At 72.1% G+C, this 108,734-nt stretch carries 112 protein-coding genes and 1 riboswitch; of the genes, 61 read left to right on the forward strand and 51 right to left on the reverse strand.

Features of this window, described 5'->3' with window-relative positions:
* Positions 1 to 147: 147 nt before the first annotated feature.
* The 8 genes from ACIOD2_RS35130 (at position 148) to ACIOD2_RS35165 (ending at position 7,769) form a co-directional block, all read left to right on the forward strand.
* The gene (locus ACIOD2_RS35130) at positions 148 to 828 is read left to right on the forward strand and encodes an ArsR/SmtB family transcription factor (RefSeq protein ID WP_400548064.1); all 681 of its coding nucleotides are present in this window, start codon (positions 148 to 150) and stop codon (positions 826 to 828) included.
* A gap of 97 nt (positions 829 to 925) precedes the next feature.
* Positions 926 to 2,404, forward strand: a complete 1,479-nt coding sequence (locus ACIOD2_RS35135; RefSeq protein WP_400548067.1) for a potassium/proton antiporter — start codon at positions 926 to 928, stop codon at positions 2,402 to 2,404.
* Positions 2,405 to 2,691: 287 nt separating this feature from the next.
* Complete coding sequence (locus tag ACIOD2_RS35140) at positions 2,692 to 3,348, forward strand: M23 family metallopeptidase (RefSeq protein WP_400548070.1); 657 nt, start codon at positions 2,692 to 2,694, stop codon at positions 3,346 to 3,348.
* A 93-nt stretch (positions 3,349 to 3,441) separates the two neighbouring features.
* Positions 3,442 to 3,556: riboswitch (SAM riboswitch) on the forward strand.
* 38 nt (positions 3,557 to 3,594) lie between these two features.
* Positions 3,595 to 4,941, forward strand: coding sequence for an aminotransferase class V-fold PLP-dependent enzyme (locus tag ACIOD2_RS35145; RefSeq protein WP_400548073.1), 1,347 nt, complete (start codon positions 3,595 to 3,597; stop codon positions 4,939 to 4,941).
* 16 nt (positions 4,942 to 4,957) lie between these two features.
* Positions 4,958 to 5,593 carry a hypothetical protein gene (locus ACIOD2_RS35150; protein WP_400548076.1) on the forward strand — a complete coding sequence of 212 codons (636 nt, stop codon included), beginning with the start codon at positions 4,958 to 4,960 and terminating at the stop codon, positions 5,591 to 5,593.
* Positions 5,536 to 6,183 (forward strand): hypothetical protein, encoded by a 648-nt coding sequence (locus ACIOD2_RS35155; RefSeq protein WP_400548079.1) that lies wholly within the window; start codon positions 5,536 to 5,538, stop codon positions 6,181 to 6,183. The genes ACIOD2_RS35150 and ACIOD2_RS35155 overlap by 58 nt, the downstream gene beginning before the upstream one ends.
* Positions 6,184 to 6,204: 21 nt before the next feature.
* Positions 6,205 to 6,843 (forward strand): signal peptidase II, encoded by a 639-nt coding sequence (gene lspA / locus ACIOD2_RS35160; RefSeq protein WP_400548082.1) that lies wholly within the window; start codon positions 6,205 to 6,207, stop codon positions 6,841 to 6,843.
* Positions 6,840 to 7,769, forward strand: coding sequence for an RluA family pseudouridine synthase (locus ACIOD2_RS35165; protein WP_400548085.1), 930 nt, complete (start codon positions 6,840 to 6,842; stop codon positions 7,767 to 7,769). Before lspA ends, ACIOD2_RS35165 begins: the two co-directional genes overlap by 4 nt.
* Before the next feature lie 89 nt (positions 7,770 to 7,858).
* Here the strand turns inward: ACIOD2_RS35165 and ACIOD2_RS35170 are convergent, their stop codons facing one another.
* Positions 7,859 to 8,842 carry an AsnC family transcriptional regulator gene (locus ACIOD2_RS35170; protein ID WP_400548088.1) on the reverse strand — a complete coding sequence of 328 codons (984 nt, stop codon included), beginning with the start codon at positions 8,840 to 8,842 and terminating at the stop codon, positions 7,859 to 7,861.
* A gap of 134 nt (positions 8,843 to 8,976) precedes the next feature.
* Here ACIOD2_RS35170 and ACIOD2_RS35175 point away from each other — a divergent pair, with 134 nt between their 5' ends.
* The 4 genes from ACIOD2_RS35175 to ACIOD2_RS35190 all read left to right on the forward strand — a co-directional run bounded on the left by ACIOD2_RS35175 (position 8,977) and on the right by ACIOD2_RS35190 (position 17,422).
* On the forward strand, positions 8,977 to 13,968 hold the full coding sequence (locus ACIOD2_RS35175; RefSeq protein WP_400548091.1) for a DUF885 domain-containing protein: 4,992 nt from the start codon (positions 8,977 to 8,979) through the stop codon (positions 13,966 to 13,968).
* Positions 13,965 to 15,176 carry a fumarylacetoacetase gene (fahA, locus tag ACIOD2_RS35180; protein WP_400548094.1) on the forward strand — a complete coding sequence of 404 codons (1,212 nt, stop codon included), beginning with the start codon at positions 13,965 to 13,967 and terminating at the stop codon, positions 15,174 to 15,176. The genes ACIOD2_RS35175 and fahA overlap by 4 nt, the downstream gene beginning before the upstream one ends.
* Before the next feature lie 219 nt (positions 15,177 to 15,395).
* A complete protein-coding gene (locus ACIOD2_RS35185) occupies positions 15,396 to 16,340 on the forward strand; it encodes a YihY/virulence factor BrkB family protein (RefSeq protein WP_400548097.1) in 945 nt (314 codons plus the stop codon).
* 41 nt (positions 16,341 to 16,381) lie between these two features.
* The gene (locus tag ACIOD2_RS35190) at positions 16,382 to 17,422 is read left to right on the forward strand and encodes an LLM class F420-dependent oxidoreductase (protein ID WP_400548100.1); all 1,041 of its coding nucleotides are present in this window, start codon (positions 16,382 to 16,384) and stop codon (positions 17,420 to 17,422) included.
* Positions 17,423 to 17,425: 3 nt separating this feature from the next.
* Here the strand turns inward: ACIOD2_RS35190 and ACIOD2_RS35195 are convergent, their stop codons facing one another.
* A complete protein-coding gene (locus tag ACIOD2_RS35195; RefSeq protein ID WP_400548102.1) occupies positions 17,426 to 18,031 on the reverse strand; it encodes a class F sortase in 606 nt (201 codons plus the stop codon).
* Between the two features lie 252 nt (positions 18,032 to 18,283).
* On the opposite strand from ACIOD2_RS35195, the gene ACIOD2_RS35200 reads away from it, so the two are divergent.
* Both ACIOD2_RS35200 and ACIOD2_RS35205 read left to right on the forward strand, forming a co-directional pair.
* Entirely contained in the window at positions 18,284 to 19,234 is a 951-nt protein-coding gene (locus tag ACIOD2_RS35200; RefSeq protein ID WP_400548105.1) for a Ppx/GppA phosphatase family protein, read from the forward strand.
* Positions 19,235 to 19,281: 47 nt separating this feature from the next.
* Positions 19,282 to 19,464 (forward strand): hypothetical protein, encoded by a 183-nt coding sequence (locus ACIOD2_RS35205; RefSeq protein WP_400548108.1) that lies wholly within the window; start codon positions 19,282 to 19,284, stop codon positions 19,462 to 19,464.
* Between the two features lie 72 nt (positions 19,465 to 19,536).
* Here the strand turns inward: ACIOD2_RS35205 and ACIOD2_RS35210 are convergent, their stop codons facing one another.
* Genes ACIOD2_RS35210 through ACIOD2_RS35220 form a run of 3 tightly spaced genes read right to left on the reverse strand, consistent with a single transcriptional unit; the run spans position 19,537 to position 23,072 of the window.
* Entirely contained in the window at positions 19,537 to 21,936 is a 2,400-nt protein-coding gene (locus tag ACIOD2_RS35210) for a glycoside hydrolase family 65 protein (RefSeq protein ID WP_400548111.1), read from the reverse strand.
* The gene (locus tag ACIOD2_RS35215; RefSeq protein WP_400548114.1) at positions 21,933 to 22,664 is read right to left on the reverse strand and encodes an HAD family hydrolase; all 732 of its coding nucleotides are present in this window, start codon (positions 22,662 to 22,664) and stop codon (positions 21,933 to 21,935) included. The genes ACIOD2_RS35210 and ACIOD2_RS35215 overlap by 4 nt, the downstream gene beginning before the upstream one ends.
* Before the next feature lie 9 nt (positions 22,665 to 22,673).
* Positions 22,674 to 23,072, reverse strand: a complete 399-nt coding sequence (locus ACIOD2_RS35220; protein ID WP_400548117.1) for an ArsR/SmtB family transcription factor — start codon at positions 23,070 to 23,072, stop codon at positions 22,674 to 22,676.
* 127 nt (positions 23,073 to 23,199) lie between these two features.
* Here ACIOD2_RS35220 and ACIOD2_RS35225 point away from each other — a divergent pair, with 127 nt between their 5' ends.
* Entirely contained in the window at positions 23,200 to 23,700 is a 501-nt protein-coding gene (locus tag ACIOD2_RS35225; protein ID WP_400548120.1) for a PaaI family thioesterase, read from the forward strand.
* On the opposite strand, the gene ACIOD2_RS35230 is transcribed toward ACIOD2_RS35225, so the two are convergent.
* On the reverse strand, positions 23,697 to 24,026 hold the full coding sequence (locus ACIOD2_RS35230) for a nuclear transport factor 2 family protein (RefSeq protein WP_400548123.1): 330 nt from the start codon (positions 24,024 to 24,026) through the stop codon (positions 23,697 to 23,699). The genes ACIOD2_RS35225 and ACIOD2_RS35230 overlap by 4 nt on opposite strands.
* Before the next feature lie 51 nt (positions 24,027 to 24,077).
* Positions 24,078 to 24,560, reverse strand: a complete 483-nt coding sequence (locus tag ACIOD2_RS35235) for a MarR family winged helix-turn-helix transcriptional regulator (protein ID WP_400548126.1) — start codon at positions 24,558 to 24,560, stop codon at positions 24,078 to 24,080.
* Here ACIOD2_RS35235 and ACIOD2_RS35240 point away from each other — a divergent pair.
* On the forward strand, positions 24,559 to 25,020 hold the full coding sequence (locus ACIOD2_RS35240; RefSeq protein WP_400548129.1) for a pyridoxamine 5'-phosphate oxidase family protein: 462 nt from the start codon (positions 24,559 to 24,561) through the stop codon (positions 25,018 to 25,020). The two genes, ACIOD2_RS35235 and ACIOD2_RS35240, sit on opposite strands and share 2 nt — an antisense overlap.
* A gap of 476 nt (positions 25,021 to 25,496) precedes the next feature.
* Here the strand turns inward: ACIOD2_RS35240 and ACIOD2_RS35245 are convergent, their stop codons facing one another.
* The gene (locus tag ACIOD2_RS35245) at positions 25,497 to 26,696 is read right to left on the reverse strand and encodes an ROK family protein (protein ID WP_400548132.1); all 1,200 of its coding nucleotides are present in this window, start codon (positions 26,694 to 26,696) and stop codon (positions 25,497 to 25,499) included.
* An 87-nt stretch (positions 26,697 to 26,783) separates the two neighbouring features.
* On the opposite strand from ACIOD2_RS35245, the gene ACIOD2_RS35250 reads away from it, so the two are divergent.
* On the forward strand, positions 26,784 to 27,524 hold the full coding sequence (locus ACIOD2_RS35250; RefSeq protein WP_400548135.1) for a DUF427 domain-containing protein: 741 nt from the start codon (positions 26,784 to 26,786) through the stop codon (positions 27,522 to 27,524).
* 4 nt (positions 27,525 to 27,528) lie between these two features.
* Here the strand turns inward: ACIOD2_RS35250 and ACIOD2_RS35255 are convergent, their stop codons facing one another.
* Together ACIOD2_RS35255 and ACIOD2_RS35260 are read right to left on the reverse strand one after the other, a co-directional pair.
* Entirely contained in the window at positions 27,529 to 28,827 is a 1,299-nt protein-coding gene (locus ACIOD2_RS35255) for a carotenoid oxygenase family protein (protein WP_400548138.1), read from the reverse strand.
* A 5-nt stretch (positions 28,828 to 28,832) separates the two neighbouring features.
* A complete protein-coding gene (locus ACIOD2_RS35260) occupies positions 28,833 to 29,393 on the reverse strand; it encodes a hypothetical protein (protein WP_400548141.1) in 561 nt (186 codons plus the stop codon).
* Between the two features lie 90 nt (positions 29,394 to 29,483).
* Here ACIOD2_RS35260 and ACIOD2_RS35265 point away from each other — a divergent pair, with 90 nt between their 5' ends.
* Positions 29,484 to 29,996, forward strand: a complete 513-nt coding sequence (locus tag ACIOD2_RS35265) for a PadR family transcriptional regulator (RefSeq protein WP_400548144.1) — start codon at positions 29,484 to 29,486, stop codon at positions 29,994 to 29,996.
* 123 nt (positions 29,997 to 30,119) lie between these two features.
* Here ACIOD2_RS35265 and ACIOD2_RS35270 read toward each other — a convergent pair whose 3' ends face one another.
* Entirely contained in the window at positions 30,120 to 30,818 is a 699-nt protein-coding gene (locus ACIOD2_RS35270) for a zf-HC2 domain-containing protein (protein WP_400548147.1), read from the reverse strand.
* Positions 30,819 to 30,876: 58 nt separating this feature from the next.
* On the opposite strand from ACIOD2_RS35270, the gene sigC reads away from it, so the two are divergent.
* The 4 genes from sigC to ACIOD2_RS35290 all read left to right on the forward strand — a co-directional run bounded on the left by sigC (position 30,877) and on the right by ACIOD2_RS35290 (position 35,737).
* Positions 30,877 to 31,434 carry an RNA polymerase sigma factor SigC gene (gene sigC / locus ACIOD2_RS35275; RefSeq protein ID WP_400548150.1) on the forward strand — a complete coding sequence of 186 codons (558 nt, stop codon included), beginning with the start codon at positions 30,877 to 30,879 and terminating at the stop codon, positions 31,432 to 31,434.
* Between the two features lie 225 nt (positions 31,435 to 31,659).
* The gene (locus ACIOD2_RS35280; RefSeq protein WP_400548153.1) at positions 31,660 to 33,897 is read left to right on the forward strand and encodes a molybdopterin cofactor-binding domain-containing protein; all 2,238 of its coding nucleotides are present in this window, start codon (positions 31,660 to 31,662) and stop codon (positions 33,895 to 33,897) included.
* Positions 33,898 to 33,912: 15 nt separating this feature from the next.
* Positions 33,913 to 34,368, forward strand: coding sequence for a (2Fe-2S)-binding protein (locus tag ACIOD2_RS35285; RefSeq protein WP_400548156.1), 456 nt, complete (start codon positions 33,913 to 33,915; stop codon positions 34,366 to 34,368).
* Between the two features lie 139 nt (positions 34,369 to 34,507).
* Positions 34,508 to 35,737, forward strand: coding sequence for a PucR family transcriptional regulator (locus ACIOD2_RS35290; protein ID WP_400548920.1), 1,230 nt, complete (start codon positions 34,508 to 34,510; stop codon positions 35,735 to 35,737).
* 393 nt (positions 35,738 to 36,130) lie between these two features.
* On the opposite strand, the gene ACIOD2_RS35295 is transcribed toward ACIOD2_RS35290, so the two are convergent.
* From ACIOD2_RS35295 to mgrA, 4 genes are all read right to left on the reverse strand, one after another.
* Positions 36,131 to 36,409, reverse strand: a complete 279-nt coding sequence (locus tag ACIOD2_RS35295) for a cyclic-phosphate processing receiver domain-containing protein (RefSeq protein WP_400548159.1) — start codon at positions 36,407 to 36,409, stop codon at positions 36,131 to 36,133.
* On the reverse strand, positions 36,406 to 37,275 hold the full coding sequence (locus tag ACIOD2_RS35300; RefSeq protein WP_400548162.1) for a TIGR03564 family F420-dependent LLM class oxidoreductase: 870 nt from the start codon (positions 37,273 to 37,275) through the stop codon (positions 36,406 to 36,408). Before ACIOD2_RS35300 ends, ACIOD2_RS35295 begins: the two co-directional genes overlap by 4 nt.
* 14 nt (positions 37,276 to 37,289) lie before the next feature.
* Complete coding sequence (locus ACIOD2_RS35305) at positions 37,290 to 37,955, reverse strand: TetR/AcrR family transcriptional regulator (protein ID WP_400548165.1); 666 nt, start codon at positions 37,953 to 37,955, stop codon at positions 37,290 to 37,292.
* Positions 37,956 to 38,044: 89 nt separating this feature from the next.
* Positions 38,045 to 39,073: an L-glyceraldehyde 3-phosphate reductase gene (mgrA, locus tag ACIOD2_RS35310; protein ID WP_400548168.1), complete on the reverse strand. Its 1,029-nt coding sequence runs from the start codon at positions 39,071 to 39,073 to the stop codon at positions 38,045 to 38,047.
* A 78-nt stretch (positions 39,074 to 39,151) separates the two neighbouring features.
* On the opposite strand from mgrA, the gene ACIOD2_RS35315 reads away from it, so the two are divergent.
* A complete protein-coding gene (locus tag ACIOD2_RS35315; RefSeq protein WP_323331340.1) occupies positions 39,152 to 40,033 on the forward strand; it encodes a MoxR family ATPase in 882 nt (293 codons plus the stop codon).
* Positions 40,030 to 41,391: a VWA domain-containing protein gene (locus ACIOD2_RS35320; protein WP_400548172.1), complete on the forward strand. Its 1,362-nt coding sequence runs from the start codon at positions 40,030 to 40,032 to the stop codon at positions 41,389 to 41,391. Before ACIOD2_RS35315 ends, ACIOD2_RS35320 begins: the two co-directional genes overlap by 4 nt.
* Here the strand turns inward: ACIOD2_RS35320 and add are convergent.
* The gene (add, locus tag ACIOD2_RS35325; RefSeq protein WP_400548175.1) at positions 41,369 to 42,343 is read right to left on the reverse strand and encodes an adenosine deaminase; all 975 of its coding nucleotides are present in this window, start codon (positions 42,341 to 42,343) and stop codon (positions 41,369 to 41,371) included. The genes ACIOD2_RS35320 and add overlap by 23 nt on opposite strands.
* A gap of 131 nt (positions 42,344 to 42,474) precedes the next feature.
* On the opposite strand from add, the gene ACIOD2_RS35330 reads away from it, so the two are divergent.
* From ACIOD2_RS35330 to ACIOD2_RS35340, 3 genes are all read left to right on the forward strand, one after another.
* Complete coding sequence (locus ACIOD2_RS35330) at positions 42,475 to 42,930, forward strand: SRPBCC family protein (protein WP_400548178.1); 456 nt, start codon at positions 42,475 to 42,477, stop codon at positions 42,928 to 42,930.
* Positions 42,927 to 43,262, forward strand: coding sequence for an ArsR/SmtB family transcription factor (locus ACIOD2_RS35335; RefSeq protein WP_400548181.1), 336 nt, complete (start codon positions 42,927 to 42,929; stop codon positions 43,260 to 43,262). Before ACIOD2_RS35330 ends, ACIOD2_RS35335 begins: the two co-directional genes overlap by 4 nt.
* Before the next feature lie 114 nt (positions 43,263 to 43,376).
* A complete protein-coding gene (locus ACIOD2_RS35340; RefSeq protein ID WP_400548184.1) occupies positions 43,377 to 43,601 on the forward strand; it encodes an antitoxin in 225 nt (74 codons plus the stop codon).
* A 1-nt stretch (position 43,602) separates the two neighbouring features.
* On the opposite strand, the gene recQ is transcribed toward ACIOD2_RS35340, so the two are convergent.
* Positions 43,603 to 45,441, reverse strand: coding sequence for a DNA helicase RecQ (gene recQ, locus ACIOD2_RS35345; protein WP_400548187.1), 1,839 nt, complete (start codon positions 45,439 to 45,441; stop codon positions 43,603 to 43,605).
* Between the two features lie 82 nt (positions 45,442 to 45,523).
* On the opposite strand from recQ, the gene ACIOD2_RS35350 reads away from it, so the two are divergent.
* Positions 45,524 to 45,964 carry a DUF6314 family protein gene (locus ACIOD2_RS35350; protein ID WP_400548190.1) on the forward strand — a complete coding sequence of 147 codons (441 nt, stop codon included), beginning with the start codon at positions 45,524 to 45,526 and terminating at the stop codon, positions 45,962 to 45,964.
* Here ACIOD2_RS35350 and ACIOD2_RS35355 read toward each other — a convergent pair.
* Together ACIOD2_RS35355 and ACIOD2_RS35360 are read right to left on the reverse strand one after the other, a co-directional pair.
* Complete coding sequence (locus ACIOD2_RS35355; protein WP_400548193.1) at positions 45,945 to 46,838, reverse strand: SDR family oxidoreductase; 894 nt, start codon at positions 46,836 to 46,838, stop codon at positions 45,945 to 45,947. The genes ACIOD2_RS35350 and ACIOD2_RS35355 overlap by 20 nt on opposite strands.
* A 29-nt stretch (positions 46,839 to 46,867) precedes the next feature.
* Positions 46,868 to 47,608, reverse strand: a complete 741-nt coding sequence (locus ACIOD2_RS35360; RefSeq protein WP_400548196.1) for an SDR family oxidoreductase — start codon at positions 47,606 to 47,608, stop codon at positions 46,868 to 46,870.
* A 255-nt stretch (positions 47,609 to 47,863) separates the two neighbouring features.
* On the opposite strand from ACIOD2_RS35360, the gene ACIOD2_RS35365 reads away from it, so the two are divergent.
* The 3 genes from ACIOD2_RS35365 to ACIOD2_RS35375 all read left to right on the forward strand — a co-directional run bounded on the left by ACIOD2_RS35365 (position 47,864) and on the right by ACIOD2_RS35375 (position 49,840).
* On the forward strand, positions 47,864 to 48,661 hold the full coding sequence (locus ACIOD2_RS35365) for a hypothetical protein (RefSeq protein ID WP_400548199.1): 798 nt from the start codon (positions 47,864 to 47,866) through the stop codon (positions 48,659 to 48,661).
* Positions 48,662 to 48,663: 2 nt separating this feature from the next.
* The gene (locus tag ACIOD2_RS35370; protein WP_400548202.1) at positions 48,664 to 49,251 is read left to right on the forward strand and encodes a hypothetical protein; all 588 of its coding nucleotides are present in this window, start codon (positions 48,664 to 48,666) and stop codon (positions 49,249 to 49,251) included.
* A gap of 73 nt (positions 49,252 to 49,324) precedes the next feature.
* Positions 49,325 to 49,840, forward strand: coding sequence for a DUF664 domain-containing protein (locus tag ACIOD2_RS35375; RefSeq protein WP_400548923.1), 516 nt, complete (start codon positions 49,325 to 49,327; stop codon positions 49,838 to 49,840).
* Here the strand turns inward: ACIOD2_RS35375 and soxR are convergent.
* A complete protein-coding gene (gene soxR, locus ACIOD2_RS35380) occupies positions 49,828 to 50,307 on the reverse strand; it encodes a redox-sensitive transcriptional activator SoxR (RefSeq protein WP_400548205.1) in 480 nt (159 codons plus the stop codon). The two genes, ACIOD2_RS35375 and soxR, sit on opposite strands and share 13 nt — an antisense overlap.
* 97 nt (positions 50,308 to 50,404) lie before the next feature.
* Between soxR and ACIOD2_RS35385 the strand changes: the two genes are divergently transcribed.
* Entirely contained in the window at positions 50,405 to 50,992 is a 588-nt protein-coding gene (locus ACIOD2_RS35385) for an NADPH-dependent FMN reductase (protein WP_400548208.1), read from the forward strand.
* 167 nt (positions 50,993 to 51,159) lie between these two features.
* Here ACIOD2_RS35385 and ACIOD2_RS35390 read toward each other — a convergent pair whose 3' ends face one another.
* Positions 51,160 to 51,555: a MerR family transcriptional regulator gene (locus ACIOD2_RS35390; RefSeq protein WP_400548211.1), complete on the reverse strand. Its 396-nt coding sequence runs from the start codon at positions 51,553 to 51,555 to the stop codon at positions 51,160 to 51,162.
* Positions 51,556 to 51,583: 28 nt separating this feature from the next.
* On the opposite strand from ACIOD2_RS35390, the gene ACIOD2_RS35395 reads away from it, so the two are divergent.
* Positions 51,584 to 52,333, forward strand: coding sequence for a methyltransferase domain-containing protein (locus tag ACIOD2_RS35395; RefSeq protein ID WP_400548214.1), 750 nt, complete (start codon positions 51,584 to 51,586; stop codon positions 52,331 to 52,333).
* Positions 52,334 to 52,468: 135 nt separating this feature from the next.
* On the opposite strand, the gene ACIOD2_RS35400 is transcribed toward ACIOD2_RS35395, so the two are convergent.
* On the reverse strand, positions 52,469 to 53,704 hold the full coding sequence (locus tag ACIOD2_RS35400) for an FAD-dependent oxidoreductase (RefSeq protein ID WP_400548217.1): 1,236 nt from the start codon (positions 53,702 to 53,704) through the stop codon (positions 52,469 to 52,471).
* A 62-nt stretch (positions 53,705 to 53,766) separates the two neighbouring features.
* On the opposite strand from ACIOD2_RS35400, the gene ACIOD2_RS35405 reads away from it, so the two are divergent.
* Positions 53,767 to 54,387, forward strand: coding sequence for a TetR/AcrR family transcriptional regulator (locus ACIOD2_RS35405; RefSeq protein ID WP_400548220.1), 621 nt, complete (start codon positions 53,767 to 53,769; stop codon positions 54,385 to 54,387).
* Here ACIOD2_RS35405 and ACIOD2_RS35410 read toward each other — a convergent pair.
* The 3 genes from ACIOD2_RS35410 to ACIOD2_RS35420 form a co-directional block, all read right to left on the reverse strand.
* Entirely contained in the window at positions 54,375 to 54,863 is a 489-nt protein-coding gene (locus ACIOD2_RS35410; protein WP_400548222.1) for a hypothetical protein, read from the reverse strand. The genes ACIOD2_RS35405 and ACIOD2_RS35410 overlap by 13 nt on opposite strands.
* Positions 54,860 to 56,200, reverse strand: a complete 1,341-nt coding sequence (locus tag ACIOD2_RS35415) for an ATP-binding protein (RefSeq protein WP_400548926.1) — start codon at positions 56,198 to 56,200, stop codon at positions 54,860 to 54,862. The genes ACIOD2_RS35410 and ACIOD2_RS35415 overlap by 4 nt, the downstream gene beginning before the upstream one ends.
* 65 nt (positions 56,201 to 56,265) lie before the next feature.
* Positions 56,266 to 56,955, reverse strand: a complete 690-nt coding sequence (locus tag ACIOD2_RS35420) for a response regulator (protein WP_400548225.1) — start codon at positions 56,953 to 56,955, stop codon at positions 56,266 to 56,268.
* 110 nt (positions 56,956 to 57,065) lie between these two features.
* On the opposite strand from ACIOD2_RS35420, the gene ACIOD2_RS35425 reads away from it, so the two are divergent.
* Together ACIOD2_RS35425 and ACIOD2_RS35430 are read left to right on the forward strand one after the other, a co-directional pair.
* Complete coding sequence (locus ACIOD2_RS35425) at positions 57,066 to 57,971, forward strand: phosphatase PAP2 family protein (RefSeq protein WP_400548228.1); 906 nt, start codon at positions 57,066 to 57,068, stop codon at positions 57,969 to 57,971.
* A 580-nt stretch (positions 57,972 to 58,551) separates the two neighbouring features.
* Positions 58,552 to 59,697, forward strand: coding sequence for a pyridoxal phosphate-dependent decarboxylase family protein (locus ACIOD2_RS35430; RefSeq protein WP_400548231.1), 1,146 nt, complete (start codon positions 58,552 to 58,554; stop codon positions 59,695 to 59,697).
* Here the strand turns inward: ACIOD2_RS35430 and ACIOD2_RS35435 are convergent.
* Positions 59,694 to 61,361, reverse strand: a complete 1,668-nt coding sequence (locus tag ACIOD2_RS35435; protein WP_400548234.1) for a thiamine pyrophosphate-dependent enzyme — start codon at positions 61,359 to 61,361, stop codon at positions 59,694 to 59,696. The two genes, ACIOD2_RS35430 and ACIOD2_RS35435, sit on opposite strands and share 4 nt — an antisense overlap.
* Before the next feature lie 2 nt (positions 61,362 to 61,363).
* Between ACIOD2_RS35435 and ACIOD2_RS35440 the strand changes: the two genes are divergently transcribed.
* A complete protein-coding gene (locus tag ACIOD2_RS35440) occupies positions 61,364 to 62,053 on the forward strand; it encodes a GntR family transcriptional regulator (RefSeq protein ID WP_400548237.1) in 690 nt (229 codons plus the stop codon).
* A 634-nt stretch (positions 62,054 to 62,687) separates the two neighbouring features.
* Here the strand turns inward: ACIOD2_RS35440 and ACIOD2_RS35445 are convergent.
* The 3 genes from ACIOD2_RS35445 to ACIOD2_RS35455 form a co-directional block, all read right to left on the reverse strand.
* Positions 62,688 to 63,677: a pirin family protein gene (locus ACIOD2_RS35445; protein ID WP_400548240.1), complete on the reverse strand. Its 990-nt coding sequence runs from the start codon at positions 63,675 to 63,677 to the stop codon at positions 62,688 to 62,690.
* Positions 63,678 to 63,742: 65 nt separating this feature from the next.
* Entirely contained in the window at positions 63,743 to 64,033 is a 291-nt protein-coding gene (locus ACIOD2_RS35450; protein ID WP_400548243.1) for a hypothetical protein, read from the reverse strand.
* 184 nt (positions 64,034 to 64,217) lie between these two features.
* Positions 64,218 to 64,658 (reverse strand): single-stranded DNA-binding protein, encoded by a 441-nt coding sequence (locus ACIOD2_RS35455; protein ID WP_400548246.1) that lies wholly within the window; start codon positions 64,656 to 64,658, stop codon positions 64,218 to 64,220.
* A gap of 125 nt (positions 64,659 to 64,783) precedes the next feature.
* Between ACIOD2_RS35455 and ACIOD2_RS35460 the strand changes: the two genes are divergently transcribed.
* Complete coding sequence (locus ACIOD2_RS35460) at positions 64,784 to 65,377, forward strand: phosphate uptake regulator PhoU (RefSeq protein WP_400548249.1); 594 nt, start codon at positions 64,784 to 64,786, stop codon at positions 65,375 to 65,377.
* A 3-nt stretch (positions 65,378 to 65,380) separates the two neighbouring features.
* On the opposite strand, the gene ACIOD2_RS35465 is transcribed toward ACIOD2_RS35460, so the two are convergent.
* Positions 65,381 to 65,812 (reverse strand): zinc-ribbon domain-containing protein, encoded by a 432-nt coding sequence (locus ACIOD2_RS35465; protein ID WP_400548252.1) that lies wholly within the window; start codon positions 65,810 to 65,812, stop codon positions 65,381 to 65,383.
* A 160-nt stretch (positions 65,813 to 65,972) separates the two neighbouring features.
* Here ACIOD2_RS35465 and ACIOD2_RS35470 point away from each other — a divergent pair, with 160 nt between their 5' ends.
* Positions 65,973 to 66,401, forward strand: a complete 429-nt coding sequence (locus tag ACIOD2_RS35470; protein WP_400548255.1) for a nitroreductase/quinone reductase family protein — start codon at positions 65,973 to 65,975, stop codon at positions 66,399 to 66,401.
* A gap of 1 nt (position 66,402) precedes the next feature.
* Here ACIOD2_RS35470 and ACIOD2_RS35475 read toward each other — a convergent pair whose 3' ends face one another.
* The 5 genes from ACIOD2_RS35475 to ACIOD2_RS35495 all read right to left on the reverse strand — a co-directional run bounded on the left by ACIOD2_RS35475 (position 66,403) and on the right by ACIOD2_RS35495 (position 70,987).
* Positions 66,403 to 68,505 carry a transglycosylase domain-containing protein gene (locus ACIOD2_RS35475; RefSeq protein ID WP_400548258.1) on the reverse strand — a complete coding sequence of 701 codons (2,103 nt, stop codon included), beginning with the start codon at positions 68,503 to 68,505 and terminating at the stop codon, positions 66,403 to 66,405.
* Positions 68,506 to 68,559: 54 nt separating this feature from the next.
* A complete protein-coding gene (locus ACIOD2_RS35480; RefSeq protein ID WP_400548261.1) occupies positions 68,560 to 69,381 on the reverse strand; it encodes an ABC transporter permease in 822 nt (273 codons plus the stop codon).
* Positions 69,341 to 70,144, reverse strand: a complete 804-nt coding sequence (locus ACIOD2_RS35485) for an ABC transporter ATP-binding protein (RefSeq protein ID WP_400548264.1) — start codon at positions 70,142 to 70,144, stop codon at positions 69,341 to 69,343. The genes ACIOD2_RS35480 and ACIOD2_RS35485 overlap by 41 nt, the downstream gene beginning before the upstream one ends.
* A complete protein-coding gene (locus tag ACIOD2_RS35490) occupies positions 70,141 to 70,581 on the reverse strand; it encodes a MarR family transcriptional regulator (RefSeq protein WP_323331306.1) in 441 nt (146 codons plus the stop codon). The genes ACIOD2_RS35485 and ACIOD2_RS35490 overlap by 4 nt, the downstream gene beginning before the upstream one ends.
* A gap of 79 nt (positions 70,582 to 70,660) precedes the next feature.
* Positions 70,661 to 70,987 (reverse strand): ArsR/SmtB family transcription factor, encoded by a 327-nt coding sequence (locus tag ACIOD2_RS35495; RefSeq protein ID WP_400548267.1) that lies wholly within the window; start codon positions 70,985 to 70,987, stop codon positions 70,661 to 70,663.
* Positions 70,988 to 71,072: 85 nt separating this feature from the next.
* Here ACIOD2_RS35495 and ACIOD2_RS35500 point away from each other — a divergent pair, with 85 nt between their 5' ends.
* From ACIOD2_RS35500 to ACIOD2_RS35520, 5 genes are all read left to right on the forward strand, one after another.
* The gene (locus tag ACIOD2_RS35500; protein WP_400548270.1) at positions 71,073 to 72,077 is read left to right on the forward strand and encodes an NAD(P)-dependent alcohol dehydrogenase; all 1,005 of its coding nucleotides are present in this window, start codon (positions 71,073 to 71,075) and stop codon (positions 72,075 to 72,077) included.
* A 235-nt stretch (positions 72,078 to 72,312) separates the two neighbouring features.
* Positions 72,313 to 72,870, forward strand: a complete 558-nt coding sequence (locus ACIOD2_RS35505; RefSeq protein WP_400548273.1) for a hypothetical protein — start codon at positions 72,313 to 72,315, stop codon at positions 72,868 to 72,870.
* A gap of 70 nt (positions 72,871 to 72,940) precedes the next feature.
* On the forward strand, positions 72,941 to 73,345 hold the full coding sequence (locus ACIOD2_RS35510; protein ID WP_400548276.1) for a VOC family protein: 405 nt from the start codon (positions 72,941 to 72,943) through the stop codon (positions 73,343 to 73,345).
* Positions 73,346 to 73,430: 85 nt separating this feature from the next.
* The gene (locus tag ACIOD2_RS35515) at positions 73,431 to 74,078 is read left to right on the forward strand and encodes a hypothetical protein (RefSeq protein ID WP_400548279.1); all 648 of its coding nucleotides are present in this window, start codon (positions 73,431 to 73,433) and stop codon (positions 74,076 to 74,078) included.
* 94 nt (positions 74,079 to 74,172) lie between these two features.
* Positions 74,173 to 74,850 carry a GNAT family N-acetyltransferase gene (locus tag ACIOD2_RS35520; RefSeq protein ID WP_400548282.1) on the forward strand — a complete coding sequence of 226 codons (678 nt, stop codon included), beginning with the start codon at positions 74,173 to 74,175 and terminating at the stop codon, positions 74,848 to 74,850.
* Between the two features lies 1 nt (position 74,851).
* On the opposite strand, the gene ACIOD2_RS35525 is transcribed toward ACIOD2_RS35520, so the two are convergent.
* Positions 74,852 to 75,286 carry a hypothetical protein gene (locus ACIOD2_RS35525; protein ID WP_400548285.1) on the reverse strand — a complete coding sequence of 145 codons (435 nt, stop codon included), beginning with the start codon at positions 75,284 to 75,286 and terminating at the stop codon, positions 74,852 to 74,854.
* Between the two features lie 148 nt (positions 75,287 to 75,434).
* Between ACIOD2_RS35525 and ACIOD2_RS35530 the strand changes: the two genes are divergently transcribed.
* Positions 75,435 to 75,803 carry a hypothetical protein gene (locus ACIOD2_RS35530; protein ID WP_400548288.1) on the forward strand — a complete coding sequence of 123 codons (369 nt, stop codon included), beginning with the start codon at positions 75,435 to 75,437 and terminating at the stop codon, positions 75,801 to 75,803.
* On the opposite strand, the gene ACIOD2_RS35535 is transcribed toward ACIOD2_RS35530, so the two are convergent.
* The 4 genes from ACIOD2_RS35535 to ACIOD2_RS35550 form a co-directional block, all read right to left on the reverse strand.
* Entirely contained in the window at positions 75,792 to 77,213 is a 1,422-nt protein-coding gene (locus ACIOD2_RS35535; protein WP_400548291.1) for an APC family permease, read from the reverse strand. The two genes, ACIOD2_RS35530 and ACIOD2_RS35535, sit on opposite strands and share 12 nt — an antisense overlap.
* 96 nt (positions 77,214 to 77,309) lie before the next feature.
* Positions 77,310 to 78,587 carry a sensor histidine kinase gene (locus ACIOD2_RS35540; protein WP_400548294.1) on the reverse strand — a complete coding sequence of 426 codons (1,278 nt, stop codon included), beginning with the start codon at positions 78,585 to 78,587 and terminating at the stop codon, positions 77,310 to 77,312.
* Between the two features lie 132 nt (positions 78,588 to 78,719).
* On the reverse strand, positions 78,720 to 80,159 hold the full coding sequence (locus ACIOD2_RS35545) for a carboxylesterase/lipase family protein (RefSeq protein WP_400548297.1): 1,440 nt from the start codon (positions 80,157 to 80,159) through the stop codon (positions 78,720 to 78,722).
* Positions 80,156 to 81,538 (reverse strand): FAD-binding oxidoreductase, encoded by a 1,383-nt coding sequence (locus tag ACIOD2_RS35550; protein ID WP_400548300.1) that lies wholly within the window; start codon positions 81,536 to 81,538, stop codon positions 80,156 to 80,158. Before ACIOD2_RS35550 ends, ACIOD2_RS35545 begins: the two co-directional genes overlap by 4 nt.
* Before the next feature lie 200 nt (positions 81,539 to 81,738).
* Here ACIOD2_RS35550 and ACIOD2_RS35555 point away from each other — a divergent pair, with 200 nt between their 5' ends.
* A complete protein-coding gene (locus tag ACIOD2_RS35555; RefSeq protein WP_400548303.1) occupies positions 81,739 to 82,638 on the forward strand; it encodes an NAD(P)H-binding protein in 900 nt (299 codons plus the stop codon).
* Here the strand turns inward: ACIOD2_RS35555 and ACIOD2_RS35560 are convergent.
* The 3 genes from ACIOD2_RS35560 to ACIOD2_RS35570 are packed head-to-tail and all read right to left on the reverse strand — an operon-like array spanning position 82,626 to position 86,210.
* Positions 82,626 to 84,812: a xanthine dehydrogenase family protein molybdopterin-binding subunit gene (locus tag ACIOD2_RS35560; RefSeq protein WP_400548306.1), complete on the reverse strand. Its 2,187-nt coding sequence runs from the start codon at positions 84,810 to 84,812 to the stop codon at positions 82,626 to 82,628. The genes ACIOD2_RS35555 and ACIOD2_RS35560 overlap by 13 nt on opposite strands.
* Positions 84,809 to 85,771 carry an FAD binding domain-containing protein gene (locus ACIOD2_RS35565; RefSeq protein ID WP_400548310.1) on the reverse strand — a complete coding sequence of 321 codons (963 nt, stop codon included), beginning with the start codon at positions 85,769 to 85,771 and terminating at the stop codon, positions 84,809 to 84,811. The genes ACIOD2_RS35560 and ACIOD2_RS35565 overlap by 4 nt, the downstream gene beginning before the upstream one ends.
* Entirely contained in the window at positions 85,758 to 86,210 is a 453-nt protein-coding gene (locus ACIOD2_RS35570) for a (2Fe-2S)-binding protein (protein ID WP_400548313.1), read from the reverse strand. Before ACIOD2_RS35570 ends, ACIOD2_RS35565 begins: the two co-directional genes overlap by 14 nt.
* A 204-nt stretch (positions 86,211 to 86,414) precedes the next feature.
* Between ACIOD2_RS35570 and ACIOD2_RS35575 the strand changes: the two genes are divergently transcribed.
* Positions 86,415 to 86,999, forward strand: a complete 585-nt coding sequence (locus ACIOD2_RS35575) for a TetR/AcrR family transcriptional regulator (RefSeq protein WP_400548316.1) — start codon at positions 86,415 to 86,417, stop codon at positions 86,997 to 86,999.
* A gap of 163 nt (positions 87,000 to 87,162) precedes the next feature.
* Here the strand turns inward: ACIOD2_RS35575 and ACIOD2_RS35580 are convergent, their stop codons facing one another.
* Complete coding sequence (locus ACIOD2_RS35580; RefSeq protein WP_323331290.1) at positions 87,163 to 87,570, reverse strand: Lsr2 family protein; 408 nt, start codon at positions 87,568 to 87,570, stop codon at positions 87,163 to 87,165.
* Positions 87,571 to 87,791: 221 nt separating this feature from the next.
* Here ACIOD2_RS35580 and ACIOD2_RS35585 point away from each other — a divergent pair, with 221 nt between their 5' ends.
* From ACIOD2_RS35585 to ACIOD2_RS35620, 8 genes are all read left to right on the forward strand, one after another.
* On the forward strand, positions 87,792 to 88,556 hold the full coding sequence (locus ACIOD2_RS35585; RefSeq protein WP_400548319.1) for an FkbM family methyltransferase: 765 nt from the start codon (positions 87,792 to 87,794) through the stop codon (positions 88,554 to 88,556).
* A gap of 118 nt (positions 88,557 to 88,674) precedes the next feature.
* Positions 88,675 to 88,812 carry a hypothetical protein gene (locus ACIOD2_RS35590; protein ID WP_400548322.1) on the forward strand — a complete coding sequence of 46 codons (138 nt, stop codon included), beginning with the start codon at positions 88,675 to 88,677 and terminating at the stop codon, positions 88,810 to 88,812.
* Positions 88,809 to 89,966: a glycosyltransferase gene (locus ACIOD2_RS35595; protein ID WP_400548325.1), complete on the forward strand. Its 1,158-nt coding sequence runs from the start codon at positions 88,809 to 88,811 to the stop codon at positions 89,964 to 89,966. The genes ACIOD2_RS35590 and ACIOD2_RS35595 overlap by 4 nt, the downstream gene beginning before the upstream one ends.
* 545 nt (positions 89,967 to 90,511) lie before the next feature.
* Positions 90,512 to 91,495, forward strand: coding sequence for an aminotransferase class I/II-fold pyridoxal phosphate-dependent enzyme (locus ACIOD2_RS35600; RefSeq protein ID WP_400548328.1), 984 nt, complete (start codon positions 90,512 to 90,514; stop codon positions 91,493 to 91,495).
* Entirely contained in the window at positions 91,492 to 92,481 is a 990-nt protein-coding gene (locus tag ACIOD2_RS35605; protein ID WP_400548331.1) for a polyprenyl synthetase family protein, read from the forward strand. The genes ACIOD2_RS35600 and ACIOD2_RS35605 overlap by 4 nt, the downstream gene beginning before the upstream one ends.
* 1 nt (position 92,482) lies before the next feature.
* Positions 92,483 to 93,493 (forward strand): UbiA family prenyltransferase, encoded by a 1,011-nt coding sequence (locus tag ACIOD2_RS35610; protein WP_400548334.1) that lies wholly within the window; start codon positions 92,483 to 92,485, stop codon positions 93,491 to 93,493.
* A complete protein-coding gene (locus ACIOD2_RS35615) occupies positions 93,490 to 95,151 on the forward strand; it encodes a prenyltransferase/squalene oxidase repeat-containing protein (protein WP_400548337.1) in 1,662 nt (553 codons plus the stop codon). Before ACIOD2_RS35610 ends, ACIOD2_RS35615 begins: the two co-directional genes overlap by 4 nt.
* Entirely contained in the window at positions 95,148 to 96,383 is a 1,236-nt protein-coding gene (locus tag ACIOD2_RS35620) for an FAD-dependent oxidoreductase (RefSeq protein WP_400548340.1), read from the forward strand. Before ACIOD2_RS35615 ends, ACIOD2_RS35620 begins: the two co-directional genes overlap by 4 nt.
* A 379-nt stretch (positions 96,384 to 96,762) precedes the next feature.
* Here the strand turns inward: ACIOD2_RS35620 and ACIOD2_RS35625 are convergent, their stop codons facing one another.
* Complete coding sequence (locus ACIOD2_RS35625) at positions 96,763 to 97,755, reverse strand: methyltransferase (RefSeq protein ID WP_400548343.1); 993 nt, start codon at positions 97,753 to 97,755, stop codon at positions 96,763 to 96,765.
* Positions 97,756 to 97,878: 123 nt separating this feature from the next.
* On the opposite strand from ACIOD2_RS35625, the gene ACIOD2_RS35630 reads away from it, so the two are divergent.
* Together ACIOD2_RS35630 and ACIOD2_RS35635 are read left to right on the forward strand one after the other, a co-directional pair.
* Entirely contained in the window at positions 97,879 to 98,709 is an 831-nt protein-coding gene (locus ACIOD2_RS35630) for a TauD/TfdA dioxygenase family protein (protein ID WP_400548346.1), read from the forward strand.
* 200 nt (positions 98,710 to 98,909) lie between these two features.
* Entirely contained in the window at positions 98,910 to 99,323 is a 414-nt protein-coding gene (locus ACIOD2_RS35635) for an STAS domain-containing protein (protein ID WP_400548349.1), read from the forward strand.
* Here ACIOD2_RS35635 and ACIOD2_RS35640 read toward each other — a convergent pair.
* From ACIOD2_RS35640 to ACIOD2_RS35660, 5 genes are all read right to left on the reverse strand, one after another.
* A complete protein-coding gene (locus tag ACIOD2_RS35640; protein WP_400548352.1) occupies positions 99,320 to 99,763 on the reverse strand; it encodes an ATP-binding protein in 444 nt (147 codons plus the stop codon). The genes ACIOD2_RS35635 and ACIOD2_RS35640 overlap by 4 nt on opposite strands.
* Before the next feature lie 78 nt (positions 99,764 to 99,841).
* Complete coding sequence (locus tag ACIOD2_RS35645) at positions 99,842 to 101,212, reverse strand: MFS transporter (RefSeq protein WP_400548355.1); 1,371 nt, start codon at positions 101,210 to 101,212, stop codon at positions 99,842 to 99,844.
* Positions 101,213 to 101,227: 15 nt separating this feature from the next.
* On the reverse strand, positions 101,228 to 102,142 hold the full coding sequence (locus ACIOD2_RS35650; protein ID WP_400548358.1) for an amidohydrolase family protein: 915 nt from the start codon (positions 102,140 to 102,142) through the stop codon (positions 101,228 to 101,230).
* Between the two features lie 7 nt (positions 102,143 to 102,149).
* Positions 102,150 to 103,172 carry an amidohydrolase family protein gene (locus ACIOD2_RS35655; RefSeq protein ID WP_400548360.1) on the reverse strand — a complete coding sequence of 341 codons (1,023 nt, stop codon included), beginning with the start codon at positions 103,170 to 103,172 and terminating at the stop codon, positions 102,150 to 102,152.
* Between the two features lie 73 nt (positions 103,173 to 103,245).
* The gene (locus ACIOD2_RS35660) at positions 103,246 to 103,821 is read right to left on the reverse strand and encodes a TetR/AcrR family transcriptional regulator (protein ID WP_400548363.1); all 576 of its coding nucleotides are present in this window, start codon (positions 103,819 to 103,821) and stop codon (positions 103,246 to 103,248) included.
* Positions 103,822 to 103,974: 153 nt separating this feature from the next.
* On the opposite strand from ACIOD2_RS35660, the gene ACIOD2_RS35665 reads away from it, so the two are divergent.
* Positions 103,975 to 105,417 (forward strand): MFS transporter, encoded by a 1,443-nt coding sequence (locus ACIOD2_RS35665; RefSeq protein ID WP_400548366.1) that lies wholly within the window; start codon positions 103,975 to 103,977, stop codon positions 105,415 to 105,417.
* Positions 105,414 to 106,601: a cytochrome P450 gene (locus ACIOD2_RS35670; protein ID WP_400548369.1), complete on the forward strand. Its 1,188-nt coding sequence runs from the start codon at positions 105,414 to 105,416 to the stop codon at positions 106,599 to 106,601. Before ACIOD2_RS35665 ends, ACIOD2_RS35670 begins: the two co-directional genes overlap by 4 nt.
* A 45-nt stretch (positions 106,602 to 106,646) precedes the next feature.
* Here the strand turns inward: ACIOD2_RS35670 and ACIOD2_RS35675 are convergent, their stop codons facing one another.
* A complete protein-coding gene (locus ACIOD2_RS35675; protein ID WP_400548372.1) occupies positions 106,647 to 107,825 on the reverse strand; it encodes an exo-alpha-sialidase in 1,179 nt (392 codons plus the stop codon).
* A gap of 155 nt (positions 107,826 to 107,980) precedes the next feature.
* Between ACIOD2_RS35675 and ACIOD2_RS35680 the strand changes: the two genes are divergently transcribed.
* Both ACIOD2_RS35680 and ACIOD2_RS35685 read left to right on the forward strand, forming a co-directional pair.
* Positions 107,981 to 108,208 (forward strand): hypothetical protein, encoded by a 228-nt coding sequence (locus ACIOD2_RS35680; RefSeq protein WP_400548375.1) that lies wholly within the window; start codon positions 107,981 to 107,983, stop codon positions 108,206 to 108,208.
* Positions 108,209 to 108,229: 21 nt separating this feature from the next.
* Positions 108,230 to 108,622: a VOC family protein gene (locus ACIOD2_RS35685; protein WP_400548378.1), complete on the forward strand. Its 393-nt coding sequence runs from the start codon at positions 108,230 to 108,232 to the stop codon at positions 108,620 to 108,622.
* Positions 108,623 to 108,734 lie beyond the last annotated feature (112 nt).

Raw genomic sequence — 108,734 nt, forward strand, 5'->3', positions numbered from 1 at the left:
ACCCCCCGCCCGGGCCCCGCGGGGGGGCGGCGTGTCGCCCGCGGGGGTCGGCGGGCCGCCCGCGGGCGTCGGGGTGCCGCCCGGCCGCGTCCGCGTGGGCGGGTCGCTTCGGCGGCCGCCGAAGCGACCGGGTCGTACCGTGGGGGCATGGAGACGATCGCGCTGGCGGAGGTGGCCGCGGTGCTCGCCGACCCGAGCCGCGCCACCATGTGCCTGGTCCTGCTGGACGGGCGGGCGTGGACGGTCGGCGAGCTGGCCAAGGCGGCCGGGATCGCGCTGTCGACGGCGAGTGAGCACGTCACCCGGCTGGTCGACGCGGGGTTCGTCGCGCGGGTGAAGCAGGGGCGGGCGAGCTACGTCCGGATCGCCGACCCGCGCGTGGCCGAGCTCATCGAGCACCTGGCCCAGCACGCCGAGCACCGGCCGGTGACCGGGCTGAAGTCGTCGGTGCGGGTGCGGCGGCTCGGGTTCGCGCGCACCTGTTACGACCATCTGGCCGGTCTCGTCGGCGTCGCGCTGCGTGACGGCATGCTGGCCGAGGGGCTGGTCAGCACCGAAGACGGGCTCGCACTGACCGAACGCGGCCGGTCGACCTTCGACGAGCTGGGCGTGCCGGTGCCGGACGTGCGGCGGGCCCTGCTGCGCGACTGTCTGGATTGGACGGAGCGCCGGGACCACCTCGCCGGGGCGCTGCCCGCGGCGCTGCTCGAGCGGGCCATCGACGCCGGCTGGGTCGCCGCCGAGGGCAACCGCGCCGTGAAGGTGCTGCCCGCGGCCGAGAAGCCGTTCGCGGCGCTGGGCGTCGATCTCGCCGCGTTGCAGCCTTAACACACAAGGTGTCCGACTCGTCCCAGTGGTACACGAACGAGTTAATCCGGCCGCTTCACTATTCTGAGGGCCCCACGGCACTCGGGAGGGAGGCGGCATGGACCAGCTTCCCGTGCTGCTCGGCGTCGGCGGTGTCGTCCTGCTCGCCTCCGTGCTCGCCGTGCGCGTCTCGATCCGGCTCGGCCTGCCCTCGCTGCTGCTCTACCTCGGCATCGGCGTCGTGCTGGGGGAATCCGGCTTCGGCATCCGCTTCGACAACCCCGGCCTGACCCAGTCGCTCGGCCTCGCCGCGCTCGTCATGATCCTCGCCGAAGGCGGGCTGACGACCCGGTGGTCGGCGGTGAAACCCTCACTGGGCATCGGAATCGTACTGTCCACAGTGGCCGTCGTGGTGAGCATCGCGGTCACCGGCGCGGCCCTGCACTGGCTGCTCGGCCTCGACTGGCGGCTCGCGCTGCTGTGGGGCGCGGTCCTCTCGTCGACCGACGCGGCGGCGGTCTTCTCGGTGCTGCGCACGGCCGGGATCGGCAAGCGCCTGGTCGGCGCGCTGGAGCTGGAGTCCGGCATCAACGACGCGCCGGCCTACATCGCCGTCGTGGTGCTGGCCGAGGGCACCACTGTGGACTGGACGCTGCCGTTCCTGGCGGTCTACGAGCTGGCGGCCGGCCTGGCGATCGGGCTGGCCTTCGGCTGGCTCGGCGGGATCGCGCTGCGGCGGGCCGCGCTCCCGGCGACCGGCCTGTACCCGCTGGCCACGGTCGCGGTGTGCGTCGTCGCGTACTCGTCCGGGCAGCTGCTGCACGCGTCGGGCCTGCTCGCCACCTACGTCGCCGCGCTGGTGCTGGGCAACTCGCGGCTCCCGCACCGCTCGGACACCCTGTCGTTCGCCGAAGGCCTGGGCTGGCTGGCGCAGATCGGGCTGTTCGTCCTGCTCGGCCTGTTCGCGTCGCCGAGCCGGCTGCTCGAGACGCTGGTGCCGGGCCTGGTCGCGGGCGCCGTCGTGCTGCTGCTGGCGCGGCCGATCTCGGTGGTGCTTTCGATGCTGCCGTTCCGGTTGCCCTGGCGGGAACAGGCGTTCCTGTCGTGGGCCGGCCTGCGCGGCGCGGTGCCGATCGTGCTCGCGATGATCCCGCTGTCGGAGGGCCTGCCCGGCGCCCAGCGGCTGGTCGACGCGGTGTTCGTGCTGGTCATCGTGCTGACGCTGCTCCAGGGCGCGACCCTCGGCCCGCTCGCGCGCTGGCTCGGGCTGTCGAAGAAGTCCGAGGCGTACGAGCTCGACGTCGACTCCGCCCCGCTGGACGAACTGGGCGCCGAGCTGCTCCAGGTCCGCATCCAGCCGGGCTCGAAGCTGCACGGCGTCTACCTGTCCGAGCTGCGGCTCCCGGTGGGCGCGACGGTCAGCCTGGTCGTCCGCGAGGGAGCGGGCTTCACCCCGCAGAAGACGAGCCGCCTGCAGGAGCACGACCAGCTCCTGGTGGTCACGACGGCCACGGTCCGCGACGACGTCGAGCGCCGGCTGCGCGCGGTGGACCGCGCGGGCCGCCTGGCCCGCTGGCGCGGCGAGTCGGGCCTCTAGCGGGGTTGTCCACATCCGCACCAGTTGTCCACAGATTTCCCAGGCACGCGTTTTCGCAGGTCAGTGGCGGTAGACTGGACAGGGGACGCCCCCCAGGGAGTGGTGGGGGCTGTCTGTGGTCAGGGCCTTGTCCAGTGCTTGTCCGATCTTCGCGCCTACCTGGTGATCTTTTTCCGCAAGGGTGAATGACCCTCACCGAGATCTTCCCTGCGTTCCTCCTTTTGGCTTACCCTGCGCTCCATTCGTTAGCTCGAATGGGTGAGAATTGAGCCGAAGGAGTACGCAGGGTGAGGAAACTTCACGTGCGCGGAGCCGGTCTGGTCGCGGCGGCCGTCCTGGGGCTCGGGCTTGCCGCCGCTCCGGACGCAGCCGCGGAGGTGGGCCCCTTTCCGGCGCTCGCGCTGCCGTTCAAGGCGGGCCAGCAGGTGTACTCGGCGGGCATCCACTCCGACGACGGCAGCACCGGCGTGAAGAACGCCCTCGACCTCAGCCCGGCCGACAAGACCGTGCGGGCGCCGCTGGCCGGCACGGTCCACCTGCAGCACTGCGCGGGCGGCGACTGGGTGACCATCGACCACGCCGGCGGCTGGCGCACCGGGTACTACCACATGGAGGGCATCAAGGTCACCGACGGTGAGCAGGTCGAGGCCGGCGACGTGCTCGGGTCGACCGGCAACGCCCTGCCGTGCGGCGGCAGCAGCACCGGCGCCCACGTGCACTTCACGCTCTGGACGCTGCCCGACGAGACCGCCGCGAACTGGAGTGGCCTCGCGTACAGCCAGCTGTCGACGACGGTCGCGGCGGCCCACGGCGAGCCGATCGACGGGAAGACGTTGGGCGGCTGGCTTTTCACCGCGGGTGCGGACCAGTACACCGGCACCGCGACGCACCTCGCCGACCGCATGGTGACGCAGCTGCCGGGCCACTTCCGCGCGAAGCTCTGACCCTTCTCGAATCCTGCTCGGCTTGTGAGCGGTGTCTCAGAATGTGAGGAGGGGGCTGGCAGCCACGCCGATTCTCGGTTACCTTCTGTGTCAGGTCATGAGTGCCAGCGTCAAGCCCCGGCTTGCTGGCCGGCAACCCTCCTTCCGCGGTGGGGTGCCCCGGGTGAAGACCGGGCCGGTCGCGCCGTGCGACGGGCAAGCGCGGGCCCCTCGCCGGGGGTCCCCCGGATCGCCGAGGAGGCACCGATGACTCTCGCCATCGATCGCACCAGCACCCCCCAGCCCGTTGAAACCCTTGCGCCGCAGGCCATTCCGGCGGTCGCGGGTGCCTCGCTGCGGGTCCCGCTCGTCACCGGCGGCGACATCGGCTACGCCAACCTCGACCACGCGGCGAGCGCGCCGTGTCTCGACGCCGTGCGCTCGGCCGTCGACGAGTTCCTGCCCTGGTACGCCAGCGTCCACCGCGGTGCGGGCTTCGCGTCGCAGGTCTCCACGAAGCTCTACGAGCGCACCCGCGACACCCTGCGCCGGTTCGTCGGCGCGCGGAAGACCGACACGGTCGTGTTCACCCGCAACACCACCGATTCCTTCAACCTGCTCGCCCGCAGCCTCCCGCCGCGCACCTCGGTGATCGTGTTCGACACCGAGCACCACGCCGCGCTGCTTCCGTGGCAGGGCCCGAACGTCCGCCGGATCCCGACCCCGCGCACCCGGCTCGCGGCAGTGTCCGCTGTGGACGAAGCCCTCGCGGAATCCCCGCAGGGGCCCCGGCTGGTCGTCGTCACCGGCGCGTCCAACGTCACCGGCGAGCTGCTCCCGGTGGCGGAAATCGCGGCGGTGGCCCGGAAGCACGGCGCCCGGATCGCCCTCGACGCCGCCCAGCTCGCGCCGCACCGCCGGGTTTCCCTGCGGGAGCTGGACGTCGACTACGTCGCGCTGTCCGGCCACAAGCTGTACGCGCCCTTCGGGGCGGGCGCGCTGATCGGCCGCGCCGACTGGCTGCGCGCCGCCCGGCCGTACCTCGCCGGCGGCGGCGCGACCAAGCTCGTCACCGAGGACGCCGTCGTCTGGAACACCGGCCCCGAGCGCCACGAAGCCGGTTCTCCCAACACTGTCGGCGTGTACGCGCTGGGCGTCGCCTGCGAAACCCTCAGCCGGAACTGGGACGCCGTCGAAGCGCACGAGCAGGCCCTGCTCACCCGGCTGCGCAAGGGTCTCGAGAGCATCCCGGGCTGCGCCGAGCTGCGGCTGTTCGACGCGCCGGTCGACCGTGTCGGCACGGTCAGCTTCGTCGTCGACGGCTTCGACCCGGGCTGGCTCGCGGCGGTTCTTTCGGCGGAGTACGGCATCGGCGTCCGCGACGGCGCGTTCTGCGCCCACATCGCGGCCAAGCGCCTGATCGGCGTCACCGGCGGCGAAGGGCAGCAGGCAGTGCGCGTCAGCCTCGGCCTGGGCAGCACCGAGGAGCACGTCGACCGCGTGCTGCTGGCCCTGCGCCAGATCGTCGCCCGCGGCGCGCGCTGGGAGTACACGAAGGCGGACGGACGCTGGGCGCCGGTCGGCGACCCGCGGGAGCTGCCGCCGTTCTGCTGAGCGTTAACCTGGGCCGATGGGGAGGCACTGGGTTCCGTTGGCGTTGCTGGGTTTCGCCGAACTGGTCCTGGTCACGGTCGAGCTGTTCCAGCGCTCGGCCGTGGCCGCGGAACTCTCGGAGCACCTGCCGCCGGCGGCGGGGCGGTACTACGAGGGCCTGTTCGGCTTCCGGATCGAAGGGTCCGGGAACACGCAGTTCCTCAGCGCCGCCGACATGACCCGGGCGTACACCGGGGGCACCGGCCCGGCGTGGCAGATCCTGATCGTGGCCGCGTTCCTCGCGGTCGTGGGCTGGTACGCCGTCACCCGGCGGCTGGGCGCGAAGCCCGTGGTGGCGATCGCGGCCGGCGTGCTCGCCGGCGTGCCGCTGGCAGACCTGCTGTTGTTCAGCGAGTTCGACTGGGACGCCGCCACCCGCGGTCCGCTGCTCGTGACGCTCGGGCTCGCCTTCGTCGCCTGGTACGAACGCAGCCCGCTGGTGCTCGCGGTGGCCGTGGTCGCCGGGGTGGTGGCCGTGACGATCGCGGACCTGCCGGGCGCGCTGATCTCCGCGACCGTGCTCGTCGCCGGTGCGTTCGCCGCTATCCTGCCCGGATGGGGAGTTCGCGAAGGTCCTGGTTCCCGTTGGCGGCGCTGGGGTTCGCCCAGCTGATCATGGTGCTGGCCGAGCTGCTGCCCGGCGAAAGCCTGGCGAGCACCGGCGAGTTCACGAGCCTGCGCGGCTACCAGATGAGCCAGGAACTTCGTGGCCTCGGCACAAACGTACTCAGCGGCGTGGGCTACCCGGCCGGCTATGACCACCTGTCCGTCGTCACCGCGGTGGACACGGTGCCCTCGGCCACGCTCGGCTGGCTGGTCGGCCTCGCCTGCGTCGTGCTCGCCGTCGCGGGCTGGTACTGGCTGAGCCTGCACCGCGCCGGGACGCCGCCGCGCACCGGCCGCTTCGTGCTCGCCGCGCTGGGTGCCCTGGCCGCCATCCCGCTGCTCGACCTGGTCGGGGCGCTGCAGCTGCGGATCCCCGGTGACGTGCGCGGTCCCCTCCTGGCGACGCTGGGCCTCCTGCTGCTGGCCGGCTACGAGCGCAGCTGGCTCGTGCTGGCCGTCACGGTGGTGTTCGCGCTGGTCACGGTGGTCTTCCTGCCGCCGGTGGCCGGGGCGCTGTGCGCGGTGGGCGTGCTGTTCGCCGGCGCGTTCGCGGTCCTCCTGCGGGGTCCCCGCGGCACTGCCGCCGACGCGGTCTGACCAGGCGTGGACAATGGAGCGGTGAGCACCGAGCCCAGCCACTCCGAACCCGACACCGACGCCGCCGCCGAGGCGGTGCCCGAGCCCGTGCAGGAGACGCCGGAAACCCCGGCGAAGCAGCTGCCGAAGCGCCGCGTGGGCTGGGTGTTCGCGGTCGCGGTCGTGTTCTGGGCGATCGACCTGGTCACGAAGAACCTGGTCGCCGCGAACCTCGAGGGCAAGGAGCCGGTCCGGATCCTCGGCGGGCTGATCTACCTGCAGGTGATCCGCAACCCGGGTGCCGCGTTCTCGATGGCCACCGGCATGACGTGGGTGCTGGCGCTGGTCGCGGTCGCCGTCGTCATCGCGATCATCTGGCTGTCGCGGCGGCTGCGCTCGATCGGCTGGGCGATCGGCCTCGGCCTGGTGCTGGCCGGTGCCCTGGGCAACCTCACCGACCGGATCTTCCGCGCGCCCGGCGGGCTGCAGGGCCACGTCGTCGACTTCATCTCGGCGTTCGCCCCCAACGGCAAGGGCTTCGCGATCTTCAACATCGCCGACTCGGCCATCTGCGTCGGCGGCGCGCTGATCGTGCTGCTGTCCCTGCTGGGCAAGGATTACGACGGCACGTCGACCAAGGACAAGAAGAAGGCCGAGCAGGAGCAGGGGGACCAGGCGTGAGCTCGCGGATGCTCCCGGTGCCCGACGGGCTCGACGGGATGCGGGTCGACGCCGGCCTCGCCAAGATGCTCGGGCTGTCCCGCACGGTCGTCGCGGAGCTCGCCGAATCCGGTGACGTGCTGCTGGACGGCCGCCCGGCCGGCAAGTCGGACAGGCTGGCCGCGGGCGGGCTGCTGGAGGTCACGCTCCCGGAGCCGGCGAACCCGGTCGAGATCGTCGCCGAGCCGGTCGAAGGCATGCAGATCCTCCACGACGACGACGACATCGTCGTGATCTCCAAGCCGGTCGGTGTCGCCGTGCACCCGAGCCCGGGCTGGACCGGCCCGACGGTGGTCGGTGGCCTCGCCGCGGCCGGCCTGCGCATCGCGACGTCGGGGGCGGCCGAGCGCCAGGGTGTGGTGCACCGGCTCGACGCGGGCACCACCGGCGTCATGGTGGTGGCCAAGAGCGAGCACGCGTACACCGTGCTGAAGCGCGCGTTCAAGGAACGCACGGTCGACAAGGGCTACCACGCGATCGTCCAGGGCCACCCGGACCCGACCCGCGGCACCATCGACGCGCCGATCGACCGCCACCCCCGCCACGACTACAAGTTCGCGGTGGTCCAGGGCGGCCGCCCGAGCGTGACGCACTACGAGGTCGTCGAGGCGTTCCGCGCGGCGTCGCTGGCGCACATCAAGCTCGAAACCGGGCGGACGCACCAGATCCGCGTCCACTTCTCGGCGTTGAAGCACCCGTGCGTCGGCGATCTGACGTACGGCGCGGACCCGGTGCTGGCCCGCAAGCTCGGCCTGAACCGGCAGTGGCTGCACGCGAAGACGCTGGGGTTCGCCCACCCGTCGGACGGCAGGTGGGTCCAGTTCGAGTCGGAGTACCCGGACGACCTGGCGAACGCGCTGAAGCTCCTGCAGGACGAGAGCTACTAGTGAGGCTTATTCAGCCGTCGCCCGCCGCATGACCTCTCCGGTAGCCGGCGGTTTCCGCGCGGGCCGCGGCGGGCTAGCCAGAATAAGCCTCAGTCCTCGATCGACCAGGTGAGCGTGCGCTCGTCGGGTTCCGGCCGCGGGCTCCAGCGGACCGAGACCACGCGGGTGGTGTCCGGCAGCACGTAAACCGTGTGGCCGCCCAGGGTTTCGCCCGGTTTGACGCCGATCTTGTGCGGCGGCCGCGAGGTCAGCGACACCGGGGCCTTGCCGACCGCCTGGCCGTCGGCGGTGAGCAGCTCGAGGTAGTTGTCCGGCAGGGACGCGAACGGGATCGCGCCGCGGTTGGTGATCTCCGTGTGCACGACGACCGAGCGTTCGCCCTCCTCCAGGCGGTAACCGGCCGCGCCGAACAGGAAGTCCGCCGGGTCCTGGACCTCGAGCAGCTGCACCGTCAGCTGCTCGCCCTCCAGGCCCTGGGTTTCCATGACCTCGCCGAGCCGGCCCTTCTTGCCACCGGGGGCACCCCCGGCCCGCGGGGGTTCGTCGCCGCGGGCCCAGGACGCCGTCTGCGGCACGCCCCACGTGCTCACCACGGGGTCGGGCCGAGGCGGGGCGAACTGCTGCTGCTGTGGCGGCCGGGGCGGCGGGCCGGGATAACGCCCGGACGGCGTGCCCTGGACGTTGTACGGCCCTGAAGGCGCACCTTGGACGTTGTACGGCCCTGAGGGCGCACCCTGCACGTTGTACGGCCCCGAAGGCCCACCCTGGACGTTCTGCGGCGGCGGCATCTGCGGCACCGGGTGCGACGGCGGGGCCTGCGCCGGGAACTGCTGCGAGCCGGGCGGCCGGTTCGCCCACGACGGCGGCGAGCCCGCGATGGCCGCGCGCAGCCCGTTCGGATCACTTTCGACGCCGACGAGCAGGGGCAGCCCGCTGCCGCTCAGCGCGACCAGCCGGTAGGCGACTTCACGGGGATCCATGCCGACCTTGGCCGCCAGCTCGTGCACGGCCGCCTTGCCCAGCTCGGCGAGCGCGGCGAGCAGGCGGGTATCCACGGGATCGGTCACAGCCACTCGGTGCACGCTACCGCCTCGCCGATCGGCCCGCGCCGAAGCCCGTCCGCCCCCGGCGAACTGACGCGCGTTCCTGTCGGTGATCTCCGTTAGGGTCGCGAACGAGCACACCATCGACGCTGGGGGTCCTGCCCATGACCGCGGTCACCGAACTCGCCGACGAGTTCGTCGAAGCCCTGTTCGCCGCCGATCCGCTGACGCCGGCGCTGCTGGGCAACCGCCCGGCCGAGCCGGGTCTGCCGGACGTCACGGCGGGCGCCGAACAGGCCTTCCGCGCCCGGCTCACGGAGTTCGCCGAGCGGGCCCGCGCGCTGGACCCGGCCGGGCTGTCGGCCGAGGACCGCGTCACCCGCGAGGTCCTGATCACCTCGGCGGCCGACCGGATCGCGGGCATCGACTCCCGGATGACCGAGTTCACCGTGACCGACATCTTCACCGGCCCGGCGGCCATGCTGCTCACCGCGCTGCCGATGACCACGGTGACCGCGGGCGAGGCGGCCGAGGCCCAGCTCGGGCGGCTCGCCGCCGTCCCGGAGTTCCTGCGCCAGTCCGCCCAGCGGCACACCCAGGGCATCGCCGACGGCCTCACGCCGGTCGCCCGCCTGGTCGACGCCGCGATCGCGCACCTCGACCGCTACCTCGCCGACCCGGCCGCCGACCCGCTGCGCCGCCAGCCCGCGCCGGACGACGAGTTCGCGCGGCGGCGCGACGAGCTGCTGGCCGACGTCGTCCGCCCGGCCTTCGCCGAGTACCGCGAGTTCCTCGTCTCCGAGGTGGCCGCCCACGGCCGTCCCGACGACCGGCCCGGCCTGTCCTGGCTGCCCGGCGGCGAGGAGACCTACGCCCGGCAGGCCCGGCTGCACACCACCACCGACCGCACCCCGGCGCAGCTGCACCAGACCGGTCTCGACGTCATCGCCTCGCTCGCCGCGGAGTACCGCGAGCTGGGCGCGAAGGTGTTCGGCACCGACGACCTCGGCCGGATCTTCGAGCACCTGCGCACCGATCCCGCGCTGCGCTGGACCAGCGGCGAGGAGCTGCTGGAGTCCGCCCGCGCGGCCATCGCCAGGGCCGACGCCGAGGCGCCGAAGTGGTTCGGCCGGATCCCGCCGCAGCCGTGGACGGTCGAACCGGTCCCGGAGGAGGCCGCGCCCGGCGCGCCCATCGCTTACTACATGCGCCCGGCCACCGACGGCTCCCGGCCGGGCATCTACTTCGCGAACACCTACGAGGCCACCGAGCGCTTCCGGCACGCGGCCGAGTCGACGGCGTTCCACGAGGCCGTGCCCGGTCACCACTTCCAGCTCAGCACCGCGCTCGGCCTGACCGACTTGCCGCTGCTGCGCCGCATCGGCGACTTCACCGCCTACACCGAGGGCTGGGGCCTCTACAGCGAGCGGCTCGCCGAGGAGATGGGCCTCTACTCCGACGACGTCGCCCGCCTCGGCATGCTCACCGGCGACTCGCTGCGCGCGGGCCGGCTGGTCGTCGACACCGGCCTGCACGCGCTGGGCTGGAGCCGGCAGCAGGCCGTCGACTACCTGGTCGAGCACACGCCGATGGCGCGCGTCGAGATCGAGGCCGAGGTCGACCGGTACATCGCGTGGCCGGGCCAGGCCCTGGCGTACATGGTGGGGCGGCTGGAGATCCAGCGCGTCCGGGCGGACGCGCAGCGGCGGCTGGGCACCCGGTTCGACATCCGCGCGTTCCACGACGTCGTGCTGGCCGGCGGCGCGCTGCCGCTGTCGGTGCTCGCCTCGGTCGTCGGCGACTGGGTGGCCGGGCACGGCGACACGGTCGACGGCCTGGCGGCGGAGCTCGTCGAGCTGACCTTCGAGCACGACCCGCTGGCCCCGTCGATCCTCGGCCTGCCGGGGGAGCACGACCGGCTCGCCGACCAGACCAGGGAGGGCCAGGAGCGCATCCGCACCGCCTACACCGAGCTCGCCGCGCGGGCCCGGGCCCTCCCGGCCGTCGCGCTGACGCCGGAAGAGGGCGTGACACGCGAGGTCGTGATCGCCGCCGCCGAGGTCGAGGCCGATCGGCTCGCGTCGCGGATGACCGACATCGCGGTCAGCACCGGGTTCACCTCGGCCGCGCTGGGCCTGCTCATGCAACTGCCCTTCTACAAGCTGGACGACGAGAAGAAGGCCCGCGGTTACCTCGCCCGGCTCACCGCCATCGAGCCGTTCCTCGCGGCGCTGACCGAGCGGCAGCGCGAAAGCCTGGCCGACGGGCTGGTGCCGCCGGCCCACCTCGTCCGCGTCGGCGTCGAGTACGTCGAGCGCTACCTCGGCGCGCCGGACGCCGACCCTCTGAAGGTGGCCACAACGGCGGACGTCGAAGGCTTCGAGGCCGAGCGTGACCGGCTGCTCGCCGAGGTCGTCCACCCGGCGTACGCGCGCTACCGCGACTTCCTGCGCACCGAGGTCGAGCCGGTGGGGCGGCCCGACACCGAGCCGGGGATCGGGCACGTGCCGGGCGGCGCCGAGCGGTACGCCGCGATGATCCGCGCGGAGACGACCACCGAGCGCACGGCGCGGGACCTGCACGACACCGGCCTGGCGATCATCGAGGAGCTCGCGGGCGAGTACCGCGAACTCGGCGGGAAGGTGTTCGGCACCACCGATCTCGCGGAGATCTTCGAGCGCCTGCGCACCGACCCGGCCCTGCGCTGGCGGGACGGCGAGGAGCTGCTCGCCGCCGCCCGCGACGCGATCGCGCGCGCGGAAGCCGTGGCGCCGCAGTGGTTCTCGCGCATCCCGGCGGAGAAGTGCGTGGTCGCGCCGGTGCCGGAAGCCGACGCCGCCAGCGGCACGATCGCCTACTACCTCCAGCCGTCCCTCGACGGGTCCCGCCCGGGCACCTACTACGCGAACGTCTACGAAGCGGACAAGCGCCCGCGGTTCACCAGCGAGGCGATCGCGTTCCACGAAGCCGTGCCGGGGCACCACTTCCAGCTGAGCCTGGCCCAGGAGCTGGGGGACCTGCCGCTGCTGCGGCGGATCGGCATGTTCAACGCCTACGCCGAAGGCTGGGGGCTCTACACCGAGCGGCTCGCCGACGAGATGGGCCTGTACTCCGACGACGTCTCGCGGTTCGGCATGCTGACCCAGGATTCGATGCGCGCCGGGCGGCTGGTCGTGGACACCGGGCTACACGCGTTCGGGTGGAGCCGGCAGCAGGCGATCGACTACCTGGTCGAGCACACGCCGATGGCGCGCCTCGAGATCGAAGCCGAGGTCGACCGCTACACGGCCTGGCCGGGCCAGGCGCTCGGCTACATGGTGGGCCGGCTGGAGATCCAGCGGCTGCGCGCGGAAGCCGAGCAGGCGCTGGGCGAGGCGTTCGACATCCGCGGGTTCCACGAGGTCGTGCTCGGCCACGGCATGCTGCCGATGACCGCGCTCGCCAAGGTCGTTTCGGACTGGGTGGCGGCGGGCGCCGGGGACACCCCGGACAGCCTCGCCGACGAGCTGGTGGCGGTGAACTTCGAGCGGGAGCCCCTGTTCCCGTCGGTGTTCGGCCTGCCCGGCGACCCCGGCAAGCTCGGGGATCCCAGCGCCGAAGCGCTGGCGGGGTTCCGCGCCCGGTACGCCGGGATCGTCGCCCGCGCCGAGGCGCTCGACCCGGCCGGTCTCCCGGCCGCCGCGCGGATCACCCGGGACGTCGTGATCTCCCAGGCGAACACCGAGATCGACCTGCTCGACTCCCGCCGGTCCGACATCGCGGTCAGCGACGGGCTCGACGCGCCCGCGCTGTCCCTGCTGATGTACCTGCCGCAGACGGTGCTGGACGACGAGCCGAAGGTCCGGGGGTACCTGGCCCGGCTGGCGGGGCTCGGCGACCTCCTCGACGCGATCACGGTGCGGCAGCGCGCGGCCGTGGCCGAGGGGTTCGTCCCGCCGGAGTTCCTGGTGCGCATCGGCATCGGCTACGTCGAGCGCTACCTGGGCGCGCCGGAGAAGGACCCCCTGAAGGTGACGCCGTCGTACGCGCTCGAAGGCTTCGAAGCCGAGCGCGACCGGCTGCTCGCCGAGGTCGTCCACCCGGCGTACGAGCGGTATCGCGCGTTCCTGGCCGACGAGGTCGCGCCGGTGGCGCGGCCCGAGACGTCGCCCGGGATCGGCCAGCTGCCCGGCGGTGCCGAGCGGTACGCGGCGCTGATCCGCGCGGAGACGACGACCGAGCGCACGGCGCAGGACCTGCACGACACGGGCCTGGAGATCATCGGGACGCTCGCGGGGGAGTACCGCGAGCTGGGCGGGAAACTGTTCGGCACCACCGATCTCGCGGAGATCTTCGACCGGATCCGGACCGACCCCGCGCTGCGCTGGCGTGACGGCGAGGAACTGCTGGAAGGCGCGCGCACGGCCATCACGCGCGCGGAAGCCGTGGCGCCGCAGTGGTTCTCTAGGGTCCCGGCGCAGCAGTGCGGCGTCGCGCCGGTGCCCGAGGCGGAGGCGACGAGCGGCACGATCGCGTACTACCTGGAGCCGTCGCTCGACGGGACCCGGCCGGGCGTCTACTACGCCAACACGCACGAGGCCGAGAAGCGCCCGCGGTTCACCAGCGAGGCGATCGCGTTCCACGAAGCCGTGCCGGGGCACCACTTCCAGCTGTGCCTCGCCCAGGAGCTCACCGGGGTGCCGCTGCTGCGGATCATCGCGCACGTCAACGCCTACGCCGAGGGCTGGGGCCTGTACGCCGAGCGGCTGGCGGACGAGATGGGGCTGTACTCCGACGACGTCTCGCGGCTGGGCATGCTGACCCAGGACTCGATGCGCGCGGGCCGCCTCGTCGTCGACACCGGGCTGCACGCGCTGGGCTGGAGCCGGCAGCAGGCCGTCGACTACCTGGTCGAGCACACGCCGATGGCGCAGCTCGAGATCGAGGCGGAGATCGACCGCTACGCCGCGAACCCGGGCCAGGCGCTCGGGTACATGGTGGGGCGGCTGGAGATCCAGCGGCTGCGGGCCGAGGCCGAGCAGGCGCTGGGTGCGGCCTTCGACATCCGCGAGTTCCACGACGTCGTGCTCGGCAACGGGACGCTCCCGCTGCCGGTGCTCGCCACCGCCGTCACCGACTGGGTGGCCGCTCGTACCTCCACCCGAGACGAGGAATGACCGTGACCTGGCTCGAACTCGCCGACGACACGCCGTTCGGCCTGGACAACCTGCCCTACGGCGTGTTCGCCGTGGGCGGGGCGCCCGAGCGCCGGATCGGCGTGCCGGTCGGCGACCGGGTGCTGGACCTGACGTCCGCGGCGGCGGAGACGGCGGCGTCGTTCGCGCCGCTGCTGACCTCCGGGGTGCTGAACCCGCTGCTGGCCGCCGGGCCGGCGACGTGGCGGGAGGTCCGCGAGAGCGTCCGGGAGTGGCTGACGGAACCGCGGTACGCCGACCAGCTGCGGCCGCACCTGGTGCCGCTGACCGAGGTGACCACGCACCTGGCGATCGAGGTCGCGGACTACGTCGACTTCTACTCCAGTGAGCACCACGCGCTGAACGCGGGCAAGATCTTCCGGCCCGACGCGGTCGAGCTGCCGCCGAACTGGAAGCACCTGCCGATCGGCTACCACGGCCGGGCCGGCACGGTGGTCGCGTCGGGCACCCCGGTCGTCCGCCCGCACGGGCAGCGCAAGCCGCGCAACGCCGAGACACCGTCGTTCGGCCCGTCGCAGCGGCTGGACATCGAGGCGGAGGTGGGGTTCGTCGTCGGCGTACCGTCCACTTTGGGCACGCCGGTGTCCACAGAGGACTTCGCCGCGCACGTGTTCGGCGTCTGCCTGGTCAACGACTGGTCGGCTCGCGACATCCAGGCGTGGGAATACCAGCCGCTGGGCCCGTTCCTGGCCAAGTCGTTCGCGACGTCGGTGTCGCCGTGGATCGTCCCGCTCGACGCGCTGGAGCACGCCCGCGTCGCCGGCCCACCGCAGGACCCGGAGCCGTTCGACTACCTGCGCACGAGCGAGAAGTGGGGGCTGGACCTGGCCATGGAGGTCCGGCTCAACGGCCACCTGGTGTCGAGCCCGCCGTTCGCCACGCAGTACTGGAACGCCGCGCAGCAGCTGGCGCACCTGACGGTCAACGGCGCGAGCCTGCGCACCGGCGACCTGTACGCGTCGGGCACGGTGACCGGCCCGGAGCCGCACCAGCGGGGCTCGCTGCTGGAACTGTCCTGGGGCGGCCGCGAACCGCTCACCCTCCCGGACGGCTCCACCCGCACCTTCCTGGAGGACGGCGACGAGGTGATCATCAGCGCAACCGCCCCGGGCCCGAACGGAACCCGAATCGGCTTCGGCGACGTCCGAGGCACAGTGGTCCCCGGCTGACCCCGGATCCCGCGTGCCGATAGGGGCATCACGCGTGTCCCGGGAGGCATCACGCGTGATCCAGCGGGCATCACGGCCGATGCCCCGCTGATCACGGGTGATGCCCCTCCAGACACGGGTGATGCCTCCCCGATCACGTGAGGTCCGGTTCTGATCACGCGATCCTCCGGACCCGGGTGTCGGACTGCGGGGGACACCGGTGGATGAGAGGGTCGGCGCGTGGAACGTGGAGCGGTGAAGGCCGTCGTGGGGAGGCCGTTCCGGCGGGCCGGGGCGACGCTGGCGCGGTACCGGGAACGCGACGGTGACCACTACGCCGCGGCGATGACCTTCTTCAGCCTGCTCGCTTTGGTGCCGCTGATCATGGTCGCCGTCTCGGTGGCCGGGTTCGTGCTGGCCGGCGACCGGCTCCTGGCCGCCGAGCTCGACCGGGTCATCGCCGCCTCGCTGCCGCCGGAGCTGGGCGGGCAGGTCACGAACGTCGTGCACACCGTCGTCGGGGAACGCGGGCGGATCGGGCTGCTCGCGCTGGCCGTCGCCGTCTACTCGGGGTGGAGCTGGATCAGCAACGTCCGTGACGCCGTCACCGCGATGCTCGGCCAGGAACGCACCCCGCGTCCGCTGCTGCGCGGCATCGCCGCCGACGTCCTGGCGCTCGCCGGGGTGGGGATCGCGATGGCCGTCTCCTTCGGGCTGGCCTCGCTCACCGGCGCGGCCGGCGCGTGGCTGCTCGACCTCACCGGCCTGACCGGCGGGTTCGCGCACGTCGTGCTCGTCGCGGGCTCACTGCTGCTCGGGCTCGCGGCCAACTGGCTGGTCATCGCCTGGTGCCTGGCCCGGCTGCCGCGACGGCCGCTGCCACTGCGCTCGACGTTGCGCCCGGCCGGGGCCGCCGCCGTCGGGCTCGGCGCGATCCAGCAGGCCGGCGGCCTCTACCTGCACCTGCTCGGCCGCTCGCCGGCCGTCGCGACGTTCGGCACGCTGGTCGGCGTCCTGCTCTTCGGCTACCTGATCGTGCGCTGGCTGCTCATGGTCACGGTGTGGATCACCGTCCGGGACGACCCGCCGGCCGGCACGCTCGGCGCCGACGTCCGCTACGCCGGCACGACGCTCGGCGCCGGTGCCTCGGCGGAGCTGGTGGTCCGCACGTTGACCGGCCGGTAGCATGCGTCGCTAAGCGCTTGCTCACCTCAGGAGGACGTTCGATGAAGATCGGGACCGCGGTCAGTTATGCCGGAGGCTTCGCCGAAAGCGTCGCGGACGTCGTCGAGCTGGAGAAGGCCGGCCTCGACGTCGTCTTCGTGCCGGAGGCGTACTCCTTCGACGCGGTCAGCCAGCTCGGGTACCTCGCGGCCAAGACCGAGCGCGTCCAGCTCGCGTCCGGGATCTTCCAGCTCTACACGCGCACGCCGAGCCTGACCGCGATGACCGCGGCCGGGCTCGACTTCGTCTCCGACGGCCGGTTCATCCTCGGCCTCGGCGCGTCCGGCCCGCAGGTCATCGAGGGTTTTCACGGCGTGAAGTACGACGCGCCGCTGGGCCGCACCCGCGAGATCGTCGAGATCTGCCGCCAGGTGTGGCGCCGCGAGCGGGTCGTCCACGAGGGCAAGCATTACACGATCCCGCTGCCGCCGGAGCAGGGCACCGGGCTCGGCAAGCCGCTGAAGCTGATCAACCACCCGGTGCGGGAGCGGATCCCGGTGCTGCTGGCCTCGCTCGGGCCGAAGAACGTCGCGCTCACGGCCGAGATCGCCGAGGGCTGGCAGCCGATCTTCTTCCACCCGGAGAAGGCGGCCGGCGTCTGGGGCGCGTCCCTGGCCGAGGGCAAGGCCAAGCGCGACCCCGCGCTGGGCGAGCTGGACACCTACGTCACCGTCGCGCTGGCGATCGGCGACGACGTCGAGGCGCTGCTGGACCACGTGCGCCCGGTCGTGGCCCTCTACGTCGGCGGGATGGGCGCGCGGGGCAAGAACTTCTACAACGACCTCGCCTGCCGCTACGGCTACGAGGCCGAGGCGAAGCTGATCCAGGACCTCTACCTCGACGGCAAGAAGGAGGAGGCCGCGGCGGCGGTCCCGCTGGACCTGCTGCGCGCGATCTCCCTCGTCGGCCCGGCCGGCTACGTGAAGGAGCGGCTGGCGGCGTTCGCCGAGGCGGGCGCGACGACGGTGATCGTCAACCCGCTGCAGCCGGGCCGTGAAGGCCGGGTGGCGGCGGTGTCGCAGCTGCGCGAGCTGATCGGCTGACCCTCACACGGGTACGGCGTAGACGGCGACCCGCGCGTTGCCGAGGCCGGCGTCGTCGAACAGCCCGTCGCTGGTGATCAGGCGCAGTTCGGGGCCGGTGCCCTCGGGCGCGATGAGCACGCTGTCGGGCGTGTGCGCCGGGAAGACGGTCGTCCGGCGCACGGTGAACCGGGTTTCGCGGCCGGTTTCGTCGCGCACCACGATCAGCGCGCCGGGCTTCAGCTTGTCGAGGTGGGCGAACGCGCCGTTCGCGTAGCCGAACCCGGAGTGCGCGGACAGCACGGCGACGCCGGGGCCGCCGGGGGCCGGGCCGTCGGGGAACCAGCCGACGCCGAGCGCGGTGCCGGGCTGCTCGCGGCGGCCGCCGACGTGCCCGAGGCCGATGACGTGGCCGGCCGTCAGCCCGATGGCGGGGATCAGCAGCGCCACCGGCGGGGCGCCGGCGGTCTCGGTGCCGTCCGGGCGGCCCGCGGCACCCGAGGGGACCGCGGTGGCCGGCGCGAGCACGAAGGTGACGCCGACGAGCACGCCGACCAGCCCGGCCACCACCGCGAGCACGGCACCGGCCGGCCGCACGAGTTCGGATCGCCGCTCGGGTCGCTTGGTCACTTCCGCCTGCTCCACACAGTTCCGATGTCTCAAGAGTCGGATCTGGCTGAGTGGCGTTACCGAATCGTGTCCAGCCGTGGCGAGGTTCACTCAATCGGGTTATCGGCCTGTGATCTGCACGTCAGGAAGGCACGCCCGGAGGGGGTAAACCCGCAAAAGAACGGCAAACCGGCGTGAGATCCGACAGAATCAGTGGTTTCGACCGGTCGGACTGGGGATATTCATCCAGGTGGAAGTGAGGTGCGCCGAGCTGTGCGGAAAATCGAAGAGCCTGCAGTGGGCGTGCTGGACGTCGGATCGTTCAGCGCCCGGCTGGTCGTGGTGCCGGTCGGCGCCACCTCGCTCGAACCGGTGCTCAACCACCAGACGCGCCTGCGCCTGGACCGCGAGCTCGACGGCCGCGGCCGGCTGACCGACCGCGGTGTCGCCGCCGTGACCGCCGCCGTCGCGGCCGGCATGACCACCGCCTACCGCCACGGCGTCACCGGGGTGTACCCGCTGGCGACGTCTTCCATCCGCGACGCGGCCAACTCGGCCGCCGTCGTCCGGCACGTCGCCGGGGAGACCGGCGTCGAGCTGCAGTTCCTGTCCGGCCGCCGGGAGGCGGAGCTGGCCTACCTGGCCGCGCGCCGCTGGTACGGCCGGAAGGCCGGTCCGCTGCTGATCCTCGACATCGGCGGCGGGACGGTGGAGCTCGCGGCGGGCTGCGCCGAGCAGGCGACGTTCGCGCGGTCGCTGCCGATGGGCGCGCGCTCCCTGACCCGCGACTGGCTGCCGGCCGAGCGGGTCACGGGCAAGCAGGTGAAGGCGTTGCGGGCGTACGCGCTGGACCAGGCGGCCACCGCGCTCGGGGCCGCGGACATCGCCGAGCACCGGACGGTCGGCTGTTCGAAGGTGCTCCAGCAGCTCGCGCGGCTGGCGGGCGCGCGTCCGGGCAAGTCCCGTGACCTGCGGCTCGACGACCTGCGCGCCTGGATCCCGCGGCTGGCCGCGATGCCGACGTCGAAGCGGGCCGAGCTGCCGGGCATCTCCCGCAACCGCGCCCACCAGGCGCTGGCCGGCGCGATCGTGGCCGAGGCGCTGCTGACGGTCGCCGGCGGCGCGCTGACGATCTGCCCGTGGTCCACCCGCGACGGCCTGCTGCTCGCCCTGCGCGACGACGCCGCCAAGCACCGCCGCCGGGGTCCCAAGAAGGTCGCCTGACCGCCGCCCCCTGGTCGTGGCCGGGAAAACCGGGTATTCCGGAAGGCATGAGCCAGACGCAGCGATCGCACGGCAAGGACGACGAAGACGACGAGCTCCCCAAGCTGCCCACCGCCGGGCAGCTGACGCACGACGTGCCCACCGCGCCGGACCCGGACGTGAAGCCGGCCGGCACGGAGGAGATCCCGGACCCACCGGGCCGGGCCCTCGCGGACGACCTCCCGCAGTGACCACCCCAGATCCGTGAATGGCCCATTGAGGGACTCAGAGTCCCTCAATGGGCCATTCACGGACGTTCGACGTCAGCGGCCTTCGGCGGTGATCGGGTTGGACGGCTCGGCGAACTGACGCACCTTCGCCGAGTCACGGCGCATCGGCGCGCGGCCCGGGGGCTGGTGCGGCGGGTCGCCCGCGTCGATCTTCGGGATCGCGAACCGCTGGGGTTCGACCGTGACCGTGACGCGCTCGCCGTGGTGCAGCACCTCGAGCGGCTCGCCGGCCAGCACGTGGTAGGTCGCCTGGTCGGGGTCGATCTCGACCTGGAACCGCGTGCCGCGGAACATCAGGCGGAAGGTGATCCGGTCCAGCTGCGGCGGCAGCCGCGGCGCGAACGCCAGCGTGCCGCCGTGGTCGCGCAGCCCGCCGAACCCGGCCACCGCGCCCTGCCACGCCCCGGCCAGCGACGCCATGTGCAGGCCGTTGCGGACGTTGTTGTGCACGTCGTGCAGGTCGGTCAGCGCGGCCTCGGCGAGGTAGTCGTAGGCCAGCTCCAGGTGGCCCACCTCGGCCGCCACCACCGCCTGCGTGCCCGCCGACAGGGAGGAGTCGCGCACGGTCCGCGCCTCGTAGTAGGCGAAGTTGCGCGCCTTTTCCTCCATGCTGAACGAGTCCCCGCACATGTGCAGGGCCAGCACCAGGTCCGCCTGCTTCACGACCTGCTTGCGGTAGAGGTCGAAGTACGGGAAGTGCAGCAGCAGCGGGTAGTGCGCCATGTCGGTGCCCTCGTAGTCCCACTCGTCGTGGTCGAGGAACCCCTCCGACTGCGGGTGCACGCCGAGCTCCGGGTCGTAGGGCAGGTACATCGTCGCGGCGGCGGCGCGCCAGGTGTCGAGTTCGACGGTGTCGACCTCGAACCGGGCCGCGATGTCCGGGTGCCGCGCGCACGACTCCGCGGCGGCCAGCAGGTTCCGGCGCGCCATCAGGTTCGTGTAGACGTTGTTGTCGGCCACCGCCGAGTACTCGTCCGGCCCGGTGACGCCGTCGATGCGGAACGCGCCGTGCCGGTCGTGATGGCCCAGCGACGCCCACAGCCGCGCGGTTTCCAGCAGCAGCTCGACGCCGTACGCGCGCTCGAACTCCTCGTCGCCGGTCGCGTTGAGGTAGCGCAGCACGGCGTCGGCGATGTCCGCGCTGACGTGGAACGCCGCCGTGCCCGCCGGCCAGTAGGCCGAGCACTCGGCGCCGTTGATCGAGCGCCAGGGGAACGCCGCGCCGCGCAACCCCAGCTGGTGCGCGCGTTCCCTGGCCTTGTCCATTGTGGAGTGACGCCAGCGCAGCGCGTCGCGCGCGGCGTCCGGCATCGTGTAGGTGAGCACCGGCAGCACGAACGATTCGGTGTCCCAGAACGCGTGGCCGTCGTACCCCGGACCGGTGAGGCCCTTGCCGGCGATCGCGCGGCTCTCCCCGCGGGCACCGGCCTGCAGGAGGTGGAACAGCGCGAACCGGACGGCCTGCTGCAGCTCCGGGTCGCCGTCGATCTCGATGTCCGACGTGGCCCAGAACTCGTCGAGGAACGCGCGCTGCTCGGTGACCAGGCCCTTCCAGCCGGTCTGGCGGGCGCCGGCCAGCGCGGCCTCCACCTGCGACCGCAGCGCGGGCACCGAACGCTGCGCCGACCAGCCGTAGGCGAGGAACTTCGTGATGCGGAGCTTGCCGCCCTTGGGGACGTCGACCGCGACGGTGAGCCGCGCGAGGTCCTCCTCGGAGTGGATGCGGGCGCGGATCCCGTCGTCCACCTCGATCTTGTGGTCCATCGCCGCGGCCATCCGCAGCCCGGAGCGGCGGGTCTGGTGCACCAGCACGGCGTTGTAGTCGGTGGCGCGGTGGAACTCGCCCACCAGCGGCGACTCCAGCGCCGCGGCGACCCGCGGGTCCCGGGTGTCGGACTCGATCGGCTCGTTGGCCAGCAGGTCGGACTGGACGACCAGCTGCAGGTCCTCGTCGAGCGGCTCGACCTCGTAGCGGATCGCGGCGATCGCGCGCTGGGTGAAGGACACCAGCCGCTCGGTGCGCACGCGCACGCGGCGCCCGGTCGGCGACGACCACTCCGTGGTCCGGGTCAGCGTGCCCCTGCGGAAGTCGAGCACCCGGTCGTGCGCGGTGGCCGCGCCGTAGCGCATGTCGAGCGGCTCGTCCTCGACCAGCAGCCGGATGATCTTGCCGTCGGTCACGTTGACGACGGTCTGGCCCTCTTCGGGGTAGCCGTAGCCGGCCTCGGCGTAGGGGAGGCCGTGCTCTTCGTAGAACCCGTTGAGGTAGGTGCCGGGCAGGCCGCGCGGCTCGGCCTCCTCGAGCGTGCCCCGCAGCCCGATGTGGCCGTTCGACACCGCGAACGCCGATTCGGTGCGCTGCAGGGCGTCGACGTCCATGCCGCGCCACCGCAGCTCCCACGGCGAGCATTCGTAGCCGTGCGGCTCCGTCATCGGTCCTCCAGCAGTTCGGCGAGGTCGTCGACGACGACGTCGGCGCCGTGCGCGCGCAGTTCTTCGGCCTGGTCGGCCCGGTTGACCCCGACGACGTACCCGAACCCGCCGGCCTTGCCGGCCTGGACGCCGGACTGGGCGTCCTCGAACACGGCGGCGTTTTCGGGTTTCACACCGAGGGCTTCGGCGCCGGCCAGGAAGGAGTCCGGGGCGGGCTTGCCCTTGAGGTGCTGTTCCCGGATGGTGAGGCCGTCGACGCGGGCTTCGACGTATTTGCTCAGGTCACCCGCGTCGAGCACCTTGGCGCCGTTCGCCGACGACGTCACGACGGCGATCCGGAGCCCGGCGGCCTTGACCGCTTCGAGATAGCGGATCGAGCCGGGGTAGGGGCTCACGCCGCGCTCGTCGATGATTTTCAGGACCAGTTCGTTCTTCCGGTTGCCGACGCCGTTGATCGTCGGGGCGTCGACCGCGTCGTCCGGGTCGCCTTCCGGCAGCTCGATGCCGCGCGACTTCAGGAATTCACGCACCCCGTCGGCGCGCGGGCGGCCGTCCACATAGGTCGCGTAGTCCTTGTCCGTGAATTCCCCGAACCCGGCGCCGTCACGCGCCCGGAGAAATTCATCGAATGTCCGTTTCCAGGCCTCACGATGGAGAACCGCTGTTCCGGTCAGCACCCCGTCGAGATCGAAAAGGCACGCGGTGATGGTTTCCGGCAATCCCGTCATGCCCGCACGCTACCGGTCCTCGCCCGGACCCGTGGATTCCCCCGGGTGCTTTCCGGGGTGCTCTTCGGGGTGGGGCCGCACGCGGTGGATCAGTTCGTGCACGGTCGCGTCCGCGAGCCGGTAGCGCACCACCCGCCCGTCGCGCCGCGTGGTGACCAGGCCGTGCGCCCGCAGCAGCCGCAGGGCCTGCGAAACCGCCGTGTCCGTCATGCCGGTGACCGCGGCCAGATCGGTGACGCTGATTTCCCGCGCGTAGTGGATCGAGACGAGCAGCGCGAGCCGCGAGGGGTCGGCGACGACGGAGAAGCGCTGGGCCCACTGCTCGATGACGCCGCGGTCGCCGAGTCCGTCGACCGCGGCGGCCACCCGTTCCGGGTCGATCAGCTTGCGGCCGGGGTCGGTGCTCACCCCCGGATGATTCCACCCGGGGCCGGGGTGGACCACCGGTGGCCTGGGTCACGCGCCGCTTGACGGCGCCGGGGTGTCCGGACGACGCTGGCGTTAAGACGCTTGTCATAGTTCTTGGGAGCCGAAGATGACCGATGTCGCCGCCGAGACCCGCTCGAAGACGATCACCTGGCAGGACCCGCTGGAGACCGCCCGGCTCGGCCTGACGATGACGGGTTTCGAGTACCTGACAGCGATCGCCGAGGGCCGCATCCCCGGCCCGCCGATCGCCGCGCACTTCGGGCTGCGCTGGGAAAGCATCGGGCACGGCGAGGTCGTCGCGGTCGTCGAACCGGACGAGTCGATGTACAACCCGATCGGGATGGTCCACGGCGGCGTCGCGGCGACGATGCTGGACTCGGTGGTCGGCTGCGCGGTGCATTCGACGCTGCCGGCCGGGGTCGGCTACTCGTCGGTGGAGCTCAAGGTGAGCTACCTGCGGGCGATCCACGCCGGGCGCGGCGAGATCCGGGCGACCGGGCGCGTGGTCAAGGAAGGCTCGCGGATCGCCTTCGCCGAGGGCGAGATCCGCGACGCCGAGGGCAAGCTGCTCGCGACGGCGTCGGGGACCTGCGTCATCACCCGCTAGCGAGCTTCCTTCACGTCCCAGTGCTCGACGAGCAGGCCGTCTTCGACACGCAGGATGTCGACGACGGCGTAGGTGCTCCCCGGCAGCTGGACCCGCAGGTGGGCCACGACGAGGTCGTTCTCGGCGACGACGTGCTCGATCGTCGTGGTCCCGCCCATGAGCGGCGAGTTCGTCACGGCTTCGGTGAACGCGTCCCGGCCCGAGGGGAGGCCGGGGCTGTGGGTCGTGAAATCGGGGTGCAGGACGGCTTTCGCGGCGTCGATGTCCTTGTGCACGAACAGGTTCTCGAGGCATTCGACGACGATTTCGCGGTTGGTTCGGCTCATGGTTTTGATGCTGGCCTTTCCGGGCGTGGCCGTCGATTACGTCGCGGGTAATCACCGCGGCGGGCGGACCCGGCGGCCGCGAACGGCGTCGCCGCCGCCGTAACGGCCGATGACCGAGGCCAGGAGTTTCCGGGCGTCCTCGACGCGGTCGGCGCCGTACTCCGCGAGCAGTTCTTCTTGGAGGCCTTGGCGGAGCGTGCGCGTCGCTTCGACGGCGTCGCGGGCGTGCTCGGTGAGGTGCAGCAGCTTGGTCCGCGCGTCGTCCGGATCGGGCTCGCGGCGCACGAGGTTCCGTCGTTCGAGGTCGGCGACGGCCTTCGAAGCGGCCTGCTGCGTCACCCCCATCCGCTCGGCCAGCGCGGTGATGGACAGCGGCGCGGCCAGGACGTGCTGGATGACGACGCCGTCGTTGAAGCGCAGGTCCCCGAAGCCCTGCCCGGCCAGCCGCCGCTGGACCTCGTCGGTCATCGCCCAGCCCGCGAAGAGGGCGGTGAGTGACAGATCGAGGGAGTCTGCCGTAGGATGCACAACCATGGTTGTGGAATCTAGCAGAGTTCCGGCCGAGCTGGCCGAGGAGTTCGTGCGCGTGGCGCACCGGATCGTGTGGTGCACGCTGGTGACGGTCGACCGCCGCGGCCGGCCGCGGTCCCGGGTCGTCCACCCGATCTGGGAGCAGACGCCGGAAGGCCTGGCGGGCTGGCTGTTCACCCGCCCGACGCCGCTGAAGGTCGCGCACCTGACGGCGTCGCCGTACGTGTCCTGCTCGTACTGGGACCCGCAGCACGAAGTGGCGGTGGCGGAGTGCCGGGCGGACTTCGCCGACGACGAGGCAACGCGCAAGTACCTGTGGGACCTGTTCGCCTCGACGCCGGAGCCGTTGGGCTACAACCCGAAGATCCTGGGCGGCGACGACCATCTGGACCCGAAGATCACGGTGCTGCGCTTGACCCCGTGGCGGGTCTCCACGGGCGGCGAAGCCTGGCGCGCGGCTTAGAACAGCTTCAACTGTCCTTTGGGCGGCCGGTTCCGGCCGCATGTCACTTCGTCGTCGGTCGGCCGCAGCCCGCGGTGGTCCGGCCCCGATCGCCGGCGCCAGGTCGGCTACCGCCATCCCGGGCACCGCGGACCGGCTGCCGCGGCGGTCGCTGTGGGGTGGCTCGGAGATCGCAGCAAGCCGTGAGGGGCACCCTCATGGACATATAAGCCGTGAGGGTGCCCCTCACGGTATTGAAGCCGTGAAGGTGCCCCTCACGGCTTCGGAAGTCATGAGAGCACCCCATGGCGCCTAAGGCCATGAGGGTGCCCCTCACGGCTTGAAAGTCCTGAAGGTGCCCCTCAGGCTTATATGTCCCTAAGGGTGCCCCTCACGGCACTGAAAGTCCTGAGGGTGCCCCTCATGGCTTATATGTCCCTGAAGGTGCCCCCCACGGCACTGAAAGTCCTAAAGGTGCCCTTCACGGCTTGGGAAAGTCAGGCAGCGCCGACCCGGCGCTCGAAGACCAGGCCTTCGGCCGCCCGCAGTCCCACGCTGATCGCGCCCGTCAGCACGGCGTCCTCGCCCAGTTCGCCCTGGACCACCTTCGGGACCAGCGGCGTGAACGCGCGCAGGGCGCGGTCGATCGGTTCCAGCAGCAGGTCGGCCGCCGTGCCCATGCCGCCGCCCAGGACGATCAGCTCCGGGTCGATCACCGCCGCCACCGACGCGACCGTGTACGCCAGGCGGTCCGCCTCCGTCTCCACCGCGCGGCGGGCTAGCTCGTCGCCTTCGCGGGCCAGGCGGAACACCTCGCGGGCCGATTTCGCTGTGCCCAGGCCGAGTTCGCGCGCGCCGCGGACGACCGACTGGGCCGCCGTCGCCTCCTCCAGGTGGCCGCGGGTCGGCGGCAGGCCCGGGGAGTCGGACGCGCGCGTGCGGCCGTACGGGAGGTAGCCGATCTCGCCCGCCGCGCCGGTGGCGCCGCGGAACACCCGGCCGTCGACCATCATGCCCATGCCGACGCCGGTGCCGATCGTGATGCAGCCGAACACCGACGCACCCCGCGCGGCGCCGCTCTCACCCTCGCCGACGGCGGTGAGGTTCGCGTCGTTCTCCACCTTCAGGTCCGGGCCCAGCGCGGCCTCGAGGTCGTCGATCAGCCCGGCCCGGCCCCAGCCCGGCAGGTTCGGCGCGTGCCGGAAGCAGCGCTTGTCCGGGTCGGCGACGCCGGGGGAGCCGACGACGCGGACAACGATGTCGTCGGCCGTCAGGCCCGCCTCGGCGACGGCGTCGGCCGCGATCCGGCCCACCGCGGCGACCAGCGCCGCGCCGGAGCGCGCCGAGTTGCGTTCGTCGCGGCGCGCCACGAGCGTGCGGCCGAGGTCCGAGACGGCGACGCGGATGTGCTCGCGGCCGATGTCGACGCCCAGCACGTACCCCGCGGTCGGGTCGGCTTCGTACAGCACCGCGGAGCGCCCGGTGCCGGTGGACGTGTGCCCGGTCGGGCGCGCCAGCCCGGCCGCCTCGAGCGCCAGCAGCGCCTGGCTGACCGTCGGCTTCGACAGCCCGGTGTCCTTCGCGACCTGCGGCCGGGTCGCCGGGCCGCTGCGGCGCAGCAGGTCCAGCACCGCCCGCTGGTTGATCTTGCGCATCCCGGCGGGGGTCCCGACCGTGGGTGTTTCTACGCCGGCCACCCGTGCCCGCCTCCAGTCATCTTCGTACTCCCTGCCGTCTTGCCGGCCGGGAGGAATACGCCCAGGCCGGCGCCCGTTGACCGGCACATGAGCACTCCGGTGCGCGGGCGGGTCCGCGTGGCACAAGGCGCGAAGCGGGTACGGGTGTTCCTCGGCGGGCAGGTCGTCGCGGACACGGTGCACCCCCTCCTGGTGTGGGAAGTTCCGTACTACCCCACGTACTACTTCCCACGCGCGGACGTGGAGAGCGGTCTTCTCACCCCCTCCGGCCGGACGTCGCACTCGCCCAGCCGGGGAGAAGGTGTTCTGTCGACGATAAAGGTTGCCGGGTCCGAGGCGGTGGACGGCGCGCTGGAGTACCCGGATTCGCCCATCGAGGAGCTTCGCGACCACGTGCGGTTCGACTTCGCCGCGTTCGACTGGTTCGAAGAGGACGAGCAGATCTTCACGCACCCGCGGGACCCCGGGGTCCGCGTCGACATCCTGCCGAGCTCGCGGCACGTCCGGATCGAGGTCGGCGGCGTGACCGTGGCCGACACGGTCCGCGCGCACCTGCTGTTCGAGACCAACCTGCCCACCCGCTACTACCTGCCGCGCGTGGACGTCCGGATGGATCTGCTCGAGAAGACCCCGACCGTGACGCACTGCCCGTACAAGGGGGCGACGGAGTACTTCTCGGTGGCCGGGCACGAGGATCTCGCCTGGAGCTACCCGACGCCGCTGCCGGAGAGCACCCGCGTCGCCGGGCTGGTCGCCTTCCTCGACGAGAAGGTCGACGTCTACGTGGACGATGTCCTGCAGGAGCGGCCCAAGACCAAGTTCGCCTGACCGCTCACGCGTCCGGCAGCCAGTTCCCGTGGAACCCCGCGGGCACGCGCTGCGGCAGGTGGACGGCGGCGACCGGCGCGCCCGTGACGTTCCCGGCGTCGAAGACCACGAGGTCACTGCGGTCTTCGGCGGCGTTGTAGACGTAGGTGAGCAGCCAGCCTTCGCCGCCTTCGGCCGGGACGAAGACGGCTTCGCCGGGGACGTGGCCGGGCGCGAACACGTGCGCCTCGGACGTGCCGGTGTGCAGGTCGTGGCGGCGCAGGAAGCTCTGCTCGCCGTCCTCGCCGGACTGCGTGACGTGCCCGAAACGGACATCGGAACCGGCGAACCGGTCGTCGATCCGCGGGAACTCCGCCGGACGGTCGTCGAGCCGTTCCTCGGTGACGCGGCCGGTCGCCGGGTCGAGCGTCCAGCGCCACAGCACCCCGCGCGCGGGGTCGTGCCCCTCCCACCACAGGTGGTCGTAGCGGACGACGGTCACCACGATCCGGCCGTCCGCGGTGTCGTGGGCGTTCAGCGTGTGGAAGACGTAGCAGGGTTCGACGTCGAACCAGCGGACGCCGCCGGCCGGGTCGTCGCGGCGCAGCACGCCGAGGCGGGCGCCGTAGCCGGCGTCCCAGCGGTAGGGCATGCCCTGGCCCACGGACGCGCGGTCGAACACCACCGGCAGGTCGTAGAACACCGCGTGGGACGCGGTGAGCGCGAAGTCGTGCATCATCGTCAGGCCCGGCACGTCGATCGGCTGCCGGACGACGAGCTTCCCGCTCGCGTCGGCGCGGTAGTAGCTCACGTGCGGCGCGGTGATGCTGCCGTAGCCGAAGAAGTGCAGTTCCCCGGTGGTGGGGCAGATCTTCGGGTGCGCGGTCATCGAGTCGGCCAGTTCGCCGCCGAAGTCGTACGCGCCCACGGTGTCCAGCTCGGTCGTGATCTCGTACGGCAGCGACGACTCGACGAGCGCGAGCGTCCGGCCGGCGTGGTTGACGACGTGGGTGTTCGCGACGCTGGTGCGCAGGTTCCGGGAGCCGTCGGCGTTGTAGAGCGCCGATTCCGGGTCGTCGAAGCTTTCCGTGCGCACCCAGCGGTTGCGGTACCAGGCGGCGCGGCCGTTTTCGAGGCGGACGCCGTGGACCATGCCGTCGCCGGTGAACCAGTGCTGGCTGTCGGTACGCGGGTTGGGGCCGTTGCGCAGGTACCAGCCGGTCAGCTCGGGCGGCAGCGCGCCGGTCACCGGCAGGTCGGCCGCGGTCAGCTCGTCGTGGACGGGCGCGTAGGCCCCGCTCAGGTGGAAGTCGGTGGTGGTCATGGTGGTCACGCGGCTTTCTGGGCGCGGGCGCGCACGATGCGCGGGTAGCGGATGGTGAAGGCGACGGGCACGGCGAAGCCGAGGACCTTGAGCGCGATCAGCGCGGCCGTCGCGTGCGGGGCGTAGTTCAGCAGCGCGATGCCGGCCAGGCCGGTGATCGTGAAGCTCGCGGCCCACACGAGCGTGATGATCAGGTTGACGCGCTTGAAGGCCGGGTTCTCCCACAGCTCCGGCGGGGTCATCGTCCGCGCGATGCCGAGGGTGAACGGGCGCCGCAGGAGGATCGAGCCCCAGGCGGTGAGCGCCAGCCAGGCGTCGGTGAGGGCGCCGGTGTAGGTCTTCAGCGGTGACGCCGGGAAGCTGAACGCGACCGCGGTGAGCAGCACGAAGAAGGAGAGTGCGCTCCATTCGATGATCAGCGTGTCCGCCTTGCGGCCTTCGCGGCGGGCCATGACGAGCAGGCCGGCCGCCAGGACGAGCCCGGTCAGGCCCGACCAGCGCCAGTCGAACTGCGTGGCGACGATCGCGAAGGCGATCCACGGGACGAAGCTCTTGAGGTAGTTCATGTCCGGCCTCCCCATGACGTTCCAACTGTGACAGGTCAAACGTAGAGGCTCCTGCTTTGACATGTCAATAGTGGAAGGTAGAGTGACGTCATGAGCCTTCGACACGCTGTCCTCGGGATGCTGGACGAGGCGCCGGCCAGCGGCTACGACCTGCTGAGACGCTTCGACCAGGCGATGTCCAACGTCTGGGCGGCGACGCAGAGCCAGCTCTACGGCGAGCTCGGCAAACTCGAGAAGGCGGGCCTGATCCGCGTGCTCGCCGAAGGCCCGCGCGGGCGCAAGGAGTACGAGATCACCAGCGCCGGCCGCGTGGAACTGCGGCACTGGCTGGTCGAGGTCAAGCCCAACCGGTCCCCGCGCAACGAGGTGCTGCTGCGCGTCTACTTCCTGGGCTCGGTTCCGCCTGGCGAGGCGCGGAAGTTCATCGAGTACATGGGCGAGAACAGCCGCGAGCGCGAAGAGCGGCTCACGGAGCTGGAAGCGTCGATCGACTGGGGCGACGACAACGCGGCGCAGTACGGCCGCCTGGTCCTGGAGTGGGGCAAACGCTTCTCCGCGATGAGCCGCGAATGGTCGGAGTGGGCCGTCAAGCAGATCGACTGACCCGCGTATAACGCTCTATACCGCGGGCCCCGAACGCCCCAATGTGGCCTTCGGTGCGTCAGACGCACCCAAGGCGGCCTTCGGTGCGTCGGACGCAACCAAGGCCGCCTTGGGGCGCTCGGGTCAAGCCGCGTGGTGACCGTGGGCCTGGCGGCGGAAGGGGCGGGGACGTGGGCGGGCCGCGGGACCCTCCGGCGCGGCGCCCGAGGTCGCCGTCCCCGAGTCGGCCGTCGCCGCGGGGAGTGGCGCGTTGCGGTTCCGGTGCGCGCGGTGGACCGCGTAGAGCAAAGCCAGTCCCAGCACCACCAGTACGTGCGTCGCCAGCCGGGCCACCGTCACCTGACCCGTCGCCAGGTCACCCGCCGACAGCGCGAACAGCACCCCGACGAACCCCGTCAGCAGCGGCAGCTGACCGCCCGCCAGCCGCGGGCGCAGCGCCGCCGTCAGCAATCCGATGCCCACCGCCAGGTTCCACGCGCCGCTCTCGTGGGCCAGGTGTCCCGGCATCGCGTCGTGCGTCGTGCCCAGCAGCTGCGCGAACGCCAGCCCGAGCTGGGCGATCGCCACCACGGCCAGCGCGATCCGCAGGCCCCAGCCCTCACCGGCCGGGGCGGGCGTGCGCTCGAGGATCGACGCCGTGAGGTCCGGGACCGCCGGGGCCGGGCGCAGCAGCATCGCCCGCCGCAGCCGCTGCGCGCCGGTGAACCAGTCGCGGCACGCCGCGCAGCCGTCCAGGTGCCGGTCGACCGCGCCCGGCGGACCCGGCTCGGTCTCGCCGTCGAGCCTCGCCGACAGCCCTTCGCGGCATTCTTCGCACCTCACCTCCCAGTAGTCGGAAGGCCGGGGCGGAAGGTTCCCGGTCACTGCTAGCGTCGCCGTCATGACCCGTGGTGAGGATGACGAGCGCGTCACGGCCCTCGCGCTGGCCGCCGGCCGCGGCGACCGCCGGGCGCTGGAGGAGTGGGTCCGCGCGACGCAGGCCGACGTCTGGCGCTTCCTCGCGCACCTCACCGACGCGGCCCAGGCCGACGACCTGACGCAGGAGACCTACCTTCGCGCCTTCGGCAGCCTTCGCCGCTTCGCGGGGCGCTCGTCTTCACGGACCTGGCTGCTGTCGATCGCACGGCGGGTCGTCGTCGACCAGATCCGGGCCGCGGGTGCCCGGCCCAAGATCGCCGACACCGACTGGGAAGCCGCCGCCGAACGCACCCGCGACACCGCGGCCGGCTTCGAAGAGCTCGTCGAGCTGGGCCTGCTCCTCGACGGCCTGGACCCCGAGCGGCGCGAGGTGCTCGTGCTGACCCAGGTCCTCGGCCTGTCCTACGCCGAGGCCGCCGACGTCTGCGGCTGCCCGGTCGGCACCGTCCGCTCCCGCGTCGCGCGGGCTCGCGAGGACCTGATCCAGGCCCGGCGCGCCCGCGGTTCCGACGCCGGCTGACCCGCACGGCGCAATCGCTTGCGCCGTCCGGCACTGTGGCGGCGCACACATTCGGCGGCCTCCGCTGTCATCTCGTCACAGAGATGGCCTGGCACGACTACGCCGCGTTGACGCCCTGACAACGCCTGCTTAGCGTGACCCGGGTCACGAGGTCCCCGCCTCCCCACCACGCCGCTCCGTTCCGTGCTGTGCCGCCGCACGCCGGAGCACCCGAAGGGATTCCCGATGGCCAGTCCCACCACCGAGTCCGCCGACCCCGGGCAGGTCGGCCGCCGCCGCTTCCTGACCTACCTCGTCGCCGCGCCGACCCTCACCATCGCCACCAAGCTGACCGCGGACGCCGTCGCGCCGTCCGTGGCCGAGGCCTCGATCCCGACGCTGCCGCAGCCCGCCGAGATCCTCGACCTCGGCGACGTGCTGACGCTGTCGGGCGTGCCGACGGCCGGGCTGCTGGTGCTCGAGATGACCGCCGACGGCCGGGCGCGGTTGCAGCTGCCCCGGTGCGAGGTCGGCCAGGGGATCACCACGGCGAACGCGATGCTCGTCGCCGAAGAGCTGGACCTGCCGCTGGACCGCGTCGACGTCGTGCTCGCCGACGCCCGCACCGAGCTGCTGTTCAACCAGCTCACCGGCGGCTCCAACACGATGCGCTCGCTCTACGACCCGGTCCGCGCCACCGCGGCGACCGCGCGCGCCCGGATGATGGCCGCCGCCGGGGCCCAGTGGGGGACCGACGCGTCGCGACTGTCCACACGCGACGGTGCGGTGTGGGCGCCGGACGGCCGCAAGGCCGGCTACGGCACGCTCGCCGGGCCCGCGTCCCGCTCCGGCCTCAGCATCGGCGTCGTGCAGCCGAAGGCCGAGTCCGCGCACACCCTGGTCGGCACGCCGACCTCGCGCAAGGACGCCCGCGCGATGGTGACCGGTCAGCAGGTCTACACCCTCGACCTGGACGTCCCCGGCGCGAACCCGGTGATGGTGCGGCGCCCGCCGACGATCAACGGCACCGTCAAGAAGGTCAACAACGAAGCCGCGGTGCGGGCGATGCCGGGGATCATCGACATCGCCGTCGTGAAGACCGGCGTCGCGGTGATGGCCGAGACGTTCGGCCAGGCCCTCGACGGCAAGGACGCCCTCGACGTCACCTGGGGCCCGGGCACCGTCGACGCCGAGAACAACGAGACCATCAAGAAGAAGCTGCACGACGCCGCGCTGCCGTTCGTCGTGCCGCCGCTGCTGACGCAGTACGTCGACGGCGAGTTCGACTTCGCCTTCGCCAGCCACGCGCCGATGGAGTCGAACTCCGCGGTCGCCGACGTCCGCGAAGGCAGCGCCACGATCTGGGCCGGGCTGAAGTCGCCGATCGTGGCGAAGCAGACCATCGCGCAGGAGCTGGGGCTGCCGGTGAACCAGGTCACCGTGCACGTCCAGCAGGGTGGCGGGTCCTTCGGCCGCCGGCTGTTCTTCGACGCCGCACTCGAAGCCGCGCACATCTCGCAGGCGATGAAGAAGCCCGTCCGTCTCATGTGGAGCCGGATCGACGACATGCGCCACGGCCGCGCCCGCGCGGCGAGCCACCACAAGATCCGCGCCACCTTCGCCCTCGGGCAGGTGCTCACGTTCGAGCACCGCGTCGCCAGCGTCGAAACCGACTGGAGCCACGGCCTCGGCGAGATCCTCACGGCGTTCGCGGCGAAGCTGCCCGTCGCCGGGAACCTGAGCTTCGCGCAGACGGTGTTCCTGCTGACGATCAAGTCGCCGTACAACTTCGGCGTCACCACGCAGCTGCTCAACGAGGTGCCGCTGAAGTTCCACACCGCGGCGTGGCGCTCGGTGTACTCGGCCAACACCCGCGGCGCCGAGGAGATCATGGTCGACGAGATCGCCGCGAAGCTCGGCAAGGACCCGCTGCAGTTCCGCCGCGAGTTCATCAAGGTCGACCGCCAGCGCGCGGTGCTCGACAAGGTCGCCGAGCTCGGCGAGTGGGGCAAGAAGATGCCGAAGGGCTTCGCGCAGGGCATCGCGGTGCACGGCGAGTACAAGTCCTACACGGCCTGCCTGGTCGAGCTCGACGCGCGCGACCCGAAGTACCCGCGGGTCACCAAGGCGACCATCGCGGTGGACGTCGGCAAGCCGGTGAACCCGCGCGGCATCCAGGCGCAGATGCTCGGCGGCCTGACCGACGCGATCTCGACGACGCTCACCGCGGGCCTGCACATCGACAAGGGCCTGCCGCTGGAGGGCAGCTACTCGCAGTTCCACTACGCGCGGCAGAAGAACTCGCCGCCGGACGTCACCGTGCACGTCATGCCCGCCACCGGCGACGACATTGGCGGCGCGGGCGAGCTCGGCCTGCCGGCGCCGGTCGGCGCGATCGCCAACGCCTACGCGCGCGCCACCGGGATCAAGCCCCGCAGCTTCCCGATCACGTTCCCGGTCGACTTCGAACCGTTCCCGCGCTGACAGGAGTTCCCCACCATGCCGAACTACACCTTCGTGGTGAACGGGAAGACCGTCACCGTGGACGCGCCCGCCGACCTGCCGATGCTGTGGGCGCTGCGCGACAAGCTCAAGGTCCGCGGGCCGAAGTACGGCTGCGGCATCAACGTCTGCAAGGCCTGCACCAGCCACCTCGACGGCGAGGCGTTCAACCCCTGCGTCACCGCGGTTTCCGACTGCGCGGGCAAGGAGGTCACCACGATCGAGGGGCTCGCCGACGGCGAGAACCTGCACCCCGTCCAGGAGGCCTGGCTGGAGCAGGACGTCGCGCAGTGCGGCTACTGCCAGCCCGGGCAGATCATGGCCGCCGTCGCGCTGCTGAAGAAGACGAAGAACCCGACCGACGCCGAGATCGACGCGATCGAGAACGTCTGCCGCTGCGGGACGTACTTCCGGATCCGGGAGGCGATCAAGAGCGCCGCCGCCAAGATGTGAGCACGCGGATGCGGAGGTTCTACAAAATAATCTCCGCATCCGCGGATCTTGGAGAAAGTTCACCCGGTCGTGGCGGGTGCTTTCAGGTTAGATGTCGGTCTCGGACCTCGACGAAGAGGCCCGGGGTACCGGAGGCACCATGCACTACCAGGCGCTGCTGGCCGACGGGCTCGCGCCGACCGTCGCCACGCTGACCGCCGAGGTCGAGCGGAAGCTGCCCGAGCTGATCGAGCGCACCGTCCGCCGGATCCGCGCCGAGATGCCGGTGTACCAGGACGCCCGGTTCGTCACGCACGCCGAGCTGCGGAACTCCGTGCGCGCCAACCTCGACCACGTGATGCGGACGCTGCGCGGCTCGGACGTCCCGGACCTGTCCCAGGCCCGCGCGACCGGCCGGGCGCGGGCGCTGTCGGGTGCGCCGCTGCCGGAGCTGCTGCGGGCCTACCGGATCGGGCTGACCGAGGTCTGGCAGGAGTTCGTGACGCTGACCGCCCGCGGCTCGTCGCAGGACCTCGCCGGGCTCGTCGCCGCGACGACGGCGATCTGGGCCCTCATCGACGATCTGGCCGAAGCGCTCACGACGTCCTACCGGGACACCACCGCGGAAGTACTGGTGGCGCACCAGAACCGGCGCTCGGCACTCGTCGAGGCGCTGTTCGCGGGCGGCTCCGCGACCGAGGGCACGCTGTGGGACATCGCCCGGGTGCTGGACCTGTCGCTGGACGGCACGTTCGTCGTGGTCGCCGCGGAAACCCCGCGGCTGGGCCAGGAACCGCTGCCGCAGATCGAGGCGCGGCTGCGGGAGCGCCACCACGCGTCGGCCTGGCGGCTCACCCCGGACCTGCAGGTCGGCGTGGTGTCCCTGCGCGACCCGAGCGCGTCGAAGGCGATCGTGGAGCTGGTGCGGGAGCACCCGGTCGGCCGCGTCGGGACGAGCCCGGTGTTCACCGGCCTGGCCAACACCGCCCGCGCGCTGCACCTCGCGCGGGTGGCGCTGTCCAGCCTGGCGCCGGGCACGCCGGGGCTGGTGCAGTTCACCGAGTCGCCGCTGGCCGGGCTGGTGGCCAGCTCGCCGGAGGCGTCGGTGCAGCTGGCGCACCACGTGCTGCAGCCGGTCCTCGACCTGCCGGGTGACGACCGCAACGTGCTGCTGCTGACCCTGCGCGCCTGGTTCGACTGCCAGGGCTCGACGAAGCTGACGTCGGAGCGGATGTTCTGCCACCCCAACACGATCCGCCACCGCCTCAAGCGCATCACCGAGGAACTGGGCCGCTCCCTGACCGACCCGGCGGACATCGCCGAGCTGGGCGCGGCCCTGCGCGCCCTGAACCTCTTCCCGGAGGCGGCCCACCTCCCCGCGCCGCGCTAGACCGGTCGTCACTTTCGCTAGGAAAGATGCGTCGCCTCACGCGGACTTCACGGCTTTCCGGCGCTGTGCGGGGTCGGGGTGGGCGCCTGGGCTGTGGCGCCGCGCTAGCCCGGTCGTCACTTTCGCTAGGAAAGATGCGTTGCCTCACGCGGGTTTCACGGCTTTCTGGCGCTGTGCGGGGTCGGGGTGGGCGCCTGGGCTGTGGCGCCGCGCTAGCCCGGTCGTCACTTTCGCTAGGAAAGATGCATTGCCTCACGCGGATTTCACGGCGTTCCGGTGGGCAGCGGGGTCAGGGGCGGACGCCTGGGCTGTGGCGCCGCGTTGGCCCGGTCGTCACTTTCGCTAGGAAAGATGCATCGCCTCACACGGACTTCACAGCGTTCCGGCGCGGAGTCAGGGGCGGACGCCAGGGCCGTAGCGCCGGGCCATTCCGGTGAGCCATTCGCGGCCGACGGGATTCGCGGTGTGGACGTGCACCTCCGGCGGCCAGCGGTCGTGCTCGCACAGCCAGAGCACGACCGGGCGGGTCGTGTCGTCGCCGCCGAGGTCGTGGTCCAGCGAGATCGCGGCGAAGTCGTCCGCTTCGAGCAGTTCGATCGCCGCCGCGCTCGTCTTCGCCCACGTCCAGCCGGGCGGCGCCGGGCGGAGGTCGTCGACCCAGAGGCGGCTCACGACGCCAGGAGCTCGCGGGTGCGGGCCTGGTCCTCGGCCGGGCCGAACGGCATCACCAGCAGCTCGGTCGCGCCCGCGTCTTCGAGCGCCTTCACCTGGCGTCGCACGGTTTCCTCGTCGCCGACGATCGCGCTGTCCGACACCCGCGCGTAGCCGTCGCGGTCCAGGACCGCGCGGTAGGCCGGGACGCTCGCGGCCGCGCCGTACGTCTCCTCGACCCAGGCGCGGCGTTCGTCCACTTCGGACGTCACGCAGATCAGCTGCCCGGAGACGACCCGCGACTCCGCACCCAGCGCCGGCACCACGAACTCGCCGATCGCCCGCGGGCCCGCCCAGGTCGTGATCACGCCGTCGGCCAGTTCGCCGGCCAGCTTGGTCGACTTCGGGCTCACCGAGCCGACCAGCAGGGACGGCCGCCCGGCGCCCGGGGCGTTGACCCCGCCCGCCGCGGTGAGCGTCTCGCCGTGGACGTCCGCCTTTTCCCCGCGCAGCACCGGGTTCAGCGCCTCCAGGTACTCGCGCAGGTGCCGCAGCGGGCGGTCGTAGGAGTACCCGAACTCGTGCTCGACGATGTACCGGTGGCTCAGCCCGACACCGAGGTGGACCGGCACGCCGGTGGCGGCCTGCACGGTCAGCGCCTGCGCGGCCATGGTGATCGGGTGCCGCGGGTAGGTCGGCACGACGCACGTGCCCAGCTCGGACCCGGGCGCCGCGGCGGCGAGCGCCGGCAACGCCGTGAGCGCGTCCCAGCCGCCGCGCTGCGCCAGCCAGAGGGTCCGGTAGCCGAGCTTCGCCGCTTCGCGCGCTTGCGCGGTCATGGCGTCGAAGCCGACGCCGAGTTCGTCGATCAGGATTCCGGTGCGCATCTGCATCCCCAGTTCTAGTAAGCCCGCTCGAGCCGCTTCCGGTCGAGCGCGACGGATTCGGTGAACAGCGCGATGGCCCGCGGCGCGACGGCGCGCAGCTGCGTAGTCGAGACGGCCAGCGGCTCGAAGGCGTGGGCGACGGTGTCGGCGACCAACGCGGGCTCCGGCGGGGGACTGCCGACGAGGAAGCCGTGCAGCACCGCCCGGTAGGCGACGGCGAGCTCGCCGGCCGGCCGGTCGGTGCGGAGCAGGTCGTGGGCCGCCAGCAGCTCGAGGTACTCGACGAAGGCCTCGTCGTGCCGCGGGTCGAGCTGGTCGTGCAGCTTCGGCAGGAGCTTGCCGAGCGTGCCGGCGTCGTCGGCGTGCCCGGCGCGCAGCAGGGGGCGGGCCAGCACGTTCGTGTACTGGATCTTGGTGAGCGTGGCGAGCCGGGTGACGAGCGGGTCGGCCTCCATGGCCCGGACGAGGTCTTCGATGGTGCGCACGGACTCCCGCAGCAACACCGCCAGGAACAGCTCTTCGCGGTTCTTCCAGTGCAGGTAGACGGTCCCCTTGCCGATACCGGCCCGCTCGGCGACGTCCTCGATCGTGGTGCGGCGGTAGCCGGCGCGCAGCAGCAGCTCGGCGGCGGCGTCGAGGATCCGCTCGGCCCGTTCGGCGCGGTCTTCGGCAGGGGGCATGGCGCCATCGTATGACCAAATACGAAATCTGGTCAAACGTCAGGCCGGGAAAACGGCGAGGCGCGCGAGCACCCCGCCGTCCCGGGTGGTCAGCTGTCCGAAGACCGCTTCCACAGGTTGATGTCCGCGTCGGTCGCGTGGCCGTCGATCTCGGTCAGCTCCTCGGAGCTGAAGTCGAGGTTGCCGAGCGCGCCGACGTTGTCCTCGAGCTGCTTGACGCTGCTCGCGCCGATCAGCACCGACGTCACGCGGTGGTCGCGCAGCGCCCAGGCCAGCGCGAGCTGGGCCAGCGACTGCCCGCGGCGGCCGGCGATCTCGTTGAGCGCGCGGACGCGGCCCAGCCGGTCGTCGTCGAGGGTGTCCGGGTCGAGGGACTTGCCCTGCGCGGCACGCGAGTCCTCCGGGACGCCGGTCAGGTACTTGTCCGTCAGCAGGCCCTGGGCCAGCGGCGAGAACGCGATGCAGCCCGCGCCCGCCTCGTCCAGGGTGTCGAGGAGGCCGTCCTCCTCGATCCAGCGGTTCAGCATCGAGTACGACGGCTGGTGGATCAGCAGCGGCGTGCCGAGCTCGCGCAGCAGCCGCGCCGCCTCGGCGGTCCGCTCCGAGTTGTACGAGGAGATCCCGACGTAAAGCGCTTTCCCGGCGCGGACGGCGCTGTCGAGCGCGCCGACCGTCTCCTCCAGCGGCGTCTCGGGGTCGAACCGGTGGGAGTAGAAGATGTCGACGTAGTCCAGGCCCAGCCGGCCGAGCGACTGGTCCAGCGACGACAGCAGGTACTTGCGGGAGCCCCACTCGCCGTACGGGCCGGGCCACATGTCGTAGCCGGCCTTGCTGGAGATCACCAGCTCGTCGCGGTAGGGCTTGAAGTCGGTGGCCAGCAGCCGCCCGAAGTTCTCCTCGGCCGAGCCGTAGGGCGGGCCGTAGTTGTTGGCCAGGTCGAAGTGCGTGATGCCGAGGTCGAAGGCGCGGCGGGTGATGTCGCGCTGGGTCTGCAGGGGCTTGTCGTGGCCGAAGTTGTGCCACAGCCCGAGCGAGATCGCGGGCAGCTTCAGCCCGGACCGCCCGCAGCGCCGGTAGGGGATCGATTCGTATCGGCCGGAAGCCGCAACGTAGGTCACGCGGCCGATGCTAACCGTCCTGGACGGACCCGGCGGTCCGGTACAGTCCGGGGTGAGCGAGCGCTTAGGAGGCCATCGGTGGGCACCGGATTCTTCACCTCCGTCGACGATGTGTCGGCGAAACTGGCCGAGGCCGGCTACCTGGCGTCGACGGCGGTGGCGACCACGGTGTTCCTCGCCGACCAGCTCGGCAAGCCGCTGCTGGTCGAGGGCCCCGCCGGCGTCGGCAAGACCGAGCTGGCCAAGGCCGTCGCCCAGGTCAGCGGCTCGCGGCTGGTGCGCCTGCAGTGCTACGAGGGCATCGACGAGGCCCGTGCGCTGTACGAGTGGAACCACGCGAAGCAGCTGCTGCGGATCACCGCCGGCCGCGACGAGACGTGGGAAGAGGCCCGCACCGACATCTTCGGCGAGGAGTTCCTGCTGCGCCGTCCGCTGCTCACCGCGATCTCCTCGGACGAGCCGACCGTGCTGCTGATCGACGAGACCGACAAGGCCGACATGGAGGTCGAGGGCCTGCTGCTGGAGGTGCTCGGCGACTTCCAGGTGACCGTGCCGGAGCTGGGCACGATCACCGCCACGCGCGCGCCGTTCGCCGTGCTGACGTCCAATGCGACGCGCGAGCTGTCCGAGGCCCTGCGCCGCCGCTGCCTGTTCCTGCACATCGACTTCCCGGACGAGGAGCTGGAGCGCGAGATCGTCCGGCTCAAGGTGCCCGGCATCAACGACGCGCTCGCGGATTCAGTCGTCCGGGTGATCGCCGCGTTGCGGGCGATGGACCTGCGGAAGCTGCCTTCGGTGGCGGAGACCATCGACTGGGCGCGCACACTGCTCGCGCTCGGCGCGTCCACGCTCAGCGAACAGGTGGTGCGGGAGAGCCTCGGCGTCGTGCTCAAGCACCAGGACGACATCACCAAGGCCGGCGCCGGGCTGCAGCTCGAACAGGTCCTGGACGCGTCGTGACCGGCGGCGTGCCGGAGCGGCTCGCGTCGTTCGTCAAGGCACTGCGGGTGCAGGGCATCCCGGCGGGCCCCGCCGAGACGGTCGACGCCGCCGCGGCCCTGGAGGTCCTCGGGTTCGACGACCGCGAGCTGGTCCGCGAGGGCCTGGCCGCGGCCCTGGTCCGCCGCGGCGGGCAGCGCGCGGTGTTCGACGCCGCGTTCGACCTGTACTTCCCGGCCGGGATCGGCGCGCCCGAACGGGCCCGCGAGGACACGACCCTCGAAGAGCTGCGGGAGCAGCTCGCGGCGGCCCTCACCGACGGTGACGAGCAGGCGCTCGCGCAGCTGGCCGGGCTCGCTGTCGACATGCTGGGCCAGTACGGCTCTTCGTCCGGTCCCGGTGGTGGCTTCTCGGCCCACCAGACGCTCGACCGGCTGCAGCCGCAGACGCTCATCGCCCGGGTGCTCGCGGCGATGCGCGGGGGCGGCGCGCGCGGCGAGTTCACCGACCGGCTCGACCGCGACGAGATCCGCCGCCGCGTCGAAGGCTTCCGCGGCCAAGTCCGCACCGAAGCCCGCCGCCGCGCGGCCGAGGTCCGCGGCCGGGAGCGCGTCGCCAAGCACGCCATCGCGCCCGCGGCCGATCGCGTCGACTTCCTCATCGCCAGCCGCAGCCAGCTCGCCGAGCTGCGGCGCACGATCCAGCCGCTGTCCCGCAAGCTGGCGACCCGGCTCGCGGCCCGCCGCAAGCGCACGACACGCGGGCAGATCGACCTGCGCCGGACGCTGCGGCGCTCACTCTCGACCGGCGGTGTGCCGCTGCGTCCCGCGTATCGCCACCGTCGTCCCGGACGGCCGGAAATCGTGCTGCTGTGCGATCTTTCCGGCTCGGTGGCGGGGTTCGCGAACTTCACCATGCTGCTGGTGCAGGCGCTGCGCGACCAGTTCAGCAAGATCCGCGTGTTCGCCTTCGTCGACAGCACCGACGAGGTCACGCACCTGGTCACCACCGGCGTCGCCGACCCGGCGCAGCTCGGGGCACGGATGCTCGCCGAAGCCGCGGTGGTGCGCTGGGACGGCCACAGCGACTACGGCGGCGCGCTGGCGGGCTTCACCGCGAACTGGCTCGACGCGGTCGGCCCGCGCACGTCGGTGCTCATCCTCGGCGACGCCCGCACCAACGGCGGCGACCCGAACCTGGACGCCGTCCGCGCGATCAAGTCCCGCGCCCGGCACGTCTACTGGCTGAACCCGGAACGCCGGTCCCTGTGGTCGACGGGCGACTCGGCGGCACTCGAGTACGCCGACATCGTGGAGATGCACGAATGCCGCACGGTGTACCAGCTTTCGACGCTGGTCACCCGCCTGCTGCCGGTGTGAGCCACGCGTCGATGTCCTGCAGTATCCGGGTTTTCGTCGCTTCGGGCGCGAACGACGCGTGCACGCTCGCCCGGGCGAACTCCGCCATCGCGGCGTCGTCGTAGCCGAAAGCCTGGTGCACGCGGGAGTATTCCCCGGCCAGCTGCGCGCCGGTGACCGACGGGACGTCGGTGTTCAGGGTGACCCGCAGGCCCGCGTCGAGCAGCCGGGGGAGCGGGTGCTCGGGCAGCGACGGCACCAGGCCCAGCGTGACGTTCGACGACGGGCAGACCTCCAGCGCGAGCCCGCGGTCGCGGACCTCGGCGGTCAGCTCCGGGTCGTCGAGGACGCGGATGCCGTGGCCGAGCCGTTCGGTGTGGCCGATTTCCAGGGCTTCGCGGATGCTGTCCGGCCCGGCGTCCTCGCCGGTGTGGTGCAGCAGGTGGATCCCGGCCGCGCGGGCCTTGTCGAAGAGCGCCGCGAACGGCCGGAGCGAGTGGTTTTCCTCGCCCGCCATGCCGATCGCGAACACCTCGTCGTACTTCAGGGCGAGGTCGAGGGTGCGCTCGGCGCGTTCGACCGAGCGGCGGCGGGAGTGGTCCAGCAGCAGGCGCCACTCGATCTCGCCGCTGTCCTTGAGTCCTTTGAGGACGGACGCGAGCGGCATTTCGGGGTCACCCAGGCGTTCCCCGTGGGCGGCCGCGGTGAACGTGATCTCGGCGTAGCGCGTGCCCTGCGCGGCTTCGTCGGCGCAGTACTCGCGGGCGATCCGCTCGAAGTCCTCGGGCTGCTGCAGGCAGGACCGGATGAGCGCGTTGTAGTCGGCGAAGGCGCGGAAGCCGTCGAACACGGGCTGCTCGGCCGGGACGTCGACGCCGTTGGCCGCGCCGAGCTCGCGGAGCGTGCCCGGCCGGATCGTGCTCTCCAGGTGGACGTGCAGGTGGGCCTTCGGCAGGGCGGCCAGGTCGCGCATGATCGTGAGCCTAGGTGCCGTGGCCGGGCTCGAGCTCGCGATTTTCCGCCTCAGGCGCAACTGGGGGGTTGCGCCTGACGTCGTCTCGTGCAACTCTGTGGTTGCACGAGAAACCGAGCCAAGGGGAAACGATGAACCAGGACCAGGTCGAGCAGGAGATCGTGATCGACGCGCCGATCGAGCGGGTGTGGGCGGTGCTCACCGAATCGGAGTACGTCGGCCAGTGGTTCGGCGACGGCACGCCGGCGCCGGTGGACCTGCGGCCGGGCGGGATCATCCGGCTCGACCACGGCGACCACGGCCAGTTCCCGACCAAGATCGTCGCGCTGGACCCGCCGCGTGCACTGTCGTACCGCTGGGCCAGCGGGTTCCCGGGCGTGGTCGCCGACGAGGCCAACTCGACGCTGGTCGAGTTCACGCTGGCCGCGGAGGGTGGCAGCACGCGGCTGAAGGTGGTCGAGAGTGGCTTCACGACGCGCGCGCCGTCGCCGGACCCGTCGCCGGACGACACCCGCGAGAGCCACGAGGAGGGCTGGACGGCGGTGGTCGCGAAGCTCGGGGAGCTGTCCGAGAAACTGGCGGTATGACCACGGAGCCGGTTGCCGCCGAAGACGTCTTTTCGGCCTTAGCCGACCCGACCCGGCGCCGGCTGCTGGAGCTGCTGTCCCAGCGGGGCGACGCGACGGCCACGGAGCTGGCGGGCGACCTCCCGGTGAGCCGGCAGGCGGTGGTGAAACACCTGGTGGTGCTGGACGGGGCGGGCTTGGTGACGGGCCGCCGCGACGGCCGCGAGCGCCGCTACCAGGTCCGTCCGGACGCCCTGGCCGCCACGGCTCGCTGGATGAACCAGGTGGCCGCCCAGTGGTCCTCCCGGCTCACGGCGATCAAGCGGCTGGCGGAACAGGCCGAGGGTTCGTGACGCCGTGGTGAGGGGTGGCGCAGGTTTGGCGGCGGTCACACGGGGAACCTCTGGGGGGTTCGTCCGCGTTGTCAGGATGACCGCTACCGATGAGGGAGGACCACCGTGGCTTTCATGCGCAAGCTCACCGTGCTCGCCGGGGCTGCCGGCGCCGCCCGCGCCTACGCCAAGAAGAACCCCGAGAAGGTGAACCAGGCCGTCGGCAGGGCCGCCAAGTTCGCCGACGACAAGACCAAGGGCAAGTACCACCAGCAGATCGCCGGCGTCGTCCGCAAGGTCAGCTCGGTGACCGGGCCGGACGGCCGGCCGCAGCCGGGACCGGGCCCGGCCACCCGCTAGGTCACTCGGCGGCCAGGGCCTCGAGCACGCCTTCGCCGTACTTGGCGAGCTTGTTCTCGCCGACGCCGCTGACCGTGCCCAGGTCCGCCAGCGACGACGGCCGTTGCGTGGCGATCTGGCGCAGGGTGGCGTCGTGGAAGACGACGTAGGCCGGCACGCCCTGTTCCTTCGCGACGCCGGCCCGCCAGGCCCGCAGCCGTTCGAACAGCGGGGCCGCCTCCGCGGGCATGTCCACCGCGGGGGCGGCTTTCCTGGTGCCGCGCGCGGCCTTGGCCGCGGCGGCCCGTTCCGGCTCGCGGCGCAGCATGACCTCACGGTCACCGCCCAGCACCTCGGCGCTCGCCTCGGTGAGCACCAGTGAGCCGTAGTCACCCTCGACCGCGAGCCAGCCCTGGGCCAGCAGCTGCCGCACCACCGCGCGCCACTCCGGCTCGCGCAGCTCGGTGCCGATGCCGAACGTCTTCAGCGTGTCGTGCTGGAACTGCGTGACCTTGGGTGTCGACTTGCCGAGCAGGATGTCGATCACCTGGCCGGCACCGAACTTCTGCCGCCGTTCGTTGCGCAGCCGCACGATGGTCGAGAGCAGCTTCTGCGCCGGGATCGTGCCGTCCCACCTCTCCGGCGGGTTCAGGCACGTGTCGCAGTTGCCGCACGGCTCGGCCTTCTGCCCGAAGTAGTTGAGGATCTGCACCCGGCGGCATTCGACGGTCTCGCACAGCGCCAGCATCGCGTTCAGGTGCGCGCCGAGCCGACGGCGGTGCGCGTCGTCGCCCTCGGACGTGTCGATCATCTTGCGTTGCTGCACCACGTCCTGCAGCCCGTACGCCAGCCAGGCCGTCGACGGCTGCCCGTCACGGCCCGCGCGCCCGGTCTCCTGGTAGTACCCCTCGACGGACTTGGGCAGGTCGAGGTGCGCGACGAACCGGACGTCCGGTTTGTCGATGCCCATCCCGAACGCGATCGTGGCGACCACGATCAGCCCGTCTTCCCGCAGGAACCGCGACTGGTGCCGCGCGCGCACCCGCGCGTCCAGCCCCGCGTGGTACGGCACCGCCGGAATCCCGTTCTGCACCAGGAACTCCGCGGTCTTCTCCACGGAGTTGCGGGACAGGCAGTAGACGATTCCCGCGTCACCCTTGTGCTCGGTCTGCAGCAGTTCCAGCAGCTGGCGCTGCGGCGAGTTCTTGCCGACGATCCGGTACTGGATGTTGGGCCGGTCGAAGCTCGCGACGAAGTGGCGCGCCTCGTCGAGGTTCAGCCGGGCCGCGATCTCCTTGTGCGTGGCCTCGGTGGCGGTCGCGGTGAGCGCGATCCGCGGCACGTCGGGCCAGCGCTCGTGCAGCGCGGACAGCTGCAGGTAGTCGGGCCGGAAGTCGTGGCCCCACTGGGCGACGCAGTGCGCTTCGTCGATCGCGAACAGCGAGATCTTGCCGCGGTCGAGCAGCCGCACGGTGGATTCCACCGAAAGCCGTTCGGGCGCAAGGTAGAGCAGGTCGAGCTCGCCGGACAGGAACGCCGTTTCGACCTCCTGCCGCGCCGCGTAGTCCTGGGTGGAGTTGAGGAAACCCGCCCGGACGCCGGCGTTGCGCAGCGCGTCGACCTGGTCCTGCATCAGCGCGATCAGCGGCGAGACCACCACGCCCACACCCGGCCGCACCAGCGCCGGGATCTGGTAGCACAGCGACTTCCCGCCACCGGTGGGCATCAGCACGAGTGCGTCACCGCCGGCGATCACGTGCTCGACGATCTCCGCTTGGTCGCCGCGGAAGCTGTCGTAGCCGAACACGCGCCGGAGGGTCTCCAGCGCGTCGGACACGGTCGCGAACTCGGTCTCTGCCACCCGCCCGAGTCTAGAGCGGGGGTCCGACAAGTTCCGTGCGCCCTCTCCGGCGTGCCGTGGCGCCGGTGCGACACTGGAGGGGATGGACGAATACTTCCCGGTGACCGACCTGGCCGCGTTTTTCGACGGTGAATGGCGGCTCGACCGTGAGATCCGTACGGCCGAGGGTGACCCGGCGGGCGAGGTGACCGGCACCGCCACCTTCACCGAGGAGGGCGGCGTGCTCGTCTACCGCGAGGAGGGCGAGATGCGCCTCGGCACCTACACCGGCCCGGTGACGCGCACGCTGCACTACCGGCCCACCGCGCCCGGCCGCGCCGACGTCCACTTCGACCACGGCGGGTTCTTCCACGAGCTCGACCTGCGCTCCGGGCACTGGCGGACCGACCACCCCTGCCGCGACGACCTCTACCGCGGCAGTTACCGCGTGCTGGACGCCCTTCGCTGGCGGCAGGAGTGGGCGGTCCGCGGCCCGGCCAAGGACCACGTGATCCTCACCCGGTTCAGCCGGCCGACGGGCTGAGCAGGTCGGCCAGGTCGATCCGGCGCAGGAACTCGCTCCGGATCCGGTCGCCGACCTCCGCGACCAGCCAGCCGCCGTCGTCGGACGGGTCGATGTGCGTCCGGAACGGCCGCGCGCCCTTGGGCAGGTCCACGACCCGCGCCAGCTCTTCGGCGACCACCGCGACGTCGGCGTCGGCCGGGGTGATCTCGGCCAGCTTGCCGGCGACGTGGTCGGTCAGGCCCGCGTAGCGCTCTTCGTAGGCGGCCGCGACGTCCGTGTCGGCCGGGTGCCCGGAGTTCGGGAAGTGGTTGGTGCCCGAGGTGAACGCGCCGGGCACGATGATCGCGGTGTCGATGCCGAAGCGGGCCACCTCGGCGGCGTAGGAGACGGCGAGGCTGTCCATCGCCGCCTTCGCCGCGAAGTACGGCGCCAGGTACGGCGGCGTGCCGCCGCGGACGCTGCTGCTCGACACCCACACCAGCAGCCCGTCGCGCTGGGTTCGCAGGTGGGGGAGGGCGGCCCGGTTGACGCGCTGGGTGCCGATCACGTTCGTGTCGTACAGCTGCGCGTACTGCTCCGGGGTGAACGCCTCGGCCGGGCCGAGCACCATGTGCCCGGCGTTGTGCACCACGACGTCGAGCTGGCCGTGCTCGCCGGTGATCGACGCGATCGCGGCGTCGGCCGACTCCTGGCTGGAGACGTCCAGCTCGACCGAACGCAGGTCCACGCCGTGCTCGGTCGCGTACGCGGCGGCGGCGTCGACCTGCGGCGCGTTGCGGCCGGTGGTGGCGCGCATGCCGGCGTAGACGGTGTGGCCGGCACGGGCCAGCGCCCGGGCGGAGAGGGCGCCGATCCCGCTGGAGGCGCCGGTGACGACGATGATCTTGGACATGGTTGCTTTCCTTTCCGGATAAGGGTTTCTCAGACGATTCCGCCGTTGGCGCGCAGCACCTGGCCGTTGACCCAGCGGGCCGGGCCGGCGAGGAACGCGACGACCTCGGCGATGTCCTCGGGCTGCCCGAGCCGCTCGAGCGGCGGCTGCTTGGCCATCCGGTCGATGGTTTCCTGGTCCTTGCCGTCGAGGAACAGCGCGGTGGCGGTCGGCCCGGGGGCGACGGTGTTCACGGTGATGTCGCGGCCGCGCAGCTCGCGCGCCAGGATCATGGTGATCGCCTCGACCGCGCCCTTGGTGGCGTTGTAGATGCCGTAGCCGGGCAGGTTCAGCCCGAGCACGGACGTCGAGGTCATGATCACCGCGCCGCCGTCGCGCACCCGCTTCGCTGCCTGCTGGGCCACGGCGAACGTGCCGCGGATGTTGGTGCGGTGCACCCGGTCCAGGACGTCGAATTCGGTGTCCGCGATCGGGGTGGGCGCGGTCATGATCCCGGCCAGGTGGGCGACGACGTCGACACCGCCGAAGGTGCGCTCCGCCGTGTCGAACAGGTTCGCGACCGCGTCCAGGTCGGCCACGTCGGCACGGACCGCGATCGCCTGGCCACCGCGCTCGGTGATGGCCGCGACGGCGGCGTCGGCCTCGGCCTGGTTGCCCGCGTAGTTGACGACGACGGCCATGCCGTCGGCGGCCAGGCGCTCGGCGACCTGGCGGCCGATGCCGCGGGAGCCGCCGGTGACGATCGCGACGCGGGGTTCGGTGGTGCTCATCGGTGCCTTCTTCCTCTCGGGCGGCGCCGGTAGCACCGCTTCCGTCTTGCTGTTATCGACGATAGCACCATCGCGTTAACAACGCTAGTGAGTTCTTGTTATCGTCGTTACACTCGGCTGGACGGCATCCGGCGGTACCGGCACCGCCGGACGGCCGAATCGGGAAGTCCGCGCGTGCCAACGGGTTTCGGAGTCCCAGGGGCGGGAACCCTTGGCATATCGGGGAGCTCGACATCCTTTAAGGAGTTTTGTGCGATGCCCACATGGCTGATCGTCGTGATCGTCGTCGTGGCCGTCGCGGTGCTCGGCGCCGTGATCTGGCTGGTGACGCAGGAAATGCAGCGGAAACGCCTGCAGCAGCGGTTCGGACCGGAGTACGACCGGACGGTCGAGGAGAAGGACAGCCCGCGGGCCGCCCAGCGTGAACTGGCCGAGCGGGAACGCCGCCACAAGGAGCTCGACATCCGGCCGCTTTCGGCGTCGGCGCGCGAGCGGTACACCCGGGAATGGGCGCAGGTACAGGAAAAGTTCGTCGACCACCCGTCCAGCGCGGTCTCCGAGGCCGACCGTCTCCTGGTCACCCTGATGTCCGAGCGCGGCTACCCGACCGAAGGCTACGAGCAGCAGCTGTCCGACCTTTCGGTCCGGCACGCCAAGACGCTCGAGCACTACCGCGCCGCCCACGCGACGCAGCACGAGCGCAGCGGAGCGTCCACTGAGGAGCTCCGGGACGCGATGGTGCACTACCGCACCGTGTTCGAGGACCTGCTGACCGACGGTTCGGACGGTACCGACGGCACCGACAGCGCCGACGACGTCCGCCGCGACGAGGACCACCACGACCGCCGCAACGGTCACGACCACGCCAACGGTCACGACCACAGCGAGCGCGTCGAGGACGACAGCACCGAGCACGACCGCACCAAGAACGACCGTGTCGAGAACGACCGCACCGAGCACGACCGCGGCGACAAGGTACGAGACCGCGACGGCGTACTGCCCGAGCGTGAAGCAGCCGCGCAGCCGCGGACCGAATGGAACGGAGGACGCTGACCATGACCGATCACCTGACCCGGCACAGCGCCGAACACGATGACGACTTCGCCCGCGAGGGTGACGTGCGTGAGACCGGCCCCGGCGGGCTCTCCGAGCAGGGCGGCGCGGACTTCCGCGAGCCGGTGGCCGGGGAGCACGACGGCGACCACGCTCTGAGCACCGCCGACCTGGCCTCGGCCTCGAGCCGGCCGGCGCACGGCACGGACGACACCGACACCGCTGTCGACACGGACACCGACACCGCCGTCGACACGGAGACGGACACCGTGGACACCGGTGCCGCTCCCCGGTCCGCCCGGCCGTCGAACGACACCGACGACGAGCAGCCGTTGATCGACGAGGAGAAGGTCACCGGTTTCCGCGACCGCTGGCAGGGCGTCCAGACCGGGTTCGTCGACGACCCGCAGAAGGCGGTCCGCGAGGCCGACGAGCTGGTCGCGGGCGTGATCAGCGCGCTGGCCACGACGTTCGCCGAGCACAAGAGCGAGCTGGAAGGCCAGTGGCAGCACGGCGAGCCGGCCACCGAGGACCTGCGCCTCGCGCTGCGGCGCTACCGCTCGTTCTTCGACCAGCTGCTGCCCCGCTAGCCACCACCGGTGCCGGCGTGCATGATCGATGCACGCCGGCACACCGGTGTCCGCGAACGTGGAGGGCAAGCCGATGAACGTGGCCGATCTGCTCACAGACGGCTTCAGCAGGGTCCAGGGCTCCGTGCACGCGGCGGTGGAGGGTCTCACCGCCGAGCAGCTCGGGGCCCGCCTTGACGAAGAGGCCAACTCGATCGCCTGGCTCGTCTGGCACCTGACCCGGGTCCAGGACGACCACGTCGCCGACGTGGCCGGGGTCGAGCAGGTGTGGACCGGCCAGGACTGGGTCACCCGGTTCGGCCTGCCGTTCCCGGCGGGCGACACCGGCTACGGGCACCGCCCGGCCGACGTCGAAGCGGTCCGGGTCGACAGCGCCGAGCTGCTCACCGGGTACTACGACGCGGTGCACGAGCAGACCCTCAAGTACGTCCAGGGGCTCGACGGCCAGGCGCTCGACCGGGTCGTCGACGAGGCGTGGGACCCGCCGGTCACGCTCGGCGTGCGGCTGGTCAGCGTCGTCGACGACGACATCCAGCACGCCGGGCAGGCGTTGTTCGTCCGCGGGGTGCTGGAGCGTCAGTCCTCGTAACCGTCGCCGCGGTGGTCCGGGAGCCGTTGCGGCCCCGGGCCTTCCGCGCCCAGCCGGTCGCCCGGGTTGGCGAGCCGGCACTTCGACAGGGACATGCAGCCACAGCCGATGCAGCCGTCGAGCTGGTCGCGCAGCTGTTCCATCTGGCGGATCCGCGCGTTCAGGTCCTCCTGCCAGCAGCGGGAGATCCGGGCCCAGTCGGCGCGCGTGGGGGTGCGGTCGTCGGGCAGCAGGGCGAGCACCTCGCGGATCGCCGACAGCGGCATCCCGACCCGCTGGGACATCCGGATGAAGGTCACCCGCCGCAGCGCGTCGCGGCAGTAGCGGCGCTGGTTGCCGGCGGTGCGCCGGCTGCGGATGAGCCCCTCCTCCTCGTAGAACCGCAGGGCCGACGCGGGCACTCCGCTGCGCCGGGACAGTTCGCCGACGGTGAGGTCGGGCAGCTTCCTGGCCGTGGCGTTCACCATGCGCCCAGCCAACCACAGCCGCACGCTTGACTTCAAGCGAGCTTGAAGTCCCATCCTGGCCCGGACGGTAACAACGCCGCTGTGTCAAGGAGGAAGCGTGTCCGAAGCTCCCGTACGGGTCGCGGTGATCGTGGGAAGTGTCCGGGAAGGACGGTTCGGCCCGGTGGTGGCGGACTGGCTGGCCGGCGTCGCGCGTGACCACGGCGGGTTCGACGTCGAGGTCGTCGACCTCGCGGAGCCCGACCTGCCTTTGGCGATGCCGGCGTTCGGTTCCGAGCCCGCGGCGGAGGTTGTCGCCGAGGTCGCGAAGGTGACGCCGCGGCTCGAGGCGGCCGACGCGTTCGTCGTGGTCACCCCGGAGTACAACCACAGTTATCCGGCGTCGCTCAAGAACGCCATCGACTGGCATCGCAGCGAGTGGTCCGCCAAGCCGGTCGGGTTCGTCTCCTACGGCGGGATTTCCGGTGGCCTGCGCGCGGTCGAGCACCTGCGGGCGGTCTTCGCCGAGCTGCACGCGGTCACCATCCGCGAGACGGTCAGCTTCCACGGCGCGCACACGCGGTTCGCCGACGGCGTCCCCACCGACGAAGGCGCGGCTGTCGCGGCGAAGGCGCTGCTGGATCAGCTCGAGTGGTGGGCGCGCTCGCTGGCCGAGGCGCGGGCGGCCCGGGCCTATCCCGGCTGAGTCACCGAGGCGAGGGCGCTGCTGGATCAGCTTGGGTGGTGGGTGTGTTCGCTGGCCGAGGCTCGCGTGGCCCGGGCCTATCCCGGCTGAGCCGTCGCGGCGAGGGCGCTGCTGGATCAGCTTGGGTGGTGGGTGTGTTCGCTGGCCGAGGCTCGGGCGGCGCGGGCCTATCCCGGCTGAGTCACCGAGGCGAGGAAGTGCGGGCAGGTCGTCAGGTCGTCGTGCTCGCAGGTGAGGGCGTGGTCGAGCAGGCCGAGGGCCGCCTGGTCGCGAGCGATCCGGCCGGCCAGCTCGGCCCGCTTCCGGTGCAGGACGGCGGTTCGGGTGGCGCGGTCGCCGTCGCCGAGCAGCCGCCCGATGTCGTCGAGCCCCAGCCCGGCTTCCTTCGCCCGGAGGATCACCGCGATCCGGGAGGTGTCGGCGGGGGTGAACCGCCGCTGGCCGGTGCCGGTCCGGGGCGGGCGCAGCAGGCCGACGCTCTCCCAGTGGCGCAGGACGTGGGTGGCCAGCCCGAACCGCTGCGCCACCTCGCCGATACCCAGCGCGTCGCCGCTTGACTTCATGCCGACATGAAGGCACACGATGGCGGGCATGTCCAACCCGCTCCTCGCCCGGCTCGACCGGGCCGACGCGTTGCCCGGCGCCACCGAGCTGCGCGCCGTGACGTACGAGCAGCTGCGCTGCGGCCCCGGCGACCGGGTGCTGGACGTCGGCTGCGGTGGCGGCCGGGCGGTGGCGGAGCTGGCCGGGCGCGGCGTCCGCGCGATCGGCGCCGACCGCGACCCGCGGATGCTGGCGGCGGCCCGCGCCCGCGGGGCGGAGGTCGTCGAGGCCGACGTCGCCGGCCTGCCCTTCGCGGACGGCGAGTTCCGCGGCTACCGGGCCGACAAGGTCCTGCACGAGCTGGCCGACCCCGCGGCTGCGGTGGCGGAAGCCCGCCGAGTGCTGGCCCCCGGCGGCCGGATCGTGCTGTGCGGCCAGGACTGGGACACCCTCGTGCTGGACTCGGACCGCCCGGCCCTGACCCGCGCGATCGTCCACGCCCGCGCCGACACGATCGCCGGCCCGCGGGCGGCGCGCCAGTACCGCACCCTGCTGGTCGACGCGGGGTTCGTGGCGATCGCGGTGGAGGTCAGAACCCTGGTCGACACGGACGGCGAGCTGGCGTTGCTCCTGGAGGGTCTCGCGGCGGCGGCGCGAGGTGCCGGGGTGGCGACGGACGCGCAGGCCGAGGGCTGGCTGGCGGAGCAGTCGGCCCGGGTACGCGCGGGCCGGTTCTTCTTGGCGATCCCGATGTTCCTGGCCTCGGCGACGGTGCCGGACCTGGCCAAGGCGCGGTGACGGGGGACCGCCGCGGTGCGTTGTCTTGTCGGCTGCGGTGTTCGAGCACCGGGCGGTGAAGGGGCGCAGCTGCCGTGTCGCGGTTCGTGGGCGCTGTTCGTTGGTTAGCGGCGCTCGCGGTTTGTCGAACGGCCCTCAGTGTGGCTTGCCGTCCACAGTGGACGGGCGGCGGGCGAAGTCCGGGGCGTGCTCGGGGCGGAAACCGATGCCGCCCAGGAAACCCGCAAACGCTTGCAGCAGCGGGCTGCGGCCGACCAGGCGCAGCGGGGCCGGGATGCCGCGCAGGGTTCCGTCCAGGCAGGGCGCCAGCAGCAGCGCCTGGTCGCCGCGCTGGGACTGCTGGATCGCCGCCGTCGGCAGGGCTCGTCGGCGCTGGACCGCGGCCAATCTCGCCGGCGGCACCCGGCCGTTGCGCAGCCGGCCGGCCAGGAGCGTCGCCGTTGCCACCGCGTCCTGGATCGCCAGGTTGACCCCGACGCCGCCGGTCGGGGACATCGGGTGGGCCGCGTCGCCGATGCACAGCACGCCGTCGGCGTGCCAGCGGCGCAGCCGGCCCATCCGCACGTCCAGGTGGTGCACGTCGTCCCACGAGCCGATCGCCGCCAGCTGCTCGGCGTCCCAGTCCAGCAGCGCGCCGAGGCGGGCGCGGAACCCGGCGATGTCGCCACTGCGCAGCTCGGCGTCGCGGCCCTTCGGGATGAGGTACGCCGTCTGGTAGTAGTCGCCGCGGTCCACCGTGGCCGCCGCCTGGCCGCCGGCCAGCCGGATGGACACGGCGGCGTCCGCGTTCGGCCGGGGGCCCTTCGGGACGCGGACCTGCCAGACGTCCATCGGCACGGCGAACTCCCGCATCGGCAGCCCGGCCGCCCGGCGCACCGCCGACCAGCGGCCGTCACACCCGACCGTCAGGTCCGCGGCCAGTTCGCGGACCTCGCCGCTGTCGTCCCGGTAGCGGACCCCGGTGACGCGCTCACCCTCGCGCAGCAGGCCGACCACTTCGCAGCCCATCCGCAGCGACATCCCCGGTTCGGCCTCGGCGAGCAGCTCCAGGAAGGCGTCCTGCGGCACCATCGCGATGTGGGAGTGCGGCCCGCGGAGCCGGCCGAAGTCGGCGACGACGATCGACTCGTCCTCCACCCGCAGCCGCGCGTGCGTCAGGAGTCCGCGCGGCAGCGCGGCGAACCGCTCACCCAAGCCCAGCTCGTCCAGCAACCGCAGGGTCGACGGGTGCACCGTGTCGCCCCGGAAGTCGCGCAGGAAGTCGTGGTGCTTCTCCAGCACGACGACGTCGACCCCGGCCCGGACCAGCAGCAGTCCGAGCATCACCCCCGCCGGGCCGCCCCCGGCCACACAGACCCGTACCCGCTCCATGCCTTCGACCGTAGCACAAACTTAGAGAGTCTCTAAAATTAGAGTGACGCTAAGCTCATCCCGTGGCGAAGGCACCCGGACTGCGCGAGGAGAAGAAGCAGCGCACGCGCAAGGCCCTCATCGAGGCCGCGCTGCTGCTGTTCGACGAGCACGGGTACGAAGCCACGACCACCGCCGCGATCGCCGCCGCGGCCGGTGTCTCACCCGCGACGTTCTTCAACTACTTCGCGTCCAAAGAGGACGTCGTCTTCGCCGACCAGCACGTCTACGACGAGGTCCTCGCGCAGGTCTTCGCCACCGCCACCGCGGAAGAGCCCGTCACCGACCTGGTGTTCCGCACGATCGGGGCCTTCGCGACCGCCGACGCCTGGAGCTTCCCGTTCGAGCACCCGCTCACCTCGGTGCGCGCCCGGCTCCTCGCGTCCGTGCCCGCCCTGCGCGCCGGGCTCCTGCTGCGCAACTCCCAGGTGGGGGACACCTGGGCCCGCGCACTCTGCGAGACCCACCCGGAACTCGATCTCCCGGAGGCGGCGACCATCGCCGGCGCGGTGATCGGCGGGGTGCAGGCCGCTCTGCACGCCAACCTCGACGACCACGGCCGGCCCCGCCGCCCGGAAGCCGAGGTCGGCCTCCGGGCGATCCAGGCCGTCATGCAGGGCTTCGGGAACGTTCAGAAGGCCTGACAGGTCTGCGACGGGAGCTGGACGTCCGACCCGCCGAGCGTGATGGCGCCGCCGTCGACGTAGCTGCCTTCGGCGGCCAGCGCCGCGAGCGCCGTGCAGACCAGCTGGTTGGTCGCGATCGGCGTCAGCTGTTTCACCGGGAACGAGAAGTTGACCACCGTCGGCGGCCCGGGAACCAGTGAGATCGGCCCGGCCTCCGGCCGGAGCATGGTCACGTACCCGTCGGACGACTCGGCGGAGGACGGGCCGTCCAGCAGCGCCCCCAATGCCGTGGTGACGCCGCTCACGGTGCCGGTCGACCGCGTCACCGGCGCCACCCGCCCGTCGAGGACGAAGTAGAGGGTCAGGTCGCCGCCGCGGCCGTCGGCCGACGGGTTCCGCAGCGTCGGCGCGGGCCCCGCGGCGACCACCGGCGTCGGCTTGACCCCGCACGCGCTCACCAGGAGCACCGCGGTCAGGACGAGGAGCTTCTTCACCACGCCTCCCGGGGCAGGCGCAGCTCGAACCGGGCGCCGGTGCCGGTGTTGGCCGCGACGATGTCCCCGCCGTGCAGCCGCGCGTTCTCCCGCGCGATGGACAGCCCGAGCCCGCTGCCCTCCGACCGGGCGCGTGCCGTGTCGGCCTTGGCGAAGCGGTCGAACACCTGCGAGAGCATCGTTTCGGGGATGCCCCGCCCATGGTCGGTGACGGTGAGGACGACGTCACCGCCCGCCGTCCGCAGGGCCACCTCGACCGGCGGCGCGCCGTGGCGCAGGGCGTTGCCGACCAGGTTCGCGACGACGATGTCGAGCCGCCGCCGGTCGAGCCGCGCCGTGACCCCAGGGGGCAGGTCGGCGACCACGTCGGCGCCGGATGCCCAGCCCCGCGCGGCCAGGCTGTCGGTGACCGCGGCGGCGACGTCCAGCTCCTCCCGCCGCAGCTCCGCGCGCCCGGCGTCGAACCGGGAGATCTCGATCAGGTCCTGCACCAGCCGGGTCAGCCGCCGCGTCTCCGCCGACACCAGCCGCGCCGCGACCGCGGTGTCCGGCGGCAGTTGTTCGGCGTCCTCGTCGAGGACGTCGGTGACCGCGTTCATCGCCGCCAGCGGGGTGCGCAGCTCGTGCGAGACGTCGGCGACGAACCGGCGCGCGTCGGCCTCCATGGTGCGCAGCGTGCCGACCGTGCGCTCCAGCTCCGCGGCGGTGTTGTTGAACGTCGTGACCAGCTGGGCCAGCTCGTCGGACCCCGTGACGCGCAGCCGCACGTCCAGCTTGCCCTGGCCGAGCTCCCCGGCCGCCTTGTTCAGCGCGCGCACCGGCCGCAGCACCTGGCGCGCGGCCAGCAGCGCCAGCACCACCGCGAACGGGAGCGCGAGCGCCGAGGTCCGCCAGGCCGTCGTGGACAGCTCGTCGATCGAAGCCTGCTGCTGGGTCAGGTTCGCCATCGTGTAGACCTCGATGCCGCTCGCCTGGCCGGACGTCCCGGTCTGCACGGGGATCCCGACGAAGAACTGCGGGTAGCCCTGGTCGTCGACCCGCTGGAACTGGATCCTCGTGCTGCCGGCCACGGCCCGGCGCAGGCCGGCGGGCACGCTGTCCGGATTGATGCCCGCCCCCGAGCGCATGCCGTGGTAGACGACGACGGCGTTGCTGGCCTTGAGCGCCGTGCCGAACGCGTCGAGCGTCGCCTGGGACGGCGGCAGGGTCACGGTCGGCAGGTACGCGGCGATCTGGTCGCGCAGGTTCAGCATCGTCTGGTCCTGGAAGCCGCCTAGGATGGCGTTGCGGGCGTAGACGTAGCTGGCGCCCGCCGCGGCGGTGGCGCCGATGATCATGATCACCGCGAAGCCCGCGACCAGCCGGGGTCTCAACCCGGAGAGCCAGGCCCGGATCCGCGACGTCACGACCGGCCGAACCGGTAGCCGAACCCGCGGACGGTCTGCACGTGCTCCGGCTTGGCCGGGACGTCCTCGATCTTCGCGCGCAGCCGCTGCACGCAGGCGTCGACCAGGCGCGAGTCGCCGAGGTAGTCGTGGTCCCACACCGCGGTGAGGATCTGCTGGCGGCTGTACACCTGCCCGGGCGTGCGGGACAGCTCCAGCAGCAGCTTCAGCTCGGTCGGGGTCAGCGAGACGGGCGTGCCGCCCTTCGTCACCTCGAGCCCAGCCCGGTCGATCACCAGGTCGCCGTGGCGTTCCTCGGGCTCGGGCCGCTCGGTGGGCCGTTCGCTGACCGCGCGGCGCAGCACGGCGCGGATCCGCGCGTCCAGCACCCGGGGCTCGACCGGCTTGACCACGTAGTCGTCCGCACCGGCCTCCAGCCCGGCGACGATGTCGAAGTCGTCGCTGCGCGCGGTGAGCATGACGATCGGGATCGGCCCCGACGCCCGCATCCGGCGGCAGGTTTCGAAGCCGTCCATGCCGGGGAGCATCAGGTCGAGCACGACGATGTCGGGTCTGCGGAGCACGAGTAGCTCGATGCCGGCCTCGCCGGATTCCGCGGTGTGCACGACGTGTCCCTGCCGGCGCAGGGCCAGTTCCAGTCCTTCCCGCACCGCCGCGTCGTCTTCTACCACCAGTACCTCGGCCACGGCGCCATTATTCGGAAAAGGGCACGTCGTGGCGACCCGGGCCGATCTTGTAGCAAAACCATGACATCGTGCTGACGGGATCTCGAAATGCCGGCTCCAGACTCGGAGACATGGCAGTGATCTTCTCCGAGGCACCCACGACCACCAGCGGTTCCGCCCGTCACGCGCTCGTGACGCGGGCCGCGTCCCGCACCTCCGTGCTCGTCGCGGGCGCGGCCGGGTTCGCCCTCGCCTTCGTCGCGGCCTACCTGCTCTTCGTCCGCACCGAAGGCGGCCGCGGCGTCGAAAACGGCGTCGTCCACAGCGCCCAGTCCGCGGGCGCGACGGTGGCCTGGGCGGCCCCGCTGCGAGACCTGGACATGGTGGTCGCGCTCGGCGGGGTCGCGGTGCTGCTGCTGGTGATCTCCCTGGTGCGGCGCCGGTTCGCCCTCGGCGTGACGGCCCTGCTGCTGCTCGCGGCCCCACTGGTGGTGGCGCAGCTGCTCAAGCTGTACGTCCTGGACCGGCCCCTCTCCGGTGACCGGTTCGGGGTGGCGAGCCACAACAGTTTTCCCAGCGGGCACGTCAGCGCGGCGATGGCCGTGCTGGTGGCGCTCGCGATCGTCCTGCCCCGCCGGTTCCGCCCCCAGGTCCTGGTGGCCGGCGGGCTCGGCGTCGCCTGGGTCTCGGCCGCGGCCGTGGCGCTGGGCTGGCACCGGTTGAGCGACACCGTCGGCGGCTGCCTCCTGGTCGCCGCGGTCACCTGCGCCGGGGCGGCGGTGGTGTCCGCCCGCCGCCCCGACGGTGACCGGGTGCCGCTGGTCCCGGTGCTGATCGGGTTGTCGGCCCCGCTCGCGCTGGTACTGGCGGGCTACGCGGTACTCGCGACGGCGACGTCCAGCGCGGCCCAGTTCGTGGCCGCGATGGTGATGGCGGCGCTGGCGGCGATGGTGGTGGTGTTGCTGCTGACCGGGCCGCTGCGCCGGGTCAACTTCGACCCGGCCGAGGGACGGGTTCGGCGGCTTCTGCGCCGCTGACGGTTCTGGTTCAGCGCGCCGGGTTGCCGGGTTGCCGGGTGATGGGCGGCTGGGCTGATCCGGTCGGCCTGGGTCCGCGCGGCGGGGAAGCGGCGATCGCGATGGGCGCCTGTGCTGCGAGGGGCATCGCGTGTGTCTGGAGAGGCATTGCGTGTGATTGGGCGGGCATCAAGCGTGACTGAAGAGTCGACACGTGTGATTGGAGGGTCGACACGTGTGATTGGGGAGTCGACACGGGTGGGTGGGGCGTTCTTGCGCGTGCGGGGGCGATGGGGTGAGGGGCCAGTTTTGGGGGATTGGTCCGCGACAGGGGTTCTGGGGAACGCCTAGCGTCGGGGGAATGGACCCGAGGCTTGCCGATGACTTGCGTTCTCTGCCCGATCTGCTCGACGCCACCCGGAAAGTTGCCGGGGAGGCGCTTGCCGGGCTGGGGGATCGGGCGGCTGCGGTGCCGCCGGGTGAGGTGGCTGCGGCGCCGTTGCCTGGTGCGGGAGTTGGGGGCCGGGGTGCGCTGGAGGAGTTCGCGCAGCGGTGGGAACCTGGGTTTGCCGCCAGTGCCGGGCCTCGTTATCTCGGGTTCGTGACCGGTGGGGCGACACCCGCGTCGCTCGCGGGGGACTGGCTCACCTCGGCCTACGACCAGAACCCCGCCAGTGGGATGGACTCCTCGGCGCAGGACCTGGAACGCGAGACCGTCGGGTGGCTCGGTGAGCTCTTCGGGCTGGGCGCGGAGTTCTCCGGCGCGTTCGTCACCGGTGCCACGATGTCCACCGTGACCGGCCTGGCCATCGCGCGCGAGTGGCTCGGCGAGCGGGCCGGGGTGGCCGTCTCGGAGGAGGGGGCCGCCGCGCTCGGGCCGGTCGCCGTGTTGTCCGGCTCGCCGCATTCGAGCATCTCGAAGGCCCTGTCGTTCCTCGGGATGGGCCGCTCCGCCCTGCGGAAGGTGCCGGAGCTGCCGGGGCGGGAAGCCGTCGACGTCGCGAAGCTCGACGAGATGCTCGGTGCGCTGGACGGGCCGGCGATCGTCGTCGCGAACGCGGGCACGGTCAACACCGTCGACTTCGACGACCTGCGCGCGATCGCGGCGCTCAAGGAGCAGCACGACTTCTGGCTGCACGTCGACGCCGCGTTCGGCGGGTTCGCCGCGCTGGCACCGGAGCACGCCACGCTGACCGCGGGGCTCGACCAGGCGGACTCCGTCGTCGTCGACCTGCACAAGTGGCTCAACGTGCCCTACGACTCGGCCGTCCAGTTCACCCGCCGCCGCGACCTGCAGCTGCGGGTGTTCAGCAACAACGCGGCCTACCTCGGCGAAATCGGCGAGATCCCGGACTTCCTGCACCTCACGCCGGAGAACTCCCGGCGGCTGCGCGCCTTGCCCGCCTGGTTCTCGCTCGTCGCCTACGGCCGGGACGGGCACCGCGAGATCGTCGAGCGCTGTGTCGAGCTGGCCCGCGACCTCGGACGGCGGCTCGACGGCTCGCCGCGCTGGCAGGTGCTCGCGCCGGTGCGGCTCAACGTCGTCTGCTTCACCCTGGCCGGTGACGTCACCCAGGCCCGGATCGACGCGCTGGTCGACGGGATCGCCGAGGACGGCACCACCTTCCTGACCCCGACGGTCTACGACGGCCGCCCGGCCCTGCGCGCCGCGTTCAGCAACTGGCGCACGACCGCGGCCGACGTCGAGCGCGTCTTCGGCGCGCTGGAACGGGTGGCCGCCGGCTAGCTGCGGTCCGACTTCGGCATCAGGTACTTCCACGGCGACGCGCCGACGCCCAGCTCGCACGGCACGTGCACCAGCGCCGGGCGGCCCGAGGCGAACGCCTTGTCCAGGGCGCCGCGCAGGTCGTCCGGGGTGCGGGCGATGAGGCCGAGCGCGCCGAACGTCTCGGCCAGGCGGGCGAAGTCCGGGTTGCGCAGCCGCCCGCCCAGCGCCCGGCCCTCGAACAGCCGCTCCTGGTCGAGGTGGACGTTGCCGTAGTAGCCGTTGTCGAACACCACCGCCACGACGTTGAGTCCATATTGGACGGCGGTGGCGAGCTCCTGCGCGGCGAACATGAAGCCGCCGTCACCGGCCACCGAAACCACCGGGCGGCCGGGGAACGCGGCCTGCACGCCGAGCGCCGTCGGGTAGCCGAAGCCGAGCGTGCCCTGGTGGCCGCACGTGACGAACGTGCGCGGCGAGTAGACCTCGAACCCGAAGTACGACGCGAAGCCGACTTGGCAGATCTCCTCGACGAAGAAACCGTCGCGGGGCAGCACGTCCCGGATCGCGCGGAGGTACTCCAGCTCCGGGCCGACGTCGGAGAACCGGTCGGCCACCGCCGCCTTCAGCGTGGTGAACTCCTCGGTCCGGTCCGTCCGTTGTGGACCGACGGCGTCGGCCAGCGCCGCCGCGGCGTCACCCGCGTCGGCGACGATCGCGACGTCCGCCTCGAGCCGGGTCGCCTGCCGCGGGTCGATGTCGAGCAGGATCGTCTTCAGGCCCGCGGGCTTCTCCGGCCAGCGGAACCAGGACAGCTCCATCCGCGAGCCGATGCCGATCACGACGTCGGTCTCGGGCCACCGCTCGAACCCGGACACGCAGGTGAAACCGAGCGGGTGGTCGTCGCCGACGATGCCGCGCCCGCCGCGGAACGGCACCACCGGCGCCTGCAGCCGTTCGGCCAGCGCCCGGACCGCGGCGGCCGCGTGCCGGGCGCCGCCGCCCACCATGATCATCGGGTTCTTCGCGCCGGCCAGCAGTTCCGCGGCCGCGTCGACGGCGTCCGGATCGACGATCGGGCGCGGCAGCGGCAGCGGACCGGCCACCTCGGCGGGGGCGCGCAGGCCCAGCACGTCCCACGGCACGGCCAGGGCGACCGGCCGTGGCCGCCCGCCCGCGGCCTCCCGGAACGCCGTCGCCACCGCGTCCGGGACCTCGGCCGGGTGCTCGACCAGCGCCGACCACTTGGTGATCGTCCGGAGGGTGGCGAGCTGGTCGGGCATCTCGTGGAGGTGCCCGAGCCCGCGGCCGAGGTAGGCGCGCGGGATCTCGCTGGTCAGGCACAGCACCGGCGCACTGGCCCCGTGCGCCGAGAGCATCGCGGCCGACGCGTTGAGGACGCCGGGACCCGGCACCACCGTGTAGACGCCGGTCCGGCCGGTCGCCTGCGCGTACCCGAACGCCATGTACGCCACGGTCTGCTCGTGCCGCGCGCCGATCACCCGGATGTCGCCGGCGCGGGCCAGGCTGTCGAACAGGTCGTAGGTCTGCACGCCGGGCAGGCCGAACACGGTGTCGACGCCGTGGGCGCGCAGGCCGCCGACGATCAGGTCGGCCGCTGTCGGGGCAGGCGGGGACGTCGGCATCGGTGCGGCCTCCTGGGCGTCGTCCGTGGGCGGGACCATATATGGTTTCCTACATGATCAGCGCGTCCTCGGGAAGGCCCGCCGTCACCAAGTCCCAGCTGGCCTACGAGACGATCAAGGCCCGGATCGTCGACGGCAGTTACGGGCCCGGGTACCGGCTGGTGCTCGACCAGATCGGCCGGGAACTGGACGTCAGCGCGGTGCCGGTGCGCGAGGCCCTGCGCCGGCTCGAGGCCGAGGAGCTGATCGAGTTCGAGCGGAACGTCGGGGCCCGGGTGATCGCCATCGATCCGGCCGCTTACCGGCACGCTATGCAGACGGTGGCGATCGTCGAAGGCGCGGCCACCGGGCTCGCCGCGCCGCTGCTCACGCCCGAGACGCTCGCGCGGGCCCGTGCGCTCAACGACCGGATGCGCCGCAGCCTCGCCGAGTTCGACCCGCTGGCGTTCACCGCCCTGAACGCCGAATTCCACGAGGTGCTGTTCAGCGCCTGCCCGAACCCGAACCTGGTCGAGCTGGTGCAGCGCTGCTGGACCCGGCTCGCCGCGGTCCGCGACAGCACGTTCTCGTCGGTGCCGGGGCGGGCACCGCGGTCGGTGGAGGAGCACGACCGGCTGCTGGACCTGATCGAGGCCGGGGGCGATCCGGCGGAGGTCGAGCAGTTCGCACGGGGGCACCGGCTGGCGACCTTGGAGGCTTACCTGGCTCGGGAGCGTGAGGTCTCGCACTGACGGGCCGGGCTGGTGCGCTGCCGCTTGCGGGTGATGGCTTTGCTGTGTTGAGGTCGATTTCCGGTGCGGCGCCGTGGGTTCGGCGCTGCGCCTTTGATGCGGCACGGCGCTGGTGCGCTGCCGCTTGCGGGTGACGGCCCGGCTGTGTTGAAGCCGGTTCCGGTGCGGCGCCGTGGGTTGTGCGCTGCGCCGTGGGTTGTGGCAGGGCGCTGGTGCGGTTTGCCGCGCGTGACGGTGGCCGGTGTGCGGGATCGCTGGGGGACTGGTGCTTTCCGCGGGGTGATGCTCGCTGCGGGCGGCCGGGTGGTTGCTTCAGTGGGTGCTTGCCGCGGGCGGTGCTCGCCGTGGGAGTACAAGCGGTGCTTGCCATCATGGCCGGCCGGTGGTGCTCCCTGTGAGGCGATGGTCGCCGCGGTTACGGCTGGTCGCTTCAGGCAGCACGCCGCGCGTGGTGGCTGTGGCAGTGAGTGCTGCCATCGAGGCGATGTCACCGGGCAGCGCGATGCTCGCCGTGGCGATGGGTTGTTGCTTGGGCGATGTTGAGGGCAGCCGGTCGTTGTTGCGGGGCGATGGTTGCCGCGGGTGCGAGGGTGGCTGACTTCGGTGGTGGCACCGGATGGTGGATTGGCCGCGGTCAGCGGGGCGGGTTGTGGCGGGGCTTGATGCGGACGGCGGGCAGTTCCGGGGCCGGCAGGCGCTGCGGGGTGCCGGTGTAGCCCGTGACGCTGCCGAACTGGTCGGATTCCGCCTGCCACGCTTCGCGGAAGGCCGCTATCTCCTCGTGGGTGCGGCCGACGAAGTTCCACCACATCAGGATCTCTTCGTCGAACGGGGTGCCGCCGAGCAGGAGGAAGCGCGCGGGCGTCGATCCGTTGTTGCTCAACGTCAGGCTGCGCACGCCGGTGCCGACGTAGCCCAGCTCCGCCGCGCGGACCGGGGTGCCGCCGACGGTCACCGCGCCCGTGTCCACCAGCACGCCGTGCTCGAAGGTGGGGTCCACGCCGAGGGACATGTGGGCGTCCGGGTTCAGCACCAGTTCCGCGCCCAGCAACGGGGTGAACGTCGAGATCGGGGACGTGCGCCCGGCCAACGAGCCGAGGAACACCCGGATCTCGGCACCCTCGATCCGGTTCACCGACGGCACGTAGTGCTGGAAGTCGCGGGCCGTGTGCCGGTGCCGTTCGGGCAGCGCCACCCAGAGCTGGACTCCGTGCAGGGTCTTCGTGGCCGCGGTCGAGACCTCCGAGTGGCAGATGCCGTGGCCGCCGGTCATCAGGTTGAGCTCGCCGGGCCGGACCATCGCGTGCGTGCCCATGCTGTCGCGGTGCTCGATCTCGCCGGCGAACAGCCAGCTCACCGTCTGCAGGCCGGTGTGCGGGTGCGGGGCGACGTCCATCGCGCCGGCTCCGGCGACCTCGTCCGGGCCGTAGTGGTCGGCGAAGCACCAGGCGCCGATCAGCGAGCGGGCCCGCTGGGGCAGCGTCCGCCGGACCCGCATCGCCCGCGGGCCGCCCAGCGGCACCTCGCGCGGGGTGAGGACCTCGACGGCCGGGCGGTCCGGGTCGGCCGTCGAGGGCCGGTCGCCGCAGGCGAGCTCGGCGGGGTCGGCCTCGATGTTGCTCATGCCCGCCACGGTAGTCGCGGCCGCGGATTCTTCGCGTTCTGGAGTTGTCAAACACCTCGGCCGCCTCAAGCGGCGGGCCGCTGCTCTCCGCTGATGATCGCCTGGCCTGCCGACGTCAGCACCGCCGGCACCAGCTCACCCGGCAGCCCCGGCCCGGCCGCGCGAACCAGGCCCAGGTGGGCCAGCGTGTGCGCGGCGAACTGGTCACCGCACGACAGCCCGTCGATGAAGAGGTCGGGTTCGCTGCTGCAGGACACCAGGCCCCGCCCGGCCCCGACCGCCCGGAGCATCGCCAGCATGCGGTGGTTCACCAAGGGGCGCGTGACCGTCACCGGTGGCTGCTCGTTCCCGTCCATCTCGGTCCCTCCCGCTCGTGGTTCGGCCTCGTCTCACTCACGCGTCGAACCGGATGACGGGAATTCGACATCTCGGACGACGGCGGCCCGGCCAGAGCGTTCACCTCATCGTCACTCTCGCCGGTCCAGACGGGCTCGACTCCGCGTCGACGGTCGTTCGGAGGGGAACCGGGCGCGGATGGGGTCAGAACGGAGGCTCACCCACCCCGGCGGCCACCGGTTCCGGCGTCCAGGCGCTGCTCACGTCACCGCCGCCGACCCGGGCGGCCTTGGTCACCTTCGCCGTGGCGTACCGCAGCGACGGGCCGATCTCGTCGACCTCCAGCTCCAGCACCGTGCGCTTCTCGCCCTCCTTCGTGTCGAACGACCGCTGTCTCAGCCGTCCGTGGACGACCACGCGCGTGCCGCGCCCGAGCGACTCCGCGACGTTCTCCGCGTACTGCCGCCACAGGCTGCAGCGCAGGAACATCGCGTCACCGTCGCGCCATTGGCCGGACTCGCGGTCGAACGTGCGCGGTGTGGAAGCCACCGTGAAGTTCGCGACCGCGGCGCCGACGGGCGTGAACCGCAGCTCCGGGTCCGCCGTCAGGTTTCCGACCACCGTGACCAGCGTTTCGCCTGCCATCTGTTCCTCCGTCTCCTCGGGGTGCGGGGTGCACCGCTCTCGCCGACGAGGAGAGCACGGGGGACCGACAGTTCCGGGCCGGGCGACGAGATGCCGTCCCCGGTCCGGGGTGGTTGGGTGCCGCCATGCCGACGGCGTTTGAGAAGGAGCTCGTCACGCTGGCGCACCGCCTGGCGGACCTGTGCGCCCTGACCGCGAGCGCGTTCGAAGAGGCCTCGCGTTCCCTGCTCGAAAACGGCTGCACGCTGGGCGAACATGCCGCGGCGGCGGCCGCGCTCGGCGCCGCGTGCGAGGACCAGGCGTGCGCGCTGCTGGCGCTGCACGCCCCGCACGAGGCGGACGTGAAGGCGGTCGTGGCCGCCGTGCACACCGCCGCGGATCTCACTCGGATGGGTGGTCTTGCCGCCGAGCTCGCGGGCCGGGTGCCGGCGGACGCGCGGCCCGCGTTCGCGCGGCTGGGCGCGCACGCCGTGACCGCCGCCCGGGAACTGCGGCGGATCCTGGCCGAGCCCGGCGCGGACAGCGGGCTCGACGACGCCGTCGCCGAGGTCGAAGCGGCCGAACGGGAGCTGCGTGTGTGGGCCGGTGGCCGTGACCGGCCCTACGGCACGGGTGCCGCGGTCGAGGTCGTGCTGCTGGCCGCGGTTTACGGCCGGTTCGCCGCGACCGCCGCCGCGATCGCGCGCCGGGTGCGCGGGTTCGCGCCCGTTAGCGCGTGAGGCTCAGCGGCCCTGCTGCGGGAACTCGCCCTGCTGGGGGTTCTGGCCCGGCTGCGGCTGCGGGAAACCCTGCGGCTGGGACGGGTGCGGCGGCTGGAAACCCTGCGGCTGCTGGAACCCCTGCGACGGGTGCTGCGGCTGGAAGCCCTGCGGCTGCGACGGGTGCTGCGGGTAGGGCTGCTGGGCCTGCTGCTGCGCCTGCTCCTCCTGCGCCTGCAGCCGGACGGCGTCCTCCTTCGGGATCCGGTTCTCGATCCCGCAGAACGTGCACTGCGCGGTGTACTTCACGTGGATCGGGAACAGCGGGATGAAGAAGAGCGTGAACTTCGTGACCGACTTGCGGACGGCGTGCGAGGCGGGGTTGCCGCAGCGGCCGCAGAGGAACGTCGTCATCGCCAGCACGAAGATCCTCGTGCGGTAGCCCCAGATCAGCATCGGTCATCTCTCCTGTCGGTCCTGCGTTCGCGGGGGAGCGTGGCACACCGGCGGGCCGGTTCGTGGTGGTTTCGGCAAACCCGTCCGGCCGGGTTCCGGGCGAAGCGGACATTCGACCCGTACCGCGGGTGCGGCGGTGCCCGGGACTAGATTCACGATCATGCCGAGCGACTTCAGCCTCAAAGCGATGAACGCCGTCCACCGCGGTCTGGTCAAGCTCACCGGCGGGCGGCTGGGCTGGAACGCCGCCGCCATGCCGGTGCTGGAACTGACCACCGTCGGCCGCAAGAGCGGGCAGCAGCGGTCGGTCATGCTGACCTCGCCGCACCAGGAGGGTGACGCGCTGGTCGTCGTCGCCTCGCGCGGTGGCGACGACACGCACCCCGCGTGGTTCCTGAACCTGCGCGACAACCCGGACGTCGAGGTCTCGGTGAAGGGCGCGCCGCGGCGCCCGATGCTCGCCCGGATCGCCGACGGCGAGGAGCGTGCCCGGCTGTGGCCGAAGATCACCGCCGACTACAAGAACTACGCGAACTACCAGACGAAGACCGAGCGGGAGATCCCGCTCGTGTTCCTCGAACCGCGGTAGGTCACGACCGCGCCGTCAGGTAGGCCGGGTCCGGTCCGGGGATCGCCTGGTCCGGTACCCCGGCCAGCAGCTGGCTCATCGCGTGGAAGTACGGCGGCGCGGCGACCGTGCCGCCGAACGCGCCGTGGCCGCAGTTGCCCAGGTGCACGGGGGTGCCCGGGCAGATCTCCCGCGGGTGGGAGCCGTCGGCGAACACCATCGACGACACGGCGTAGTTGTCCACGCCGCCGACGAACGCGACGGACTCGCTCTGCTGGGTCGTGCCGGTCTTGCCGATGTCGGGGCGGGTCCAGCCGGCCGCGTGGGCGGCCTGGGCCGAGGTGCCGTCCGTGGTGTCCTTGCTCAGGCCCGCCTCGAGCGTGTTCGCGACGCCGGCCGGGATGACCTGCTCGCACGCCTGCTGCGGCACCGGCACGGCGTTGCCGTTCCGGTCGGTGATCGACAGGATCGGGTTCGGCGGGCACCAGACGCCGCCGCTCATCAGCGTCGCCGAGACGTTCGCCATCTCCAGCGGGCTGACCGGGCTGTTGCCGAGGGTGAACGAGAGCAGGTTCTGGAAGTACTGCGACTGCGGCTCGTTGTACTGCGGGCTCGGCGACTTCGGGTCGGGCGCGGCACCCGCGTCGTTGGTCGCGAGGGTGTTCCGCAGTCCCAGTTTCCGGGCCATGTCGAGCACCGTCGGCATGCCGACCTGGTTCTCGAGCCCGACGAACGCGACGTTCGGCGACGTCGCGAGCCCGTCGGCCAGCGTGATCGGATCGGCGTAGTGGCCGTCGTTGTGGACGGTGTAGCAGGCGGTGTGGCTGTTCGCGTTCGGCGGCGTGAAGCACTGGCTGTCCGGGTTCGGCAGCGGCGTCTGCAGGCCCGCCTTGCCGGTGACGAGCGCCGCGGCCGAGGTGAAGATCTTGAACGACGAACCCGCGCCGAACTCGTTGCTCGCGTCGGCCACGATGTCGGTGGACGTCTCGCCCTTCGCCGGGTCGGTGCCGAAGTTCCGGTTGGCGACCATGGCGAGCACCTGGTGCCCGTTCGCGCCCGGCTGGACGACGGCGAAGGTGTTGGCCACGCCGTCCTGCGTGGTCGGCACGTTGGCGTCGACGGCGTCCTTCGTCACCTGCGAGACGCGGGGGTCCAAAGTGGTCTTGACCGTGTACCCGCCGGTGGCCAGCTGGTCCGGCGTGAACCCGGCGTGCGCGAGGTAGTTTTCCGCGTAGGCGCAGAAGAACCCGGCGTCCGGGGCCGCGCCCATGCACGTGCCGGACGGGGTGACCGGGCCGCCTGCGAGGAGGCCGAGCGGGGCCGCCTTGGCCGTCGCGGCGTAGGACGCGGGGATCGAGCCGTTGGTGACCATGTCGTCGATCACCGTGTTGCGCCGCTGGGTCGCCTTGTCCGGGTGCGAGTACGGGTTGTAGATGCTCGGGTTGTTCACCATTCCGGCGAGCAGCGCCGCCTGCGGCACGGTCAGTTTGTCCGCGGTCGTCCCGAAGTACGCTTTTGCTGCGGCGCCGACCCCGTACACGGTTCCGCTGAATTCGACCACGTTGAGGTAACTGGCCAGAATGTCGTCTTTGCTCATCGTGTCGTTGAGCTGGACGGCCATTTTCGCCTCGCGCAGCTTGCGCGCCAGCGAATCCTCGCGGTCGGCCTGCTGGGCCACCGGATCGGTCCGGTCGACGACGTTCACGAGGTAGTTCTTGACGTACTGCTGCGTGATCGTCGACGCGCCCTGCAGTGACCCGCCGGCGCTGTCGTTGACCGCCGCGCGCGCCATGCCCTGCAGGTCGACGCCGCCTTCGGTGTAGAAGCGACGGTCCTCGACGCCGATGATCGCGGCCTTCATGGTCGTCGCGATCCCGGCCGCGGTGACCGGTAGCCGGTACTGCGACCAGAGGGTCGCGATCGGGGCGCCGTTGCGGTCGGTCACCGTGGTCGTGAGCGGCGGATCGGCGGCGGCGAGCTGCGCGGAAATGGCGTCGACGGAATCGCTGACCTCATTCGACAGCAGGCCGGCACCGATGGCGGCGGGCGCCACCGTGCCGGCGGCCAGAATTCCGGCGAGGACACAAAAACCGACAAAGGGGATCACGCCCCGGCCACGATTCACGGAATCGAGATTAGCCATTACCGGATAAGGCTTCCGTTCGGTGAGACATGTGCCTCACCGGGCCAACCTGCCGAGCAGTGCCGAAGCGACCGAAATCGCCGCCACCGTCGCCACGACCAGAACGGCGAAGTCGAGGCCGAGGTGGGCGGGGGTGCCGATGAGCAGCCCGCGCAGGGCGTCGACCTGGTAGCTCAGCGGGTTGACGTGGCTGAGCACCTTGAGCCAGCCCGGCATCAGGTCCACCGGGTAGAGCGCGTTCGAGCCGAAGAACAGCGGCATCGTGATCGCCTGCCCGATGCCCATCAGCCGTTCGCGGGACAGCACGACCCCGGCGATGACGATGGACAGGCAGCAGAAGAACGCCGAGCCGAGCACCAGCACGACGGCCATCGCCAGCAGCTTCAGCGGGTTCACGGTCAGCCCGACGCCCAGGATCGCGGCGAGGATCAGCACCATCAGGGCTTGGACGAGCGCCCGGACCCCGGCGGCGAACGCCTTCCCGGCGACCAGGGCCGCGCGCGGGGTCGGCGTCACGAGCAGCTTGGCGAGCACGCCCGCGTCGCGCTCCCAGATGATCTGGATGCCGTAGAAGATCGAGATGAACAACGCCGACTGCGCGAGGATGCCGGGCGCCAGGTAGTCGAGATAGGGCGTGGTGCCGGTCGGGATCGCCTTGATCCGGGTGAACGTCTCGCCGAAGATGAGCAGCCACAGCGCGGGCTGGATGGCGCGGGTGAGCAGCTCGGTCTGGTCGCGGCGCAGCTTCTGCAGCTCCACCAGGCACATGGCGCCGACGCGCGCGGCCAGGATCTGCAGCTGCCGCAGCGGGCCGGGGTCAGCCGAGACGGCGGGCGGTGCGGCGAGTGGCACGGACACTGCGGATCCCTCCTTCTTCACTCTCGAGCCGGTCACCGGTGACCGCGCGGAACACGTCGTCCAAAGTGGACTCGGGGCCGAGGTCGGCCTCGAGCTCGGCGGGTGTGCCCAGTGCGCGGATCTTGCCGGTGTGCATCAGGGCGACGCGGTCGCAGTACTGCTCGGCTTCGTCCATGTAGTGGGTGGTGACGAGCACGGTCATCCCGGTCTCGGCCCGGATCTGCGAGATCCGCTCCCACACGGCCGAACGGGCGACCGGGTCGAGCCCGATCGTCGGCTCGTCGAGGATGAGCAGCCGCGGGGAGCTGACCAGGGCCTGGGCCAGCTCGAGACGGCGGATCATGCCGCCGGAATAGCCCTTGGCCGTGCGGTCGGCGTCGCCGGTCAGGCCGACCAGGTCCAGTGCGCGCCGGACCTCTTCGGCACGCCGGGCGCGGGGGACGTCGAAGAGCCGGGCGAACAGGGAGACGTTCTCGCGGCCGGTCAGCGCGCCGTCGGCGGACAGCTGCTGCGGGACGTAGCCGATCAGCCGCCGCACGGCCATCTTCCGGCGGGCGACGTCGAGGCCGGCCACCGTGATCCGGCCCGGTCCGGTCGGCAGCAGCGTGGTGATCATCCGCAGCGTGGTGGTCTTGCCGGCGCCGTTCGGGCCGAGCAGGCCGAACACCTCGCCGGGGTGGATCTCCAGGTCGACGCCGTCCACCGCGCGTGTCGTGCCGAAGGAGTGGGTGAGGTCGGTGCACCGCACCGCGGGTTCGGTCATGGCTGCTCCTTCAGGATGCCCATGAGTTTTTCCAGTGCCGGCAGCGCTTGTTCGATCACGGCTTTGTCCTCTTCGGACAGTCCGGTGAGGGCGTCGGCGACCAGGCCGGTCCGGGCGCGGCGCCAGGCGGCCATCCGGTCGGCGGCCGCGGGGGTGAGCTCCAGCCGGGTCGCGCGCCGGTCGAGGGGGTCGGGTTCGCGGTGCAGCAGCCCGGCCTCGACGAGCTGGTTGACCAGAGTGCTGACGGAGTTGGTCGCCAGGTGCAGTTCCCGCGCGGCGGCCGCGACGCCGACGCCGGGGTGGTCGGCGACCACGCGCAGGACCTCGACCTGGGCGCCGGGCAGGGGAAAACCCGGGACGTCGGCGCGGACCCGGCGGCGCACGACCCGGCGGATGCCCTGGACGGTGCCCAGGAGCCGTTCGGCGAGTTCGGTCATGGCCCCAAGGTAGCTCTGACTCAGAACTATTAGCAACGCTAAATGTCTGGTTGGCGCAGAACCGGGGGAAAGTTCCGGATCAGCGGAGGCGCGCGGCCTCGGTGAGGGCCAGGTCGAGCAGGCCGGGGAAGCGCGCGTCGAACTCTTCGCGTCGCAACGCGTTCAGCCGCTGGGTGCCGCTGTCCCACTGCTTCAGCAGGCCGGCGCCGCGGAGGATCTTGAAGTGCCGCGACGCCGCGGGCTTGCTGACCGGGGGCATGATCGCGCCGCACGACTGGCCGGGTTCGCGGGCCAGCGCGGCGACCATGGTCAGCCGGTGCGGGTCGCGCAGCGCTTCGAGCGCCTCGCCGAACGAGACGTCCTCGAGTGCCGGATGCTCGAGCGGGGTCGCGGTGCGGCTGGCCATGGTTCGAGTATCCCTTGCGTGGCGGCGAGGACGTGTGCCAAGGTCGATGTTAGCTGATTGGTTAACATGAAGGAGTGCGTTCAGAGTGCGTGTCTACCGTCCCGGTCCGGCCGGAAGCCTGGTCCAGCAGGAAGAACCCACACCCGAGCCGCAACGCGGTGAGGTGCTGGTCCGGGTCCGCGCGACGTCGCTGAACTACCGCGACCTGCTCATCCTCGGCGGCGACCACTTCGCCAACGGGCCCGGGAACCTGATCCCGGTGTCCGACGCCGCGGGCGAGGTCGCCGCGGTGGGCGAGGGTGTCACCCGCTTCGCCGCCGGCGACCGGGTGATCGACACCTTCCACTCGAACTGGATCGGCGGCCGGCTGCCGGCCGCGGAAACCCTGCGCGGGTACGGCAACGCCCAGGACGGCTGGCTCGCGGAGTACCGCGCCGTCTCGGAGCACGCGCTCGTCGCCCTGCCGGATTCGCTCACCTTCGAGCAGGGCGCGACCCTGCCGTGCGCCGCCGTCACGGCTTGGACGGCGCTCAACGGCGGCCGCCCGCTGGGTCCGGAGGACGTCGTCCTCACCCTCGGCACCGGTGGTGTGTCGTTGTTCGCCCTGCAGCTGGCGAAGGCGCACGGGGCGCGCGTGGTCGCGACGACGTCGAGTGCGGCGAAGGCGGCCAAGCTGACGGAGCTCGGCGCGGACGTCGTCGTCGACTACGTCGCGACACCCGAGTGGGGCAAGGCTGTGCTCGACGCGACGGGCGGGCGCGGTGCCGACCGGATCGTCGAGGTCGGCGGGCCCGGCACGTTCGCGCAGTCGCTGGTCGCCGCCGGGACGCACCACGCCGAGATCGCGCTGGTCGGGTTCGTCGGCGCGGGCGGGGCGCCGATCGACTTCATGGACCTGTTCCGCAGCGGCGCGACCGTGCGCAAGACCTGGGTCGGCAGCCGGGACGACACCGAGGACCTCCTGCGGCGCCTGGCCGTTCGCCCGATCGAACCGGTCATCGACAGCGTTCACCCGTTCGGGGAGGCCGACGCGGCGTTCCGGCACTTCAGGGGCCGCGGCAACTTCGGGAAGGTCGTCATCACCGCGTGAGGCGAAAGGGATACCGCTGATCGGCTGAACTGCTGTGGTGTCGACCGTTCGGCGGCACCTCGGCGCCGTTCGCCGCGTGATCGGCCGGTTCCGGTCCGGAATCGCCGGGCCCGGGAGCATGCTGTCCTTTCCGACCCCGCGTCCCCGCACCTGACGTCCACTGTGGACATTGCCAGTGTGCCCGGCCCGGCGGTCATCTCGACCGGAGAACGGACGCCGGAGAATAGGAAACGTCGTGACCCTGCTGGACAGCAAGCTCGTCCGCTGCTGGACCTCCCGCCCGAACCTGCAGTCCCTCTACAGCCTCGCCGCGGCCGCCCCGCGCGTGCGCGCCTCGCTCGGCCTCGCGCCGACCGGCGGCGGCACGCTGAGTTTCAAGGTGGACGGCGACGCGCTGGACCGCACCCAGGCGGAGCTGCTCGCCGCGACGTCGGCCAAGCTGCCGGTGCACCCGCTGGTGACCCAGGACCTCTACGGCCGCTCGACGGTCCGCTGCTGGCGCCGCAACCGCGACCTGCGTGTGCTGACCGGTGACCTGGTGGACGTCGCCGACCGGCTGACCCGGGCGGGTTACGGCGGTGCGCTGCGCTTCGCGAGTGTCGAGTTCGCCGCCCCGGACGGGCGCCGGGACGGGAAGCTGATGCTCGTGTACCTGTTCGGGCGCGGCACCTTCCACGCCGCGGCGTGGCCCGGCACCGGCACCCTGGACCGCGCGCTGGAGCTGCGCGCCCGGGCCGCGCTGCACGGCTCGCTGCCGTTGGAACCGGACGCACACCGGCGTTTCGTCGTCTGATATTTCCGCGTTTGTCGTGGTCACGGCCTTCTGCGAGGATGCTGCTCTCGTCCGACCGAAGGAGTTCGCCGTGGCTTCCCGTTTGAACCCGTACCTGAGCTTCAAGGACAACGCCCGCCAGGCCATGGAGTTTTACGAGACCGTTTTCGGCGGCAAGCTGATGGTGCACACGTTCGGGTCATTCGGTGCACCCGAAGGGCCGGAAGCCGACAAGGTCATGCACGCCCAGCTGGACACCGGCAGCGGCTACACGCTGATGGCGTCCGACACCCCCGAAGGCATGGAACACAATCCCGGTACCAACATCACGGTCAGCCTCAGCGGGGACGACGCCGACGACCTGCGGGGCTACTGGGAGAAGCTGAGCGAGGGCGGCACCGTGACGGTTCCGTTCGAAAAGCAGGCGTGGGCCGACGAATTCGGGTGTTGCATCGACAAGTTCGGCATCCCGTGGATGGTGAACATCGGGCAGTAGCCCGCTCCGGGGCGTTGCAGCCCGGGCCTCCGTCGGTGACGATGGAGGACCGGCGTGCTGCGGCGCCGGGCCCGAAGGAGGCCCGATGGCGGGTTCCCCCTGGACGTGTGCGCAGTGCGGCGCGGTCAACGACGGCGCCGCCGGGCGCTGTGGCACCTGCGCGAACCTGGCGCCGGGCCGGGCCCGCGCGCGGGCGCTGTGGGTGCTGCTGACCCTGATGGTGGTCGCCGCGGTCGCGGTGACCGGGGTCGTGCTGTTCGCCGGGGGCTCGAAGTCCCCGCCCGCGGCGTCCGGGCCGTTCCCGCAGTACACGACACCGGCGCTGCCGACGACCAAGACCGTCGTCACGACCGCGGCCGGTGCCACCCCGCCCGCCGCGCCGTCGACGTCCACCTCCAGCTCGGCTCCGTCGTCCACCCCGGCCGAGAAGCCGTGCCCGGGGGACGCCGCCCGGTACCTGCCGGGCGGCGCGGGGACGGCGCTGCTGGTGGGGGAGACCGCGAAGTCCGTCGTCACGGTCTGCAAGACCCCCGACGGCCGGATCTTCTACGACGGCCAGGCCCGCGGGCAGGGGGCCTCGGACACCACCCACATCGTGCTGCCCGCGCAGCCCGAGGGTGACGGCTACGTCGCGGTGAACGGCGCCTACAGCTACAAGGTCGGCGGCGGCAGGCTCGTGGTGTCGGACGGCAGCCAGGTGCTCTCGGACGACGAGCTGACCACCACCGGCTGAGCGCCCGCTCACGATGTGGGAGCCGCGGCGCGGGGCGGGGCTTTCGACGCATCCTGGCGGGTGATCACCCGAGGCCGACCCCGAGGTAGCGCCCATGTCTTCGCCGCTGGACAACCCGACCTGGACGTCGCTGGCCGGGCCGCACGCCCGGTTCGCCGAGCGAGCCGGCCGCGTGCTGCGCTACCCCGAGGACGTCGCGCCCTTCCTGGGGCTGCCCGACGACCCCGGCGAGCAGGACTGGCGGGACGTCGCCGCGCTGGCCGGACCCGGTGCGACGGTCGTCGTCGCCGGCGGCACCGCCCGGCCGCCGGAGGGCTGGGAGGTGCTCGAGGTGCTCCCGGGCGTCCAGCTCGTCGACGAGAAGGTCGTGCCCGCGGCGGACCCGGAGGCGGTGCGGCTCGGGCCCGCGGACGTGCCGGAGATGCTCGACCTCGTCGCGCGGACGAAGCCGGGGCCGTTCCGGAAGCGGACCGTCGAGCTCGGCACCTACCTCGGGATCCGGCGCGAGGGCGCGCTCGTGGCGATGGCCGGGGAGCGGCTGCACCCGCCCGGCCACACCGAGATCAGCGCCGTCTGCACCGACCCGGCCTTCCGCGGGCAGGGCCTGGGGACGCGGCTCGTGCACGCCGTCGCGGCGGGCATCCGCGAGCGGGGCGAGACGCCGATGATGCACGCGGCCGCCGGCAACACCTCGGCGATCCGGCTGTACGAGTCGCTGGGGTTCGTGGTGCGGTGGCGGCCGAACTTCGTGGCGGTGCGGGTGCCGGCCTGAGTCAGGCGCCGGTCGACGAGCCGGGCCGCACGATCATCAGCACGGTGACGGCGGCCCACAGCAGGTTGAACACGCCGGTCGTCATGCCCAGCCGGCTCAGGGTGCCCGGCGTGGGTGCGGCGAGCTGGCTCTTCTGGGCCGGCAGCACGACGAACGCGAGCACGGCTGCGGCGACCGCGGTCAGGCCGATGGACACGATCAGCCACGGGTCGCCCATGACGTGCATCGTGCCCGCGACGCCGAGCCCGAACACCGGCACGGCGATGGCCACGAGCGCGTAGACGCGGCAGATGCGGTGCAGCACGGTCACGGTGGTGACGTCGCCGCCCGCCGCCACCCGCCGGGCCGCGGCGGGGAACATGCTGGCCGCGACGGCCACCGGGCCGACGGCCAGGATCGCCGCCAGGACGTGCACCGAAAGCAGGAACTTCGACACGGAACTCCTCTCCTCGACGAGGAAGTTATCGGCTCGGCCGGCACCCCGGGAGTGGCTGGAATGCCAGATAGCGCCGGGATCTGGCCAAGGGTGTCGATTCCGCCGTCCCCGGTTCGACGCCTGGGCAGGAAGCGGAAAGGGGAGCACGATGACCGCCACGACACGTACCGCCGCGCCGGACCGGGTCCGGAGCCTGCCGGTCCTGCTCGCCACCGAGGACGACGCCGAGGACATGGGCCTGCTCGCGCCGGACGACCGGCTCACCTGCCACGTGCACGGCCGCTGGATCCACCAGTGCGCCGCCTCGCCGCTGCACGTCAGCCCGGTCACCCGGCACCGCTGGTGCCGCGACTGCCGGGCCCCGCTGGCCGTCGCCGTCGACGAGCTGGCGGTCGCCGTGTCGATGTCCTGCCCGCGTTGCGGACACGGCGGCAGCGCGGCCACTGCCCGGCTGACCACGGCGTGCCGGGCGAGCCTGGTGGCCGAGCGCGCGGCCCGGTACGCCTCAGCCGTCTAGCGTGACCAGACCCGCGTAGACGTCCGGACGTCGGCGCCGGAGCCAGGCCGCGAGAAGCAGCCCGGCCACCAGGGCCACCGCCAGCAGCCACGGCAGCAGGGCGATCGCGGGTGCGTCCGAGCCGGCGAGGGTGGGGAAGTTGAGGATCGCCAGTGCCGTCACGGTGATCAGGCCGAGGCCGCCGAGCGCGGGGGCGATCGCGGTGCGCCAGAGCCGGGGGTCGCGCCGGCGGCGGAAGAACACGACGACGGCGACCCCGGCCATGGCCTGCAGGGTGATGATGCCCAGGGTGCCGATGCCGGTCATGCTCGCGGTGAGGTCGGCGAGCGGGTCCAGCCCGGCCAGGGCGTAGGCCGCGGCGATCACCGTGGCGAGGGTGATCTGGGTGCCGCTGGCCACGTACGGCGCGCCGTTGCCCGGGTTCGTCCGGCCGAGGACGGCGGGCAGCACGCGGGCCCGGCCGAGGGCGAACAGGTACCGCGTCGCGGAGTTGTGCAGCGCCAGCAGCGCGGCGAACAGGCTGACGACCAGCAGCAGCATCATCACGTCGGTGAGCACCGGGCCCAGGTACGTCCGGCTGATGGAGAAGACGAGGTCGCCCGTCGAGAGGTGGTCCTGCGCGACCTTCCCGGCCTGCTCGACGCCGGCCGCGCTGACGATCGCCCAGGTCGTGAGGGCGGCGAAGACGCCGATCAGCACGATCGCCGTGTAGGTCGCGCGGGAAATCGTCCGGTGCGGGTCGCGGGCCTCCTCGCTGAACAGGCCGGTGGCTTCGAAGCCGACGAAGGCGTTGAAGGCGAACAGGAACGCGATGCCGGCCGAGCCGGAGAACACCAGGCCGGGGCTGAACGCCTGGACGTCCAGGCCGGTCCGGGCGGTGATCGCGACGTCGAGCACGAGCAGGATCGACACCTCGAGCACCAGCGACACCCCGAGCACCTTCGCGCTGACGTCGACCCCGCGGCGGCCGAGCGCGAACACCGCGACGGCCGACACGAGGCTCCACAGCGGCCACGGCGTGTGCCACCCGAAGACCTGCTCGACGACGTTGGCCGTGAAGAACCCGCTGGTCCCGATCGCCCCGGCGACGAAGCAGTTGTAACCCAGCAGCGCGACGAGCGCCGCGACCAGGCCGAGCGGGCGGCCCAGCCCGCGCGTGACGTAGCCGTAGAACCCGCCGGCGCCGACGACGACCTTGCTCATCTGCGCGTAGCCGACCCCGAAGAGCACGAGGATCACCGCGGCGAGCAGGAACGCGCCGGGCATCCCGCCGCCGTCGCCGAGGGCGATGCCGAGCGAGGCCACCACGATGATGCCGGTGAGCGGGGCGACCGCGGCCAGCACGAGGAACACCACCCCCGGCGTGCCGAGGGCGTCCCGGCGCAGCGCGCCCGTTTCCGATCCGGCCATGGGCGTCTCCTCCGCTGCGGTACCGATGCGGAAAGGGTGCGCCGCCGGGTGGCCCGCGGTCTTGCCACCCAGCGCAGGACCGTTGTCGGGGAACGTCTAGCTCGGCACCCACAGGGTGACGCGGGTGCCGCGGCCCGGCTGGGAGTCGACCGTGCCGTGGCCGCCGACCTCGGCCAGCCGCGCCTTGATGGACTGGCTGATGCCGAAGCCCGGCGGCCGGTCGCGGACGTCGAAGCCCTGGCCCTGGTCCCGGGCGACCACCGCGATCCCGCCGTCGCGCTCCTCCACCCGCAGCACGACCTGCTTGGTCCCGGAGTGCTTCACGGTGTTGCGCAACGCTTCCCGGACCGCCTCGCACATCGCGGTCCGCCGGTCCTGCGAGAGCTTGTCGTCGTCGGCGAAGTCCGCGGCGACGAGCTGGGTGCGCAGCCCGTCGCGGGCCAGCTCGGTGGCGACGTCGGCGAGTTCGATGGCGAACCCGCGCACCGAGCTGCCTTCGACCGGCTCGGTGATCTTGCGGCGCAGGTCGGCCGCCTCGGCCTTGGCGACCGACCGCAGCTCCCTGAGCCGGGTGACGGCCTGGGCGTCGTCGCCGGGCGCCGAGATGGCCAGCGCCTCGAGGGTCTGCAGGACGCTGTCGTGCATGATGCGCAGCGTCCGGCGGCGCTCCGCTTCGCGCCCGCGGCGCAGGCCGAGGTCGAGCGCGAACCGGGTGCCGGCCCCGAGCAGGATGAGGGTGCCGGCGGCCAGCACGATCGCCACCCCGAGCGCGATCATGCAGCCGACCGAGCGGGTCACGGCGAGCTGGTCGTTCAGCGGGAGGCCGCCGGTGAGCGTGAGCGCCGCCCGCACCGGCGCGGCCGCGACGAGCAGCCACAGCGCCGCCGGCAGCCCGAACGTGCCTGCCCACATGGCGACCGCGCCGACCAGCCAGGTCCACGACACGTCGATCGCGAACGGCTGCACCGCGGCCGGCGCCGTGGCCGCCACGGCGAAGTTGAGCAGTACGCCGACCACGAGGTCCAGGCTCAGGACCCGGCCGGCACCGCGGGCGCGCAGCCCGCCGACCCGCAGCACCCAGAACATCTCGGCGGAGTTGACGACGACGGCGAACAGCGTGGCCGCGAGCACCGGCCCCAGCCCGATGCTGCCGTTCGCGGCGGTGAACCCGATGAAGACCTTGATGAACGCCGCGGTCCGGTAGGCCAGCGGCACGACCACCCAGTAGCGCGAAGCCCGGGCGAGCGTCGCGTCGCCGACCGCGGTGATGTCACCCGCGTCGCCGTCGGGCACCGGAGCCTCCGCGGGCGTGCCGTTGCGCAACAGCGTGCGGACGAACGCACGCGGCGGCGCGTCAAAGCCCGCCTCGGGCATCGGTGTCCCCATTCATCCGGCCGTCCGGGCGGTTCGAGCCTCGCAGCGCGGCAGGGCATGGTCAACCGCCAGGGTGACAAGTCTGCCCTGGTGGACCAAAGCCCGCCGTACGGGCGGGCGGCCGGGACGTGATCAGTAGGTGGCCCCCGCGTGGAACGTCGTCTCCTCGCCGGTGTACTCCAGCCAGCCCGGCGAGCCGGTGGTGGCGAAGCGGTACCAGGCGCCGTTCAGGTCGTGGGCCAGCCGCCGCGGCGCGTGCTCGCCGAGCAGGCCGCGCGGCCCGGACAGCACGTCGAGCGCGTCGAAGACGAAGGGGAGCTCGAGGCCGTGGCAGGCGCCCATCCGGCCGTCGAGCAGCGGGGAGCGCCACTCGAACTCGTAGCGGAAGGTGCGGCCGGCGTGGTTCTCGGCCAGGTCGCGTACCGAGTCGCGGAAGACCAGGTCGGTCAGCGCGTCGACGAGCACCTCGCCCGCCACGCGCTCCCCGCCGAGGCCGTAGCGGTGCAGGACACCGGCCGGGTCGGGGTGCGACACGGCCAGCGACGCGACGGCCTGGTCGTCGGTGACGGCCTCGAGCACGCCGGTCGGCACCAGGTAGAGCCGCATCTCCTCGCGGCAGCTGCCGACGATCAGGTCGACGGCGGCGCCCGCGCCCGCCTTGATCGCCTTGCCCGGGTGCTGCGGCAGCACGTCGTCGCCGACCATCGGCAGGAACGGGCTGAGCCCGTAACCGCGGTCGTAACCCAGCGCGTCACGCAGGTCGGGTGCGCCGCCCGGGCGCAGCACCGCGTCCTGGGCGTCGAGCAGCTGCTCGGTCGAGACCTTACGGAACGCCTCCGCGGTCGCCTCGACGTGCAGCTCGTCGGCGACGACGCGCGCGAGCCGCTTCGCTTCGACGATGCCCCGGACCATGTCCGGGTGTCCACTTTGGATGATCGCCCGGCGGAACAGCCCGGTCGCGAGCGGGGAGCCGAGCAGGCACGCGACGCTCACCGCGCCGGAGGACTCGCCGAAGAGCGTGACGTTTTCGGGGTCGCCGCCGAACGCCTCGATGTTCTCCCGGACCCACTTCAGCGCCGCCAGCTGGTCACGCAGGCCCAGGTTCGTCACGCCGCCCTCGAGCGGCAGGAACCCGTCGATCCCGAGCCGGTACTGCACGGTCACCAGGACCGCCCCGGCCCGCGCGAACGACGTGCCGTCGTAGACCGCGGCCGAGCCGGTGCCGCCGATGAACGCGCCGCCGTGCACGAACACGAGCACCGGCAGCCCGGCCGCGCCGGTGTCCGGCGTCCAGACGTCGACCGTCAGGTACTCCGGCCCCGGCCGCCAGCCGGGGCCGACGATCGGGTCGAGGTCGAAACCCGGCAGGTCACGGTGGCGCTGCGGGGCGGTCGGCCCGGGTCTCCGCGCGTCGCGGACGTCCTCCCACGGTGGGGCCGGCACGGCCTCGGCGAACCGCAGCTCGCCGTCGGGCGCGGCGGCGTACGGGATGCCGCGGAACCGGGCGACGCCGTCCGCGGTGAGCTCCCCGCGGACCGCGCCGGACGTGGTGGGGACGATCGCGTCGGTCATGCGGGGGCTCCTTCGTGGAAAACCTTGCCGGGGTTGAAGATCTGCTGCGGGTCCAGCGCCCGCTTGACCGCGCGGTGCAGCTCGAGCACCGCCGGGCCGAGCTCCCGGGACAGGCCGGGTTGTTTCAAGAGGCCGACGCCGTGCTCGCCGGTGACCGTGCCGCCGAGGTCGAGCGCGTCGGAGATGATGTCCTCGAACGCCGCCTGGGCGTTCTTCCGCGCGGTCTCGTCGCCGGGCGGGGTCACCAGCAGCGGGTGCAGGTTGCCGTCGCCGATGTGCGCGATGTTGGCGATCACGACGTCGTGGCGCAGCGCCGCCCGGTCGATCCGCGCGAGCATCTCGGGCACGGCCTGCGTCGGCACGCAGACGTCCTCGGTGAGCACCGGCCCGAGCCGCTCCAGTGCCGGGTAGGCGAGGCGGCGGGCGTCGAACAACGCGTCGGCCTCGGCCTGGTCGGACGACTGCGCGGCCCAGGTCGCCCCGGCCTTTTCGAAGCATTCGAGCAGCACCGAGGCTTCGTGCTCACCCTGGGCGCCGGGTGCGTCGGTGCGGCCCAGGAGCACGACGTTCGCGTCGGTGCTCAGGCCCATGTTCTTCCACGCGTCGACCGCGGCGAGGCAGTGCCGGTCGACGAGTTCGAGCGCCGAGGGCAGCACCCCCCGCGCCGCGACCATCGCCGCGGCCTCCCCGGCGGCGACCGTCGTGTCGAAGTAGCCGGCCACCGTCCGCTCGGCGGCCCGTGCCGGACGCAGCCGGAGGGTGACCTCGGTGATCACGCCCAGCGTGCCTTCGGAGCCGACCATCAGCCCGGCCAGGTCGTAGCCCGCCACGCCCTTGGCGGTGCGGCGGCCGAGCCGGACGAGTTCGCCGGTGCCGGTGACGACCTGCATGCCCAGGACGTAGTCGCGGGTGACGCCGTACTTCACGCAGCAGACGCCGCCGGCGTTGGTCGCCACGTTGCCGCCGATCGTCGACCAAGGCGAGCTCGCCGGGTCGGGCGGGTACCAGAGCCCGCGTTCGGCGCAGGCCGCGCGCAGATCGTCGTTGACCACACCGGGTTCGACGACCGCGAGCCGTTCCTGCTCGTTGATCTCCTTGATGGCCGCCAGCCGGTCGGTCACCAGCACCACGCAGTCCTCGACGGCGTTCGCGCCGCCGGACAGCCCGGTGCCGGCGCCGCGGGTGACCAGCGGCGTGCCGTGGCGCAGGCACTGTCGCACCACGGTCTGGACCTCTTCGGCGGTGTGCGGCCGGACCACGACGGCGGGCAGCGCGTGCGGTGCCCATTCGGCCTCGTCGTGGGCGAAGCTCCGCAGCACGTCCGGGTCGCGGACCAGCCGGTCGGCCGGCAGGGCGGCGGCCAGGTCGTCGATCAGCATTCTCGGGGGACTCCTCGTTGTCGCCCGCAAGCCTAGGACGGCGGACCGGCCGCGTCATGGGCGAATCGGCCCGTGATCGTCGCGGATGGGTAACGGCCGGGCAGCCTGTCCGGGAGGAGTTAGTTTCATTACGCAACTCAGCAGATGGACGTGACTTTCTGGCACTATGAGGTGACAACACGCGAGCTAGGAGGACCCCCATGGCCGATCTCGTTCTCGTCACCGGCGCCGGCGGCGTGGGCCGTCTCGTCACCGAGCGGCTGCGCGCGCACGACCTGCCGGTGCGGGTCATGGTCCGCCGCGACGACGAGCGGGCGGCCGGGGTCCGGGCGCTGGGCGCGGAGGTCGTCACCGGCGACCTGACCCGGCCCGAGACCGTGGCGGCCGCGCTCGACGGCGTCGGCCGCGCGTACTTCGGGCTCAGCGTCTCGCCGGACCAGCTGCTCGCCGCGACCGTGCTGGCCACCGTCGCGAAGGAGCTCGGCGCCCTCGACGTGCTGGTGGACATGTCGCAGATGACGGTGTCCCAGATGACCGTGACCAGTACCGCGGAGTCCCGCCAGCAGCGGCTGCACTGGCTTTCGGAGCGGGTGCTGGACTGGTCGGGGCTGCCCGTGGTGCACGTGCGCCCGACGTCCTTCCTGGACAACCCGCTGTTCACGACGCTGGCCGCGCGGTCGATCCGCGAGCGCGGCACGCTGGAGCTGCCGTTCGGGACGGGCCGCACGTCCCCGGTCGCCGCGGTCGACGTCGCCCGGGTGGTGGCGACCATCCTGCGTGACCCGGGCGAGCACGCCGGGAAGGTGTACGAGCTGACCGGCCCGCGGACGCTCGACCTGACCGGCGTCGCGGCCGGGTTCTCGGCGGCGCTCGGCCGCGAGGTGTCCTATGTGGACGTCCCGCTGGACGTCTGGCGCGCCGAGGTGCTCGCGAAGGCGGGCCTGCCGCCGCACACCGAGCAGCACATCGCGACGATGGCGAGGCTGCACCGCGAAAACCGCTACGACCGCTCCACCGATGACGTCGAGCGTGTCACCGGGGAGCGGCCGCAGACGGTGGAACAGTTCGTCGCCGGGCGCAAGGAGTTCTACACCGGCTGATCCGCCAGCAGGTCCTCGATGGCGATCGGGATGTGGCGGACCCGGACGCCGGTGGCGTTGTACACGGCGTTGGCGATGGCCGCGGCCATCCCGACCGTGCCGATCTCGCCGAGCCCCTTGGCGCCCACGGCGTTGTGCAGCGTGTCCGGGTACTCGACGAAGTGGACGTCGACCTCCGGGATGTCCGCGTTCACCGGGAGCAGGTAGCTCGCGAAGTCGCCATTCGCGAGCCGGCCGTTGGCCTCGATCTCCAGGCCTTCGTGCAGCGCGGCCGACACGCCCCAGATCATCCCGCCGATCAGCTGGCTGCGGGCCGCCCGCGCGTTGATGATCCGGCCGGTGTCGAAGACGCCGAGCATCCGGGACACCCGCACCTCGCGGGTCCACTTGTGCACGCGGACCTCGCAGAACTGCGCGCCGAACGAGCTGAAGGAGTGCTTGGTCAGCTCCTCGCCGGGGGCCGACGAGCCGGTGACCTCCAGCGACGTCCGGCCGACGGCCCGCAGCAGCTCGCCGAACGTCATCGACTTCCCGTCGGCCAGCACGCGGCCGTCGGCGTAGGTGACCTCGGCGCCTTCGAACGGCGCGCCGGGATCGGCCGCGAGCGCCACCAGTTCGTCGATGGCCTTCGTCGCGGCGATCATGATGGCCGTGCCGACGCTCGCCGTCGCGGTCGAGCCGCCGGACAGGCCGCCCGGCGGGAGTGCCGAGTCGCCGAGCTTGGGCACGATCTTCTCCGGCGCGATGTCCAGCGATTCCCCGCCCACCAGCGAAAGCACGGTCAGCAGGCCGGTGCCCGGGTCCGCGCCGCTCGTGGCGACCACGGCCGTGTCGTCGTCCTGCAGCGTGATGCCGACGGTCGCCGGGAACCGCAGGGCGGGGAACATCGCCGTGGCCGTGCCGAGGCCGACCTGCCAGTCGCCGTCGGCCTCCCCGTGCGGCTTGCGGTGCACCCAGCCGAACCGCTGCGCGCCGATCTCGAAGCACTCGTCCAGGTGCTTGCTCGACCACTGCAGGTCGTGGCCCGGCGGCGCGGTCGAGTTGTTCTTCTGGCGCAGCTCGATCGGGTCCATGTCGAGCGCGACGGCCAGCTCGTCGATCGCGCTCTCCAGCGCGAACGACCCGGGTGCCTCGCCCGGCGCCCGCATGAACGTCGTCGGCGGGATGTTGAGCGGCACCACCTTCTGGCTGATGTGCAGGTTGCGGGTGGCGTACCACTCGCGGGACGTGCCGTGCGACGTCGGCTCGACGAATCCGCGGTGGACGTCGGTGCTGCACCAGGAGTCGTGGCGCAGGGCGACGAGCGTGCCGTCGCGTTCGGCGCCCAGCGTCATCTTCTGGACCGTCGCCGCGCGGCCGGCGGTCGCGGTGAACACCTGCTCGCGGGTGAGCGCGGCCTTCACCGGCCGGTCGAGGGCCCGGGCCGCGGCGGCGGCCAGGAACGCCGGTGCGGACGTCCGGCCCTTGCCGCCGAACGCGCCGCCGACGTACGGGTTCAGCGCGTGCACGGCTTCGGCGGGCAGGTCCAGCGCGCTCGCCAGCTCCTGGGCCTGCAGGTGCGCGCCCTGGTTCCCGCTGTAGACGGTCAGTTCGCCGTCGTCCCAGACCGCGACGGCCGAGTGCGGCTCCATCGCGGCGTGGTTCTGGGTCGCCGTGTGGTAGGTCGCCTCGACCACGACCTGGCTCGCCGCCAGCGCGTCGTCGAAGGATTCGACGCCGTCTTCGAGGATCTCGAACGTCGACGGCGTGCCGTCCCGGCCCGGCGGGGCGTCCTCCGCGGTGGCGAGGCCGTCCTCGAGCGAGGTCAGCGCCGGCCGGGTGCGGTAGGTGACCTCGACGAGCATCGCCGCGTCACGGGCCTGCTCGAACGTCTCCGCCACGACGAAGCCGATCGCCTGGCCGTAGTAGGCGACCTCCTTGGTCTGCATGGGCACCCACGTCTCGCCGAACAGCGGCGAGACCGGGGTGCGCAGCTCCAGCGGGTCGAACGGCGAGTAGACGCCGAGCACGCCGGGCGCGCTCTTCGCCGCGGTGACATCCATGGCTTCGAGCTCGGCGTTGGCGACCGTGCTGAGCACGACGCAGCCGTAGACCATGCCGGGGAAGTGGTGGTCGGCGCCGTACTTGGCCCGGCCGGTGACCTTCACCGGCGCGTCGAGACGGGCGGCGGTCATCGGGTGCTCTCCTCGGTCAGTTCGAGCAACGCGCGGACGAGGGTCCGCTTCAGCAGCGGCACCTTGAAAGCGTTTTCGGACAGCGGCCGGGCGCCCTCGGCGGCCACGGAAGCGGCCTCCTCGAAGGACTCCTGCGTCGCGGGCTTGCCGCGCAGGGCGTCCTCGACGGCGGGCAGCCGCCACGGCACCGTCCCGACCCCGCCGGCGGCGATCCGGGCGTCGGCGATCACGCCGTCCCGGACGTCCAGCGCGACCGCGGCCGAGCACAGCGCGAACTCGTAGGACTGCCGGTCGCGCACCTTGACGTAGGTGGAGTTCGCGGCCCAGTCCAGCTTCGGCACGACGACCTCGGTGATCAGCTCACCGGTGCGCAGGTCGTTCTCGACGCCGGGCGTGTCGCCCGGCAGCCGGTAGAAGTCGCCGAGCTTCACCGTGCGGGTGCCGTCCGGGCCGGCCAGGCGCAGTTCCGCGTCGAGCGCGACGAGGGCGACGGCTACGTCACTCGCGTGCGTCGCCGCGCAGGAGTCGCTGGTGCCGAGGATCGCGTGCATCCGGTTGGCGCCTTCGAGCGCCGGGCAGCCGCTGCCGGGCACGCGCTTGTTGCACGGCGTGGCGACGTCGCGGAAGTACGAGCAGCGGGTGCGCTGCAGCAGGTTCCCGCCGATGCTGGCCATGTTCCGGATCTGCTGGGACGCGCTCAGCAGCAGCGCGCGCGAGATCGCCGGGTACACGCCGGGGTGGGCGGCGATGTCGTTCATCCGCTCCAGCGCGCCGAACCGCAGCCCGTCGGTGGTGTCGATGCCGCGCAGCGGGACGTTGTTGATGTCCAGCACGTGCTGCGGGGTGAGGACGTTCAGCTTCATCAGGTCGACGAGGGTCGTGCCGCCGGCCAGGAACGTGCCGGGCGTGGCGAGCGCGTCGTCGAGGGTGGTCGGCGCGGTCAGCTCAAAGGGACGCATCGGCCCTCCTGGCCTGCTCGACGGCCGCGACGATGTTCGGGTAGGCCGCGCACCGGCAGAGGTTGCCGGACATGAACTCGCGCACGTCGGTGACGTCCTGCTCGACGGCCGCGACCGCCGACATGATCTGCCCCGAGGTGCAGAAGCCGCACTGCAGCGCGTCCTGGTCCACGAACGCCCGCTGCACCGGGTGCAGGTCGTCCCCTGTGGACAGTCCTTCGACGGTGGTCACGGGCTGCTTGACGGCGGCCGCGAGGGTGAGGCACGACAGCACGGGCTTGCCGCCGACGTGCACCGTGCAGGCGCCGCACTGGCCCCGGTCGCAGCCCTTCTTCGGGCCGGTGACCTCGAGGCGTTCGCGCAGGGCGTCGAGCAGGGTGACGCCGGGGTCGACGTCCAGGTGCTCGGTACTGCCATTGACTTGGAGGGAGATGTCCACTGGTCTCTTTCCGCAGATCGTCCGGGTGGGAGCCTGAACGGCGTCGTGGTGGGAGCCAGGTGTACCGGATACTCATCCGCTTCACCTCTTGGCGAGGCTAGCGGATTACAATCCGCTTCGCAACGAGCCCGAGACCTGGAGTTGCTCCAGGTCAGAGCCGTGCTGCACTACATTCACCTGGGACGACAACCACCGGGAGGGACGATGACGGGATCGGTCAGCCCCCGGCGTGCGGACACCCGGCGCAACCACGAACGCATCCTCGTCGCGGCCGCCGAGTCCCTCGCCGCCACGGGCGACGTCTCGTTCAACGCGATCGCGAAGCGCGCCGAAGTCGGTGTCGGCACGGTCTACCGGCACTTCCCGACCCCGGAAGCGCTGATCCTTGCGGTCTACGAACGTGAGGTGCGGCACCTCGTCGACGTCGTGCCGGTGCTGCTGGGCAAGTACGCGCCGCACGAGGCGTTCCGCGTCTGGGCGACCGACCACCTGGCGCACTACATGATGACCAAGCGCGGCCTGGCGGACGCCCTGCGCACGGCGACGGCGTCCCGCGGCGAACTGCCGGCGAGCGCGTACGAGTCGATGGTCGGCGCGGTCACGACGTTGCTGAAGGCGAATGCGGAAGCGGGCGCGGTCCGCGCGGACCTGGACCCGGTGACGGTGCTGCGCGGCCTCGGCGGCCTGCTCTACCTCGACCCGAACGGGGAGTGGCGGCGGCACGCGGCGGACCTGGCGGATCTGCTGTGGCGGGGAATGGCCGCGCCCGGCGACGGACCCTGCCGCTGAAAGCCCGCGGGTATTTCCACCGCGGTGACCAGCGAAATGACAACGGCTGTCCGGTTCATTCTTTCCGGAAAACGGCCGGGAATCCACCGGCGGCGAGTGCTGGAGTCTCGCCGCCGGCGGTCCGGCCTTCCCGATCTCTCCCCAGTGACCGGCGCGCACGTCATTACTTCTTCGCGGCGGCGACCTTCTTGCGCGGCGCCCGCTTGCGGGCCGGTGCCGGAGCGGCGGCCTGCAGCTGGGCTTCGTCGTAGGCGTTGACGATCTCCGAGGACAGGCGGCCCCGCTCGGAGACGTCGTAGCCGTTCTCGTTGGCCCAGGCGCGGATCGCGCGGGAGCGCTCGCGGTCGGCCGAGCTCGCGGCCGTCGACTGGCCGGTCGCCACGCGCACCTTGCGGCCACCGGTCTTGCGGCCCGCGGCGATGAACCGGGAGAGCTCCTCGCGCAGCGCGGCGGCGTTGTCGTCCGAAAGGTCGATCTCGTAGCTGACGCCGTCGAGGCCGAACGGAACGGTGTGGCTGGCGGGGCTGCCGTCGATGTCGTCCAGCATTTCGACGAGGACCTTCTGGGCCATGGGGCTGCTCCTTGACGTTGATGTCCGTAGTGCGACTGTGACCGAACGCACGATAAATGCCCGATCCACTGTGGAGCGTAGCAGCCGACATACCGGCGCGTATGTAGGCGAACGAGTTAGCTAATCAAGTGTCACTCAAATTCGCTCTTTGTCTCCGGATCCACCCACACTTCACCGGCTAGCGGGTGGTCCGGCATCGGGGAAACGGCGAGGATGGCCCGATGACACCGCTTCGGTACGTCGAACTCGAAGCCGGTTTCGGCTGCTACGTGCCGCAGAGCACGTCAGGGGACACGGCTGAGATCGGCTTCATCCACGACGAGATCTTCCACGGCAACTGCTACCTGCAAGGCGGGATCACCCTCGGCGGGGACGCCGTGGTGGTCGACGCCGGGGCCAACGTCGGGCTGTTCAGCCTCTACGTCAAAACGCGGTACCCGAAGGCCCGGGTCCTCGCGATCGAGCCGATGCCCGCGACCTACGCCGCCCTCGAAGCGAATCTCGGCCGGCACGGCTGCCTCGGCGTCACCCCGCTGCGGGCCGCGCTCGGCGCGCGGGCGGAGGGCGAGGTCGCCTTCACCTATTTCGAAGACCTGCCGGGCAATTCGACGCGCTACCCGGACCTCAAGGCCGAGGTGTCCCGGCTGCCGGGAACGGCGGCCGAACGTGAATACCGCGAACGCCTTTTCGCGACGGCCTCCGAAGTGCGGATGCCGGTCGAACCGCTTTCGGCCGTGCTCGCCCGGACGGGCTTCACCGGCCCGATCGACCTGCTGAAGATCGACGTCGAAGGCGCGGAGGCGGACGTGCTCGCCGGAATCGCGGAAACCGACTGGCCACGGATCCGGCAGGTCGTGCTGGAGACGCAGCATGACGGGCCGCGCATCCGCGCGCTGCTGGCGGCGCGTGGTTTCAGCGTCACTGCTGCGCGTCCTGAGGGTGTGCTGGCTGGGCTGGACATCGAGACCGTGTGGGGGCGGCGGTGATGGGGATGCGGCTCGATGGGCCGCGCATTCGCGCGCTGCTGGTGGCGCGTGGTTTCACTGTCAGCGCTGCGCGTCCTGAGGGTGTGCTGGCCGGGCTGGGCACCGAGACCGTGCGGGCGTGGCGGTGATGGAGACGCAGCACGACGGGCCGCGCATTCGCGCGCTGCTGGCGGCGCGCGGTTTCAGCGTCACTGCTGCGCGTCCTGAGGGTGTGCTGGCCGGGTTGGACATCGAGGCCGTGCGGGCGTGGCGGTGAGCGCGCGGATCCTGCTGACCTGCCTGCCCTACTACTCGCACCTGGTGCCGGTGCTCGTGCCGGTGGCGAAGGCGCTGCAGAAGGCCGGGCACGCCGTCGCCGTCGCCACCGCCCCGGCGATGGCGGACGAGCTGGCGCGCCACGGCATCGAGCACCTGCCGCTGCCGCACGTGCGCACGCTGGAGCAGCTCCTCGCCGACCCCGCCGTCCTGTCGAGCCCCGGCATGCCCGGCGCCGAGGACGAGGAAGCCGCCGACACCGCCCGCGCCCGCGAGGAGCCGGGCGCGCTGACCAAGGCGTTCGCCGGGCCGCTGGCCGGGATCTTCGCGCGCGACCTGATCGCGGCGGCGGAGCGGTGGCGGCCGGACGTGCTCGTGCGGGAGTGCAACGAGTTCGGCGGTTACCTGGCCGCGGTCAAGCTCGGGCTGCCGCGCGCGGTGCTCGACATCGCGCCGGGCACCGCGGCGCACCTGCCGTTCCTGCACGACACGCTCAACGCCGAGCTGGTCGCCCTGGGCGTTCTAGGTGATCAGGGTGACCCTGGCCGTCCGAACGACGGCCTGCTCGCCGCGGTCGTCCCGGCCCGGTGGTACGCGGACCCCGTGCCGTCGCTGCGCTGTTACCGCACCGACGATCCCGGTGTCGCGGACTTCGCGCCGCTGGCCGTCGCCGGGCTGGGCACGGTCGCGCACACGGTGGTGCCCGAGGCGTCCCGGTTGCTGGCGGCGATGGCGCTGGCCCTCGGTGAGCTGCCGGGGCCGGCGGTGCTGTCCACCGGCCCCGCCGAGTGGACCGGGCCGCGGCCGCCGAACGTCCGGATCGTGCCGTTCGCGCCGCAGTCACGGCTGCTCGGCCGCGCGTTGCTCTTCCTGTCCCACGGCGGGTTCGGCGGTGTCCAGGAGGCGCTGCGTTCGGGGACGCCGATGGTGGTGCTGCCGCTGTTCGCCGACCAGCCTGCCAATGCTCGGCGTGTTTCAGAGCTGGGGCTTGGGGTGGCTGTGGACCCGGCTGAGGCGTCGCCTGAGGTGCTGGCTTCGGCGTGTTTGCGGGTGTTGGCGCCGGAGTTCCGCGACCGGGCGGCGGAGTTCGCGGGTTTGGTGCGGGAGTTGCCAGGGTTTGACGTTCTCGCTGAGGATCTTGCTGCGTTGCGCTGAGCGCATCGGACAGTGCGGGATTCCGGGGTGTTGCGCGATTGGTGGTGCTGTCGCCAACGCTCGCGGGATCGCCGGGCTGGGTCTCGGCCTGGCTGTGGACTCGGCTGAGGCGTTGGCTTCGGGGGTGTGTGCGGTGTTGGCGCCGGAGTTTCGTGAGGAAGCGGCGGGGTTCGCGGGTCTGGTGCGGGAGTTGACGGGGTTCCACGTTCTGGCCGCGGTGCTCTGAGCGCACCCGTCTCGGTGCGGACCTCGCCGCGTTGCGCTGAGCGCATCGAAAATGCGGGGTTTCCCGGGTGTTGCACGATTGTTTCCGTGACGCGCGCGATTCTAGGCAATTGCGTCGATCGATTCTTTGTAGAGCATGGAAAGTCTGGTCGTTTCCCTAGGGAATGAGCGGCTTCTGACCGGTTTCCCGTGCTGGTGGACAGAAGGCGAACGGCGTCTTGACACCGTCTTCCGGTGGGCAGCACACTGAATACGGCGGCAATCCGAAATTCGGCGACGGGCGGAAATGGCCCGCGCTCGGTGCGGGAAAGGCTGACCACGTGTCCGAGATCGAACACCAGCTCTCGTTGAACGAAAACCATTCCGCACCCCTGCCGGGAGTGCGTCGCGCGATCGAAGAAAGCCTCGGCGACATCCATCGCACGCTCGACGCGTTGGCCACCGGGCTGAGCACGGAAATCGCCCGTCGGCACGGGCTCGACCCGGCCCGGGTGGTGGCCGGTGCCGGGTCCGGGGCGTTGCTCCAGCAGTTCCTCACCGCGCATGCCGGGGCCGGGCGGGTGGTGCACGCCTGGCCGTCGTTCGAGCTGTACCCGCTGCTGATCCGCAACGCGTTCGCCGGGCCGGTCGCGGTGGCCTCGCCGGACGATCACCAGGACCTGGCCGCGCTCGCAGCGGCCGTCACCCCGGAGACGCGGGTCGTGCTCCTGTGCAACCCGAACAACCCGACCGGGGAAGTGCTGGGGGAGAACGCACTCCGGACGTTCCTCGACGCGCTGCCGCCGGACGTGCTCGTGCTGATCGACGAGGCCTACCGCGAGTTCGCCGACCCGGCCGAGGTCGCCGACGGTCTCGAGCTGGCCGATGACCGGGTCGCCGTCGTCCGGACGTTCTCCAAGTCCCACGGCCTGCTCGGCCTGCGGGTCGGTTACCTCGTCGCGGCCGAACCGGTGGCCGCCGCGCTGCGGCCGACGCTGCCGTTCTACCGCGTCCCGACCGTCGCCCAGACGGCCGCGCTGGCGGCGCTGGAGGCGGACGACGTCATGCGGGAGCGCTGCGCCGAAGTCGCCGCCGAACGCGATCGCGTCCGTGCGGGGCTGCTGGAGCTGGGCTGGGACGTGCCGGTCAGCGGCGGGAACTTCCTGTGGCTGCGGCTGGGCGAGCGCAATAAGTCCTTTGTGGACTACCTGGCCGCGCACGGTGTCGCGGTCCGGGAGATCGGCGGCGCCGGGGTGCGGGTGAGCACCGGCACGCCCGAAGCCAACGACGCCGTCCTGATGCTGGCCAAGGAGTTCGCCGGATGACCGCGCTGATCAGCGATACCGCCGCCGCCGCCGACGTGCGCCGGGCCCTCGAACAGCGGCCCGCGACCGGCGATCGCCTCGACGAGATCGCCCGCTACGCCCTGCTCTCCCCGGGCAAATTGCTGCGGCCCCTGCTGCTCGTCGCCTCGGCCGAAGCCGTCGGCGGGGCGCGGGAGGACGTGCTGCCCGCCGCGCTCGCCGTCGAATACCTGCACGTCGCCTCCCTCGTGCACGACGACATCATCGACGGTGACGACCTGCGCCGCGGCCGCGCGTCGGTGCACGCGCGCTACGGCGTGGCCGACGCCATCGTCACCGGGGACGCGCTGATCCTCGGCCTGTTCGGCGCGGTCGCCGACTGCGCGGCGCCGGACGCCGCCGTCGTCGCCGCGGTGCGCGTGCTGGCCCAGGCGGGCGAAGACCTGTGCCGCGGCCAGGTCCAGGAGGCGCTGCTCGTGCCGCCGGGTCCGGGCGTGCCGGGCAGCGGCCTCGACGCCTACCTCGAGATGGCCTCGCTCAAGACCGGCGCGCTCTTCCGCGGCGCCTGCCGGGCCGGGGCCCTGCTGGGCGGTGGCTCGGGCGCGCAGGCCGACGTCGTCACGGCGTTCGCGGAGCACGCGGGCCTGGCTTTCCAGATGTACGACGACCTGCTGCCGTTCCTCGCCGACCCGGCCGTCACCGGCAAACCCGGGACGAGCGACGCCGCCAACCTCCGCCCGACCTACCCCGTCCTGCTCGCGCACCGCGAAGGCTCGGCGGCCGAGCGCCACGGCGTCGAACGCGCGTTGTCCGGCGACCTGCGTCCCGAGGCCGCGCACGAGACGCTGCGGGAGGTGCTCGTGTCCAGCGGGGCTCTTGACCTGGCTGTGGCGGGTGCGCGTGAGGAAGCCGCGCGGGCCACGGCGGATCTCGGCGTCCTGCCGGTCACCGGGGCCGCCGGCCTGCTGGCCGCGATCGCCGACCTCGCCGTGAACCGGGACCACTGACGTGACCACCGCCTCGGGTGCGCCGGTGACGGCCGTCCTCCTGCGCCGGGCCGGGCGCGCCACCGTCGCCCACGTGCAGACGTGGCGGCCCTACACGACGTGCTACCCGGCGCTGCTCGGCGTGGCCGGGGCCGTGGTCGCGGGCGGGTCTGGTGCCGCCGTGCTGCTCGTCGCCGCGTTCGCCCCCGCGCTGGGCTGGCTGTCGGGGCACTACCTCGGCGACTACTTCGACCGCGGGCTCGACGCGATCGGCAAGCCGCACCGGCCGATCCCGTCGGGCCGGCTGTCGGCCGAAGCGGCGCTCGGCGGCGGACTCGCGTGCGCGGCGGCGTCGGCCGTCCTGCTCGTGACGGCGAACTGGCGAATCGTCCCGCTGTTCGCCGTGGCGATGGCCGGGATCGTCGGCTACAGCAAGGTGTTCAAGAAACGCGGGCTGGCCGGCAACGCCTCCCGCGGTTTCCTGACCGCACTGGCCCTGACGATCGGCGCGATGGTCGCCGCGCCCTGGCCGCCGTGGGCGTTGCTGCCGGTCGCGGCCGGGTTCCTGCTGCACGACACAGCGTCCAACCTCGTCGGCACGCTCCGCGACGTCGACGGCGACCGCGCGGGTGGCTACCGCTCGGTGCCGGTCGAGCGCGGGTTCCGGCCCGCGGTCCGGCTCGCGCTGGGGCTGTACACCGCCGGGGTGGTCTTGATCGCCCTTTCTTCGGTCATCGCAGACGATCCTGTCGCCCAGCTCGTCCTGGCCGCAGTCGCTGCCGGTGTCGGTGCCGCCGCGTTCGTTCCGTTGCTGCGCCGGGATTCCGTGCCTGCGCGGACCGCGTTGCGGGCCCACGAACTGCTCGTCGCCGAACGGCTGGTGCTCGCCGCCGCCGTCGTCGCCGGGGCGGCCGGTGCACGCTTCGCGCTCGCGCTGGCCGCGCCGGTGCTGGCCTTCTCGCTCGTCACCCAGGCTTTGATGCGCTCCCGCCACGAGTTCCCGGCCCCGGCCGGGGGAGAGGACACCGCATGACGTCCGTGCGCGCCGACCAGCTCACCGAGGCGATCACCGAAGGCGCCGAGGCGCTGTTCGCGGCCCAGCGCGCGGACGGCGTGTTCGACTACGGCGGCAGCAGCCTCACCTCCACTCTCGGCACGGTCGGCGCGGTGTGCGCGCTGCACTTCGCCGACCCCGGCGGCGCCGCCGACCTGATCGAGGCCGGCGTCGGCTGGCTCAAGCGCACCCAGGCCGCCGACGGTGGCTGGGCGATGGTGCCCGGCGAGGCGTCCGAAGCCGGGCCGACCGCGGTGGCCTCGGCCGTGCTGCACCTGACCGGCCCCGAAGGCAACGCCGCGGAGGTCGACGCGGGGCAGCGCTGGATGCGCGATTCCGGTGGTCTGGAGGCGATCCCGCACGCGGAGGTCGTCGCGTGGTGCCGCCAGTTCTACGGCTTCGCGGGCTGGCTGGCGCCGGCGGACATGCGCCGGTTCCCGCTGGAACTCGCGCTGCTGCCCGGCCTGTCCCGCAAGCTGTTCGACCTGCGCGTGCCGATGGTGTACGCGCTCGGCCTCGCCCAGACGCGGCACAAGCCGCTGACCCGCCTGCAGAAAGCGCTGTCCCGGAAGGCCGAGCCGAACGCGCTGGCCGCGATCCGTCAGGTCTACGAGCACGAGGGCAGCACCGGCGCGTGGTGCGAGGACGCCTGGGTCACCGGGCTGGTCTGCGCCGGCCTGGCCCGGGCCGGGCTCGGCGACGACATGGTCACCGCCGCCGTCGGCTGGTTCCGCCGGATGATGGCGCCCGACGGCTCGTGGGCGAGCGGTCCGCTGGACCTGACGTGGTCGATGTACGCCACCGCCGGCCTGCTCGAAGCCGGGTACGCGGGTGACCCCCGGCTGACGTCCGTGAAGGAGCTTTTCCTTCGCCTGCAACAGGATCGTCCGTTCACGGCGTTCGGCTGCCCGCCCGGGTTCTGGGGCTGGTCGGGCACCCGCGGCTGGCCCGCGACGCTGGAGACCGGCGAGATCGTCTCGGCGCTGTGCCACCTGCCCGGCGACGACCAGGCCGGGGCGATCCGCCGCGGCGTCACCTGGCTGACGCTGCAGCAGGACACCCGCGGCTCGTGGGGGCTGTGCGTCCGCAACACGAAGGTGGCCAACAGCGGCCCGTGCCCGCACATGACCGCGCAGGCCGTTGACGGGCTGCTCGACTCCGGCGTCCCGGCCGACGACCGCCGCGTGCGCCGGGCGCTGAGCTGGTTCGCCAAGGCCCAGCTGCCCGACGGCAGTTTCGAGTCCGTCTGGTACCGGATGCACACCGCCGGGACGTCGGCCGTGCTCCAGACGTTCGCGAAGGCGGGACAGGCGGACGCGCTCCCCGCGCGGCGCGCGCGTGAGTGGCTCGAGCGCACCCAACTCGGCGACGGCTCGTGGGGTACCGGGGCGGGTGACCCCGGCACGGTCGAGGAGACCGGCTGGGCGGTGTCGGCGCTGCTGGTCGCGGGGGCCGGTCCCGAGGTCGTCCGGCCCGGCGTCGAATGGCTGCTGGCGCGGCGGGAACCCGGCGGCGGATGGCCCGCGGCGAGTGTCAACGAGTACGTGCGGCACGTCTGCCGCTACCCGAACCCCGCGCTCGCGCACGGTCTCGCGCTGAAAGCCCTGGCCCGCTACCGGAAGGTGGCCGGCCGATGAGGTACGACGTCGTCGTCTGCGGGGCCGGGGTCGCCGGGCTGGCCGCCGCGTGCGCGCTGGGCCGTCTCGGGCATCGGGTGCTGCTGGCCGAGAAGCAGGAGGCCGTGAAACCGGTCGCGAAGGGTGAGGTGCTGCAGCCCGGGTCGCTGGCGATCCTCGACGAGTGGGGTGCGACGCCGGAGGGCGCGTTGAAACTGGGTAATTTGGTGGCGCGAGATGCTGGGGGCGCGCCGCAGATGGCTCTCGAATATGGCCGGCTGCCCGTCGAACGGCCCTGGCTGCTGGCTCACGACTACCCGGCGATCCTCGCAGCGCTGACTTCGGCGCTGCCGTCCACAGTGGACTTCCGGCGCGGGGTGCTCGTCGGCGGCCTGGTGCGTTCGGGTGGGAGGGTGACCGGCGTGCGGCTGGCCGACGAAGTCGTCGACGCGGCTCTTGTGGTGGCGGCCGACGGGATCTCGTCGCGGCTCCGGCGTGAGGCGGGCATCGAGGCGAGCCGGCAGGACTACCCGCACCGGCTGGCGGCGTTCGAGCTGCACGGCGCGCCCTCGGTGGAGGCGGACTTCTCGGCGTACGTCACGGAACGCGGCTTGCGGCTGCGGTACCCGCTGCCCGGCGGCCGGGTGCGGCTGTACGCGCAGGTCGGCCCGGATGAGCTGCGCGGCCTCGACGCCGCTGGACTGGCGTCCTGGGCGGACGGCTTGGTGCGCGGGACGCCCGCGCTGGCACCGCTGGCGGACGCGATCCACGCGAACCTCGGCGGCCGTCAGCTGCTGCCGGTGTCCCGGTTCCTGGCCGGCGCGCTGGCCGTGCCCGGGCTCGCGCTGGTCGGGGAGAGCGGTCACGCCGTGCACCCGATGGCCGCGCAGGGGATGAACAGCGCCGTCGCGGACGCGCACGAGCTGGCGGCGGTGCTGCGCCAGGGCGGCTCGCTGACCCCGGCGGTCGTCGACCACGCGCTGGCGCGCTACGACGTGGCCCGCCGCGAGAACCTGACCCAGATCGGCCGCACGAGCCACAACGCGGCCCGGATGATCACGGACCTGTCGTGGGTCGGCCGGGTGGCGGGCCGCCGGGCGCTGCGCGGCACCGGCGGCAACCACCGCATCCGCTACACGGTGATGCACACGATGTCCGGCCTGGGGGTGCACCCGCTGAACCCGGTGGACCGCCTGCACCAGCTGGGCGTGCTGCCGGACCCGCGGGCCCGCCGCCTCCCGGCCTGGGCGTGACCTCCCCGGGCGCCAAGGCATTCGACGACGACCGGGCCGCCTTCGTGCGTGGGGTGGTCGGGTGGCTGGCGCTTCAGCCACGCGGCGATCGGGCGGACTTCGTGTGCGCCGCGGATCGCGAGCCCGGCCGGCTCGCGGTTCGTTCGCGCGGCGGTGTTTTCGTGGCGGTCGGGCGGACTTGGTGTGTGCTGCTGACCGTGCGCTGGGCCGAGGTTTTCGCGGCCGGGCCGCAGTCCTCGATGATCAGGTCGCCCTGGTCTTCGTATGTGGGTTGGTCGACTGGTTCGCACTTCAGCCGCACGGTGGTGGACGGGCGGGCTTGGTGTGCGCCGCGGACCGTGAGCCCGGCCGGGGACTTCCCGGCCGGGCCGCACCTTCCTCAAACGGCAACGCACTCCACGACGACCAACCCACCCTGGCCTTCGTGCGTGCCGCGAACCGCGAGCCCCGCCGCCGCGGCCAGCGCGTGAAAATCGTCGATCGTGCGTTCGCGGCCGCCCAGCAGGGTCAGCGACTGCAGGTCGAACGACGAGTTGTTCTTCGCGTGCTCGGTTCCGGCCAGCACCTCGACGACGACCACGCGCGCGCCCGTTTCGGCGCAGCGGCGCAGGATCTTCGCGGCGTCCTCGTCGTTCCAGTCGGTCAGCACGCGCGACACCAGCAGGACGTCGAAGCCAGTGGGCAGCGGGTCGAAGAAGCTGCCGCCGACGAACTCCGCTCGGTCGGCCAGCCCCGCGTCGGCGAGGGCCTGCTCGGCCTCCGGGCGGACCGGCGGCAGGTCCAGCACCGCGCCGTGCAGGTGCGGGTGCTTCAGCAGGACCTCGCTCAGCAGCGCACCGATGCCGCCGCCGACGTCGAGCACCCGGCTCACCGTGGTCCAGTCGTAGTCGGCGGCCACCGCCGGGCCGGTCTGCCAGGCGTGCGCAGCCATGATGGCGCCGAAGAACAGCCGCAGTTTTTCGTCGCGCCGGTAATCGGCCCAGAAATCGACGCCGTGCGCCTGGCCGTACGCGGATTCGCCGGTGCGGACCGAATGCAGCATTCCGCTGTAGGCGAGGTCCATTTTCGCGCCCGGGCCGTCGAGGGCGAGCCAGCCGCGCTGCCAGCGCTGCTGCTCACTCAGCAGTTCCCGCGAAAGGTCGGTGAGGGCATACTCGCCGCCCTCGACGGCGAAGAGGCCGACGTTCACCAGGTGCCGCAGCAGTCGTTCGAGCGAATCGGCGTCGGATCCGCTGGCCGCGGCCAGGTCCGCGGCCGTCGTGGTGCCGTCGGCGACCAGTTCGGGCAGCCGCAGCGCGACGGCGGCACGGATCGCGAACGGGGTCGCCAGGTCGACCAGGCGGGCGAGCTCGGCGGCGGCGTCGTTCGGCATCGGCGTCCTTTCGGCGGGGGTGACCGGGCCCCACCACGATCGCACCGGAATCCCATGCGGTCAACCATTCTTTTGTGCGGCGAAACGCTATTCCGTCCTGCCCGGAAAAAGAAAGGAAAAATCATGGAGTTCGACGTCCGGCCGATTTCGGGAGCGCTCGGCGCGGAGGTGCGCGGGGTGCCGCTGGCCGAGCTGTCCGACGCCGCCTTCGCCGAGGTGCGGGACCTCCTGCTGACCCACCTCGTGCTGTTCTTCCCCGACGCCGCCGGGCTCGATCCCGAGGCGCACAAGGCGTTCGGCCGCCGGTTCGGGGAGCTGGAGGTGCACCCGTTCCTGCCGAAGCTGCCCGGCCACGACGAACTCGTGGTGCTCGACTCCGACCAGGGCGCGCGCGCCGACGTCTGGCACACCGACGTCACGTTCAGCCCGTCGCCGCCGATCGCGTCCGTGCTGCAGCTCGTCGAGTGCCCACCGGCGGGCGGGGACACGATGTGGAGCAACCAGTACCTCGCGTATGAAGCGCTTTCCGCGCCGGTGCGGGACCTGGTGGACGGCCTGACGGCGATCCACGTCTTCGAGCACCCCAACGGGTCGTTCCGCAGTGAGGCCGAGCACCCGGTGGTCCGCACACACCCCGAGACGGGCCGCCGGTCCCTGTACGTCAACCGCATGTTCACCCGCCGGATCCCGCAGCTCACGCCGGGGGAGAGCGCGGCCTTGCTGGCTCAGCTGTACGAGGTGGCCGAAAGCCCGCAACGCGTCTGCCGGTACCACTGGCGGCCGGGGGCGATCGCGGTCTGGGACAACCGGGCCACCCAGCACTACGCGGTCAACGACTACACCGGCCGTCGGGTGGGCCGCCGGGTGACGATCCTCGGTGACAAGCCGACGGGTGAGCAGTCGCGCTGGCCGCACCACGAAGGCGCCGGCCTCAGCGCGGCGACGTCACGCTGAGGCCGCCGACACGCCGTGGTGACCTGTTGCTGCGAACAGGTCACACGGTGGGTCGCACAGGTGTGCGGTACGGTCGGCAGGCAGCGGTTCAACCGGCAGCCGTCGCACCCCGAGACCCACGGCCCCGATTCGGGGCCGGTGTGGGACTGGACTGGTGCACGAGCGGTTTGGCCTCACGGTTTACCCAGGAGGCTTCCGCCATGTCCGCTGTTCCGCTGCCCCGGCTCAGAGATCCCGCAGTTCAGGCGCCCGTCGCGACGTTCGCCGTGACCACGACCGCCGACTCGGCCGTGGTGTCGGCCACCGGTGAGCTCGACGTCAGTGTCACCGGTCACCTCGAGGAAATCATCGAACTCGAGCTCGGCCTGCGGCCCCGCGTCCTCGTGATCGACGCCTCGGCTGTGACGTTCTGCGCCTCCCGCGCGCTGACCGTGCTGATCAACGCCGCCTCCGACGCGCACGCAGCCGGGGTGCCGTTCGCCGTGGTCACCCGCAGCCGCGCGGTGCTGCGCCCGCTGACCGTCCTCGGTCTCGAGCGGGTCCTGCCGGTGCACGGCGACCTCGCCGCGGCACTCGACTGGCTGGCTCTCCTGCCGGGACTGACGTCCCGCTAGTTCGTACTCGCCCAGGCCCGCGGGCACGGCTCGTCGGAGGTCGCGCACTGCAGGCGGCCCCAGACGAGCTTGCCGTCGTCGTGGTGGCTCACGCCCCACGTCAGGCACAGCCGGTCGACCACCAGCAGCCCGCGGCCGCCGTCGCGCGTGGGGACCCGCAGCCGCGGCTCCCCGGCGCCGACGTCCGCGACGGCCACGGTCACCTCGCACGGCCACAACGTCCGGCGGAGCCGCAGCTCCACCGGCCCTCCGGCGTGCAGGTAGGCGTTGTCCAGCAGCTCTCCGGCGATCAGCAGGGTGTCCAGCCGATGCGGGTCACCGAGCGCGGTCAGCTGCGACTCGGCCCACATCCGGGCTTCGGCCAGGCCCGACGGGTCGGTGCCGGCCACGTCCAGGGTCTGCCAGCCTGGCTGGTCCGCCAAGGTCCAGTTCACAGGCATGATGCGACTCCTCCCGAGAACGCGCACCCGAGGGCGCGACGTTCTCCTACAAGGATCGGTTACCCGTGACAGCGGCCCTTACCCGCGAATCGGCGTGCCGGTATTTTTCGGTTCGGCCGGTTCGGCGGGCGCCCGTCCCGGGCGGGTCCGGGGGCCGAACAGGGCCAGCACGACCGCACCGACCAGCCAGGTGCCGGCGATGAAGAGGAACACGCTCTGGTACCCGCTGCCGTTGTACAGCGCGGCGACGATCAGCGGGCCGGCCGCGTTCGACAGCCGCCCGAGCCCGTAGGAGACGCCGGTGCCCAGCGAGCGGGCGCGGGTGTCGAAGAGCTCCGGTGAATAGGCGTAACCGAGTGCGGTGTAGCCGCGCTCGAACAGGTTCACCAGGAACCCGAAGACCACGATCAGCACCGGGTTGAACGTCAGCCCGTAGAGCAGGCCGCACAACGCGATCACCGAGCCGAACGCGACCAGGCACCACTTGCGTTCGAAGCGGTCGGTGACGATGGCGGCCAGGTACGACCCGAGCGGCGCGCCGACGGTGGTGAGCGCCACGTAGAAGACCGACTTCTCGACGCTGAAGCCCTCCTGGGCCAGCAGCGTGGGCGCCCAGCTCGAGTAGCCGAAGAAGCCGATCGTCTGGGTCACCCACACGACTGTCAGCAGCAACGTGGGCATCAGGTATTTCTTCTGCAACAGCAACCGCAGCGGAGCCTTGGTCACCGGGGCCTCTTCAACGGGCGGCTCCGGCTCGGGCAGCGGGCCCTTCTCCGCCGCGACCTGCTCCTCGATCTCCCGCAGGATCTCGTCCGCCTTGGCGTGGTCGCCGCGGCTTTCGTGCCAGCGCGGTGACTCCTTGAGCCGCCGGGTGAAGAAGACGAGCAGCACGCCGAGCGCGCCCCACAGGTAGACCAGCCGCCACGACCAGTCGTTGATCGGCACCACGGCGCTGGCGATCAGGTTGGTGACCGGCGTGCCGCAGATGCCGATCACGATCGCGTACGCCTGGTACTTGCCGCGGCTGCTGGCCGGGTACAGCTCGTTGACGTAGATCACCGCGACGACGGTCATCGCCGACAGCCCCGCCGACGTCAGGACGCGGAACACACCCAGCGAAACGACGTCCCACGAGAACACCGCCGCGAACGAGAACACGCCGAACCACAGCGTTGTCCACAGCAGCGCCCGTTTCCGGCCCCACCGGTCGGCCAGTCCACTGGCGACGATCGCCCCGAAGAACATCCCGACGAACGACAGCGAGGTGACGTACGCGACCTGGTCGACCGTCACGCCCCACAGCTTGATCAGCTTGGGCGCGGTGGTGGCGAAGCTGTTGATGTCCGCGAACTCGAAGAAGTAGGCGAACGAGACGGCGAGCAGGGTGATCTTGTGGAACCGGGAGATCGGCAGGCGGTTCAGCCGGTTCAGGGAGTTGGCTTGCTGCATGGGAGTTCCTGTCGCTCAGGCGTCATTGCCGGGCCAGTACAGGCGCGTCGGGTTCGTCACGAGGAGCTTCCGCTGCTGCTCGGTGGTCACCGCCACTTGCGGCACGTAGTCGACCAGCAGGCCGTCGTCCGGCATGTGGCCCAGGAGGTTGGGGTGCGGCCAGTCGCTGCCCCACAGCACGCGGTCGGGGAACTCCGCCACGGCCAGGCGGCCGAACGGGACGACGTCGCGGTAGGCGTGCTGCTCACCGCCGAGGGCGGGCGGCCCGGTCACGGTCAGGCGCTCGGGGCAGCTGACCTTCACCCAGACGTCGTTGCGGTCGACGAACCGCAGGAAGCGGCTGAACTGCGGCCCGGACACCGGCTGCGTCACGTCCGGCCGGCCCAGGTGGTCGATCACCAGCGGGGTCGGCAGCGAGCCGAAGAACCCTTCCAGCTCGGGCAGGTCGGCGCTTTCGAAGTACAGCACGACGTGCCAGCCGAGCGGGGCGATCTTCTTCGCGATGGTGCTCAGGTCTTCGTGCGGGGCGGCGTCGACCAGGCGGCGCACGAAGTTGAACCGCACCCCGCGCACGCCGGCCTCGTCGAGTTCGCGCAGCTCGCGCTGGCTGACGTCGGGACGCACGGTGGCGATGCCCCGCGCCCGGCCGTCCGCCGCGCGGACGGCGTCGAGCATGGCGGAGTTGTCCGTGCCGTGGCAGGTGGCCTGGACGATGACGTTGCGCGTGACGCCCAGGTGGTCGCGCAGGGCGAACAGGTCGTCCTTGCCGCCGTCGCACGGGGTGTACTTGCGTTCGGCGGCGAAGGGGAACTCGGCCTGCGGGCCGAAGACGTGGCAGTGCGCGTCGACGGTTCCGGGCGGGAGCCGGAACCGCGGCTTCGACGGGTGGGCGTACCAGTCGAGCCAGCCGGGGGTTTTCGGTGCGGTCACGGGTTCCTCACCGCCCCTGGCGCTTGAGCAGGGCGTCGAGGCGGGGGTAGACGGCGCGGGCGTTGTGCTCCCGGATCGCGGCGAGGTCCACTTCGGACAGTTTCGCGGCCTCGACGTACCGGCGGGTGTCGTCGAAGTAGTGGCCGGTGCGCGGGTCGACGTCGCGGACCGCGCCGATCATCTCCGAGGCGAACAGGATGTTCTTCGCCGGGACGACGTCGAACAGGAGGTCCGAACCGGGCTGGTGGTAGACGCAGGTGTCGAAGAAGACGTTGCCCAGCAGGTGTTCTTCGAGCGGCGGTTTCTTCAGCGCCATCGCCAGGCCGCGGAACCGGCCCCAGTGGTAGGGCACCGCGCCGCCGCCGTGCGGGATCACCAGCCGCAGGGTGGGGAAGTCCGCGAACAAGTCACCCTGCAGCAGCTGCATGAACGCCGTGGTGTCGGCGTTGAGGTAGTGCGCGCCGGTGGTGTGGAACGCGGGGTTCACGCTCGTGCTGACGTGGACCATCGCCGGGATGTCGTACTCGACCATCTTTTCGTAGACGGGGTACCACGACCGGTCCGTGAGCGGCGGCGCCGTCCAGTGCCCGCCGGAGGGGTCCGGGTTGAGGTTCAGCGCGACGGCGCCGTACTCCTCGACGCACCGCGTCAGCTCCGGGACGCAGGTCGCCGGGTCGACGCCGGGGGACTGCGGGAGCATCGCGGCCGGCGCGAACCGTTCCGGGTAGAGCGCGCTGACGCGGTAGCAGAGCTCGTTGCAGATCGCGGCCCACTCCGACGACGTCGTGAAGTCCCCGACGTGGTGGGCCATGAACGACGCGCGGGGCGAGAAGATGGTCAGGTCGATGCCGCGTTCGTCCATCAGGCGCAGCTGGTTCGGCTCGATCGTCTCGCGCAGCTCGTCGTCGCTGATCCGCAGGTCGGCGCGCGCCGGGGCGGGGCCGCCGGACAGGGCCGCGACCTGCCGGTCACGCCACGCGGCCAGCGCGGGAGGTGCGGTGGTGTAGTGCCCGTGGCAGTCGATGAGCATGCTTGCACCCTAATCGTCGATGAAATTGTTGACAATATCTACGACGAAAAGTTCTTCGGGGCGGGAGGGTGACTCAGCCGAGGTCGAGCAGGGGGGCGGCCATGCGGTCGACGTAGTCGCCGAGCGCCGCGCGGTCCGCCGCGGTCAGGGCCTTCGTGCCCACTTTCCCGCGCAGCACGGCGATCCCGGTGATCACCGCGGCCAGCAGCTCGGCGCGCAGCTCGCGGTCCGGCCCGCTCAGGCGCGGGGCCAGCTGCTCGTCGAACGCCCGCTCGATCCGCTCGCGGACCACGGCCCGGATCATGTCGTCGTTCGCCGCCGTCACCAGGCCGGAAAGGTGGCTCGGCTGCTCCGCGCCGACGTCCAGCGCGCGCTCCAGCAGGGCACGCGGGAGGTCCTTCAGGGGGACGTCCGCCGCCATGGTGTCGGCCGTGTCCAGGCCGCGGCCCGCCGCCTCGGCGAACAGCTTCTCCTTCGAGCCGAAGTAGCGGTAGACCAGCGCCTGGTTCACCCCGGCCAGCGCGGCGACGTCCCGGGTGCTCGTGCCCTCGACGCCGTGCTCGCCCAGCAGCGTCCGGGCCGCGGTCAGCAGCGCCTCCCGGGTGGCGGCCGCGTCCCGGCGGCGGGCGCGAGGTGCCGCGGTGTCCATCGCCGATCTCCGTTCGTTGAGGGCTTCCGCAGTGTAGACCAGCGCAAACACCCTGTGAGGGTGATCACCGCGCGGTTAAGTAGTCACTCGTTGACTTGGCTTCCGGCACCTGGCTACCGTGTAAGTCGTCAGTTGACTACAAAGGAGATCCCCGTGTCCGACACCCTGACCGCCCCGGCGCCCGCGCGTCCCGGCCGGCGCGCGGAGTCGCATCCGACGGCGGTGCTGCTGGTGCTGGCGCTGTCGACGTTCGCGATCGTCGTCATGCAGAGCATGGTCATGCCCATCCTGTCCGGGCTCGCGCAGTCGCTGAACGTCTCGATGGCCGACGTCTCGTGGGTCGTGACCGTCAACATGCTCTCGGCCGCGGTGTTCACGCCGGTGCTCGGCTCGCTCGGCGACAAGCTGGGCCGCAAGCGCGTCCTCATGGCGACGCTCGCGCTGACCACGCTCGGCTCGGTGCTGGTGGCCGTGTCGACGTCGATGGGGGTCGTGCTGGCCGGGCGCGCCCTGCAGGGCATGGGCTTCGCCGCGATGCCGCTGGCCATCGGGATCGTCCGGTCGATCTTCCCGCCGGACCGCGTGCCCTCGAGCATCGCGCTGCTGAGCGCGCTGACCGGCATCGGCGCGGGCGCGGGCCTGCTCGTGTCCGGGCTGCTGGTGCAGGCGGGCGTCTCCGCGCAGGGCATGTTCTGGATCTCGGCCGCCGTCACCGCGCTCGGCCTGCTCGGCACGGCCGTGCTGATCCGGCTGCCGGAAACCGCGGGCAAGTTCTACGTCGACGTCCTCGGGCTGCTGACGCTCGCCGGCGGCCTGGTCTGCCTGATCCTCGGCATCAACCGCGGGCCGGCCTGGGGCTGGGGTTCGGGGACCGTGCTCGGCCTGTTCGCCGGTGCGGTGGTGCTGCTGGTCGCGTGGGTGGTCGTCGAGCGGCGCGTGCGTGAGCCGCTGGTCGACATCGCGATGATGCGCACGCCGGTCGTGCTGGGCACCAACATCGCCACCTTCCTCACCGGCGCCGGCATGTACGGCGCGTTCATCCTGGTGATCCAGTTCGTCCAGACGCCGGGCAAGTTCGGCTACGGCTTCGGGTCCGACGCGCTCGGCGCCGGCCTGACGCTGCTGCCGCTGACCGCGGGCACCCTGCTCGCCGCCGGCGCGGTGTCGATGCTGATCCGCCGCGTCGGGCCGAAGTGGCCGATGGTGCTCGGCACGGTCGTCGCGACCGCGACGTTCGCCTTCCTGCTGGCCTTCCACACCGAGCACTGGCACTTCTACGTCGCGACCGGCCTGCTCGGCCTCGGGCTCGGGCTGGCGTTCGGCGCGATCCCGACGTTGCTCAACAGCGGCGTCACGCCCGAGCAGACGAGCGTCGCCAACAGCGTCAACCAGACGCTGCGCTCGATCGGCGGGTCCATCGGCACGGCGGTGGCGTCGGCGATCCTGGCCGCGACCCTGCTGCCGGGCCTCCCCCTGCCCACGGTCGGCGCGTACACCACCGCGTTCACCGTGTCCGGCGCGATCTGCGTCCTCGCGGTCGCCGCCGCCGTGTTCGTCCCGTACCGACACCGTGCTACCGAAAAGGAGTCTCGATGACGAGGGCCTATCCCTTCAGTGAGCCGGAAAAGCTGGACATCGAGCCGCTGTTCGGGAAGCTGCGCACCGAAGAGCCGCTCAGCCGCGTGACCATGCCCTACGGCGAACCGGCCTGGCTGGCGACGCGCTACGAGGACGTCAAGGTTGTCCTCGGCGACCCGCGCTTCAGCCGTGCGGCCGCGACCGGGCGCGACGAGCCGCGGCTGCGCCCGCACCTGCCGCCGCCGGGCAACATCCTCAGCCTCGACCCGCCGGACCACAGCCGGCTGCGGCGGCTGGTGATGAAGGCGTTCACCATGCGCCGGATCGACGCGCTGCGGACGCGGGCGCAGGAGATCGCCGACGGGCTCGTCGACACGATGCTCACAGAGGGCCCGCCCGCCGATCTGGTCGAGGCCTTCGCGCTGCCGTTCCCGGTGACGGTGATCTGCGAGCTGCTGGGCGTCCCGTTCGAGGACCGCGGCGACTTCCGCGTCTGGTCCGACGCGTTCCTCTCGACGACGAAGTTCACGCCGGACGAAGTCCTCGACGCGATGACGAAGCTGCACGAGTACATGGCGGGCCTGATCGCCCTGCGCCGCGAGACGCCGCACGACGACCTGCTCGGCGCCCTGGTCGTGGCCCGTGACGAAGACGACCGGCTCTCGGAGGAGGAACTGCTGTCGCTGGCGCAGACGCTGCTGGTGGCCGGGCACGAGACGACGGCGTCCCAGATCCCGAACTTCGTCTACGCGCTGCTCACGCACCCGGACCAGCTGGCGCTGCTGCGCGCCGACCTGAGCCTGGTGCCGAAGGCGGTCGAGGAGCTGATGCGGTTCGTCCCGCTCGGCACCGGCGCCGGCATCGCGCGCTACGCGCTGGAGGACGTCGAACTGGGTGGCGTGACCGTGCGGGCGGGGGAGCCGGTGCTGCCCGCGCTGGCCTCGGCCAACCGCGACGACGCGGTGTACGCCGACCCGGAGGTCCTGGACCTGCTGCGCGGGGAGGCCACGCACATCGGCTTCGGGCACGGCGCCCACCACTGCCTGGGCGCACCCCTGGCCCGGATGGAACTGCAGGTGGCGCTGGAAACGCTGCTGCGGCGGCTGCCGGAGCTGCGCCTGGCCGACGGCGAGTCCGGCATCGGCTGGAAGAAGGGCCTGTCGACCCGCGGCCCGCTGCAGCTGCCGCTCGCCTGGGGCTGAGCGGCCGTCCCGCACCCGGCCTCGTGCCGGGTGCGGGACCTCGGCTCAGCGCACCTTCGTGAGCGGGATGCGCTGGAACACCACGGTTTCGTACGGTCCGGCGGTGCCCGTCTCGTAGAGCAGCCCGGCGGTGAGCGGGTCGGCCTGCACGAGGTCGGAGTACGCGGCGGGCCCGCTGGTCAGCGTCCGGCCCGGGGTCCAGGTGCGCCCGCGGTCGGTGCTCAGCCGCAGCTGCATCACCGTGCGCGTCGCGGGGTCGGACGGGCCGGAGTACAGCAGCAGCCACGGGATCGTCGTCTGCAGCACACTGCCCTCGGTCTTCGTCCCGGACACCGACGGCTGCACCCGGTACGGCCGCACGAGCGTCTTCCCGCCGTCCACGCTGTAACCGTCGACGCGGTGCTCGGCCGCGGAACCCTGGTTGCGGCTGGAGAAGTAGAGCGTGCCGTCGGACAGCTCGGTCATCGACGTCTCGTTCGCGGCGATGACGCCGTCGGTGCGGTCGTCGGTGAAGCCGATGTGCCAGGTGCGGCCGTTGTCGTCGCTGTAGAGGTCGTGGCCGCCGTAGTACTTCGCCTCGGTGCCGACGTCGGCGGAACCGGCCGGCGGGGAGCTGGAGTGGTTGGCGGGCACCACGATCCGGCCCGCGTGGGGGCCGTGCCGCAGCAGCGTGGCGTGCCCGGGACCGGTGGCGTACCACCGCCAGCCGGGCAGCTTCGTGTCCGCGGTGATGTCGCGCGCGGCGCTCCAGGTGCGGCCGTTGTCGGTGCTGCGCTGGACGAACACGCGGCGGGTGTCCTGGTCGGACGCCTGGCCGGACATGATCTGCTTCTCCGACACGAGTCCGTTGTGGACGGTCAGCAGCACCAGGTCGCCGTTGCGGGCCACCACCGGCGTGGGGTTGCCCGCGGTGGCGTCGCCGTTGGTGGTGACCACGGAGAGCGGACCCCAGGTGCACCCGCCGTCGCGGGAGCTGCGCGACACCGTCTGGATGGCGCCGGAGTCGCCGGCCGAGTCGCGCCGGCCTTCGGCGAACGCCACCAGTGAGCCGTTCGCGGCGCGCACGACCGCGGGGATGCGGAAGGTGTCGTAACCCTCGGTGCCGGAGGTGAACGGCACCGAGGACGAGCATCCCCCGGTGGCGGCCGAGGCCGCGGGGGTGAAGGGCAGCCAGACCATGGCCGCGGCCAGCAGAATCGTGCCGAATCTGCGTTTCGGTGTCACCGGTTCCGCCTCCTCGCTGAGGGGATGGGATGGTAGGACATGGGATGTCCGACGTCCTATGTCCGACAACCTAGGGAGCCGGTGCGCGGTTCGTCAAGGACTGTGTCGACGCGGGCAATGACGGCGGACTGCTGACCGGCTTCACCGAGTCGCTCGTGCCCCGGGTGGGCACCGGCGACAACCTGACCTGGACGTCGCTGGTGCGGTACCTGGCCTTTCCCTGCCGCACCGCGGGCCGGCACGACGAGGCGGCGGGCGACGGCCGGCAAGTGGCCGTCGACCTGCTCTTCGCGCTGCTGGACGAATTCCTCGAGCAGCGCTCGGCGGCGATCTTCGACGAGTACCTGACCTGGCGCCGCGCCCAGTCCTGGTACCGCGGCTGAGGCGGGCGGTACGGTGACGCGATGGCTTGCCGCATCAGCGAAATCGTCATCGACGCCCGCGACCCCGAGCGGCTCGCGAAGTTCTGGGCGGACGTGCTCGGCTACGTCGAGATCGGCCGCGAACCGGACGGCATCGAGATCGGCCCGCCCGGCACCGGCTTCGGCGGACCGCAGCCGACCCTCGTCTTCGACATCAGCGACCGGGCCGAGCCGGCGACGCGCGTGAAGCTGCCGCTGCACCTGGACGTCAGCGCCACCGACCGCGACCAGGGGGCCGAGCTGCGGCGCCTGCTGGAGCTGGGCGCGCGGCACGCGGACATCGGGCAGACCGGCGAGGAGAGCTGGTACGTGCTGCAGGACCCGGAGGGCAACGAGTTCTGCCTGCTGCGCAGCCGGGTCGACCCGGTGCCGTGATTCTCGGGCGGGCTTTGCTTCGACGGTGAGTGCCCGGCGGTTGTCTTGGTCGCGCGGCCGGTGCGGTGAGTGAGCTGCTGTTACCGATCGCGGGCGCTGCCTGGGTGCTCGC

Source organism: Amycolatopsis sp. NPDC088138, assembly GCF_044741685.1.
In the GTDB taxonomy this organism is placed as follows: Bacteria; Actinomycetota; Actinomycetes; order Mycobacteriales; family Pseudonocardiaceae; genus Amycolatopsis.

Excerpts from the sequence above, each read along its gene's own strand:
- ACIOD2_RS35130 (WP_400548064.1), top strand. The coding sequence starts at position 148 with ATGGAGACGATCGCGCTGGCGGAGGTGGCCGCGGTGCTCGCCGACCCG.
- ACIOD2_RS35135 (WP_400548067.1), top strand. The coding sequence starts at position 926 with ATGGACCAGCTTCCCGTGCTGCTCGGCGTCGGCGGTGTCGTCCTGCTC.
- ACIOD2_RS35145 (WP_400548073.1), top strand. The coding sequence starts at position 3,595 with ATGACTCTCGCCATCGATCGCACCAGCACCCCCCAGCCCGTTGAAACC.
- ACIOD2_RS35150 (WP_400548076.1), top strand. The coding sequence starts at position 4,958 with ATGGGGAGGCACTGGGTTCCGTTGGCGTTGCTGGGTTTCGCCGAACTG.
- ACIOD2_RS35155 (WP_400548079.1), top strand. The coding sequence starts at position 5,536 with ATGGGGAGTTCGCGAAGGTCCTGGTTCCCGTTGGCGGCGCTGGGGTTC.
- ACIOD2_RS35175 (WP_400548091.1), top strand. The coding sequence starts at position 8,977 with ATGACCGCGGTCACCGAACTCGCCGACGAGTTCGTCGAAGCCCTGTTC.
- fahA (WP_400548094.1), top strand. The coding sequence starts at position 13,965 with ATGACCGTGACCTGGCTCGAACTCGCCGACGACACGCCGTTCGGCCTG.
- ACIOD2_RS35190 (WP_400548100.1), top strand. The coding sequence starts at position 16,382 with ATGAAGATCGGGACCGCGGTCAGTTATGCCGGAGGCTTCGCCGAAAGC.
- ACIOD2_RS35205 (WP_400548108.1), top strand. The coding sequence starts at position 19,282 with ATGAGCCAGACGCAGCGATCGCACGGCAAGGACGACGAAGACGACGAG.
- ACIOD2_RS35210 (WP_400548111.1), bottom strand. The coding sequence starts at position 21,936 with ATGACGGAGCCGCACGGCTACGAATGCTCGCCGTGGGAGCTGCGGTGG.
- ACIOD2_RS35215 (WP_400548114.1), bottom strand. The coding sequence starts at position 22,664 with ATGACGGGATTGCCGGAAACCATCACCGCGTGCCTTTTCGATCTCGAC.
- ACIOD2_RS35225 (WP_400548120.1), top strand. The coding sequence starts at position 23,200 with ATGACCGATGTCGCCGCCGAGACCCGCTCGAAGACGATCACCTGGCAG.
- ACIOD2_RS35230 (WP_400548123.1), bottom strand. The coding sequence starts at position 24,026 with ATGAGCCGAACCAACCGCGAAATCGTCGTCGAATGCCTCGAGAACCTG.
- ACIOD2_RS35240 (WP_400548129.1), top strand. The coding sequence starts at position 24,559 with ATGGTTGTGGAATCTAGCAGAGTTCCGGCCGAGCTGGCCGAGGAGTTC.
- ACIOD2_RS35235 (WP_400548126.1), bottom strand. The coding sequence starts at position 24,560 with ATGGTTGTGCATCCTACGGCAGACTCCCTCGATCTGTCACTCACCGCC.
- ACIOD2_RS35250 (WP_400548135.1), top strand. The coding sequence starts at position 26,784 with ATGAGCACTCCGGTGCGCGGGCGGGTCCGCGTGGCACAAGGCGCGAAG.
- ACIOD2_RS35255 (WP_400548138.1), bottom strand. The coding sequence starts at position 28,827 with ATGACCACCACCGACTTCCACCTGAGCGGGGCCTACGCGCCCGTCCAC.
- ACIOD2_RS35260 (WP_400548141.1), bottom strand. The coding sequence starts at position 29,393 with ATGAACTACCTCAAGAGCTTCGTCCCGTGGATCGCCTTCGCGATCGTC.
- ACIOD2_RS35265 (WP_400548144.1), top strand. The coding sequence starts at position 29,484 with ATGAGCCTTCGACACGCTGTCCTCGGGATGCTGGACGAGGCGCCGGCC.
- sigC (WP_400548150.1), top strand. The coding sequence starts at position 30,877 with ATGACCCGTGGTGAGGATGACGAGCGCGTCACGGCCCTCGCGCTGGCC.
- ACIOD2_RS35280 (WP_400548153.1), top strand. The coding sequence starts at position 31,660 with ATGGCCAGTCCCACCACCGAGTCCGCCGACCCCGGGCAGGTCGGCCGC.
- ACIOD2_RS35285 (WP_400548156.1), top strand. The coding sequence starts at position 33,913 with ATGCCGAACTACACCTTCGTGGTGAACGGGAAGACCGTCACCGTGGAC.
- ACIOD2_RS35290 (WP_400548920.1), top strand. The coding sequence starts at position 34,508 with ATGCACTACCAGGCGCTGCTGGCCGACGGGCTCGCGCCGACCGTCGCC.
- ACIOD2_RS35300 (WP_400548162.1), bottom strand. The coding sequence starts at position 37,275 with ATGCGCACCGGAATCCTGATCGACGAACTCGGCGTCGGCTTCGACGCC.
- ACIOD2_RS35305 (WP_400548165.1), bottom strand. The coding sequence starts at position 37,955 with ATGCCCCCTGCCGAAGACCGCGCCGAACGGGCCGAGCGGATCCTCGAC.
- add (WP_400548175.1), bottom strand. The coding sequence starts at position 42,343 with ATGCGCGACCTGGCCGCCCTGCCGAAGGCCCACCTGCACGTCCACCTG.
- ACIOD2_RS35330 (WP_400548178.1), top strand. The coding sequence starts at position 42,475 with ATGAACCAGGACCAGGTCGAGCAGGAGATCGTGATCGACGCGCCGATC.
- ACIOD2_RS35335 (WP_400548181.1), top strand. The coding sequence starts at position 42,927 with ATGACCACGGAGCCGGTTGCCGCCGAAGACGTCTTTTCGGCCTTAGCC.
- ACIOD2_RS35340 (WP_400548184.1), top strand. The coding sequence starts at position 43,377 with ATGCGCAAGCTCACCGTGCTCGCCGGGGCTGCCGGCGCCGCCCGCGCC.
- ACIOD2_RS35350 (WP_400548190.1), top strand. The coding sequence starts at position 45,524 with ATGGACGAATACTTCCCGGTGACCGACCTGGCCGCGTTTTTCGACGGT.
- ACIOD2_RS35355 (WP_400548193.1), bottom strand. The coding sequence starts at position 46,838 with ATGTCCAAGATCATCGTCGTCACCGGCGCCTCCAGCGGGATCGGCGCC.
- ACIOD2_RS35360 (WP_400548196.1), bottom strand. The coding sequence starts at position 47,608 with ATGAGCACCACCGAACCCCGCGTCGCGATCGTCACCGGCGGCTCCCGC.
- ACIOD2_RS35365 (WP_400548199.1), top strand. The coding sequence starts at position 47,864 with ATGCCCACATGGCTGATCGTCGTGATCGTCGTCGTGGCCGTCGCGGTG.
- ACIOD2_RS35370 (WP_400548202.1), top strand. The coding sequence starts at position 48,664 with ATGACCGATCACCTGACCCGGCACAGCGCCGAACACGATGACGACTTC.
- ACIOD2_RS35375 (WP_400548923.1), top strand. The coding sequence starts at position 49,325 with ATGAACGTGGCCGATCTGCTCACAGACGGCTTCAGCAGGGTCCAGGGC.
- soxR (WP_400548205.1), bottom strand. The coding sequence starts at position 50,307 with ATGGTGAACGCCACGGCCAGGAAGCTGCCCGACCTCACCGTCGGCGAA.
- ACIOD2_RS35390 (WP_400548211.1), bottom strand. The coding sequence starts at position 51,555 with ATGAAGTCAAGCGGCGACGCGCTGGGTATCGGCGAGGTGGCGCAGCGG.
- ACIOD2_RS35395 (WP_400548214.1), top strand. The coding sequence starts at position 51,584 with ATGTCCAACCCGCTCCTCGCCCGGCTCGACCGGGCCGACGCGTTGCCC.
- ACIOD2_RS35400 (WP_400548217.1), bottom strand. The coding sequence starts at position 53,704 with ATGGAGCGGGTACGGGTCTGTGTGGCCGGGGGCGGCCCGGCGGGGGTG.
- ACIOD2_RS35415 (WP_400548926.1), bottom strand. The coding sequence starts at position 56,200 with ATGATCATCGGCGCCACCGCCGCGGCGGGCGCCAGCTACGTCTACGCC.
- ACIOD2_RS35425 (WP_400548228.1), top strand. The coding sequence starts at position 57,066 with ATGGCAGTGATCTTCTCCGAGGCACCCACGACCACCAGCGGTTCCGCC.
- ACIOD2_RS35435 (WP_400548234.1), bottom strand. The coding sequence starts at position 61,361 with ATGGTCCCGCCCACGGACGACGCCCAGGAGGCCGCACCGATGCCGACG.
- ACIOD2_RS35440 (WP_400548237.1), top strand. The coding sequence starts at position 61,364 with ATGGTTTCCTACATGATCAGCGCGTCCTCGGGAAGGCCCGCCGTCACC.
- ACIOD2_RS35445 (WP_400548240.1), bottom strand. The coding sequence starts at position 63,677 with ATGAGCAACATCGAGGCCGACCCCGCCGAGCTCGCCTGCGGCGACCGG.
- ACIOD2_RS35450 (WP_400548243.1), bottom strand. The coding sequence starts at position 64,033 with ATGGACGGGAACGAGCAGCCACCGGTGACGGTCACGCGCCCCTTGGTG.
- ACIOD2_RS35455 (WP_400548246.1), bottom strand. The coding sequence starts at position 64,658 with ATGGCAGGCGAAACGCTGGTCACGGTGGTCGGAAACCTGACGGCGGAC.
- ACIOD2_RS35460 (WP_400548249.1), top strand. The coding sequence starts at position 64,784 with ATGCCGACGGCGTTTGAGAAGGAGCTCGTCACGCTGGCGCACCGCCTG.
- ACIOD2_RS35465 (WP_400548252.1), bottom strand. The coding sequence starts at position 65,812 with ATGCTGATCTGGGGCTACCGCACGAGGATCTTCGTGCTGGCGATGACG.
- ACIOD2_RS35470 (WP_400548255.1), top strand. The coding sequence starts at position 65,973 with ATGCCGAGCGACTTCAGCCTCAAAGCGATGAACGCCGTCCACCGCGGT.
- ACIOD2_RS35485 (WP_400548264.1), bottom strand. The coding sequence starts at position 70,144 with ATGACCGAACCCGCGGTGCGGTGCACCGACCTCACCCACTCCTTCGGC.
- ACIOD2_RS35490 (WP_323331306.1), bottom strand. The coding sequence starts at position 70,581 with ATGACCGAACTCGCCGAACGGCTCCTGGGCACCGTCCAGGGCATCCGC.
- ACIOD2_RS35495 (WP_400548267.1), bottom strand. The coding sequence starts at position 70,987 with ATGGCCAGCCGCACCGCGACCCCGCTCGAGCATCCGGCACTCGAGGAC.
- ACIOD2_RS35515 (WP_400548279.1), top strand. The coding sequence starts at position 73,431 with ATGGCGGGTTCCCCCTGGACGTGTGCGCAGTGCGGCGCGGTCAACGAC.
- ACIOD2_RS35520 (WP_400548282.1), top strand. The coding sequence starts at position 74,173 with ATGTCTTCGCCGCTGGACAACCCGACCTGGACGTCGCTGGCCGGGCCG.
- ACIOD2_RS35530 (WP_400548288.1), top strand. The coding sequence starts at position 75,435 with ATGACCGCCACGACACGTACCGCCGCGCCGGACCGGGTCCGGAGCCTG.
- ACIOD2_RS35535 (WP_400548291.1), bottom strand. The coding sequence starts at position 77,213 with ATGGCCGGATCGGAAACGGGCGCGCTGCGCCGGGACGCCCTCGGCACG.
- ACIOD2_RS35540 (WP_400548294.1), bottom strand. The coding sequence starts at position 78,587 with ATGCCCGAGGCGGGCTTTGACGCGCCGCCGCGTGCGTTCGTCCGCACG.
- ACIOD2_RS35545 (WP_400548297.1), bottom strand. The coding sequence starts at position 80,159 with ATGACCGACGCGATCGTCCCCACCACGTCCGGCGCGGTCCGCGGGGAG.
- ACIOD2_RS35550 (WP_400548300.1), bottom strand. The coding sequence starts at position 81,538 with ATGCTGATCGACGACCTGGCCGCCGCCCTGCCGGCCGACCGGCTGGTC.
- ACIOD2_RS35555 (WP_400548303.1), top strand. The coding sequence starts at position 81,739 with ATGGCCGATCTCGTTCTCGTCACCGGCGCCGGCGGCGTGGGCCGTCTC.
- ACIOD2_RS35560 (WP_400548306.1), bottom strand. The coding sequence starts at position 84,812 with ATGACCGCCGCCCGTCTCGACGCGCCGGTGAAGGTCACCGGCCGGGCC.
- ACIOD2_RS35565 (WP_400548310.1), bottom strand. The coding sequence starts at position 85,771 with ATGCGTCCCTTTGAGCTGACCGCGCCGACCACCCTCGACGACGCGCTC.
- ACIOD2_RS35575 (WP_400548316.1), top strand. The coding sequence starts at position 86,415 with ATGACGGGATCGGTCAGCCCCCGGCGTGCGGACACCCGGCGCAACCAC.
- ACIOD2_RS35580 (WP_323331290.1), bottom strand. The coding sequence starts at position 87,570 with ATGGCCCAGAAGGTCCTCGTCGAAATGCTGGACGACATCGACGGCAGC.
- ACIOD2_RS35585 (WP_400548319.1), top strand. The coding sequence starts at position 87,792 with ATGACACCGCTTCGGTACGTCGAACTCGAAGCCGGTTTCGGCTGCTAC.
- ACIOD2_RS35605 (WP_400548331.1), top strand. The coding sequence starts at position 91,492 with ATGACCGCGCTGATCAGCGATACCGCCGCCGCCGCCGACGTGCGCCGG.
- ACIOD2_RS35615 (WP_400548337.1), top strand. The coding sequence starts at position 93,490 with ATGACGTCCGTGCGCGCCGACCAGCTCACCGAGGCGATCACCGAAGGC.
- ACIOD2_RS35620 (WP_400548340.1), top strand. The coding sequence starts at position 95,148 with ATGAGGTACGACGTCGTCGTCTGCGGGGCCGGGGTCGCCGGGCTGGCC.
- ACIOD2_RS35625 (WP_400548343.1), bottom strand. The coding sequence starts at position 97,755 with ATGCCGAACGACGCCGCCGCCGAGCTCGCCCGCCTGGTCGACCTGGCG.
- ACIOD2_RS35630 (WP_400548346.1), top strand. The coding sequence starts at position 97,879 with ATGGAGTTCGACGTCCGGCCGATTTCGGGAGCGCTCGGCGCGGAGGTG.
- ACIOD2_RS35635 (WP_400548349.1), top strand. The coding sequence starts at position 98,910 with ATGTCCGCTGTTCCGCTGCCCCGGCTCAGAGATCCCGCAGTTCAGGCG.
- ACIOD2_RS35640 (WP_400548352.1), bottom strand. The coding sequence starts at position 99,763 with ATGCCTGTGAACTGGACCTTGGCGGACCAGCCAGGCTGGCAGACCCTG.
- ACIOD2_RS35645 (WP_400548355.1), bottom strand. The coding sequence starts at position 101,212 with ATGCAGCAAGCCAACTCCCTGAACCGGCTGAACCGCCTGCCGATCTCC.
- ACIOD2_RS35655 (WP_400548360.1), bottom strand. The coding sequence starts at position 103,172 with ATGCTCATCGACTGCCACGGGCACTACACCACCGCACCTCCCGCGCTG.
- ACIOD2_RS35660 (WP_400548363.1), bottom strand. The coding sequence starts at position 103,821 with ATGGACACCGCGGCACCTCGCGCCCGCCGCCGGGACGCGGCCGCCACC.
- ACIOD2_RS35670 (WP_400548369.1), top strand. The coding sequence starts at position 105,414 with ATGACGAGGGCCTATCCCTTCAGTGAGCCGGAAAAGCTGGACATCGAG.
- ACIOD2_RS35685 (WP_400548378.1), top strand. The coding sequence starts at position 108,230 with ATGGCTTGCCGCATCAGCGAAATCGTCATCGACGCCCGCGACCCCGAG.